This window comes from Variovorax sp. PAMC 28711 (assembly GCF_001577265.1).
In the GTDB taxonomy this organism is placed as follows: Bacteria; Pseudomonadota; Gammaproteobacteria; order Burkholderiales; family Burkholderiaceae_C; genus Variovorax.
The window spans coordinates 2,169,860-2,279,257 of the sequence record NZ_CP014517.1 but is presented as its reverse complement, the minus strand read 5'-3'; the positions used below and the strand labels follow the sequence as shown (position 1 = coordinate 2,279,257).

General features: G+C 66.1%; 114 protein-coding genes and 1 other annotated feature (2 of these 115 only partly in view). Of the genes, 53 read left to right on the top strand and 61 right to left on the bottom strand.

The features are described from left to right. A protein-coding gene (locus AX767_RS11265) for a YhdP family protein (protein WP_068631372.1) crosses the window boundary here: on the bottom strand, window positions 1-341 show its start. It extends 3,709 nt beyond the left edge of the window; only the first 341 of its 4,050 coding nucleotides appear in the window; it begins with the start codon at window positions 339-341; the stop codon falls past the left edge of the window. 25 nt (window positions 342-366) lie between these two features. On the opposite strand from AX767_RS11265, the gene glnE reads away from it, so the two are divergent. Both glnE and AX767_RS11255 read left to right on the top strand, forming a co-directional pair. Further along, window positions 367-3,135, top strand: a complete 2,769-nt coding sequence (gene glnE / locus AX767_RS11260; protein ID WP_068631370.1) for a bifunctional [glutamate--ammonia ligase]-adenylyl-L-tyrosine phosphorylase/[glutamate--ammonia-ligase] adenylyltransferase — start codon at window positions 367-369, stop codon at window positions 3,133-3,135. 10 nt (window positions 3,136-3,145) lie between these two features. Further along, on the top strand, window positions 3,146-4,171 hold the full coding sequence (locus AX767_RS11255) for a septal ring lytic transglycosylase RlpA family protein (RefSeq protein ID WP_068631368.1): 1,026 nt from the start codon (window positions 3,146-3,148) through the stop codon (window positions 4,169-4,171). Between the two features lie 28 nt (window positions 4,172-4,199). Here AX767_RS11255 and AX767_RS11250 read toward each other — a convergent pair whose 3' ends face one another. Then, window positions 4,200-5,057, bottom strand: a complete 858-nt coding sequence (locus AX767_RS11250; protein ID WP_068631366.1) for a ferritin — start codon at window positions 5,055-5,057, stop codon at window positions 4,200-4,202. 147 nt (window positions 5,058-5,204) lie between these two features. Between AX767_RS11250 and AX767_RS11245 the strand changes: the two genes are divergently transcribed. The 8 genes from AX767_RS11245 (at window position 5,205) to AX767_RS11210 (ending at window position 12,634) form a co-directional block, all read left to right on the top strand. Next, entirely contained in the window at window positions 5,205-5,783 is a 579-nt protein-coding gene (locus tag AX767_RS11245) for a glutathione peroxidase (protein ID WP_068631364.1), read from the top strand. 299 nt (window positions 5,784-6,082) lie between these two features. Next, complete coding sequence (locus AX767_RS11240) at window positions 6,083-7,405, top strand: NAD(P)/FAD-dependent oxidoreductase (protein ID WP_068631362.1); 1,323 nt, start codon at window positions 6,083-6,085, stop codon at window positions 7,403-7,405. 62 nt (window positions 7,406-7,467) lie between these two features. After that, complete coding sequence (locus tag AX767_RS11235) at window positions 7,468-8,274, top strand: DUF1365 domain-containing protein (protein WP_068633603.1); 807 nt, start codon at window positions 7,468-7,470, stop codon at window positions 8,272-8,274. Continuing rightward, on the top strand, window positions 8,271-9,488 hold the full coding sequence (locus tag AX767_RS11230; protein WP_068631360.1) for an SAM-dependent methyltransferase: 1,218 nt from the start codon (window positions 8,271-8,273) through the stop codon (window positions 9,486-9,488). The genes AX767_RS11235 and AX767_RS11230 overlap by 4 nt, the downstream gene beginning before the upstream one ends. Window positions 9,489-9,520: 32 nt before the next feature. Next, window positions 9,521-10,012, top strand: a complete 492-nt coding sequence (locus tag AX767_RS11225) for a chalcone isomerase family protein (protein ID WP_237288420.1) — start codon at window positions 9,521-9,523, stop codon at window positions 10,010-10,012. After that, window positions 10,009-11,295, top strand: a complete 1,287-nt coding sequence (locus tag AX767_RS11220) for an MFS transporter (protein WP_068631358.1) — start codon at window positions 10,009-10,011, stop codon at window positions 11,293-11,295. Before AX767_RS11225 ends, AX767_RS11220 begins: the two co-directional genes overlap by 4 nt. Beyond that, entirely contained in the window at window positions 11,292-11,834 is a 543-nt protein-coding gene (locus AX767_RS11215; RefSeq protein WP_068631355.1) for a DUF3833 domain-containing protein, read from the top strand. The genes AX767_RS11220 and AX767_RS11215 overlap by 4 nt, the downstream gene beginning before the upstream one ends. Next, entirely contained in the window at window positions 11,831-12,634 is an 804-nt protein-coding gene (locus tag AX767_RS11210) for an SDR family NAD(P)-dependent oxidoreductase (RefSeq protein WP_068631354.1), read from the top strand. The genes AX767_RS11215 and AX767_RS11210 overlap by 4 nt, the downstream gene beginning before the upstream one ends. Before the next feature lie 38 nt (window positions 12,635-12,672). On the opposite strand, the gene AX767_RS11205 is transcribed toward AX767_RS11210, so the two are convergent. Next, complete coding sequence (locus AX767_RS11205; protein ID WP_068631351.1) at window positions 12,673-13,284, bottom strand: glutathione S-transferase N-terminal domain-containing protein; 612 nt, start codon at window positions 13,282-13,284, stop codon at window positions 12,673-12,675. A gap of 99 nt (window positions 13,285-13,383) precedes the next feature. Between AX767_RS11205 and AX767_RS11200 the strand changes: the two genes are divergently transcribed. The 4 genes from AX767_RS11200 (at window position 13,384) to AX767_RS11185 (ending at window position 17,701) form a co-directional block, all read left to right on the top strand. Beyond that, window positions 13,384-14,559, top strand: a complete 1,176-nt coding sequence (locus AX767_RS11200) for a YjgN family protein (RefSeq protein ID WP_168164822.1) — start codon at window positions 13,384-13,386, stop codon at window positions 14,557-14,559. After that, window positions 14,556-15,638 carry a M48 family metallopeptidase gene (locus AX767_RS11195; protein ID WP_068631347.1) on the top strand — a complete coding sequence of 361 codons (1,083 nt, stop codon included), beginning with the start codon at window positions 14,556-14,558 and terminating at the stop codon, window positions 15,636-15,638. The genes AX767_RS11200 and AX767_RS11195 overlap by 4 nt, the downstream gene beginning before the upstream one ends. Window positions 15,639-15,678: 40 nt before the next feature. Then, window positions 15,679-17,058 (top strand): adenylosuccinate lyase, encoded by a 1,380-nt coding sequence (gene purB / locus AX767_RS11190; protein WP_068631345.1) that lies wholly within the window; start codon window positions 15,679-15,681, stop codon window positions 17,056-17,058. Window positions 17,059-17,140: 82 nt separating this feature from the next. Beyond that, window positions 17,141-17,701 carry a YaeQ family protein gene (locus AX767_RS11185; protein WP_068631343.1) on the top strand — a complete coding sequence of 187 codons (561 nt, stop codon included), beginning with the start codon at window positions 17,141-17,143 and terminating at the stop codon, window positions 17,699-17,701. Window positions 17,702-17,705: 4 nt separating this feature from the next. On the opposite strand, the gene AX767_RS11180 is transcribed toward AX767_RS11185, so the two are convergent. Beyond that, complete coding sequence (locus AX767_RS11180) at window positions 17,706-18,008, bottom strand: hypothetical protein (protein ID WP_068631341.1); 303 nt, start codon at window positions 18,006-18,008, stop codon at window positions 17,706-17,708. Between the two features lie 5 nt (window positions 18,009-18,013). Continuing rightward, window positions 18,014-18,430: a DUF3717 domain-containing protein gene (locus AX767_RS11175; RefSeq protein WP_068631339.1), complete on the bottom strand. Its 417-nt coding sequence runs from the start codon at window positions 18,428-18,430 to the stop codon at window positions 18,014-18,016. Between the two features lie 349 nt (window positions 18,431-18,779). Between AX767_RS11175 and AX767_RS11170 the strand changes: the two genes are divergently transcribed. Genes AX767_RS11170 through AX767_RS11160 form a run of 3 tightly spaced genes read left to right on the top strand, consistent with a single transcriptional unit; the run spans window position 18,780 to window position 20,406 of the window. Beyond that, window positions 18,780-19,517 (top strand): TerC family protein, encoded by a 738-nt coding sequence (locus AX767_RS11170; protein WP_068631337.1) that lies wholly within the window; start codon window positions 18,780-18,782, stop codon window positions 19,515-19,517. Between the two features lie 34 nt (window positions 19,518-19,551). Further along, window positions 19,552-20,016: a hypothetical protein gene (locus tag AX767_RS11165; protein ID WP_068631335.1), complete on the top strand. Its 465-nt coding sequence runs from the start codon at window positions 19,552-19,554 to the stop codon at window positions 20,014-20,016. Window positions 20,017-20,052: 36 nt separating this feature from the next. Further along, a complete protein-coding gene (locus AX767_RS11160; protein WP_068631333.1) occupies window positions 20,053-20,406 on the top strand; it encodes a phage holin family protein in 354 nt (117 codons plus the stop codon). Window positions 20,407-20,433: 27 nt separating this feature from the next. Here AX767_RS11160 and AX767_RS11155 read toward each other — a convergent pair whose 3' ends face one another. Beyond that, entirely contained in the window at window positions 20,434-22,050 is a 1,617-nt protein-coding gene (locus tag AX767_RS11155; protein WP_068631331.1) for a M48 family metalloprotease, read from the bottom strand. A 63-nt stretch (window positions 22,051-22,113) separates the two neighbouring features. Between AX767_RS11155 and moaC the strand changes: the two genes are divergently transcribed. Beyond that, the gene (gene moaC, locus AX767_RS11150) at window positions 22,114-22,617 is read left to right on the top strand and encodes a cyclic pyranopterin monophosphate synthase MoaC (protein ID WP_068631329.1); all 504 of its coding nucleotides are present in this window, start codon (window positions 22,114-22,116) and stop codon (window positions 22,615-22,617) included. Here moaC and AX767_RS11145 read toward each other — a convergent pair. The 8 genes from AX767_RS11145 to AX767_RS22275 all read right to left on the bottom strand — a co-directional run bounded on the left by AX767_RS11145 (window position 22,587) and on the right by AX767_RS22275 (window position 32,258). Further along, window positions 22,587-24,224, bottom strand: coding sequence for a PglL family O-oligosaccharyltransferase (locus tag AX767_RS11145; RefSeq protein WP_082755146.1), 1,638 nt, complete (start codon window positions 24,222-24,224; stop codon window positions 22,587-22,589). The two genes, moaC and AX767_RS11145, sit on opposite strands and share 31 nt — an antisense overlap. A gap of 98 nt (window positions 24,225-24,322) precedes the next feature. Continuing rightward, window positions 24,323-28,057, bottom strand: coding sequence for a pilus assembly protein (locus tag AX767_RS11140; RefSeq protein ID WP_082754988.1), 3,735 nt, complete (start codon window positions 28,055-28,057; stop codon window positions 24,323-24,325). A gap of 3 nt (window positions 28,058-28,060) precedes the next feature. Continuing rightward, window positions 28,061-28,651, bottom strand: coding sequence for a hypothetical protein (locus tag AX767_RS11135; protein ID WP_156481030.1), 591 nt, complete (start codon window positions 28,649-28,651; stop codon window positions 28,061-28,063). A gap of 59 nt (window positions 28,652-28,710) precedes the next feature. Beyond that, a complete protein-coding gene (locus AX767_RS11130) occupies window positions 28,711-29,946 on the bottom strand; it encodes a PilW family protein (RefSeq protein WP_168164851.1) in 1,236 nt (411 codons plus the stop codon). Then, complete coding sequence (pilV, locus tag AX767_RS11125; protein WP_068631322.1) at window positions 29,943-30,356, bottom strand: type IV pilus modification protein PilV; 414 nt, start codon at window positions 30,354-30,356, stop codon at window positions 29,943-29,945. Before pilV ends, AX767_RS11130 begins: the two co-directional genes overlap by 4 nt. Next, window positions 30,353-30,907 (bottom strand): GspH/FimT family pseudopilin, encoded by a 555-nt coding sequence (locus tag AX767_RS11120; protein ID WP_068631320.1) that lies wholly within the window; start codon window positions 30,905-30,907, stop codon window positions 30,353-30,355. Before AX767_RS11120 ends, pilV begins: the two co-directional genes overlap by 4 nt. A gap of 38 nt (window positions 30,908-30,945) precedes the next feature. After that, on the bottom strand, window positions 30,946-31,425 hold the full coding sequence (locus AX767_RS11115; protein WP_068631318.1) for a type IV pilin protein: 480 nt from the start codon (window positions 31,423-31,425) through the stop codon (window positions 30,946-30,948). A gap of 599 nt (window positions 31,426-32,024) precedes the next feature. Continuing rightward, entirely contained in the window at window positions 32,025-32,258 is a 234-nt protein-coding gene (locus AX767_RS22275; RefSeq protein WP_082754986.1) for a pilin, read from the bottom strand. On the opposite strand from AX767_RS22275, the gene AX767_RS21015 reads away from it, so the two are divergent. Further along, window positions 32,257-33,485 (top strand): IS3 family transposase gene (locus tag AX767_RS21015; protein WP_156480933.1). Its coding sequence is split into 2 segments (ribosomal slippage): window positions 32,257-32,545 and window positions 32,545-33,485, totalling 1,230 coding nucleotides; the frame shifts between segments, so codons are not numbered across the junction. The genes AX767_RS22275 and AX767_RS21015 overlap by 2 nt on opposite strands. Beyond that, window positions 32,535-32,651: a sequence feature (AL1L pseudoknot), on the top strand. Its footprint overlaps the gene before it by 117 nt. Window position 33,486: 1 nt before the next feature. Here AX767_RS21015 and AX767_RS11100 read toward each other — a convergent pair. The 8 genes from AX767_RS11100 to sucC form a co-directional block, all read right to left on the bottom strand. Further along, window positions 33,487-33,834: a pilin gene (locus AX767_RS11100; RefSeq protein WP_068631316.1), complete on the bottom strand. Its 348-nt coding sequence runs from the start codon at window positions 33,832-33,834 to the stop codon at window positions 33,487-33,489. A 202-nt stretch (window positions 33,835-34,036) separates the two neighbouring features. Beyond that, window positions 34,037-34,840 (bottom strand): 3',5'-cyclic-nucleotide phosphodiesterase, encoded by an 804-nt coding sequence (locus AX767_RS11095; RefSeq protein ID WP_068631313.1) that lies wholly within the window; start codon window positions 34,838-34,840, stop codon window positions 34,037-34,039. 20 nt (window positions 34,841-34,860) lie between these two features. Beyond that, complete coding sequence (locus AX767_RS11090) at window positions 34,861-37,113, bottom strand: CHASE2 domain-containing protein (protein WP_237288418.1); 2,253 nt, start codon at window positions 37,111-37,113, stop codon at window positions 34,861-34,863. Window positions 37,114-37,131: 18 nt separating this feature from the next. After that, on the bottom strand, window positions 37,132-37,782 hold the full coding sequence (locus AX767_RS11085) for an FHA domain-containing protein (protein WP_068631312.1): 651 nt from the start codon (window positions 37,780-37,782) through the stop codon (window positions 37,132-37,134). A 24-nt stretch (window positions 37,783-37,806) separates the two neighbouring features. Beyond that, complete coding sequence (locus tag AX767_RS11080; RefSeq protein ID WP_068631310.1) at window positions 37,807-38,622, bottom strand: Stp1/IreP family PP2C-type Ser/Thr phosphatase; 816 nt, start codon at window positions 38,620-38,622, stop codon at window positions 37,807-37,809. 22 nt (window positions 38,623-38,644) lie between these two features. Further along, window positions 38,645-39,325 (bottom strand): TerC family protein, encoded by a 681-nt coding sequence (locus AX767_RS11075; protein ID WP_068631308.1) that lies wholly within the window; start codon window positions 39,323-39,325, stop codon window positions 38,645-38,647. A 101-nt stretch (window positions 39,326-39,426) separates the two neighbouring features. Beyond that, on the bottom strand, window positions 39,427-40,320 hold the full coding sequence (gene sucD, locus AX767_RS11070; protein ID WP_068631306.1) for a succinate--CoA ligase subunit alpha: 894 nt from the start codon (window positions 40,318-40,320) through the stop codon (window positions 39,427-39,429). Window positions 40,321-40,329: 9 nt separating this feature from the next. Then, the gene (gene sucC / locus AX767_RS11065) at window positions 40,330-41,496 is read right to left on the bottom strand and encodes an ADP-forming succinate--CoA ligase subunit beta (RefSeq protein ID WP_068631305.1); all 1,167 of its coding nucleotides are present in this window, start codon (window positions 41,494-41,496) and stop codon (window positions 40,330-40,332) included. Between the two features lie 191 nt (window positions 41,497-41,687). Here sucC and argC point away from each other — a divergent pair, with 191 nt between their 5' ends. Both argC and yiaA read left to right on the top strand, forming a co-directional pair. Continuing rightward, window positions 41,688-42,611 (top strand): N-acetyl-gamma-glutamyl-phosphate reductase, encoded by a 924-nt coding sequence (gene argC / locus AX767_RS11060; protein ID WP_068631303.1) that lies wholly within the window; start codon window positions 41,688-41,690, stop codon window positions 42,609-42,611. A 34-nt stretch (window positions 42,612-42,645) separates the two neighbouring features. Further along, window positions 42,646-43,080 (top strand): inner membrane protein YiaA, encoded by a 435-nt coding sequence (yiaA, locus tag AX767_RS11055; RefSeq protein WP_068631301.1) that lies wholly within the window; start codon window positions 42,646-42,648, stop codon window positions 43,078-43,080. Window positions 43,081-43,105: 25 nt separating this feature from the next. Here the strand turns inward: yiaA and AX767_RS11050 are convergent, their stop codons facing one another. The 9 genes from AX767_RS11050 to recA all read right to left on the bottom strand — a co-directional run bounded on the left by AX767_RS11050 (window position 43,106) and on the right by recA (window position 52,830). Continuing rightward, window positions 43,106-43,924 carry a M55 family metallopeptidase gene (locus tag AX767_RS11050; RefSeq protein WP_068631300.1) on the bottom strand — a complete coding sequence of 273 codons (819 nt, stop codon included), beginning with the start codon at window positions 43,922-43,924 and terminating at the stop codon, window positions 43,106-43,108. 1 nt (window position 43,925) lies between these two features. Beyond that, window positions 43,926-44,801 carry a glutathione ABC transporter permease GsiD gene (gene gsiD, locus AX767_RS11045; protein ID WP_068631298.1) on the bottom strand — a complete coding sequence of 292 codons (876 nt, stop codon included), beginning with the start codon at window positions 44,799-44,801 and terminating at the stop codon, window positions 43,926-43,928. 7 nt (window positions 44,802-44,808) lie between these two features. After that, a complete protein-coding gene (gene gsiC, locus AX767_RS11040) occupies window positions 44,809-45,729 on the bottom strand; it encodes a glutathione ABC transporter permease GsiC (RefSeq protein ID WP_068631296.1) in 921 nt (306 codons plus the stop codon). Between the two features lie 16 nt (window positions 45,730-45,745). After that, window positions 45,746-47,290, bottom strand: a complete 1,545-nt coding sequence (gene gsiB, locus AX767_RS11035) for a glutathione ABC transporter substrate-binding protein GsiB (RefSeq protein WP_068631294.1) — start codon at window positions 47,288-47,290, stop codon at window positions 45,746-45,748. 21 nt (window positions 47,291-47,311) lie between these two features. Continuing rightward, window positions 47,312-49,225: a dipeptide ABC transporter ATP-binding protein gene (locus AX767_RS11030; protein WP_068631291.1), complete on the bottom strand. Its 1,914-nt coding sequence runs from the start codon at window positions 49,223-49,225 to the stop codon at window positions 47,312-47,314. Window positions 49,226-49,237: 12 nt separating this feature from the next. Further along, window positions 49,238-50,179, bottom strand: a complete 942-nt coding sequence (locus AX767_RS11025; RefSeq protein WP_068633595.1) for an isoaspartyl peptidase/L-asparaginase family protein — start codon at window positions 50,177-50,179, stop codon at window positions 49,238-49,240. 13 nt (window positions 50,180-50,192) lie between these two features. After that, window positions 50,193-51,107, bottom strand: coding sequence for a MurR/RpiR family transcriptional regulator (locus tag AX767_RS11020; protein ID WP_068633593.1), 915 nt, complete (start codon window positions 51,105-51,107; stop codon window positions 50,193-50,195). A 124-nt stretch (window positions 51,108-51,231) separates the two neighbouring features. Continuing rightward, window positions 51,232-51,684 carry a recombination regulator RecX gene (gene recX, locus AX767_RS11015; protein WP_068631289.1) on the bottom strand — a complete coding sequence of 151 codons (453 nt, stop codon included), beginning with the start codon at window positions 51,682-51,684 and terminating at the stop codon, window positions 51,232-51,234. A 30-nt stretch (window positions 51,685-51,714) separates the two neighbouring features. Further along, window positions 51,715-52,830 carry a recombinase RecA gene (recA, locus tag AX767_RS11010; RefSeq protein WP_068631287.1) on the bottom strand — a complete coding sequence of 372 codons (1,116 nt, stop codon included), beginning with the start codon at window positions 52,828-52,830 and terminating at the stop codon, window positions 51,715-51,717. A 146-nt stretch (window positions 52,831-52,976) separates the two neighbouring features. Here recA and AX767_RS11005 point away from each other — a divergent pair, with 146 nt between their 5' ends. The 3 genes from AX767_RS11005 to AX767_RS10995 are packed head-to-tail and all read left to right on the top strand — an operon-like array spanning window position 52,977 to window position 55,589. After that, window positions 52,977-53,450: a MarR family winged helix-turn-helix transcriptional regulator gene (locus AX767_RS11005; RefSeq protein WP_068631285.1), complete on the top strand. Its 474-nt coding sequence runs from the start codon at window positions 52,977-52,979 to the stop codon at window positions 53,448-53,450. A gap of 28 nt (window positions 53,451-53,478) precedes the next feature. Next, entirely contained in the window at window positions 53,479-54,153 is a 675-nt protein-coding gene (locus tag AX767_RS11000) for a response regulator (RefSeq protein ID WP_068631284.1), read from the top strand. After that, a complete protein-coding gene (locus AX767_RS10995; RefSeq protein WP_068631282.1) occupies window positions 54,150-55,589 on the top strand; it encodes a sensor histidine kinase in 1,440 nt (479 codons plus the stop codon). Before AX767_RS11000 ends, AX767_RS10995 begins: the two co-directional genes overlap by 4 nt. A gap of 22 nt (window positions 55,590-55,611) precedes the next feature. On the opposite strand, the gene AX767_RS10990 is transcribed toward AX767_RS10995, so the two are convergent. Genes AX767_RS10990 through AX767_RS10980 form a run of 3 tightly spaced genes read right to left on the bottom strand, consistent with a single transcriptional unit; the run spans window position 55,612 to window position 57,270 of the window. Then, the gene (locus AX767_RS10990) at window positions 55,612-55,836 is read right to left on the bottom strand and encodes a hypothetical protein (RefSeq protein WP_068631280.1); all 225 of its coding nucleotides are present in this window, start codon (window positions 55,834-55,836) and stop codon (window positions 55,612-55,614) included. A gap of 7 nt (window positions 55,837-55,843) precedes the next feature. Next, window positions 55,844-56,650: a biotin--[acetyl-CoA-carboxylase] ligase gene (locus AX767_RS10985; RefSeq protein WP_068631276.1), complete on the bottom strand. Its 807-nt coding sequence runs from the start codon at window positions 56,648-56,650 to the stop codon at window positions 55,844-55,846. A gap of 2 nt (window positions 56,651-56,652) precedes the next feature. Then, on the bottom strand, window positions 56,653-57,270 hold the full coding sequence (locus tag AX767_RS10980; protein WP_068631274.1) for an SET domain-containing protein: 618 nt from the start codon (window positions 57,268-57,270) through the stop codon (window positions 56,653-56,655). An 83-nt stretch (window positions 57,271-57,353) separates the two neighbouring features. Here AX767_RS10980 and AX767_RS10975 point away from each other — a divergent pair, with 83 nt between their 5' ends. Both AX767_RS10975 and AX767_RS10970 read left to right on the top strand, forming a co-directional pair. Beyond that, a complete protein-coding gene (locus AX767_RS10975) occupies window positions 57,354-60,302 on the top strand; it encodes a DNA topoisomerase III (RefSeq protein WP_068631272.1) in 2,949 nt (982 codons plus the stop codon). Window positions 60,303-60,320: 18 nt separating this feature from the next. After that, window positions 60,321-60,503 carry a hypothetical protein gene (locus AX767_RS10970; protein WP_068631270.1) on the top strand — a complete coding sequence of 61 codons (183 nt, stop codon included), beginning with the start codon at window positions 60,321-60,323 and terminating at the stop codon, window positions 60,501-60,503. A gap of 12 nt (window positions 60,504-60,515) precedes the next feature. Here AX767_RS10970 and AX767_RS10965 read toward each other — a convergent pair whose 3' ends face one another. Beyond that, window positions 60,516-61,403, bottom strand: coding sequence for a gamma-glutamyl-gamma-aminobutyrate hydrolase family protein (locus tag AX767_RS10965; protein WP_068631268.1), 888 nt, complete (start codon window positions 61,401-61,403; stop codon window positions 60,516-60,518). A gap of 116 nt (window positions 61,404-61,519) precedes the next feature. Between AX767_RS10965 and xylB the strand changes: the two genes are divergently transcribed. The 4 genes from xylB to dbpA all read left to right on the top strand — a co-directional run bounded on the left by xylB (window position 61,520) and on the right by dbpA (window position 65,365). Continuing rightward, on the top strand, window positions 61,520-63,001 hold the full coding sequence (gene xylB / locus AX767_RS10960; protein ID WP_068631266.1) for a xylulokinase: 1,482 nt from the start codon (window positions 61,520-61,522) through the stop codon (window positions 62,999-63,001). A gap of 298 nt (window positions 63,002-63,299) precedes the next feature. Continuing rightward, window positions 63,300-63,557, top strand: a complete 258-nt coding sequence (locus AX767_RS10955) for a hypothetical protein (protein WP_068631264.1) — start codon at window positions 63,300-63,302, stop codon at window positions 63,555-63,557. Window positions 63,558-63,607: 50 nt separating this feature from the next. Continuing rightward, window positions 63,608-63,871 (top strand): translation initiation factor IF-1, encoded by a 264-nt coding sequence (infA, locus tag AX767_RS10950; RefSeq protein ID WP_068631262.1) that lies wholly within the window; start codon window positions 63,608-63,610, stop codon window positions 63,869-63,871. 90 nt (window positions 63,872-63,961) lie between these two features. Then, a complete protein-coding gene (gene dbpA / locus AX767_RS10945) occupies window positions 63,962-65,365 on the top strand; it encodes an ATP-dependent RNA helicase DbpA (protein WP_068631261.1) in 1,404 nt (467 codons plus the stop codon). A gap of 32 nt (window positions 65,366-65,397) precedes the next feature. Here dbpA and AX767_RS10940 read toward each other — a convergent pair whose 3' ends face one another. Continuing rightward, window positions 65,398-66,840: an MATE family efflux transporter gene (locus AX767_RS10940; RefSeq protein ID WP_068631258.1), complete on the bottom strand. Its 1,443-nt coding sequence runs from the start codon at window positions 66,838-66,840 to the stop codon at window positions 65,398-65,400. Between the two features lie 58 nt (window positions 66,841-66,898). Between AX767_RS10940 and AX767_RS21590 the strand changes: the two genes are divergently transcribed. Beyond that, complete coding sequence (locus AX767_RS21590; protein ID WP_168164821.1) at window positions 66,899-67,069, top strand: hypothetical protein; 171 nt, start codon at window positions 66,899-66,901, stop codon at window positions 67,067-67,069. 54 nt (window positions 67,070-67,123) lie between these two features. On the opposite strand, the gene AX767_RS10935 is transcribed toward AX767_RS21590, so the two are convergent. Then, a complete protein-coding gene (locus AX767_RS10935) occupies window positions 67,124-67,378 on the bottom strand; it encodes a hypothetical protein (RefSeq protein ID WP_068631256.1) in 255 nt (84 codons plus the stop codon). 156 nt (window positions 67,379-67,534) lie between these two features. Between AX767_RS10935 and AX767_RS10930 the strand changes: the two genes are divergently transcribed. From AX767_RS10930 to AX767_RS10910, 5 genes are all read left to right on the top strand, one after another. Then, the gene (locus tag AX767_RS10930; RefSeq protein ID WP_068631254.1) at window positions 67,535-67,885 is read left to right on the top strand and encodes a hypothetical protein; all 351 of its coding nucleotides are present in this window, start codon (window positions 67,535-67,537) and stop codon (window positions 67,883-67,885) included. Continuing rightward, on the top strand, window positions 67,882-68,682 hold the full coding sequence (locus tag AX767_RS10925) for a transglutaminase-like domain-containing protein (protein WP_068631251.1): 801 nt from the start codon (window positions 67,882-67,884) through the stop codon (window positions 68,680-68,682). Before AX767_RS10930 ends, AX767_RS10925 begins: the two co-directional genes overlap by 4 nt. Window positions 68,683-68,798: 116 nt before the next feature. Continuing rightward, entirely contained in the window at window positions 68,799-69,413 is a 615-nt protein-coding gene (locus AX767_RS10920; protein ID WP_068631249.1) for a Dps family protein, read from the top strand. A 325-nt stretch (window positions 69,414-69,738) separates the two neighbouring features. Then, complete coding sequence (locus AX767_RS10915) at window positions 69,739-70,308, top strand: hypothetical protein (protein ID WP_156481028.1); 570 nt, start codon at window positions 69,739-69,741, stop codon at window positions 70,306-70,308. A gap of 120 nt (window positions 70,309-70,428) precedes the next feature. Next, window positions 70,429-70,698, top strand: coding sequence for a hypothetical protein (locus AX767_RS10910; RefSeq protein ID WP_237288416.1), 270 nt, complete (start codon window positions 70,429-70,431; stop codon window positions 70,696-70,698). 3 nt (window positions 70,699-70,701) lie between these two features. On the opposite strand, the gene AX767_RS10905 is transcribed toward AX767_RS10910, so the two are convergent. From AX767_RS10905 to AX767_RS10880, 6 genes are read right to left on the bottom strand one after another with little or no spacing between them, the layout of a single operon-like run. Beyond that, the gene (locus AX767_RS10905) at window positions 70,702-72,093 is read right to left on the bottom strand and encodes an amidase family protein (protein WP_068631242.1); all 1,392 of its coding nucleotides are present in this window, start codon (window positions 72,091-72,093) and stop codon (window positions 70,702-70,704) included. 22 nt (window positions 72,094-72,115) lie between these two features. After that, window positions 72,116-73,423: an NAD(P)/FAD-dependent oxidoreductase gene (locus AX767_RS10900; RefSeq protein ID WP_068631240.1), complete on the bottom strand. Its 1,308-nt coding sequence runs from the start codon at window positions 73,421-73,423 to the stop codon at window positions 72,116-72,118. 8 nt (window positions 73,424-73,431) lie between these two features. Further along, window positions 73,432-74,163, bottom strand: a complete 732-nt coding sequence (locus tag AX767_RS10895) for an amino acid ABC transporter ATP-binding protein (RefSeq protein ID WP_068631238.1) — start codon at window positions 74,161-74,163, stop codon at window positions 73,432-73,434. Next, complete coding sequence (locus AX767_RS10890; RefSeq protein WP_068631236.1) at window positions 74,160-74,810, bottom strand: amino acid ABC transporter permease; 651 nt, start codon at window positions 74,808-74,810, stop codon at window positions 74,160-74,162. Before AX767_RS10890 ends, AX767_RS10895 begins: the two co-directional genes overlap by 4 nt. Then, window positions 74,810-75,568, bottom strand: a complete 759-nt coding sequence (locus AX767_RS10885) for an ABC transporter substrate-binding protein (protein ID WP_068631234.1) — start codon at window positions 75,566-75,568, stop codon at window positions 74,810-74,812. Before AX767_RS10885 ends, AX767_RS10890 begins: the two co-directional genes overlap by 1 nt. Beyond that, window positions 75,565-76,218, bottom strand: a complete 654-nt coding sequence (locus AX767_RS10880) for a helix-turn-helix domain-containing protein (protein ID WP_068631231.1) — start codon at window positions 76,216-76,218, stop codon at window positions 75,565-75,567. The genes AX767_RS10885 and AX767_RS10880 overlap by 4 nt, the downstream gene beginning before the upstream one ends. Before the next feature lie 147 nt (window positions 76,219-76,365). Between AX767_RS10880 and AX767_RS10875 the strand changes: the two genes are divergently transcribed. After that, window positions 76,366-77,628 carry an MFS transporter gene (locus AX767_RS10875; RefSeq protein ID WP_237288414.1) on the top strand — a complete coding sequence of 421 codons (1,263 nt, stop codon included), beginning with the start codon at window positions 76,366-76,368 and terminating at the stop codon, window positions 77,626-77,628. Here AX767_RS10875 and AX767_RS10870 read toward each other — a convergent pair. Beyond that, a complete protein-coding gene (locus AX767_RS10870) occupies window positions 77,570-78,337 on the bottom strand; it encodes a trypsin-like peptidase domain-containing protein (protein WP_068631229.1) in 768 nt (255 codons plus the stop codon). The two genes, AX767_RS10875 and AX767_RS10870, sit on opposite strands and share 59 nt — an antisense overlap. Before the next feature lie 125 nt (window positions 78,338-78,462). On the opposite strand from AX767_RS10870, the gene glgX reads away from it, so the two are divergent. Together glgX and AX767_RS10860 are read left to right on the top strand one after the other, a co-directional pair. Next, complete coding sequence (gene glgX, locus AX767_RS10865) at window positions 78,463-80,604, top strand: glycogen debranching protein GlgX (RefSeq protein ID WP_068631227.1); 2,142 nt, start codon at window positions 78,463-78,465, stop codon at window positions 80,602-80,604. A 17-nt stretch (window positions 80,605-80,621) separates the two neighbouring features. Continuing rightward, window positions 80,622-81,329: a hypothetical protein gene (locus AX767_RS10860; RefSeq protein WP_156481027.1), complete on the top strand. Its 708-nt coding sequence runs from the start codon at window positions 80,622-80,624 to the stop codon at window positions 81,327-81,329. A gap of 49 nt (window positions 81,330-81,378) precedes the next feature. Here AX767_RS10860 and AX767_RS10855 read toward each other — a convergent pair whose 3' ends face one another. Together AX767_RS10855 and AX767_RS10850 are read right to left on the bottom strand one after the other, a co-directional pair. Continuing rightward, the gene (locus AX767_RS10855; protein ID WP_068631223.1) at window positions 81,379-81,837 is read right to left on the bottom strand and encodes a hypothetical protein; all 459 of its coding nucleotides are present in this window, start codon (window positions 81,835-81,837) and stop codon (window positions 81,379-81,381) included. Then, a complete protein-coding gene (locus AX767_RS10850; protein WP_068631220.1) occupies window positions 81,837-82,070 on the bottom strand; it encodes a DUF3606 domain-containing protein in 234 nt (77 codons plus the stop codon). Before AX767_RS10850 ends, AX767_RS10855 begins: the two co-directional genes overlap by 1 nt. A 132-nt stretch (window positions 82,071-82,202) precedes the next feature. Here AX767_RS10850 and AX767_RS10845 point away from each other — a divergent pair, with 132 nt between their 5' ends. Continuing rightward, window positions 82,203-83,192 carry a CvpA family protein gene (locus AX767_RS10845; RefSeq protein ID WP_068631218.1) on the top strand — a complete coding sequence of 330 codons (990 nt, stop codon included), beginning with the start codon at window positions 82,203-82,205 and terminating at the stop codon, window positions 83,190-83,192. Window positions 83,193-83,207: 15 nt separating this feature from the next. On the opposite strand, the gene AX767_RS10840 is transcribed toward AX767_RS10845, so the two are convergent. Further along, window positions 83,208-83,690 (bottom strand): metallophosphoesterase family protein, encoded by a 483-nt coding sequence (locus tag AX767_RS10840; RefSeq protein ID WP_068631216.1) that lies wholly within the window; start codon window positions 83,688-83,690, stop codon window positions 83,208-83,210. Between the two features lie 137 nt (window positions 83,691-83,827). Between AX767_RS10840 and AX767_RS10835 the strand changes: the two genes are divergently transcribed. Further along, window positions 83,828-85,645, top strand: a complete 1,818-nt coding sequence (locus tag AX767_RS10835) for a DEAD/DEAH box helicase (protein WP_210392466.1) — start codon at window positions 83,828-83,830, stop codon at window positions 85,643-85,645. Here the strand turns inward: AX767_RS10835 and AX767_RS10830 are convergent. Beyond that, a complete protein-coding gene (locus tag AX767_RS10830) occupies window positions 85,605-85,850 on the bottom strand; it encodes a metallophosphoesterase family protein (protein WP_068631212.1) in 246 nt (81 codons plus the stop codon). The genes AX767_RS10835 and AX767_RS10830 overlap by 41 nt on opposite strands. A 157-nt stretch (window positions 85,851-86,007) precedes the next feature. Here AX767_RS10830 and AX767_RS21375 point away from each other — a divergent pair, with 157 nt between their 5' ends. Both AX767_RS21375 and AX767_RS10825 read left to right on the top strand, forming a co-directional pair. After that, entirely contained in the window at window positions 86,008-87,903 is a 1,896-nt protein-coding gene (locus AX767_RS21375; RefSeq protein ID WP_156481026.1) for a hypothetical protein, read from the top strand. 78 nt (window positions 87,904-87,981) lie between these two features. Continuing rightward, window positions 87,982-88,956, top strand: coding sequence for an IS5 family transposase (locus AX767_RS10825; RefSeq protein WP_068631210.1), 975 nt, complete (start codon window positions 87,982-87,984; stop codon window positions 88,954-88,956). Between the two features lie 497 nt (window positions 88,957-89,453). Here AX767_RS10825 and AX767_RS21900 read toward each other — a convergent pair whose 3' ends face one another. After that, window positions 89,454-89,597 carry a hypothetical protein gene (locus AX767_RS21900; RefSeq protein ID WP_237288412.1) on the bottom strand — a complete coding sequence of 48 codons (144 nt, stop codon included), beginning with the start codon at window positions 89,595-89,597 and terminating at the stop codon, window positions 89,454-89,456. Between AX767_RS21900 and AX767_RS10815 the strand changes: the two genes are divergently transcribed. Continuing rightward, complete coding sequence (locus AX767_RS10815) at window positions 89,596-90,072, top strand: FKBP-type peptidyl-prolyl cis-trans isomerase (RefSeq protein WP_068631208.1); 477 nt, start codon at window positions 89,596-89,598, stop codon at window positions 90,070-90,072. The genes AX767_RS21900 and AX767_RS10815 overlap by 2 nt on opposite strands. A 10-nt stretch (window positions 90,073-90,082) precedes the next feature. Continuing rightward, entirely contained in the window at window positions 90,083-90,352 is a 270-nt protein-coding gene (locus tag AX767_RS10810) for a hypothetical protein (protein ID WP_068631206.1), read from the top strand. A gap of 61 nt (window positions 90,353-90,413) precedes the next feature. On the opposite strand, the gene AX767_RS10805 is transcribed toward AX767_RS10810, so the two are convergent. Continuing rightward, a complete protein-coding gene (locus tag AX767_RS10805; protein ID WP_068631204.1) occupies window positions 90,414-91,037 on the bottom strand; it encodes a LexA family protein in 624 nt (207 codons plus the stop codon). Window positions 91,038-91,126: 89 nt separating this feature from the next. On the opposite strand from AX767_RS10805, the gene AX767_RS10800 reads away from it, so the two are divergent. After that, entirely contained in the window at window positions 91,127-91,759 is a 633-nt protein-coding gene (locus AX767_RS10800) for a chemotaxis protein CheB (protein WP_082754983.1), read from the top strand. A 16-nt stretch (window positions 91,760-91,775) separates the two neighbouring features. Here AX767_RS10800 and AX767_RS10795 read toward each other — a convergent pair whose 3' ends face one another. Then, window positions 91,776-92,885, bottom strand: a complete 1,110-nt coding sequence (locus AX767_RS10795) for a YihY/virulence factor BrkB family protein (protein ID WP_068631200.1) — start codon at window positions 92,883-92,885, stop codon at window positions 91,776-91,778. 221 nt (window positions 92,886-93,106) lie between these two features. Here AX767_RS10795 and AX767_RS10790 point away from each other — a divergent pair, with 221 nt between their 5' ends. Continuing rightward, window positions 93,107-94,171, top strand: coding sequence for a pirin family protein (locus tag AX767_RS10790; RefSeq protein WP_068631197.1), 1,065 nt, complete (start codon window positions 93,107-93,109; stop codon window positions 94,169-94,171). Between the two features lie 21 nt (window positions 94,172-94,192). After that, complete coding sequence (locus AX767_RS10785) at window positions 94,193-94,420, top strand: SlyX family protein (protein WP_068631195.1); 228 nt, start codon at window positions 94,193-94,195, stop codon at window positions 94,418-94,420. Window positions 94,421-94,427: 7 nt separating this feature from the next. Here the strand turns inward: AX767_RS10785 and AX767_RS10780 are convergent, their stop codons facing one another. Continuing rightward, on the bottom strand, window positions 94,428-95,750 hold the full coding sequence (locus AX767_RS10780; protein WP_068631192.1) for an Nramp family divalent metal transporter: 1,323 nt from the start codon (window positions 95,748-95,750) through the stop codon (window positions 94,428-94,430). Between the two features lie 141 nt (window positions 95,751-95,891). On the opposite strand from AX767_RS10780, the gene AX767_RS10775 reads away from it, so the two are divergent. Next, complete coding sequence (locus AX767_RS10775; RefSeq protein ID WP_068631190.1) at window positions 95,892-96,200, top strand: putative quinol monooxygenase; 309 nt, start codon at window positions 95,892-95,894, stop codon at window positions 96,198-96,200. Window positions 96,201-96,260: 60 nt separating this feature from the next. Here the strand turns inward: AX767_RS10775 and gap are convergent, their stop codons facing one another. Next, entirely contained in the window at window positions 96,261-97,262 is a 1,002-nt protein-coding gene (gap, locus tag AX767_RS10770; RefSeq protein ID WP_068631188.1) for a type I glyceraldehyde-3-phosphate dehydrogenase, read from the bottom strand. 42 nt (window positions 97,263-97,304) lie between these two features. Continuing rightward, window positions 97,305-99,419, bottom strand: coding sequence for a transketolase family protein (locus tag AX767_RS10765; protein ID WP_068631186.1), 2,115 nt, complete (start codon window positions 99,417-99,419; stop codon window positions 97,305-97,307). 190 nt (window positions 99,420-99,609) lie between these two features. On the opposite strand from AX767_RS10765, the gene AX767_RS10760 reads away from it, so the two are divergent. The 3 genes from AX767_RS10760 to AX767_RS10750 are packed head-to-tail and all read left to right on the top strand — an operon-like array spanning window position 99,610 to window position 102,079. Then, window positions 99,610-99,999, top strand: a complete 390-nt coding sequence (locus AX767_RS10760; RefSeq protein ID WP_068631184.1) for an S-adenosylmethionine decarboxylase family protein — start codon at window positions 99,610-99,612, stop codon at window positions 99,997-99,999. Between the two features lie 11 nt (window positions 100,000-100,010). Next, window positions 100,011-100,694 (top strand): nucleotidyltransferase family protein, encoded by a 684-nt coding sequence (locus AX767_RS10755; protein WP_068633589.1) that lies wholly within the window; start codon window positions 100,011-100,013, stop codon window positions 100,692-100,694. Continuing rightward, on the top strand, window positions 100,691-102,079 hold the full coding sequence (locus AX767_RS10750) for an aminopeptidase P N-terminal domain-containing protein (protein ID WP_068631182.1): 1,389 nt from the start codon (window positions 100,691-100,693) through the stop codon (window positions 102,077-102,079). The genes AX767_RS10755 and AX767_RS10750 overlap by 4 nt, the downstream gene beginning before the upstream one ends. On the opposite strand, the gene AX767_RS10745 is transcribed toward AX767_RS10750, so the two are convergent. Genes AX767_RS10745 through AX767_RS10715 form a run of 7 tightly spaced genes read right to left on the bottom strand, consistent with a single transcriptional unit; the run spans window position 102,076 to window position 109,041 of the window. Then, window positions 102,076-102,660 (bottom strand): AAA family ATPase, encoded by a 585-nt coding sequence (locus AX767_RS10745; protein ID WP_068631180.1) that lies wholly within the window; start codon window positions 102,658-102,660, stop codon window positions 102,076-102,078. The genes AX767_RS10750 and AX767_RS10745 overlap by 4 nt on opposite strands. A gap of 18 nt (window positions 102,661-102,678) precedes the next feature. Next, window positions 102,679-103,050, bottom strand: coding sequence for a TA system antitoxin ParD family protein (locus AX767_RS10740; protein ID WP_068633586.1), 372 nt, complete (start codon window positions 103,048-103,050; stop codon window positions 102,679-102,681). A gap of 53 nt (window positions 103,051-103,103) precedes the next feature. Further along, a complete protein-coding gene (locus AX767_RS10735; RefSeq protein ID WP_068633584.1) occupies window positions 103,104-104,690 on the bottom strand; it encodes an FAD-dependent oxidoreductase in 1,587 nt (528 codons plus the stop codon). Further along, window positions 104,687-106,240 (bottom strand): polyamine aminopropyltransferase, encoded by a 1,554-nt coding sequence (locus tag AX767_RS10730; protein ID WP_068631178.1) that lies wholly within the window; start codon window positions 106,238-106,240, stop codon window positions 104,687-104,689. Before AX767_RS10730 ends, AX767_RS10735 begins: the two co-directional genes overlap by 4 nt. Next, complete coding sequence (locus AX767_RS10725; protein WP_068631176.1) at window positions 106,237-106,455, bottom strand: DUF350 domain-containing protein; 219 nt, start codon at window positions 106,453-106,455, stop codon at window positions 106,237-106,239. Before AX767_RS10725 ends, AX767_RS10730 begins: the two co-directional genes overlap by 4 nt. Before the next feature lie 27 nt (window positions 106,456-106,482). After that, window positions 106,483-107,961, bottom strand: coding sequence for a DUF4178 domain-containing protein (locus AX767_RS10720; RefSeq protein ID WP_068631174.1), 1,479 nt, complete (start codon window positions 107,959-107,961; stop codon window positions 106,483-106,485). Window positions 107,962-107,982: 21 nt separating this feature from the next. Beyond that, on the bottom strand, window positions 107,983-109,041 hold the full coding sequence (locus AX767_RS10715; protein WP_068631172.1) for an SPFH domain-containing protein: 1,059 nt from the start codon (window positions 109,039-109,041) through the stop codon (window positions 107,983-107,985). A gap of 175 nt (window positions 109,042-109,216) precedes the next feature. Here AX767_RS10715 and AX767_RS10710 point away from each other — a divergent pair, with 175 nt between their 5' ends. Next, window positions 109,217-109,398: the start of an NADP-dependent malic enzyme gene (locus tag AX767_RS10710; protein WP_068631170.1), read on the top strand. The gene runs 2,167 nt beyond the window's last position; only the first 182 of its 2,349 coding nucleotides appear in the window; the start codon lies at window positions 109,217-109,219; the stop codon falls past the right edge of the window.

The window sequence follows — 109,398 nt, the reverse complement described above, 5'->3', positions numbered from 1 at the left end:
CAGATCGATCGCGGCGACACGCTGGCAACCACGCGCACCAGCCGCAGCGCCTCGCGCTGTTGCGCGTCGAGCAGCACCACGTCGCGCAACTCGAAAGTGGGAAAGAGACCGTTGGATTGCGCGGTGATCGAGCCGATGCGCACCGGCACGCCGATCACCTTGCTGGCCTGTGTTTCCAGTGCCCCGCGAAAATCGCCGATTCGCGGCACAATCCAGCCGTGTAGGACAAAGACTGACAGCCCGAAAAGCAGCCACGCGGCCGTCAGCAAACCCAACAGCCAGCGCGCCGTGACAGCGGTGATTTTGAGCAGACGTGAAGGGGAAGACGCCGTGTCGTTCATGAAGGATCGCGCTGTGTCAGGAATTATGACCGCCAGCCTCTCGCCGGGTTCCGCCCGACTCCCTGTGACTTCTACGCCCGAACCGGTGATGCCGTTGTCGGCGCATTCCCGCTTTGTGCAGCGGCTGCGCCGCCGCTATGCCGACGACTTGGCGCTCTTGCCGCCCGGCACGCCGCTGCGTCCGCAGGTGGCCGCGGCCTACGCCGCGCTGCGCGCGCGCGGAGACAACGTCGCCGATGCCTTGCGCACCGTTCGCCAGCTCGTGATGGAGCGCCTCGCCGTGCTCGACTGCGAGCAGCAGGCGCCGCTCGCCGATGTCACGCAGGCCGTCACCGAACTCGCCGAATTCGCACTCGATGCGGCCTGCCGCGAGGCGCTGGCCGAACTCGAAGCGGTGCACGGCATCCCGCGCGGCGAAGGCGGCGAACGCGCGCACCTCTTCGTGGTCGGCATGGGCAAGCTCGGCGCACGCGAGCTCAATGTGTCGAGCGACATCGACCTGATCTATCTCTACGACCACGACGGCGAAACCGAAGGCAACGCCGAAGGGCGCTCGCGTCTGTCGAACCAGGAATACTTCGCGCGGGCCGTGAAGCGCATCTATGCGTTGGTGGGCGACACCACCGAGCACGGCTTCGTGTTTCGCATCGACCTCATGCTGCGGCCGAACGGCAACTCGGGCCCGACCGTGGTGTCGCTCGATGCGCTCGAAGACTACCTTCAGGCGCAGGGTCGCGAGTGGGAGCGCTTTGCCTGGCTCAAGAGCCGCGTCGTCGCGCCGTTCGCCAACGTGGCCGATGGCTCGGCGCAAGCGCTGCGCGGCGTGGTGCTGCCCTTCGTGTTCCGGCGCTACCTCGACTACAGCGTGTTCGATGCCCTGCGCATCCTGCATCGGCAGATTCGCGAACAATCGGCGCGCCGCAGCGCAGGACGGCCCGAACGCGCCAACGACGTGAAACTGTCACGGGGCGGCATCCGCGAGATCGAGTTCACCGTGCAGTTGCTGCAGGTGGTGCGTGGCGGCCAGTTCCCCGAGTTGCGCACCCGGCCCACGCTCGACGCCCTGCAACGCATCGCGCGCGCCGGGCTCATGCCGCAGGAAACCGCCGATGCGCTGGCCTCGGCCTACGAATTCCTGCGCCGGGTCGAGCACCGCATCCAGTACCTCGACGACCAGCAGACCCACATGCTGCCGGTGAACGACGACGACCTGCGCTGGATCGCGCAGACCATGGGCTATCCGGACACCTGCCCGTTCCTCGCGCAGCTCGACACGCACCGCGAATTCGTGGCGCAGGAGTTCGACACCTTGCTCGGCGGCGAGGCGAAGTGCACCGGCTGCAACGGCAAGGGCGCAGCGACGCCGCTTGAACTGGCCGATCTCATCGACAGCTTGCCGCCGGCCTTCGGGGCGCGCGTGCGCGAGTGGTGCGACCACCCGCGCGTGCTCGCGTTGCGCGACGACACGCGTGCCCGCCTGCGGCAGCTGGTGCAGCGCACCGGCCAGTGGCTGAGTGAACCCGACGGCGAGGCCGCCGGCCAGATCGGCCACCACGAGGTCGCGGCGCTGCGCTGGGCCGACTGGATCGAGCCGCTGCTGCGCCGCGAGAGCTATCTCGCGCTGCTGGTGGAACGCCCCGCGGTGCAGGAGCGTCTGCTGCGGCTGATGGGCGCGGCCAAATGGCCCGCGCGCTACCTGGTGCAGCACCCCGGCGTGATCGACGAACTGGCGAGCGACGAAATGCTGTCCGGCCGCTTCGATGCGGTCGACTTCGAGCGCGAGCTGGAGGCGCGCCACCATTCGCTGCGCGGGACCGGCGAAGCCGACGAAGAGCGCCTGCTGAACCTGCTGCGCCACGCACACCATGCCGAGCTGTTTCGCACGCTGGCGCGCGACGTCGACCGCCGCATCACGGTCGAGCAGGTGGCCGACGATTTGAGCGCCCTGGCCGACGTGGTGCTGCGCGTGACGGCACGCTGGTGCTGGCCGCATGTGCGCAACCCGCATCGCGAACAGCCGCAGTTCGCGGTCATCGGCTACGGCAAGCTCGGCGGCAAGGAGCTCGGCTACGGCAGCGATCTGGACATCGTGTTCGTCTACGAAGACGACGACGAGCGCGCCGGCGACGTGTACGCCGCCTATGTGCGCAAGCTCATCAACTGGCTGACGGTCAAGACGCGCGAAGGCGATCTGTTCGAGATCGACACGGCACTGCGGCCCAACGGCAACTCGGGCTTGCTGACCATCAGCTTCGAGGCGTACGAGAAGTACCAGCTCCGGCGCGGCAGCAACACGGCATGGACCTGGGAGCACCAGGCCATGACGCGCGCGCGCTTCGTGCTCGGCGACGCCGCGCTGGGCGCCCGCTTCGACGGCGTTCGCGAGGCCGTGATCGTCGCGCCGCGCGACCGCGAAGCGCTCAAGGCCGAGATCATGGCGATGCGCGACAAGGTGCGCGCGGCGCATCCGGTCAAGGCCGGACGCTTCGACGTCAAGCACAGTCCGGGCGGCATGGTGGACGCGGAATTCGCGGTGCAGTTCCTGGTGCTGTCGGCCTCTGCCGCGCATCCGGAGCTGATCCCGAACGTCGGCAACATCGCCCTGCTCGCGCGCGCCGAGCAGGCAGGCCTGTTGCCGGCCGGCCTGGGCCGCGAGGCCGGCGCGGCGTACCGCGAGTTGCGGCGCGTTCAGCACCGCGCCCGCCTGAACGAGGAGCCGACACAGGTGACGCTGCCCGCGCTGACCGGGGAGCGCGACACGATGCTCGCGCTATGGAAGGCCGTGTTTGGCTGAGCGGCCGTCGATGGATCGCGCGCTCGTCGTCGCTGCACTGGGCATCGCCCTGCTGCTCGCGGGCTGCGCGAGCGGACCCCGCAGCGGTCGCGATGGCGCACCGTCCCATCCGCCGGCCAACGTCGCGCGCGTGCCCGATGCCGAGCCCCGCATCGAGGCGATTCGCAGCAGCGGCGGCACCAGCAAGCCGTACACCGTGCTGGGCCGTTCTTATGCGCCGATCGCAGACGACCGGCCGTTTCGCGAGTCAGGTCTTGCATCCTGGTACGGCAGCAAGTTCCACGCGCAGTCGACCGCCAGCGGCGAGCCGTACGACATGTATGCGATGACCGCCGCGCACAAGACACTGCCGCTGCCGAGCTACGTGCGGGTGCGCAATCCGGCAAACGGCCGCGAGGCGATCGTCCGCGTCAACGACCGCGGGCCGTTCCACGACGACCGGGTGATCGACCTCAGTTACGCGGCAGCTGCCAAGCTCGACCTGTTGCGCGGCGTGGCGCCGGTCGAGATCGAGCGCATCACCAACGAAGACATCCGCACCGGCGCGTGGCGCCGGCCGGACAACGGCACCGCGCTGGCCGATGCCGCGCCGTCGCGCGTGGCGCCCCGGGGGGAAGCCCTTCCTTTTGCAGAGCAGAGCGTGGCGGTGCCGGCGGCGATCACCACGCCTGTGGTTGCCGCGCCGCGCGCCGAGGTGAGCGAACTCCCGGCCATGACGCCGCTGGCCGCGGCCCCGCTGCCGACCGCCGCGCCGCTAGCCGCAACATCATCCGCAGCCGAGCCGCCGCCGGGCCTCGCCACGGCGGGGTTCTGGATTCAGTTGGGGGCCTTCAGCCAGCTCGACGGCGCACTGGCGTTCCGGCAGAAGGTCGCGCGGGGCATGCCGGACCTGGCGCCGGTGCTCAATGTGTTCAGCGAATCGAACACGCACCGGGTGCAGGCCGGGCCGTATGCCTCGCGCGATGTGGCACGCGGCACGGCGGAGCAGGTCCGCAACGGCTTGCAACTGGTGCCGATGGTGGTCGAGCGGCGCTGACGTCGCGGGCGAGCAGCCGGTCAGCGGTTCACGCGCCCTGGTAGATGGCCTTCGGCCCGATGGTCGCCGACAGTTCCTTGCGATAGCGGTTGAGTTCCTGTACGGACTTGAAACTGCGGTTCATCAGCAGGCTCAGGTTATGCAGGATGCGCTCCCCGACCTTGTTCTCCCAGACCGAATCGAACTTGATCTGGTGGTCGAGCCAATGCTCGAGCCAGTCCGGATCGGGCATGCGGCTCTGGATCGTGTCGTTCGGAAACAGCGCCTTGCTGACATGCAGATTGGTCGGGTGCAGCGCCTGCGCGGTGCGTCGCGCACTGGCCATGAGCACGCCGACCTTGACGAAGGCGGCACGCGCCTCGTCGCCGAACTTTTCCATTGCTTTCTTCATGTAGCGCAGGTACGCGCCGCCGTGGCGCGCTTCGTCCTGGCTCAGCGTGGTGTAGATGTGCTTGATGACCGGCTCGGTGTGCCACTCGGCCGCCCGGCGGTACCAGTGGTTGAGGCGGATCTCGCCGCAGAAGTGCAGCATCAGCGTTTCGAGCGGCGGCGCCGGGTCGAAGTCGAAGCGGATGTCGTGCAGTTCTTGCTCGGTCGGCGCGTGCTGCGGGCTGAAGCGCTTGAGGTATTCCATCAGCACCAGCGAGTGCTTCTGCTCTTCGAAAAACCAGATCGACATGAAGGCGGAGAAATCGCTGTCATGCCGGTTGTCGCGCAGGAACATCTCGGTGGCCGGCAGCGCCGCCCACTCGGTGATCGCGTTCATCTTGATGGTTTGCGCCTGCTCGTCCGACAGCTGCGTGGGCTCGAAGGACTGCCACGGAATGTCCTTGTCCATGTCCCAGCGGACGGATTCGAGTTGTCTGAAGAGTTCCGGATAAAGCATTCGAGTCCTTCTGTAGCCGCCGAATTTTAATCGGCACGTTTTTGCATGGCGATGACAAGCGGGCGATGATGCGCACACGCGCACCACTTGCGGAGAATTCCAATGCGACTTGCCCTACGACCTTTCCAATCCGCCGATTCACTGGCCATGGCCCTGGTGACCCTCGGTGTTTCTCTTGCACTTTCTGCGGCGCCTGCACGCGCACAAAGTGCCGCACCGGTGGCACCCGCTGCGGCGCCTGTGACCTGTCCTGCCATCCTGCAACACACGTTCGGGCGCTTGCAAGACGAAAAACCCCAACCACTCTGCCAGTACGCGGGCAAGGTCATTCTGGTTGTGAACACGGCCAGCTTTTGTGGGTTTACACCGCAATACAAGGGTCTCGAAGCGCTCGACATGAAATACCGCGCCCGCGGCCTGATCGTTCTGGGCTTCCCCTCTAACGATTTTTCGCAGGAGGCCGGCACCAACAAGCAGATTGCCGAGTTCTGCGAGAGCACCTTCGGCGTCAAGTTTCCAATGTTCGTGAAGTCGTCGGTGCGCGGAAGCGACGCCAATCCGCTCTTCAAGCAGCTGGCGCAAATCTCGGGCACCGCGCCCAAATGGAATTTCTACAAGTACCTGATCGGCCGCGACGGCAAGGTCGTCGAGGCCTATTCGAGCATGACCGCCCCCGACGACAAGGCCTTTGTCCGCGAGCTGGAAAAGCAGCTCGGGGCAGATTAAGACTAAACAGTTCACAAGAAGACGGATCGGTATTAATATCGACCGATGCGTCTAAACCACCGCGGCCCGCAGGTCACAAATGCTTACCTCGCCACCGGGAACCGCCGTGGGCGGCGCGCCCTCATAACGGTCTCGGGCAGCATGAGCAGCCCGTCGGTTTTCATGTTGCGAGGTCTTCCGGATGCCTGTCGTCCGGTTGAAATCCCGAGGCGATTCTTCTCCTCCTCCCTCCCTCCCTCCTTCGCGTCGGGGCGCCTCGCAACATTTTTGTATTCGGCTGCCGCCGGTGGCGGTGCCGCTTGACCGCCACGGTCGCTGTCATCGGTGCCGGCATCTCCGGCCTCGCCGCCGCGCATTCGTTGCGCGCATCGGCCGCGGTCACCTTGTTTGAAGCCAGCGACTATTTCGGCGGACACGCCCACACCGTTGACATCACGCTGCCGCGCTCCGCAGAAGACCCGACCGCTGTCACGCACGGTGTCGACACGGGCTTCCTGGTCTATAACGACCGCACCTACCCCAACCTGATCCGCCTGTTTGCCGACCTCGGCGTGGAAACGGCGCTGTCCGAGATGTCGTTCTCTGTGCAAGCCACGCGGCCCGAGGGCGGCGCCTTGGAGTGGAGCGGCAACAACCTCGCCACCGTGTTCGCGCAGCGGCGCAATCTGTTCGATGGCCAGTTCCTCGGCATGCTGGGCGACCTGCTGCGTTTCAACCGCCTCACCACGCGCATTGCCCAGGCCGGGACCGAGCGCGAACTGGCGCAGCCGCTGGACGAATTCCTGACCGCCCATCGGTTCGGCGACGCGTTTCGGAACTGGTACTTCCTGCCGATGATGGGTTGCATCTGGAGCTGCCCGACGGCGCAAATGCTGCAGTTCCCGGTCGCGACCATGATCCGCTTTTGCCACAACCACGGACTGATCCAGATCGCCAATCGCCCGCAGTGGCGCACCGTGGCCGGCGGCTCGCGCCACTATGTCGACAAGATCACCGCTGGCCTGGCAGACAAGCGGCTCGCGACACCGGTACGCCGCGTCACGCGCACCGCGAACGGCGTCCTGGTGTCGACCGATGTCGGCACCGAGCGCTTCGACCATGTCGTGCTCGCGACGCATTCCGACGAATCGCTGGCGATGCTTGGCGACGCGAGCGACGCCGAAGCCGCGGTGCTCGGCGCGATCCGCTATCAGCCAAACCACGCGGTGCTGCACACCGATGCCTCCGTCCTGCCGCAGCGACGCACCGCCTGGGCCGCCTGGAACTACGAGCGCGCCGCCACCGGCGAGCGCGAAGCCGATGGCGTCTGCCTGCACTACCTGCTCAACAAACTGCAGCCCTTGCCCTGGACACAACCTGTCATCGTTTCACTGAATCCGGTGCGGCCGATCGCACGTAGTGAAGTGATGGCCGAATACGACTACGCCCACCCGGTTTTCGATCTGTCCGCGATCCGCGCGCAGAACGACGTCGTCGCACTGCAGGGCCAGCGCAACACCTGGTTCGCCGGCGCCTGGATGGGCTACGGGTTTCACGAAGACGGGCTCAAGGCCGGCCTGACTGCGGCCGACGGCGTGCGCGCCCGCCTCGGCACCTCGCGCACGGCACGGCACGCTGCATGAACACGGTTCGTCTGCCCGTCACCCCGGCGCCGCTCGGCAAGGCTGCGCCCGCCCGTCCGCCGATGGCGCGATCGGGCGCGTCGACCGCATTGATCGGCTTCGGCGAAGTGCGCCATGCGCGCCTCAAGCCGAGGGCCAACGCCTTCACCTACCAGACCTGGTTCCTGATGCTGCCGATGGGCGCGCTGCGCGGCAACGGTGGCGGCGCGCTCGCGTTCAATCGCACCGGCCTCATTTCATTCCACGACGCCGATCATGGCGACGGCCGGGGTCCGGAACAGGGTGGCGCGCTCGCATGGCTCGACGAGACGCTCGCCGCACACGGCATCCACGACGCCACCGGCGAAGCCTGGCTGCACTGCTATCCACGCGTGCTCGGCTACACCTTCAAGCCGGTGAGCTTCTGGTACTGCCACACGGCGGCCGGCGCGTTGCGCGCCATCGTGGTCGAGGTCAACAACACCTTCGGCGAGCGCCACTGCTACCTGCTCGATCGCCCGGTGTACGGCATGGAGATGAAGGCCACCAAGTCCTTCCATGTGTCGCCGTTCTGCCGCGTCGAAGGCGACTACCGCTTCCGCTTTTTCGTCGACGAGCACCGCACGCGCACCGTGGTGCGCATCGACCATGACGACGACACCGGCCCGCTGCTCGAAACCAGCGTCAGCGGCCGGCTCGAGGCCTTCGACACCGCCAGCGCACGGCGTGCGTTCTGGCGCTATCCGTTGATGACCTTCGGCCTCATCGCACGCATCCACTGGCAAGCCGCAAAGCTGTGGTGGAAGCGCATTCCCTTCGTGACCAAGCCCGCCGCGCCCGACCATTTCGTGTCGCGCGGCATCAGCCCCGACAGCAAGGCGAGCCCATGACCCCGACCAGCACCACCGCCCCCCGTTTCTCGTTGCCGCAAGACGCCCCGAGCGCCGCGCGCACCGTGCTCGGCATGCTGCAGCGCCTGGCGCACGGCTCGCTCACCGTGCGCCTGCCCGATGGCTCGGTGCAGCACTTCGGCGCCGCGCCCGGCACCGGCCCGACCGCATCGCTCACCTTGCGCAACTGGGAGCCGTGCCGCGCTGCGCTCAAGTCGGGCGACATCGGCTTCGCAGAGAGCTACATCGCCGGCGACTGGAGCACGCCCAACCTCACCGATCTGCTCAAGGTGTTCATCGCCAACCGCCGCGCCATCGAAGACGTGGTGTACGGCAGCTGGTTTGGCCGCCTGCTGTACCGCGTGCGCCACCTGTTGCACCGCAACAGCAAGGCCGGCAGCTCGCGCAACATCCACGCGCACTACGACCTGGGCAACGCGTTCTACACGCTGTGGCTCGACGAGACGATGAACTATTCGTCGGCATGGTTCGAAGGCAACCTCGCAGGGCCGATGCGCGAGGCACAGCACGCCAAGGTGCGGCGCGCGCTCGAAATGGCCAACGTGCAGCCTGGCGACCGCGTGCTCGAAATCGGCTGCGGCTGGGGCGCATTGGCCGAGATGGCCGCGAGCAGCTTCGGCGCTTCGGTGACCGGCGTCACGCTGTCGACCGAGCAGCTTGCTTTCGCGCAGGGCCGCACCGCGGGGCTGTCGGTCGACCTGCGCCTGCAGGACTACCGCGACATCAAGGATGCGCCGTTCGACGCCATCTGCTCGATCGAGATGGTCGAGGCTGTTGGCCGCGAATACTGGCCGACGTATTTCCAGAGCGTGAGCCGGTTGCTGAAGCCCGGCGGCCGCGCCTGCGTGCAGAGCATCGTCATCGACGACGAGCTGTTCGACCGCTACATCGACTCCACCGATTTCATCCAGCAATACATCTTCCCAGGCGGCTGCCTGCCGTGCCCGCGCGAGTTCCGGCGCGAGGCCGAAGCGGCCGGACTCGAGGTGGTCGACGCGTTCGCGTTCGGCGCGGACTATGCCGAAACGCTGCGCCGCTGGCGCGAGAATTTCCTGGCGCAGCGCGGCCACATCCTGCAACTCGGCTTCGACGAAAGGTTCATGCGCATATGGGAGTTCTACCTGGCGTATTGCGAAGCGGCATTCGCGCAAGCCAACATCGACGTGGTGCAGTACACGCTGCAAAAACGATAGTCGCCTGCGCGCTGCTGGCAGGTGCAGCGGGCGTGTTCGCGCAGACCGCTGAAGCCAACCCGCCTGCCGAACTGAACGCGGCATTGCCCGAGGCGCGGCGCTCCGGCGCCACGCGGCTGAAGATGTGGGGCTTCGACATCTACGACGCGAGCCTGTGGGTCACGCCCGGCTTTCGTGCCGACCGCTGGGCCCAGCGCCCGCTCGCGCTCGAACTGCGCTACCTGCGCAACTTCGATGGCGAGGACATCGCCAGGCGTTCGCTCGACGAGATCAGGCGCGCGGGACCGGTGAGCGAAACGCAGGCCGTGCAGTGGATGCGCGAAATGCGGGGCGCGTTCCCCAACGTGAAGAAAGGCGACCGCCTGCTCGGCGTGTACGAGCCCGACACCGGCGTGCGCTTTTTCCACAACGGAACCGCCACGACACCGATCGCCGATCCGCAATTCGCCCAGCGCTTCTTCGCGATCTGGCTCGGTGCGCAAACCTCCGAACCGGCCATGCGCGAAGCGCTGCTCGGCAAATGACCTTCACTCGCCCCGACCTGCTGCGCTACGGCCTCCTCGGGCTGCCGCTCGCGTTCGTGGCGCTGCCGCTCTACGTGATCCTGCCCAATCACTACGCGCGCGACTTCGGCGTGCCGCTGGCCGCGCTCGGTGCGGTGCTGCTCGGCGCACGCCTGTTCGACGCCGTGGTGGACCCGCTGCTCGGCCGGCTCGCCGACCGCCTGCAGGCGCGCTCGCCCCGCGCGGTGCTCGGCTTCGGCGCGTGCGCGGCCGGCGTGCTGGCGCTCGGCTTCACGCTGCTCTTCTTTCCGCAATGGCTGGTCGACACATCACGGCACGGCACGCTGCTCGCATTGACGGCGGTGCTGCTGGCCGTGACCTACGCCGGCTACAGCGCGCTCGGCATCGCGCACCAGTCGTGGGGCGCGATGCTCGGCGGCGATGCGCTGCAGCGCAGCCGCGTGGTCGGCTGGCGCGAAGGGCTCGGCCTCGTCGGCGTGGTGCTGGCTTCGGTGGTGCCGACGCTCGCGGGCCTGCCCGCGATGGTGGCGCTGTTCATCGTGCTGCTGGCCGTCGCGTGGTGGGCCTGGACGCGGGCGCCGCGCCCAGCGCCGTCTGCCGCCGCCCATCCGCCGGCCGATCTGTTGCTGCCGCTGCGCCGCAGCGCGTTCCGCCGTCTGCTCGCCGTGTTCGTGCTCAACGGCATCGCGAGTGCCATCCCGGCCACGCTGGTGCTCTTCTTCGTGCAGGACCGGCTGCAGGCGCCCACCTCGTTCGAACCGGCGGTGCTCGGCAGCTACTTCGTCTGCGCCGCGGCATCGATCCCGCTCTGGTTGCGCGCCGTGCCGCGCTTCGGCCTTGCGCGCTGCTGGCTCGCCGGCATGGTGCTGGCCATCGCGGTGTTCGCGTGGGCGGGCGTGCTGGGCGCGGGCGATGCGATACCGTTTCTCGCGGTGTGCGCGCTGTCGGGCGTCGCGCTCGGCGCCGACCTCGTGCTGCCGTCCGCGTTGCTCGCCGGCGTGATCGCCGCACAACAAGACACACGACAGGCCGGCGCGTACTTCGGCTGGTGGAACGTCGCGACCAAGCTCAACCTCGCCCTGGCCGCCGGCCTTGCGCTGCCGCTGCTCGGACTGGCGGGCTACACGCCTGGCGCACGCGAGCCGGCCGCGCTGCACGCCCTCACCTTGGCCTATTGCGCGCTGCCCTGCGTGCTGAAACTGATCGCTGCGCTCGCCCTGTGGGCGCTGGTGATCCGGCCCGAAAACGCTCCCTCTTCCCTTGTCTCGAAAGCACTCTCATGAACCCGCGCCGCTGGCTTGCCCTCGTCACCCTTTCACTGGCTGCGCTGCTCGCCGGCTGCGCTTCGCCGCAAGTCGCCGACTACGCGGCCGAGCGCCCGGTGCTCTCGTTGCGCGACTACTTCAACGGCCGCATCGATGCGCACGGCATGTTCCAGAACCGCGCGGGCAAGGTCGTCAAGCGTTTCACCGTTGCCATGGACTGCAGCTGGCAGGGCAACGATGGCGTGCTCGACGAGCGCTTCAGCTACAGCGACGGCACGACCAGCCGCCGCGTGTGGAAACTGAAGGCGCTGTCCGACGGTCGCTTCACCGGTACCGCCGACGACGTGGTCGGCACCGCAGTCGGCGAGCAGCGCGGCAACGCTTTCCACTGGAACTACACGTTGAAGCAGCCCCTCGACGACACCGTCTACGAGGTGCAGATGGACGACTGGATGTACCTGGTCGACGACCGTGTGATGCTGAACCGCGCCGTGATGAGCAAGTTCGGCGTGATGGTGGGTGCGGTCACGTTGTCGTTCAACAAAGGCAAACAATGAGTCTGTTCGCCCCTTTCAATCCGCCTCTCGCCGACTGGCCCGGCAAGACCGCCTGGGTGATTGGTGCGTCGACCGGCATCGGCCGCGCGACCGCATCGGCCCTGCTCGCACGCGGCGCACGCGTCGCGGTGTCGGCGCGCGATCGCACGGCGCTCGAAACGCTGGCGGCGCCGCACCGCGTGGCCGAGGGCGAACCGGCGCGTGTCATCGTGCTGCCGCTCGATGTGAGCGACAGCGAGGCGGTTGCCGCAGCGCATCGCCAGTTGCGGGCGATGGGTCCGATCGATTTCGTGCTGGTCAGCGCCGGCACTTACAAGGCGATGCGCGCCGACGCGTTCGACCTCGATGTGATGGTCCAACACGACCGCATCAACTACGTCGGGGCGCTGAACGTGCTGGCCGTGGTGCTGCCGGACTTCATCGCGAACGGCGCAGGCCATGTGTCGCTCACCGCCAGCGTCGCCGGCTTCCGCGGCTTGCCGCAAAGCCTGGCCTACGGCCCGACCAAGGCCGCGCTCACCAACTTGGCCGAGGTGCTGTACGCCGACCTGCACACGCGCGGCATCGGCGTGAGCGTGATCCAGCCCGGCTTCGTCGACACGCCGCTGACGGCACAGAACGAGTTCAAGATGCCGGCGCTCATCACGCCCGCGGAAGCCGCCGACGAGATGCTGGCCGGCTGGGCGCGCGGCGCCTTCGAGATCCATTTTCCGCGTCGCTTCACTTCGTGGATGAAGTTGCTGCGCGTGCTGCCCTACCGGCTGTACTTTCCGGCGGTGAAGCGCTTCACCGGTCTGTGAAGAACCGGGCATAAAAAAAGCACCTCGCGGTGCTTTTTTCAGGGCTTCGTGTCGGCGAAGCTGGGTCGCTGCATGAGCTTGTCGTAGAGCTTGCCCAGGTTCGGGTGCGTGCTGCGCCAGTCGATTTCCGGAAAGCGGAAGCCGATCCAGCCGAGTGCGCAACCCACCGAAATGTCGGACAGGCTCAGGTGGATGCCGCTGCAGAACGGCTTGTCGCCGAGGCCCTTGGCCATCGCGGCCAGGCCCGCTTCGACTTTCGCGCGCTGGCGGTCCATCCAGGGCTGGCTGCGTTCGCCATCGGTACGGCCCGGCCACGTGGCTTCGAGACGCCAGAGGATGCCGGCGTCCATCACGCCATCGGCCAACGCTTCCCAGGTCTTGACCTCGGCGCGCTCTCGGCTTTGTTGCGGAATGAGCTTGCCGACGGGCGACAGCGTGTCGAGGTATTCGACGATGACGCGCGAGTCGAACATGGCCTCGCTGCCGTCCATGATCAGGCAGGGCACCTTCCCCAGCGGGTTGGAACTCGCGATAGTGGTGTCGGCGGCCCAGACGTCTTCGACCACGAACTGGTAGTCGAGCCGCTTTTCAGCCAGCACCACGCGCACCTTGCGCACATAGGGGCTGGCTGCGGATCCGATCAGTTTCATGCGGGGTCTCTCCCTCGTGTGACGTGTTGTTTCGCTTTCATTCTAGGGGAACGGACGCCGTGCAAAATCCGGGGCTCACGACAACGAGGCGGAATGCGCATGGAACTCGACACACGGCCGACAGAGGTCGCCCAGCGGCGGTACCCGATCGAATTCACCGCGAGCGGGAGCGAGTATTTCCGGATCTGGATCGTCAACCTGCTGCTGATCGTGGTCACGCTCGGGCTCTACCTGCCCTGGGCGAAGGTGCGCAAGCTCAAGTATTTCTACAGCAACACCTGGGTCGGTGGCGACGCGCTCGACTTTCACGGCGAGCCGGTGAAGATGCTGCGTGGCACCCTGATCGCGGCCGCCTTCCTGATCGCCTATTCGGTCGGCAGCAATTTCTCGGGCTGGGCTGCGCTGGTCGCGGCGGCCGCGTTCGTCGGCCTCTGGCCTGCGCTGTTCCGCTCGGCGATGCGTTTCCGGCTCGCCAACACCAGCTGGCGCGGACTGCGCTTTCATTTCGCGGGCGACCTGCGCGGCGCCTATGCCGCGATGACGCCGCCGCTCGCACTGGCGCTGCTGCCAGTGGCGATTGCCGGCGCGATGGCCGGACCGGCGGTCGATGGCGAGCCCGGCCAGCTGCCGATCGTCGCGGGCGGATTGATCGGCATCGGCATGACGGTGTTCTTCGTGGGCCTGCCGTACTTTCTCTGGAAGCTCAAGCACTACCAGCACGACCACTACGCCATCGGCGGGCTGCAGACGAAACTGAGCGCCGACGTGGGCGTGCTGTACGGCCTTTTCATCAAGCTGATGGGCATCGGCTTTCTGGCGGTGACCGCGCTGGTCGCGGGGGTCGGCCTGGCCGCCTTCACCGGGGTGATCGGCCGCAAGAGCGGCTCGGGCCTGGGCGCGGTGATCATCCTCGCGATGGTCGTGATGGCCATCCTCGGCATCTTCGTCTTGAACGTGCTGCCCAAGTCGTACCTGCAGGTGCGGCTGCAGAACCTGCTGTGGTCGACCACCGGCAACGACGCGATGCGCTTCGACAGCCAGCTGAAGCTCGCGCGCTACCTGCCGCTGCAGTTCAAGAACTACCTGCTCATCTTCCTCACGCTCGGCCTCTACTGGCCCTTTGCGGTGGTGTCGACGCGGCGCGCGCAGATCGAGGCGATGGCCATCGAAGCACGCATCGACCTGGACGACATCGCCCAGACCGCCGGCCAGGAAAACCCCGGTGCCGCCGGCGACATGGCGGCCGACCTGTTCGGCCTGGACATCGGGATGTGAGCGCGCCCGGACCGGCGCTCGACGCACGCTTCTTCGATGGCCGCCACAGCCGGCCGCATGCGGCGCACCTGCGCCTGCACGACGGCCTGCTCACGGTGACGCCTTCAGGGGCCGCCACCTTCACGCCGCTGACCGTGCCGGCATCGCAGGTGCGCTGGCCCGAGCGCACACGCCACGGCGGGCGCCTCGCGCAGCTGCCGGGCGGTGCGAGCCTGCAGGCCGTCGACGTCGGCGCGTGGGACGCCTGGGTCGCGCAGCATCCGGCGCTGCCCGAAAGCTGGATCGTGCGCATGCAGCAGAACTGGCGCAGCGTGGCGGTGTCGCTGGTGCTGCTGTTCACGGCCATCGCGGCGATGTACCAGTGGGGCCTGCCATGGGTCGCGGCCAGCGTGACCGCGGCGATCCCGCAGCGCGTCGACGCGCTCATCGGCGAGCAGGCGCTCGAATCGCTCGACCAGAACCTGCTGAAACCCAGCGCCCTGCCGACCGACGAACAGCAACGCATCCGGCGCGCTTTCATGCAGATGGTGGCGCGCGCGCATCCGGACGGCGCGCCTTCGTGGAAGCTCGAATTCCGCCGGTCCGGCGAAAAATCGCTCGGCCCGAACGCGCTCGCGTTGCCCGGCGGCACGATCGTGCTGACCGACGAGCTCGTGCAACTGATGCCGTCGGGCAAGGACAGCGACGATGCGGTGCTCGGCGTGCTGGGCCACGAGTTCGGCCACGTGCGGCTGCGCCACACGATGCGCCAGCTGGTGCAGGCGTCGGCCGTCGGTTTTGCGGTGTCGGTCGCGTTCGGCGACTACGGCACGCTCATCGGCAGCGCACCGGTGCTGCTGGCCACGCTCGGCTACTCGCGCGACGCCGAGCGCGAGGCCGACGTCGAATCGGTGCGGCTGATGCGCGCCAGCGGCATCTCGCCGCGCGCGATGGCGGTTTTTTTCCAGGCGATCGAAGGCTGGCGCGAGAAGGAAAAGAACGCCGGCGGCGACGGCGACGGTGCGATTGGCATGGCGTTTTCGACCCATCCGGCCACCGCCGAACGCATCCAGTTCTTCAAGGATGCGGCGGCCGAGTAGGCGCGCGGCGGCCGGAAACCGCGCCACTTAAAATTCGGCGATGAGCTTCTCCACCGTCTCCGCCCTTTCTCCCCTTGACGGTCGCTACGCGGCCAAGCTGTCGGCCCTGCGGCCACTGATGAGCGAGCAGGGCTACATGCACCGGCGCGTGCAGGTCGAGGTGGCCTGGTTCATTGCGCTGTCGGACTGCGGTTTCGCCGAGTTCAAGCCCCTCACCGGCGGTGCGCGCAAATACCTGATGGGCCTGGTGTCGAACTTCTCGGAAACCGACGCGCTCGCGATCAAGGACATCGAGAAAACCACCAACCACGACGTGAAGGCGGTCGAGTACTGGATCAAGTCGAAATTCGAAGCGCGGCCGGAGCTGATGGCCGCGGCCGAATTCGTGCACTTCGCCTGCACCAGCGAAGACATCAACAACACCAGCCACGCGCTGCAGATCCACGCCGCGCGCGAGCAGGTCGTGTTGCCGGCACTCGATGGCCTGATCGCCAAGCTGCGCGAGATGGCCCATCAGTTCGCCGACGTCTCGATGCTCTCGCGCACACACGGCCAGACGGCGAGCCCCACGACCGTCGGCAAGGAGATCGCCAACGTGGCGGTGCGCCTGGACAAGGCACGCACGCAGATCGCGGGCGTGCAACTGCTCGGCAAGATGAACGGCGCGGTCGGCAACTACAACGCGCACCTGGCCGCCTGGCCGGAATTCGACTGGGAGAGCTTCAGCCGCAAGGTGATCGAGACGCCAACGCCGCTCGGCCTCGGCCTGACCTTCCAGCCCTACAGCATCCAGATTGAGCCGCACGACTACATGGCCGAACTGTTCGACGCCGTGGCGCGGGCCGACACCATCCTCATCGACTTCTCGCGCGACATCTGGGGCTACGTGAGCCTCGGCTACTTCAAGCAGCGGCTGAAGAAGGGCGAGATCGGCTCCAGCACGATGCCGCACAAGGTCAACCCGATCGACTTCGAGAACGCCGAAGGCAACCTGGGCCTGGCCAACGCCGTGCTGCGCCACCTGAGCGAGAAGCTGCCGATCAGCCGCTGGCAGCGCGACCTGACCGACAGCACGGTGCTGCGCAACATCGGCGTCGCGCTCGGCTACGCCACGCTCGCCTATGCCAGCCTGATGACCGGCCTGGGCAAGCTGGAGATCAACGAAGAAGCCATCGCCGACGATCTCGACGCCTCGTGGGAAGTGCTGGCCGAACCGATCCAGACGGTGATGCGCCGCTTCGGTGTGCAGGGCGCCTACGAGCAGCTGAAGGAAGTGACGCGCGGCAAGACCGTGACGGCCGAAGCGCTGCACGGGCTGATCCGCTCGCTGGACATCCCGGAAGCCGAGAAGGAACGCCTGCTGGCGATGACGCCGGCCAGCTACATCGGCAAGGCGGCCGAACTCGCGCGGCGCGTATGAAAGCCCCCACGTTCGGCACTTCGTGTCCTCACTGCCCCCCGCGGGGGCTGAACCGCCTTGGGGCGGCCCTGCGGCGAATCTGATGGCCCTCAAATCCACCATCTTCAAGGCGAACCTCGCGGTCGCCGACATCGACCACAGCTACTACGCCGACCACGCGCTCACGCTGGCGCGGCATCCGAGCGAGAACGACGAGCGGATGATGATCCGGCTCATCGCGCTGGCGCTCAACGCGCACAAGCTGCAGAGCGTGTGCGACGGCGACGGCGTGCTGGCCTTCGGCGCGGGGCTGTCGAACCCGGACGATCCCGACGTGTCGCTGCGCGACTTCACCGGCCGCACGCGCGTCTGGATCGAGGTCGGGCAGCCCGAAGAAAAGCCGCTCATCAAGGCCTGCGGCAAGGCCGACGAAGTGCTGCTCTACTGCTTCAGCCACGCCGCCGGCATCTGGTGGAAGGGCATCGAGAACAAGCTGACGCGTCCGCAGAACCTGCAGGTGTGGCGCGTGCCGAGCGAGACCTCGCAGGCCGTGGCCAAGCTCGCGCAGCGCAGCATGCAGCTGCAGGCGACGATTCAGGAAAGCACGCTGACGCTGGGCGACGGCACCGAGAGCATCGACATCGAGCTGGAGCGCCTGAAGTAGCGCGTCAGCGCGGCATCATTTCGCCGCAGTGCCAGCACTGCTCGAATCCACCTTCGATCTTTTCGCCGCACACGCAGTGCCAGAGGCGCTGTGGCCGGTTCTGCACGGCGGCGAGTGCGCGCTGCGCCAGCGCGAACTGCGCGTCGTCGTCGATCCAGATTTCGGGAAGGCACTGGTCGGGCGGCAACTGGCCCATCACGGCGCCGAGGAATTCGCGCTGCACCGTGGCGTCGATGCCGTCTTCGCGCAGGGCATGCACCCAGAGCGTCGCAATCGCGAGATTGGGGGCTTGCGCGAGGCGTCGCATGGCCGTCAGGTGGGCGCGTCTTCGCGCGCCCGCTCAGCGTATTTGTTGAAGCGCCAGGCCGTGTCTTCCATGGTGATGCGGCGCCACGTGACACGCTTCTCGGCCGGCGACAGGGCGGGCCAATGCTGCACTTCGTGGAAGCTGCGGCCGCAGCCCTTGCACTCGTCGTCGCCCTGGCTGGTGGAGCAGATCGCGATGCACGGGGTGTCGGGCGTGCTTTCGTACCAGCCGAGCCAGGCGGCCCAGGCTTGCGGCGGAAAGCCGACATCGTCGACCTCGTCCTCGTGGTGATAGACCATGAGGGCGTACACCTCGGCCAGCGCCCGAATCTCGGGGGCCAGCGTGATCCCGTCGGGCGAGGGTTTGCGCTCCCGCCAATGGTTGATGGCGGCCTCGATGTCGGTGATGTGGATGGCGGCCATGAAGAGACGAAGACGGGGGGAGCGGCCATCATAGACGTGCAATTCCCCGCGGCGACAAAAGGGAATGCAGGTTGTCACGGGCGCCTCCCCGATGCTCTAATCCGCGCACGAAGGGGAGTAGCTCCCGCCCGGCGGTCACGACGCCGGGTATCGGCAGATCGTCAATACGAAGCAATAACACTTCCGGTCTGTCGGGCAGCGCATGCCCTCGCGCGCTGTCGAGCAAGACCTTCGATTTGAACCTGTGACGGTTTGGTCGAAGCGAAGCAAGTCCCCGGAGTTTCCGGTCCTTCATTCACGCGCTTCGCCGAACCCCGGCGGGATGAGTCGAAACGCACAAGAGGACAGTATGGAAGCATTCTTGACCCCCGAATTCTGGGTCGCAGTCGGTCAGATCATCATGATCGACATCCTGCTCGGCGGCGACAACGCCGTCGTCATCGCGCTGGCTTGCCGCAAGCTGCCGCCAGCCCAGCGCACCAAGGGCATCCTGTGGGGCACGGCAGGCGCCATCATCCTGCGCGTCATCCTGATTTTCTTCGCGCTGACATTGCTCGCGATCCCGTTCCTGAAGCTGGTCGGCGCCGCCTTGCTGATCTGGATCGGCGTGAAGCTGCTGGCCCCCGACCAGGACGATCCGCACGGCAGCATCCAGGGCAGCGACAAGCTGTGGGCCGCCGTCAAGACCGTGATCATTGCCGACCTGGTGATGAGCGTGGACAACGTGATCGCCATCGCCGGTGCCGCACAAGGTGCCGGCCAGGCGCACCAGATGCCGCTCGTGATCTTCGGCCTGCTCGTGAGCATCCCGATCATCGTCTGGGGCAGCCAGCTGGTCATCAAGCTGATGGACCGCTACCCGATGATCATCACGGCCGGCGGCATGCTGCTGGGCTGGATCGCCGGCACGATGGCCGTGTCCGACCCGGCCGTCGCCAACATGACCGCCTGGACCTGGGTGCCGAAGGTGCCGCAGACCGACACCGTCAAGTACGCCGCAGGCATCGCCGGCGCACTGCTGGTGCTGGCCCTGGGCAAGTGGGTGGCGTCGCGCCGCCCGAAGCCGCAGGAAGTGACGCACGCCTGAGCCGCATCAACCCGCTTTTTTGAAGGAGCATCCCATGGAAAAGACCATCCTGTACGTGGACGACGCGGCCTATGCGCGTGACTTCCTGGCGCGCCAATCGGCGGACGCCGCGGCGTCGCAAGCACCACGGCACTGGGTTCTGGTGGCGTGCGCGCCGCGCATGACGCACCGCATCAGCAAATGGGTGAGCCACAGCGCGCGCGAGAACTGGCGCGGCAAGTGGATGGCCAAGGTGGAAGACCAGCTGGTGCCGCTGCTGAAGGCCGGCGGCAACGAGGTGACGACGGTGCTGGCCAAGGGCCCGCTGACCGACCTGACCCAGCAGTTGCGCCTGACGCACGGCGCGGCCAGCGTGGTCGATGCGCGCCGCCCGAAGATCGGCGTCGACCTCGAGCCGGTCGCCCCGGGCATGACGCCGGCCAGCTCCGGCTGGGCCGTGCCGGGTGCGGTGGTGAGCATGGGCGCCCTGCTGATCATGGCGAACGAGCTGTCCGAATAAGCCGCCGGCGGCGTCGACACGCGGTATCCTGACCGCATGCGACTACTCATCAAATGGCTGCTCAGCGCCCTCGCGCTGCTCGCAGTGACGTACCTCTACAGCGGCGTGCAGGTGACCAGCTTTCCGTCCGCGCTGATCGCCGCCGCCGTGATCGGGTTGCTCAACATGATCGTGCGGCCGGTGCTCGTCGTGCTGACGCTGCCGGTCACCATCGTCACGCTCGGGCTGTTCCTGTTCGTGATCAATGCGCTGATGTTCTGGGCGGCGTCTGGCCTCCTGGCCGGCTTTCACGTCAATGGGTTCGCGGCGGCGCTGATCGGCTCGCTGATCTATTCCGTGCTGGGCGTGATCATCGAAACCGCGCTCGGCGGGCTCTTCTCCAAGCGCTGAATCCTGCGCTGACCCCGCGCTTCTGCCCTATTTCAACGGCGGTTCTTCCGCCTGCTGGCGCACCAGCCCATCGATCGCGCGGGCGCGGGTGTCGATGATCGACGCGGCGTAGTGATCGACCGGCTTGCCCTCTGCCGACAACTTGCGTGACAGCTCCTGCGCCGCCTTGTAGCGATCGCGGGCGCCCGGGTAGTCGAGGATCGCGACATTCGCCTCGGCATCGGCGGCGATCGCCTGCACCGGGTCGCCTTCGGCGCCGTACACGCTCCCGAGCGCGCGCCAGGCGGTCGCGTCGCGCGGGTGGGTCGCGGTCCAGTCGCGCAGCGGTGCGCGCATCGGTGCCGCATTGCCCGTGGCGATGGCGGCCTGCGTGGCCAGCAGCATCTCCGGACGGTCTTTTGCCTTCAGGTTCAGCAGGCTCGCGGCCTTCGCGGGATTGCCAGCGGCCAGCTCGATCTCGGCCGACAGCAACCGCGCGAGGCGCGACGCAGCGGGGTCGTTCGCGGTGCGCGCGGTCAGCCGCTCGACCAGGGCGCGCGCCGCCTTGAAGTCGCGCAGCGCACTGGCCGACAGCGCCGCGGCGTAGAGCATGCCGGCCTGCGGGGCCGGCGGCGCCTTGGCCGCTTCGCCGCTGCTGCCGGCCTCGACCCACTGTCGCAGCGTGTCGGACCCCGGGCGGGTGAGCACGCGGGCGCGCGACGCGATCATCGCGTGGTCCATCGCGAGCGGCATCACCGGCGGGGCGGCCGCGGTGCCGGCGACCGATGCGTCTGCGTTTGCGTCTGCGCTCGTGTTGCGGAACTGGAACCGGCCCTGCATGTCGGCGATGCGCTCGGTGTTCATCGGATGGCTGCGCAGGTAGGGGTACGAGCTGTTGTCGTTGAGGCGCGCGGCGTACTGGAGCTTTTCGAACATCGACGCCGCGCCGCGCGGGTCGTAGCCGGCCTGCGTCATCACGCCGAACCCGACGCGGTCGGCCTCGCGCTCCATGTCGCGCGAAAAGGAGAGCTGGCTCTGCATCGCGTAGGCCTGGCTGCCCATCAGCACCGCCTGCCCGGCATCGCCGCTCTTGCTCTTGGCGGCGGCCAGCAGGCCGAGCACCATTGCGGCCAGCATCAGCGGGGTGTTCTTGGCGTTGCGGTCCATCATCCGCGCGATGTGGCGCTGAGTGACGTGCGAGAGCTCGTGGCCGAGCACCGTCGCCAGCTCGTCGCGGCTGCCGATGACCGCGATCAGGCCGAGGTGCAGCCCGAGATAACCACCCGGCAGCGCGAACGCATTGATGCTGCTGTCGCGGCCCAGCAGCACCTGCCAGGCGAAGCGCTCGTCAAGCTCGGGCGTGAGGTCGCCACGCACGCGGGCGGCAGCCAGCAGCTTTTGCCAGATCTCCTGCGTGTATTCGACGATGACCGGGTCGTCGATGTAGTCGGTGTCGCGGTACAGCTCGCGGGCGATCTGGTCGCCGAGGCGGCGCTCGGCGCTGGCCGTCATTTCGCCGCCATCGCCCAGGCCGGGCAGCAACTGGGCACGCGCGGCGGTGGGCGTGAGCACCTGGCACGCGATCAGCAGCGTGGCGCACAGGGCGCGAAGGGCGGGCATGGCAACCCATTTTTCTGGCTTGGAAATCGGCGTCAAACGTGGCATTCCTTTACGAGACTCGGGCTCTTATGATGCGGCGATCTGGCTACAGTTCACACCCGCTCCACCATGTCTTCACTCACCCATTTTGACGCGCACGGCCAGGCCCACATGGTCGACGTCGCCGGCAAGGCCGCGACCCATCGCGTGGCCGTCGCGACCGGCCATATCGAGATGCAGGCCGCCACCCTCGCGCTCATCGAAGCCGGCACCGCCAAGAAAGGCGACGTGCTCGGCATCGCCCGCATCGCCGGCATCCAGGCCGCGAAAAAGACCAGCGACCTGATCCCGCTCTGCCATCCGCTCGCGCTGACCCGGGTGGCTGTCGCCTTCGCGCTCGTCGACCCGGCCGGCGGCAGCGTGCCCCAGGTGGCCTGCACGGCCACCGTCGAAACGGTCGGCCCGACCGGCGTCGAAATGGAAGCGCTCACCGCGGTGCAGGTCGCGCTGCTCACCATCTACGACATGTGCAAGGCGGTGGACCGCCGGATGACGATCAGCGGCGTGCGGGTGCTGGAGAAGCACGGGGGGAAGTCGGGGAGTTATTTGGCGGACCCGGCCGGCACCGCGTAGCCGGCGCGCGCGTTGCCCGACAGCCAGCGCGCGTAGTCGGCCGGATACGCGGCCTTGAAGCGCGCCGCATGCGCGAAGGCTTCGTCCTGCTGGCCGAGCAGCATCGCGCTTTCGATCAGCTTCACGACCACCGACGGCTCCGGCGAAAAGTGCAACGAGCGCTCGGCCAGGGCGTGCACCTCGGCCGCGTTGGCGCGCGTCAGCGGCGTGAGCGACAGCGCCGCAAAGCGCACTTCGTTGGCATACAGCCACGACGGCTGGATCTTGGCCAACGTGTCGTCCCGGTAGCCCGGCAAGCGGTCTCCACGCGACAGGTAGATCTGGCTCACCCGGGTGTAGTCCCAGGCGGCGTAACCCACGATGGCGATCAACGCAGCCGCAGCGAGTGCGTGCCCCGTTCGCGCCAGGCGCGCCGTCGGCTTGGCGTTGCCGGCCGGTGGCGTCGACCACAGCATGCCGAGGCAGAGACCGAACACCAGCTGGAAGGGGCCGTACCAGAGCGGGTATTCGAGCAGGCTGTGCAGCACGATCATCGCGAGCACGCTCCACACCATCAGGCGCCACGGATCGCGCTCGCGCCACGGCGTCGACGCCAGCACCAGCCAGCCGAAACCGCCGCAGACCAGCGCCGCCGCCGGCACGCCCAACTCGACCGCCAGGTGCAGCGGCAGGTTGTGCGCGTTGTCGAGAATCTCGACGAAGCGCGGCCCGTCGTACAGCGTGGCGTAGTGCGCAAAGCTCAGTTCACCCCAGCCCCAGCCCGTCCACGGGTGCTGCGCGATCAGCGCGACCACGTTGCGCCAGAGCACCAGGCGGCTGTGACCTTCGGGTGCGCCTTCGCGCAGGCGGCGGACCATGCCTTCGACGTCGCCGCCCGCCAACTGCGGCAGCACCCAGCCGGCCAGGAAGTAGAGCGGAATCAACGACAACAGCACCAGCGGCGGTGGCAGGCGCCGGTCGCGGCGCGCGATGAAGGCCGCGACACCCGCCGTCAGCAGCAGCTGAAGCAAGCCGGTGCGCGAGGTCGATGCCGCCTGCGCGACCAGCAGCAGCCCGGCCGATGCCAGCAGCAGCAGCCGGCGCCGGCGTGACGTGGGCGCAGTGGCGTAGAGCCACAGCAGCGCCACGAGCGCCATGCTCAACAGCGTGGCGAACTGATTGCGCTGGCGCAGGTTGCCGTAGGCCTGACCCTCACCGGGCGTGGTCGTCCAGGGCACCAGCGCTTCGGCGAGGCCGTAGTACTGCAGCAGCCCCAGCACCGCGCTGACGAGCCCGGCGCCCAGCAAGCCCCAGGCGAGCGCCGCCCGCTGTTCACCGCCCACCATGCGCGCACCAGCCAGCGAAGCGCTCGCCACCACCGCGATCGCCCCCAGCGCCGCCGCCCAGAAGACGAAGACGGGACCGCGAAAAACGACGACGCAGCCGGCAACGAGTGCCAACCACAGGACGATGCGCCAGTCCGGCCGAGCGGTTCCACGGTGAGAAAGCAGCAGGAATACTGCGGCGCAGGCCCATGAAAAAAGGAGCTGCAGCGTGTTAGCGGACGGGCCAGCGACGAAGGGGAAAAGAAAAGGAAGCGCGAGCAGCAAGGCGCCGGGAAGAGGCATGGACGGATTGTGGCGGTACGACATAAACGCACCTTGCAAACCACAAAAGTTATCCGCTACGTATCCTTCCAGCAGCCAAGCCAGCGGAAATAAATGCCTTAGTTCACCGTTGGAATTTCCCGCCAGTTCAGCAAGCGCATGCCGACGCTGGCGGACGGTGTGATCGGCGGGCTCAGCACCTTGCCGTTGTCCAGCCCTGCCACCAGGCGCATGGTTCCGTTCGTTGTGACAAAGCTCAAGTCAGTGATCGCGCCGGCGGTGTAGGGGATGTATGCCGCATTGTTTTCGAGAGCCGACTGTCCGGTCCCGAAATTGACCGCATAGAGGCGACTGGTCCCGGAAGGGCTGCAGGCGTCGGTCGTCGTCAGCGTGGAAGCGAAGGCCACCACTCCGCTGGCCGAGGTGGCCGCGCTGACCATCCGCCAACCAATTCCCGTTGTCCCATCCTTACCCAAGTCGATGTACCACCCCAATGATTCACTGGGCAGGGTAGCGACCTTGGTCAGATCAGTCAGCGCCGTCAGGTTTGAGCGCTTGAGCGGAAAGGTCACCGTCGGCGGCAGTGATGCCGCCGTGTTGAACACGTTGGAGGTGCCGTCAATCAGCGCAAAGAAAGTCTGGCTGGCGCCGGAGTTGACGTCGGCCGATGTGAGCAGTTGGCCCGTCCCGATCATCACGTAGCGCTTTCGGGTGGTCGGATGGATCTCGATCAGCGGCTGCGTCGTCACCGGCTGTGCCACGCCTGCAGTGGTCTTGAGCGTCGCCATCAGCAGTGGGGCCGAGTAGTTGCCCGACGCCCCAGTGATGTCGAAACGCCAAACTTGACCATTGGCGTCACCCACATAGACGGCGTCGGCAACGCCGTCTGTGAAATCACGTACGAAAGCCGACGCATGTGTCATGCCATCTGCGGGCAGGCTCGTCTTGACGGTTTCGAGCAGCGCGCCTGTCTTGGGGTTCACGAAATAGAGATAGCCATAGCCATCACCGCCCGCATCCTGATAACCAGAGGTCAGGATAACCACCCAACCGTACTTTGTGGTTTTGACGACCGTTGGCGCGCCATAACTAAAGCCCATATTGGGCGCAGTGAACTCCCAGAGGACCTTGCCAGCCACCGCCGTCTCCGACGTCATTGCCGCCGGGTCGGTGACGTCGATCGCATAAAAACTCTTGCCGCCCTTGCCCAGCCCGCCGATCAGTACGGAATGCCAGTCTGCCGTGGCTGTCGACGTGGTGGTCAGTGACCCGCCGGCATAGTTGAAGTCCACGTCGAACACCTGTGGCGTGGCATCCACGTAGTAGTGATGGTTGAAGCTGGGATTGCCAAGGGCTGCCAGGCCATCCACTTGCGGCGTGCCGTTGGGTCCTTGATACAACGCACTTGGCACGTAGGCGAAAATCTCGGCTCCTGCACTGGCGCCCGTCAATGCACCGTTGAAGGCATGCAGCATCCCGTCGTTGGCGCCAACGTAAGCCACAGTCGGCCGCGGTGTCGTGACATTCCACTTGGTCTTGAACGCTGAATAGCCAGGGTTGATGGATTCCGCATAGCTCTGGTTGGGAGGTGCCACAGGAGTGACTTTGGAATTTCCGATATCGCCCAACAGCACCGTACGGGTCCGGTACACGGGCGTGCTACCGGTGACCGCGGAGCCCACCTCATTGGCCTGTTCGCCACGCAGATAGTTGAGGTAGTTCGCGCCATCATCGCCAGCAACGTAAGCCGTGTTCAACGCGGTTTTCTGATCGTTGCTCAAGTTGGCATAACGGAAAGGCGTTCCCCCACCGTTCCAGGTGACGACGCGGCGCGAGGCGCTCCACCCCGTGCCTGAAAACTGACCCGTGCCCAACTGCGTTCCCAGCGTCGTCGTGCTGTTCCACGCCGGCGTCGAGGTTGCAGTGCCATCGCTCGCAATCGCCAGTGTGCTGGCCGTGACCACGCCAGACCAGCCCTTTGACGAGTACTGGGCCGCATAGGAGGCACTGCCCGAGTTACTGATGATGGCCGATGACAGCGAAAAAGAAGTCGTATACGCACTCACAGCATTGGCAATGCTCGTGAAAGCCTTGCTCAAGCCAGCAACCATGACGGCTGCATCCCCAGCCAAAAAATAGTTGTCAGGGCGTGGTCGAGGGGTGCCACTCATCGAGATGGTGTCGCCGGACGAATTCCACCAGCTCTGGGTCAGCGTCGTAGTGGTGCTGATGTCGAAGTTCGTCGGCACGTTGAAACCGCCGTATTTCGCAGCGAGCCAATACGGATTCCTGTCTTGCGCCACTTGGTTCTCTTGCACATCCATCCAGTAGGTGGAGACCGTCTGATCACCCGGTAAATCGGGGCGGTTGTCGAGCACGTGCGCCCCGTAGGCAAGCCCTGCCATGTATTCCGATCCCTTGTCTCCCCATGCCGCATTCCGGGTGGTCAGCTTTTCCAGTGTCTCGACGTTGCGCGTCCAAGTCTGGGATTGATTGAAGGTGTCACTTGTCACAAGCGCTGGGTAAGTCCGGCCTGCGTTGCTCAGCGTGCCACCCCCGGTGTTCGTGTCAAAGTGGGTGTTGTTGTCGCCAATGCCCAGGATGAAGTTGCGCTGGCACGAATAGATGATGGGATCTTTGCCCACCCAACTTTTGGGCGCCGGAAAACCGTCCAGCGTCGCTGCCGTGAGGTTGTTGGTCCACTCCGGCACATTCGGCTGGTTCTGGAAGTAACGCAGCACCGCGTAGTACAGCTCGCTGACCGCATCATTGGTCATATAAGACTTGGCCGTTTGCCCGAACTTGTTCAAAAAATTCATGGCTCCGCTGTTGGGCACCACGCTTTCCGAAGCCAACGCCGTGTCCGGGTTGTCGATCATCTTTCCAGTGACCCCATCCCACTCCGCTTTCGGATTGGTGATGACTGTCGTTGACAGCGGCTGGGGATAGGTCGGGCCGATGAAGCCCATGTTCGCGCGCATCACGGCGCCCTGCTGCGCGCTGCCGTTAGCGTTCAGGAAGGAAAATGTGCTGTAGCGGATCTTGTTGGCGTATTGCTGCATCAAGCCTTCGGGCTTGTAGCCGCCGGAATATTTCACACAGTTCGATTCGAGCCCGCCCGCTGACGTCGAGGGATCACATACTTTGACCCGCACATAGACGCGATAGACCTTCGTAGAGTCGCCGGAATTGGCGGCATCGCGCCAATCCGTGCCAGCCACACCTGTGTTGCCGTAATCACCAGTCCCCGAAAACACCATGGTGTTGCCGCGCTTCCAGATGCTCATGTTGAAACTGTTCCAGCCCAGCGGGGTCACCGAGCCGACCAGACCGGTTGCCATCTTGTGTCCATTGCCCGCCCCAGTGCCGCGCAGCGGAAAGTTGCCCTGCGCGCCTTGCGCCGAACCCCAGCCTTTTTCCAGCACGGTTTCGGTAAGCTCGTCCTTAGAGCGATAGCCACCGGTCAAGGCCCACCGGAACGGGTCGATGGTCTGCATCGTGGCCCAGTTCATGAAATTGCCGCTCCACTTGCCGGCACAGGTATGGGAGTTGCTTCCCGTGGCCTTGCCGTCCGGCTGGAAGTAACTCTGAGCCGGCGTGGCCGTGTTGAGCATGTAGGTGTAGCACTTCATCGGATCGAAATATCCGAGGTAGTTTTTTGCATCGGCGTAGTCGCCTAGATTCGACACACTGATGGCAGTGGGAAACTCCACGGACAGTGCCAGCGCCAGGTTGCCCGGCACGTCCGCCGAGGCAAACACGGGTTGATCGGAAAGCGTCACCGCACCCCAGGAAGCATGGCCCGCCATGGCGCCGAGAGCCAAAACAGCCAGCAAAAAACGAGAATATTTCATGGCTTACTCGGGTTTGGTGAATGAGCTCTGCAAGAAGACCTGCGTGCCCCGCGGACCGGTGATGCGCACGCTCACCCGGTAGACCGCGAGCAGGGTGGTGAGTGGGCGTTTGCTGGCGGGCAATTGGCTGCTGCCACCGGCCACATCGCCGCTGGAGGGCGTGTAAGCGCATTTGCCGATGCTGGCCGCGCCAGTGGCGTTGCAGAGGCGGTCGATGACATAGCGGATGGTGATACCCGAAGCCGCGCCGCTGGTTCCTGCCAGCACGCCGGACATGTCCGCGCCCGTCGGGGTGAAGGTCGCGCCGCTGATATCGGCGCCCGAAGCCGCACCCGTGGTCAACAGCACGTTGGGGATGCCACTTGCATTGGCGACCAGTTGCACCGCGCTGTAGTTCGATGCCGGCACGTTGGTCGCCAGCGTGCTGGTCGCTGCCAGTGGGCCACCCGCCTTGAAATCGGTCGTGACTTTGGAAAGCGCCTGCTCCCCCTGATTCACCAGATCGCGCTTGAAGGCAATGTTGCCAGCCGCGAACAAGGAAGTGTTCATGGAACGAATCACGGCCACGCCTCCGGCCAAGAGCACCACCAGCACGATGAGACACAACAGGAGGACAACGCCCTCTTGTCGCGCTGCGGAAGGATGATTTTTCATCATGAGGTGGGCAACAGCAAAACGTTGCGCAGCGGAATCGTGAATTCCACAAGGCGATAGCGATAGTGCTGGTCGTCGCCCGAGGTGGAGAGCGTCACGGCCGCACGCTTGAGTGACGCATCCGGCGCGGGCGTCAGGTTGTCGAACAGCGCGGGAATGGTGGTCGAGACCACCTCCTTTTCGTACTTGTTGCCGCGCATCACGAGGGCGACCCGGATGGCGACGATCTGGCGGATCGTGGCCGGATTCGCCATCAGGGTGGCAATGTCGTACCCCGTGGCGCCCGGGTCGACCCATTTGTCCAGGATGCCGTCGGCATTCGTGTCGAGGCCGTAAAGCGCGTGCATTTGCGCGACACCATCGGCAATCGCTTGCGCGGCGTCGTTGCCATCGGCGCGCAACAGGTCGTACGCGAACAACGTCCGATTAGCACCTACACCGAACAACTGGAATTGAACATTCCTGGCAGTGGTGTTACCGAGCGGTGTCAGGTAGGCCGATCCGCTCGATGCCATGGCCGCCAGGCTGGTACTGCTACCGGTCGACGTGAAGTACGTGCCACTCAGCGGGATCGTGGTGTTTCCCACGGTGTCTACAAAGGTGCTGGTCACCGGTTCCAACAGGCAATCTGTCTCTCCTGTCTGGCTCACCAAAGTCAAGTCGCCGCCCGTGATGCCCACCGCATTGTTGACCCGTACGATGTTGCTCGTTCCTGTCGACGACACATTCGACAACAGCGGCCGCGGCACATCACCGGCCGCGGCATTGCCGCCCATGACGACCAGGACATCGGAGCCTGCGCCCGACGTCGCGCCAATCAACGGCCCATCGGCCTGACCTTTGCCAATCAGCACCGGCGCTACGCGTAAGTTTCCGCTGCCCGTGGCGCCGCCCAGAAAATAAGTAGCAAACGGCGCGGGAAATGCGAGGTTCGTGCGAGGCAAGTCCGGAGTGCTGCCCATTTTGGCGGTGAGGCGACACCCGAAAATGCCGGCCAGCGAAGAGGCCTGCGTGAAGCCGGAGCCGGCGCTGCGGACCGCCCGGTCCAGGAAGTAAGACGCGTACGAACCTGTCTGGTTCATGTCGTTGGTCGAGGTGGTGGTCCGCTTGGTGGATTCGTTCGTGATCACAGTGCTGGTCACCGCCAGGGTGACGATCAGTGCGATCACGATCGACACCATGAGCTCAATCAACGTGAACCCGGATGTCCGCCGTTCAGAAAATGGATGGCTCATGGCAGCGTCACCCGGGTTGAGAGCTGGCTGCCTGCATTGGCGCTGCTGGCGGTGCGAGTGGGTGAGCGCCATTGGATGAGAATGTCCGCGCTGTTGGTGGTGCCTGCCACCGGCGTGATGGTCACGGTGCCGTTCGACAAGCCGCCCGTCGTTGGTGCGCTGACGCGCGCCTGCCACGCGGTGCCATTCACGGTGACCGAGTCCGTCAGCCACATCGTGCTGGCGATCTCGTTGGCGAGCAGGGCCGCACGACCTCGGTCTTCGGCGTCGACCGATGTCGTGACCGCCCGCGCTTGCAGCCCGACCAGTCCCAATATGCCTAGCGAAAAGAGAAGGATCGAGACGAGAACCTCCAGCAGGGCGATGCCACGTTGACCAGCGCGCGATGCAGGCAGATGTGGTTTTTTCATGGTGCGGGACACCCGTCGGGGACATCACGTGAAAGTGCCTTGTCGGGATCACACATGCGAACCTGCCCTCCGAGCGCGACCAATACACGCAACCTGCGTTCCGCACCCGTCTTGGTAATGTCGTAAGTCGGCGCCGAGGCAATGGAGCAGTTCGCACCGGTCACACCCGGGCTGGGATTGGTGACAAGCCGTCCATTCGCGTTGAAACAAATCGCGGATGGCCCAGCAATCTGAACACCCGCGCCAGCCGTCGTCAGCACGCCCGCCTCGATAAAAGTCGGCGCAGTGGCCGCGTCCAGTGCCGCAGGAACCCAGTTGATCGACCAGTTCTTTCCATTGGCGGACGCCGTCAATGCGGTTTGCGGTGAACTGCTGTTGGTCAATGAAAAAACGACCTGCCGGTTGCGTCGCAAAGCTTCGTTCTGCGCCAGTCGCACCCCGTTTTGCAGCGTGTCGGCCACCGTCCTGACCCGTGAATTGGCGACCCACTCGAACATGGAAGGCATCGCCAGTCCCACCAGAATCGCCATCACCGCGATGGTGATGACCATCTCTAACAGGGTAAAGCCTCTGCAAAAGGAACGGCGATTCAACACGTCTGTCCTTTGCTCGTGACCCAGTCGTTGGCGCAGGTATTCCAGCCACTGCCACTGCGGACAGCAGGCGTCGCCCGGTTATTCGCCTGATCGACCGTGAATACGAACCCGTTGGTCGCACCAGAACCGGTTGCCACCAGCGTGAAAGTTGAAGCTGTCGCCGCACCATACGTGCCGTCGCAAGACAATTGAAAAGACCCCACCATGCGCAAATTGGCTGCCACGAGACAGGGTGACGTGAACGCGCCGGTAGAAAGGTACGTCCTGTTGTCCTGGAAGTACCGCTCCATATTGACGCGCATCGCCGAAAGCCCGTTACTCGCATCCACCACTTGCGCCCTCAAGACGTAATCTCGGTAAGAAGGCAAGGCAATTGCGGCCAGGATGCCAATGATCGCCACCGTAACCATGACTTCAATAAGCGTGAAGCCCTTTTGTTTTCTTTGGAAGGCATTGGTTTTGGAAGATGGCATGTGGATCCTTTCAGGCGACGTGTCACCATTGTTTTTGTTTGTTACCAAAGTTTACGTCTTGTGGACCATTTTGGCTCTTTGAAGAGTTACCGCTGAGCGGCCGGCTTGCGCCGTTTGTCTGTCTTCCTTGATCGATAGCAGCACCAATGCTTTCGATGGCGAGGTGCATTCGGATGAACTGCCTCTGTTGATCCAATGTTCACGTCGTCTAGAAATAGAAATAGCCGCCCGAAGGCGGCCAATATTGAGCTCGATGTCTTACAAGCTACAAGCAGCAGGACGATGCTTCGGCAGCGGAGTTCCGCCTGCGCGCGTTGTTGGCCTCGCTGTCGTCGGCTTGCACGTCTCACAACGTCGCGTTCGGGTAAAACCAGGATTGTTTAGGGCGAACTAAGCAGCATGTCGCATCCGTAGTTGTACATCGACGATGTCCGCCACGTCCGCCGGAAGAAAAGCCCTGCGTTTTCGGCGATTAGGAACATCCCCTCGGGCACCTATCGCTGGCAGTGAGCAGCGAAGGCGGAACGTGTAAACCGTGAAACGGGCGCTTCAGGCGTGAAAAAGCCGCCCGAGGGCGGCGGCTTTAGGGGAGAGAAACTTTAGACGCCAGCGCACGTCTTCGGAACATACTTTTGCGCCGCGGTCGACGTGCAGGTCCAGACGTTTGAACCCTTGTCGGCGTTGCTTAGCGTCAAGGTCACAGTTTTAGAAACAAGGGGCGTAGCTACGCCAGCGTCTTTAAATGTTGACACGATGGTGCAGCCGCCTGCCGCACTTGCGGTGAACCGCACCGGGATTTGTGGAGGCTCCACCCTTTGAGAAGATGGAGCCATGAACAAGTCGAACAAGTTCTCACCTGAGGTCCGCGAGCGCGCGGTGCGCCTGGTGTTGGAACACCGCGGGGAGTACCCCTCGCTGTGGCTGGCGGTCGAATCGATTGCCCCGAAGATCGGCTGCGTGCCGCAGACGCTGCTGACATGGGTCAAGCGTCACGAGATAGATTCCGGCGCGCGCGATGGCGTAACGACGTCGGAGGCGCAGCGCGTCAAAGAGCTCGAACGCGAGGTCAAGGAATTGCGCCGGGCCAACGAGATCCTGAAGGTGGCGAGTGCGTTTTTCGCCCAGGCGGAGCTCGACCGCCGATTCAAGTCCTGAGAGAGCTCATCGACGAGCATCGCGATACGTTCGGGGTCGAGCCGATCTGCAAGGTTTTGCAGATCTCCCCGTCCGGGTATCGACGGCATGCGGCGCTTCGTCGCGAGCCGGAACGGCGCTGCGCACGAGCGCAGAGCGATGACATTCTTGCAACAGAGATCAAGCGCGTCTGGCAAGCCAACATGCAGGTCTACGGCGCCGAGAAGGTCTGGCGGCAGTTGGCTCGCGAAGGCACAGCGGCGGCCCGATGCACGGTTGAACGGCTGATGAAACGCCTCGGACTTCGCGGCGTCATGCGGGGCAAAGTCGTACGAACGACGATCAGCGACCGCAGGGCGCCGTGCCCGCTGGACAAAGTCAACAGGCAGTTCAAGGCCGACAGGCCGAATCAGCTTTGGGTCTCGGACTTCACGTACGTCTCTACCTGGCAAGGCTGGCAATACGTGGCCTTCGTCATCGACGTCTACGCCAGACGCATCGTAGGCTGGCGAGTCAGCAGTTCGATGACGACAGACTTCGTCCTTGATGCCCTGGAGCAGGCACTGTACGCAAGGCAGCCGGAACGCGATCGAAGCCTTGTGGCGCACTCCGACAGGGGCTCGCAATACGTCTCTGTCCGCTACAGCGAGCGGTTAGCAGAGGCCGGCGTGGAGCCGTCGGTTGGCAGCAAAGGCGACAGCTACGACAACGCTCTGGCCGAGACGGTCAACGGTCTCTACAAGGCCGAATTGATCCATCGCCGGGCGCCTTGGAAGACGAAGGAGTCCTTGGAACTCGCGACGCTCGAATGGGTGTCTTGGTTCAATCACCATCGACTGCTGGAGCCCATTGGCTACATCCCGCCCGCCGAGGCTGAGGCAAACTACTACCGGCATCTCGCCGAGCAGGCCGTCATACCGGCCTGACTTAAACCAACTGGCCTCTACGAAACCCGGTGCGGTTCACGGTGCCGCCAAGGGTGGTCTTGAGCACGTACTTTCCGGTAATGTCGGTGTCGACGGCCGTGCCGGCGGCCTTAGCAGTAGTAGCGTCCGCGTTGGTTGCGCACGTGCCGTCCTGCGTGAACTTTTCGAGCACAGCTATGCGCTGGCCCTCGGCGAGCGAGACAGCTTCCGTGGCCTGTGCACGAGCGATGTAGTCCTGGTAAGCCGGCAAAGCCACAGCAGCCAAAATACCGATGATCGCCACGACGATCATCAATTCGATAAGGGTGAAACCCTTTTGTACGTTGCGTGCAATGGAACGACGGTTCATTTGAAAAACTCCAGGTTGGTAAATAAGGCCCGGGAACCTCCCGGAGCGCCTATCTATCCGCAGCATCTGTGCCAGCGCGCCAGAGGTGTCCCACGCTGACATTTGTGCGGACTAGTTCACATTCTGGTTACACCATGTGACACTTAGCGCCAGTTTGCTCGCGGACGGCGGTGACAAATTTGTCATCTGCCCAAAATGTCGCTCAGAGTTCAAGCACGCCCGCCGTTTGCAGCCAGCGAATGTCGCGCTGCGCCAGCCCGAGCAGCTCGCCGGCGGCGAACGCGTCGATCTGGCTCATGATTTCTTCGGTCTCGGCGGGCTTGGTGTGGGTGATGTAGATCGGGTAGCGCCGGCCGGGCGCGATCTGCGCGAGTTCGTCGGCCAGCGTGGCGGGCGACAGGTGCAGGCTGCGCTGCGCCAGGGCCTGTTCGCGGTTGCTGAAGGCGGTTTCGATCACCAGCACGCCGACGTCCATCGCGTTGATGCGCTCCCAGAAGGGCGCGTTGCGTTCGGTGTCGCCGCTGAAGACCCAGTTCGGGCCGCCCTGGGCGGATCGCACGGCGTAGCCGCAGGCGGGCACGGTGTGCACGGCGGGGAGCACTTCGATGTGCTTCAGCAGCCGGCTGCCGAGTTCGAGCTTCTGACCGACCGCGATGTCGTGAAAGCTGACGAACGGCTTTTCGCGGCTGGGGATGCTCGCGAAGTCGGGCCAGATGACGTTGTTGAACACGTGGGCGCGCAGTGCTTCGATGGTGGCGCGCAAGGCGTGCACGCGCAGCGGTTGCTGGCGGCGGCTGGCCACGGCGTCGATCATCAGGGGCAGGGCGGCGACGTGGTCGAGGTGCGAATGGGTGAGCACCACGTCGTCGATGCCGGCCATTTCGTCCAGAGTGAGGTCGCCGACGCCGGTGCCGGCATCGACGAGCAAATCGGTGTCGACCAGAAAAGAAGTGGTGCGGCAGTCTTTGGCGATGGCGCCAGAGCAACCCAACACGCGCACCTGCATTTTGTGGGCCTTTTGATATGTCACTTGGTTTCGAACCGGGTTGCGCCGTCCCAGCTCGCGTCTTTCGGGCGCAACGCCATGGAGGCTAAACGTTCGACGTACAGCTGGTAAAGGACTTTTTTGGCAGGGGTCGCGAGCAGCGGCGTCAAAAGGGTTCGGCCCGCCGCCCAGTCTTGCGCACGGTAGGCGGCGAGCACGTCTTGCCAGCGGGCCAGGTCGGCGAGTTGTTCTGCACTCGCCGCCGCGGGCCGCGCGAGGGGCGAATAAATGGTGACGGTCCGGGCTTTGCCCTTGACCCCGACGAGGTCGAGTTCCTGCCAGACGAATTGCGGCGCGGCGCGGCGCGTGGCGTCGCTGGCGATCACCTCCACGCCGTAGTGGCCGCTCAGGCTTTCGAGCCGCGACGCCAGGTTGACCGCGTCGCCCACCACCGTGTAGCTGCGGCGCAGCGCGGAGCCCATGTCGCCGACGCTCATGGTGCCGGTGTTGAGGCCGATGCCCACGCTGATTTCGGGGTGCCCGCTGGCGCGGTGCGCCTGGTTGAGGGTGTGCACGGCAGCGGCCATCTCCAGTGCGGCGGCCACGGCGAGGTCGGCGTGGTCGGGCGTGTCGACCGGGGCGCCCCAGAAAGCCATGACGCAGTCGCCCATGTACTTGTCGACGGTGCCGCGGTGCGTGCTGATGATCTCGGTCAGCCGGCTGAAGACGCCGTTGAGGAAAGTCTGCAACTCGGTGGGCGCCATCTGCTCGGACATCTGGGTGAAGCCGCGCATGTCGCAGAACATCACGGTGAGCTCCTTGCTCTCAGCGCGCATGCTGTAGCGGCGCGGCGAGAGGAGCATTTCCTGCACGAGCTGCGGCGGCACGTAAGTGCCGAAGAGCTGGGTCAGCCCCCGGCGAACGCGCGCCTCCACGAGGTAGCCCCACGCCACGTTGAGCGCGAAGGCCAGCGCAATCATGACGAGCGCGGCGGCCAGTGGCAGCACCAGATAGGCCTGCAGATAGAGCCAGCTGTTCAGCCCCACCACCACGGCGACGGTGCCCACGCCGAGCAGCACCGCGCGCGCGACCGACAGCACCGACAGCCCGTAGGCGAGCCCGAGCCCCGCCAGCAGAATCACCAGCACGTCGTAGATGTCGGATTCGCCGGGCGCTTCCGGCAGGCGGCGGTCGAACAGGCCCGAAATGATGTTGGCGTGCACCTCGACGCCAGGGAAACCCGCACTGACCGGCGTGGCGCGCAAATCCTGCAGCGCAGGGGCGGTGGCGCCGACCAGCACGATCTTGTCCCGCAGTTCGCCGGGTGCCAGCCCGCCGTTCAGCACGTCGGCCGCGGCCACGTAGCGAAACGATCCGCCCTGTGCACCGCCCGGCCCCCGAAAGGGGACGAGCATGCTGCCGGTCTGGTCGACCGGAATGCGCAGAGGCGCCGCCCGGCCCGGAATGAGCAGCGCGTCGAGCGCGCCGCCGGGCTTGAGCGACGCCTGCACGGACGGCATGCCGCTCGCCAGCCGGTACACCGTCAGGCCGAGCGATTCGTAATAGCCCGGCCTGGCTTCGTCGCCTTCGTAGGCGGCCAACAAGGGCGCCGATCGCACCAGGCCGTCGCCGCTGCCTTCGATGAGCATGTTCAGGAAGCCGGACGACGCGGCCGCGTTTGCCAGGGGCGGGATGTTGCCGCCAAAACCACCCCAGCGCGTCATGTAGTCGTGGGTCGGCGGAAAGGCGTCCGGCGGCAGCGCAGGTTGGGGCAACAGGCCTTTGGCACCCTTTTGGGTGAAGTAGTAGCCGAGCGCCACGCGCCGGTCTTTCAGCGCCGCGGCGAACGCGGCGTCGTGGTCGAGCGCGGGCGCCATGCGGTCGATCTCGTCGGCCAGCCCGGGCACGTTTCGCAAGGGGCCGGCGGCCAGTTGTTGCAGTGCCTGCAGGCTGGAGCTGCCGTCGGACTCGGCAAACACCACGTCGAAACCCAGCACGGCGGCCTGCTGCCGGTCCATGAGTTCGGTCGTCAGCCGCGCCAGCTTGTCGCGGCTCCACGGCCACTGGCCCATGGCCTGGAGGCTGGCATCGTCGATATCGACGATGACGATGCGCGGATCGAGGGTGCGGGGCAGCGTCGAGCGCAGCCGCACGTCATAGATGAAGTTGTCGAGCCGGTCGATGAACGAAAAGCGGTAGAGGCCGGTGGCATGCGCCAGCGCCAGGACCACCGCGACCAGCGTGATCGCCATGCGCGGCCAGTGCCGCCGGACGGCCTGGATCACCACGGGCATGGCGCGAAAAACCGCGGATCAGGCTTGGACGAACTGCATCCGGGTGCCGCCGAGTTCGAGCACGTCGCCGTCTTGCAGGGCCACGGCCTCGGTGCCGAGGGGCTCGCCGTTGAGGATGGTGCCGCCATCGATGGGGGCCACGACGTAGCCCTGGATTCGGCGGGTGACAGCGGCCACCGCCACGCCCGGCTTGCCGATGGTGGTGACGACCTTCTGCAGCGAGAGCTCGCGGCCGGCGCCAGCGCCCGAGAGCACACGAATGACGGCGGCGCTGATGCCGCTGCCGCCCAGCGACGCAGACACCGTGGGCGCAACCGAAAGGGGAATGGGCGCCGAAGACGGCGTGAGCAGGACCGTGCGCGCGATCGCCTCGGACACCACCGCGCCGGTGAGGTAGCGGATCTTGTACTTGCCGACTTCGATGACGTCGTTGTGTTCCAGCGCCTGTTTCTTGATGGCGCGAGCGTTGACATACGTCCCGTTGGTGCTGTTGAGGTCTTCAAGATAGACGTCGACGCCGATCATGTGGAGCACGGCATGCTCGCCGCTGATGGCGAGATTGTCGATCACGATGTCGTTGTACGGTCGGCGGCCTAAAGTGGTGCGGTCCTTTGCAAGGGTCACCTCTTTGATCACGACACCGTCGATCGAAACGATCACTTTCGGCATGGCCGACTCCTGAATCCGAGTGTTTTATTTCGTCTTGCCTGGCTCTGACGTGTTCATGTCACCTGCGCGGGCCAAGACAACCGAAATGTTGTCCCGTCCGCCATTGTCGTTGGCAGTTGCAACCAAAAGTGTTGCTTTTTCAGGCAGCCCGATATCTTGTAACAAAAGCGTGAAAAGCTGCGCGTCGGAAACCATCTCGCTCAAACCGTCCGAACAGAGCATGAACAGATCGTCCGGCTGGGCCGCGTGTGCGTGCATTTCGAGGTCGACATGGCGCTCGATGCCCAGCGCGCGCGTCACCAGGTTGCGGTGCGGCGACTGCGCGGCCTGCTCCGCGGTGATGATGCCGGCGTCGAGCTGCTCCTGCAAAAGCGAGTGATCGCGGGTGAGCAAATCGAGTTGGCCGTTGCGCAGGCGATAGCAGCGCGAATCGCCGATGTGGCCGACGATCGCGCGCTGCGGTCCGAACACGGCCACGACCAGCGTGGTGCCCATGCCCTGCAGCTGGACGTTCGAGATTCCCGCTTCGAGAATGGCCTGGTTGGATTCGTCGACGCCGGCCTGCAGCGCACGGCGCAGCGCACGCGGGTGCGCGAGCGGCCCCGAATGGGCGAGCCAGCGGCCGAAGCTGGCTTGCAGCAGGGCGATCGCCATGCCGCTGGCCACTTCGCCGCCGTTGTAGCCACCCATGCCGTCGGCCAGGATCGCGAGCCCCAATGTCGGGTCGAAAGCGATCGCGTCCTCGTTGTTCGCGCGCACACGGCCGGAGTTCGTGAGGGCAGCGAAATCCCAGGACAGCGCGCCGCCCAAAGCCGGACCGGTGATGCCGAAACTCGCCATGGACGTCGTTCAGTCTTCCGAATCAGTGCGCGACACGCGCGCGTTTTTGCAGGAACCGGCCCAGGCCGACCACGAAAGCCGCCCCGGCCGCCGCCGCCGCGTAATGCAGCCACGGATTGGCGACCAGCACCTCTCGCAGCGACACGTCGCTCACCATCGTTTCGCCACCGACCCAGCCGATCAGCGCGGCGCCGAGCACCACGATGATCGGGAAGCGCTCCATCAGCTTGATCATGAGCGTGCTGCCGAAGATGACGAGCGGGATGCTGATCGCCAGGCCCAGCACCAGCAGCGTCGTGCTGCCTTGCGCTGCCGCGGCGACGGCGATCACATTGTCCAGACTCATGACCAGATCGGCGATCAGGATCGTGCGCACGGCCGCGAAAAGCGTGCCGTATTCCTTGCCTTCGCCCTCATCGTCATCTTCGTCGCTGAGCAGCTGGACGCCGATGTAGAGCAGCAGCAGGCCGCCGACGATCTGCAGATAAGGCAGCGCCAGCAGCTTGACCGCCACCACCGTGAGCGCAATCCGCAACACCACGGCGGCCGCCGAGCCGAAGAAGATGGCCTTCTTTTGCTGGTCCGGCGGCAGCGAGCGTGCAGCCAGTGCGATCACGACGGCGTTGTCGCCGGACAGGATGATGTTGATCCAGATGATCTTGACCAGGCCGATCCAGAACTCGGCGCTTTGCATCAATTCCATGTTTTGTCTTCTCCGCTCTGTTTTGTATTGAAAAAGCGCCCGCAACCTGAATTGCGGGCGCTTTTTCTTTTTTGGGAGCTCTCTTTACCGCAGGGCTTCGATTACAGCCGGGCCTTGAGCAGCTTGGCCAGTTCCGAGAAGTTGCGGGTCACGGTGAAGCCGCACTCTTCCATGATGGAGAGCTTGGCTTCGGCCGTGTCGGCACCGCCTGAGATCAGCGCGCCGGCATGGCCCATGCGCTTGCCGGGAGGGGCCGTCACACCGGCGATGAAACCGACGATCGGCTTCTTCATGTGGTCCTTGCACCAGCGCGCAGCGTCGGCTTCGTCCGGGCCGCCGATCTCGCCGATCATGATGACCGCGTCGGTGTCGGGATCGTCGTTGAACGCCTTCATCACGTCGATGTGCTTCAGACCGTTGATCGGGTCGCCGCCGATGCCGACTGCCGACGATTGGCCCAGGCCGATTTCGGTCAGTTGCGCCACGGCTTCGTACGTCAGCGTGCCCGAACGCGAGACCACGCCGATGCGTCCCTTGCGGTGGATGTGACCGGGCATGATGCCGATCTTGATTTCGTCGGGCGTGATCAGGCCGGGGCAGTTCGGGCCGAGCAGCAGCGTCTTCTTGCCGCCGGCGGCTTCCTTGGCGCGCATCTTGTTGCGCAGCACGAGCATGTCGCGCACAGGGATGCCTTCGGTGATGCAGATCGCCATGTCGAGGTCGGCCTCGACGGCTTCCCAGATCGCATCGGCCGCGCCGGCTGGCGGCACGTAGATCACCGACACGGTCGCGCCGGTTTGCTGGGCGGCTTCCTTGACCGAGCCGAAGATCGGGATGTTGAAGATCGACTCGCCGGCCTTCTTCGGGTTCACGCCTGCGACGAAGCAGTTCTTGCCGTTCGCGTATTCCTGGCACTTTTCCGTATGGAATTGACCGGTCTTGCCGGTGATGCCTTGCGTGATGACTTTGGTGTCTTTGTTGATGTAGATCGACATGACGTTTCCTTAGGCTTTCTTGACTGCTGCCACGACCTTCTGGGCCGCGTCCGCCATGGTGTCGGCGCTGATGATGGGCAGGCCCGAGTCGGTCAGCAGCTTCTTGCCTTCGACTTCGTTGGTGCCCTTCATGCGCACGACCAGCGGCACTTGCAGGTTGACGGCCTTGCAGGCCGCGATCACGCCGGTGGCGATGGTGTCGCACTTCATGATGCCGCCGAAGATGTTGACGAGGATGGCCTCGACGTTCTTGTTCTTCAGCATGATCTTGAAGGCTTCGGTGACCTTCTCGGGGGTGGCGCCGCCGCCCACGTCCAGGAAGTTGGCCGGCTCGCCGCCGAACAGCTTGATGGTGTCCATGGTGGCCATGGCCAGGCCGGCACCGTTCACGAGGCAACCGATGTTGCCGTCGAGCGAGATGTAGGCGAGGTCGAACTTGGAGGCTTCGACTTCGGCCGCGTCTTCTTCGTCGAGGTCGCGGTAGGCCACGATTTCAGGGTGACGGAACAGCGCGTTGGCGTCGAAGTTGAACTTCGCGTCGAGCGCCTTGATGTTGCCGTTGCCTTCGAGGATGAGCGGGTTGATTTCCACGAGGGACGCATCGGTCTCCATGAAGATCTTGTAGAGCTTCTGCATCACGTCGACGGCCTGCGCCTGCGATGCTTGCGGAACGCCGATGCCGGCGGCCAGCTTCGTGCCCTGGGCGTCGGTCAGGCCGACGGCCGGATCGACGAAGTCGGTGATGATCTTCTCGGGCGTGTCGTGCGCGACGCCTTCGATGTCCATGCCGCCCTCACTCGAAACGATGAACGCGACGCGCTGGGTGGCGCGGTCGGTCACGGCCGAGACGTAATACTCTTTCTGGATGTCGGCGCCGTCTTCGATCAGCAGGCGACGCACCTTCTGGCCTTCGGGGCCGGTCTGGTGCGTGATGAGCTGCATGCCGAGGATTTCGCCGGCGAGCTTCTTGACCTCGTCGAGCGAGCGAGCCAGCTTGACGCCGCCGCCCTTGCCGCGACCACCGGCGTGGATCTGGGCCTTGACCACCCACACCGGGCCGCCGAGTTTCTGGGCGGCTTCGACCGCCTCTTGCACCGTGTAAGCCGGAATGCCGCGAGGCACCGGTACGCCGAACTTGGCAAGGATTTCCTTGCCTTGATACTCGTGAATCTTCATGAGGGGGATCTCTCGGAAGGGAGGTTGAGAACTGGAAATCTGAGGTGATCTGGCTGTTGTCCGCGGGCGACGGCAGCCTGACGGCTGGGGGCGGCGAACAACCGCGGACTGTATCATGGTGCGCCGCACCAACGCTTGCTGCGCCGCTGCGGTCAATACGTAGTTTCTTGTACTTTCTCCAGAGCAACACCATGGCCAAGGTCTTCATCGATGGCGAAGCCGGCACCACCGGCCTGCAAATTCGCGAGCGGCTCCAGTCGATGCCGCAGATCGAACTCGTGAGCATCGCGCCCGCGCTGCGAAAAGACGTGGCCGCCAAGCGCGATCTGATGGCCAGCGTCGACCTCGTGGTGCTGTGCCTGCACGGCGACGCGGCCATCGAATCGGTCGCCCTGATCGACCAGCTGCCCGGCAAGAAGCCCAAGATCATCGATGCCTCGACGGCACACCGCACGAACCCCGACTGGGCCTTCGGGTTCCCTGAACTGGTCGCCGGCCACTGGCAGGCCGTGGCCGCATCGGACCGCGTCGCCAACCCGGGTTGCTACGCGACCGGCGCGATCGCCATCGTGCGCCCGCTGGTCGACGCGGGTCTGCTGCCGGCCGACTTCGCGATCGCGCTGCCGTCGGTCAGTGGCTATTCGGGCGGCGGCCGCACCATGATCGAGGCCTGCGAAAAAGGCGAGGCGCCGCTCTACGAAACCTACGCGCTCGGCCTGAAGCACAAGCACATCCCCGAAATCATGAAGTACACCGGCCTCACGCGCCGCCCGGTGTTCATTCCGGCGGTCGGCAACTTCCGGCAGGGCATGCTGGTGCAGTTGCCGTTGCACCTCGACGACCTGCCGGGCAAGCCGCACGCCGCCGACCTGCACGAGGCGCTCGCCGCCCACTACGCGAAGAGCAATACGCCCGAACAGTTCGTGAAGGTGCTGCCACCGACTGCCGACGGCAAGCTCGAGCCCACTGCGCTGAACGACACCAACGTGCTCGAGCTGCGCGTCTACCCGAACGAAGACCACCGCCATGCGGTCGTGATCGCGCGCCTCGACAACCTGGGCAAGGGCGCGAGCGGCGCGGCCGTGCAGAATCTGAAGCTGATGCTCGGTCTTTGAGCGTCGCTCGACACCATAACAACGAGGAGAAATCATGGCCACCCCTTTCCCGAAACCCAGCCGCGCATTCGTCGCTGCGTCATGGACGGCGCTGTTCGTCGGTGCGATCGTCTACCTGATCGGGCTGTGGAACGCGACCATGCAGCTCAATGAAAAGGGCTACTACTTCACCATCCTGATGTATGGGCTGTTCGCGGCGGTGTCGTTGCAGAAGTCGGTGCGCGACCGCCTCGAGGGCATCACGGTCACGGGCATCTACTACAGCCTGTGCTGGATCTCGCTGCTGCTGTCGGTGGCGCTGCTGGCCGTCGGCTTGTTCAACGCAACGTTGGCGAACAGCGAAAAGGGCTTCTACGCGATGGCCTTCCTGCTTGCACTGTTCGGCGCGGTCGCCGTGCAGAAGAACGTGCGCGACATCGCTTCGCACCAGGCCGAAAACGGCGGCCTGGGCGCGGCCGACGCAGCCTGAGTTCGCGGTCCGCGGCGGCGCTGCGTCAGCGCAGCATCGCGGACATCGCCGAGCACGCGTTCAGCATCCGCACCGCCGCTTCGACCGTCGGTGCGCCGAAGCGCAACTCGACCGGCGTCGTCCGCTCGAACGTCGGCCACTGACAGAAGAGGTCGGCCAATGCCGGCGTCTGCGTGCGCAGCGTGACGGTGAGCGGCGTTGGCCACACCCACGGCGCCACCGCGGCACGGCCTTCCAGCGCCGACACGACACCGGCCCGGATCGCAGCGCACGACTGCGCCGGCGAGAGCGACACGCCGCCCGTCTGCCCCATCGCCTGCTTGGTCTGAACGAAGGTGGTTGCCGGAAACAGCGCGCGGTTCTCGGCGATGAAGACGTCGTCGCCGCTGGCCATCCACACCGGCACGCCGTACTCGCCGGCCAACGCGCCGTAGATGCCCGCCTCGCTCATCGGCTGGCCGTCGAACTCGACGGCCGCGAAGGCGAAGCTGTTGATCGTGTGCGCCAGGATGCCCGCGCCCTGCGCGCGCGAGTGGTAGCCGACCATGCAAACGCCGTCCACGCCGAGATCGACACCCGCCACCATGCTCAGGTAGCGCGGCTTGCCCTGGATCACCTGCGCGCGCGCATCGAGCAGATCGGGCGGCATGTTGCGAAAGTCGCCGTGCGAATCGTTGACGTACACCACGGTCGCGCCAGCGTCGAACGCGCCGGCGATGGCCGCGTTGGCCTCGTCGGTCATCCAGCGGCGGGCGCGCTCGTATTCGGGGTTGCCCGCGCGGGTCTGCTGAAAGTGGAAGACGCCGGCCACGCCTTCGATGTCGACCGAGATCAGCACCTTCATGTCAGAGCCGATCGATCTTCGGGTCGAGTGCATCGCGCAGGCCGTCGCCCAGCAGGTTGAAGGCGAGCACGGTGAAGAAGATCGCGAGCGACGGGAACAGCGCCACGTGCGGGGCATTGACCATGTCGGCGCGCGCCTCGTTCAGCATCGCGCCCCATTCGGGCGTCGGCGGCTGCGCGCCGAGGCCCAGGAACGACAGGCTCGCCGCCGTGATGATCGAGGTGCCCAGGCGCATCGTGAAGTACACGACGATGGCCGAGATGGTGCCCGGCAGGATGTGCCGCAGCATGATCGTGCGGTCGCTCGCGCCGATGCTGCGTGTCGCTTCGATGTAGGTGAGGTTCTTGAGCACCAGCGTGTTGCCGCGCACCAGGCGCGCGAAGGCCGGCACGCTGAACACCGACACGGCGATGATCACGTTGGTCATGCCGCTGCCGAGGATCGCCACGACGCCCAGCGCCAGCAGCACACCCGGAAAGGCGAACAGCACGTCAGAGATGCGCATCACGATGCGGTCCCACCAGCCGCCGTAGTAGCCGGCCAGCAAACCCAGCACCGTGCCGACGATGGCGCCGAGCACCACCGAGAAAAAGCCGGCGGCCAGCGAGATGCGAGCACCCATCAGGATGCGGCTGAAGATGTCGCGCCCCAGCGGATCGACGCCGAACCAGTGCACCGCCGAGGGCCCCTGGTTCAAGCGGTCGTAATCGAAGAAGTTCTCGGCGTCGTACGGCACGAGCCAGGGCGCGAAGACCGCGACCCCCACCAGCAGGACCACGAAGACGAGCGCGCCGAAAGCGACGCGCTGCATGCGGAACTTGCGCCAGAACTCGCTCCACGGCGTGCGCACGTTGGCTTCGGCCATCGCGGTCGTCATGGGCGCTTCACTTGTATCGGATGGTGGGATTGATGAAGCCATAGAGCACGTCGACCACGAGGTTGATCAGGATGAATTCGAGCGAGAACAACAGCACCAGGCTCTGGATCACGGGGTAGTCGCGCATCTCGATGGCGTCGACCAGCAGGCGGCCGAGGCCCGGCCAGTTGAAGACGGCCTCGACCACGATCGAGCCGCCCAGGAGGAAGCCGAATTGCAGGCCCATCATCGTCACGACCGGAATCAGCGCGTTGCGAAGACAGTGCTTCAGGATCACCCACTTTTCGGACACGCCCTTCGCACGCGCAGTGCGCACGAAGTCTTCGCCGATCACCTCGATGAACGACGCCCGCGTGAAGCGCGCCATCACGGCAGCCACCGCGGCGCCGAGCGTGATCGACGGCAGCACGTAGTGGCGCCAGGTGTCGGCGCCGACGGTCGGCAGCCAACCCAGCTGCACCGAGAACACCTGCATCAGCAACATGCCGAGCGCGAAGGCGGGAAACGAGATGCCCGACACCGCGAGCGTCATGCCCACGCGGTCGGGCCACTGGTTGCGGTACACCGCCGAGACGATGCCGATCACTATGCCGAAGATCACCGCCCACACCATGCTGGTGAGGGTGAGCAGCAGGGTCGGCATGAAGCGTTCGGCAATCTCGGTCGACACCGGTCGTTTGGAGCGCAGCGACATGCCGAAGTCGCCCTGCACGATGTTCACGAAGAAGTTCAGGAACTGCCGCGGCAGCGGTTTGTCCAGCCCGAGGTCCTCGCGCACCATCTGCACGGTTTCCGGGCTGGCGTCGACGCCCGCCGCCAGCCGCGCCGGATCGCCCGGCAACAGGTGCACGAACAGGAAGACCAGCACCGCGACGATGAACAGCGTCGGCAGCAAGCCCAGGAGACGCTTGAGGATGTAGGAGGTCATCGTCGCCGGGCCGCGGTCACTTCAGTTCGACTTCGTCGAAGTTGAAGCTGCCGTCCGGAATCACATAGAAGCCGGTCAGGTTGCGCGCGCGCACCGACAGCAGTTGCTCGGTCACGAGGAAGGCCCAGGGCGCGTCCTTCCAGATGCGCTGCTGCGCGTCGGCGTAAAGCTTCGCCTTGGCGGCCGGGTCGGTGGTAACCAGCGCCTTCTTGATGTCGGCGTCGACGTCGTCGTTCTTGTAGTAGGCCGTGTTGAAAAGCTTCGGCGGATACGACTCCGACGCCAGCAACGGACGCATCGCCCAGTCGGCTTCGCCAGTCGACGACGACCAGCCCACGTAGTACATGCGCACCGGCGCGGTCGCCGGGTCTTGCGCGCTCTCGACGCGTTCGACGCGCTGGCCGGCTTCGAGCGCCTGCACCTGCACCTTGATGCCGACCTGCGCCAGCTGCTGCTGCACGAACTGGATGACCTTTTGCGCGGTCGTGTAGTTGTAGGCCGACCACAGCGTGCTCTCGAAACCGTTGGGGTAGCCGGCTTCCTTCAGCAGCTCTTTCGCCTTGGCCGGGTTGTACGGCCACGGACCGAGCTTGACCGCACCATCGACGCCCTTGGGCAGCACGCCCTCGGCCGGGATCGCGTAGCCGGAGAAGGCGACCTTGACCAGCGCTTCCTTGTTGATCGCGTAGTTGATGGCTTCACGCACCTTCGGGTTGTCGAAGGGTTTTTGCGTGGTGTTCATCGAGATGTAGCGCTGGATGATCGACGGCGCGGCGGTCACTTCGAGGCTGGGCTTTCCCTTGAGATTTTGCGCGGCTTCGGGGGGCATCGGAAACGCGAAGTGCGCCTCGTTGGTCTGCATCATCGCGGAGCGCGTGTTGTTGTCGACCACCGGACGCCAGGTGATGCTGTCGACCTTCGGGTAGCCCTTGCGCCAGTAGCCGTCGAACTTGGCGACCTTCAGGTAGTCGGTCGATTTCCATTCGACGAACTTGAACGGGCCGGTGCCCACCGGGTTCTGCGCGATGCCCTTGCTGCCGAACTTGGCGAGCGCGGCCGGCGAGATGATCACGGCCGACGGATGCGCCAGCGTGTTCATGAACGGCGAGAACGGCTCTGTCAGCGTGAACTTGACCGTGGTCGCATCGACCGCCTCGGTCTTGGCGATGTTCTTGTAGAGGTTGTAGCGCTTGAGTTTGTTGTCGGCGTTGGTCACGCGGTCGAAGGTGGCCTTGACGGCCTCGGCATTGAAGTCGGTGCCGTCGTGGAACTTGACACCGCTGCGCAGCTTGAGCGTGTAGACGAGGCCGTCCTTGCTCACCGTGTGGCCGGTGGCCAGCACCGGCACCATCTTCATGTCCTTGTCGAAGCCGTAAAGGCCTTGGTAGAACGACTTGGCGACGGCTTGCGAGAGCGTGTCGTTCGCGTCGTATGGGTCGGTCGTCGTGAAGTTCGACTGCACCGCGACGACGATGTCTTTGGCGGCGTGCGCGGAGGCGGCGAAGCCTGCCAGGCCGGCCAGGGCGAGGCCGGCGGCGATACGGGAGAGAGGTTGGCTCATGGTGGGACTCCTTTGAAAATTCTAGAAACCGCCCGCCATCGGATGGCGGGCGACGAAGTGACCGGACCCGGGCACGACCTCGACCAGCGGCTGGACGTCGGGCTCATGGCCGGGTGGATAGACAGGGCTCGGGATCTCGCCCTTGAGCAACGTGCGGCCGATGTTGCGGCGCGTCGGATCGGCCACCGGCACCGCGGCCATCAAGCGCTTGGTGTAGGCGTGCTGCGGGTTCTCGAAGATGGCGCGGCGCGGGCCGATCTCGACGATTTGGCCAAGGTACATCACCGCCACGCGGTGGCTCACGCGTTCGACCACCGCCATGTCGTGCGAGATGAAGAGAAACGCCACGCCGAGTTCGCGCTGCAGGTCGAGCAGCAGGTTGATGATCTGCGCCTGGATCGACACGTCGAGCGCCGACACCGATTCGTCGGCGACGACCACCTTCGGGTTGAGCGCCAGTGCGCGCGCGATGGCCACGCGCTGACGTTGCCCGCCGGAGAACTCGTGCGGATAGCGCTGCGCATGGTCGGCCGGAAGCCCGACCTTCTCGAGCAGCCAGCGCACGCGTTCCTGTGCCGCGCTGCCGCTCGCGATGCCGTGCACCAGCAGCGGCTCCATGATCGAGTAGCCGACCGTGACGCGCGGGTCGAGCGACGCAAAAGGGTCTTGAAAGATGAACTGGATGTTGCGGCGCAGCGCCTGCAGTTCGCGCGTGGGCAGGTCGAGCACGTTGCGGCCATCGAACTCGATGGAGCCGCGCTGGCTCTCGACCAGACGCAACAGCGAGCGGCCGGTGGTCGACTTGCCGCAACCCGATTCGCCGACCAGCGCCAACGTTTCGCCGGCCCGCAGGTCGAAGCTCACTTTCTCGACCGCATGCACTTCGCGCGTGACGCGATTGAGGAGGCCGCTGCGCAGCTCGAAGCGCGTGACGAGGTCTTTCACACGAAGGATGGGTGGGATGTCGCGGCGCACCGTGTCGTGCGGCGCGGGCGGCGGTTTCGGGGCGCCGCCGGCATCGACCTGCAACAACTCGAACTTCGCCGGCAGGTCGGTGCCGCGCATCGCGCCGAGCTGCGGCACGGCCGACAGCAGCGCGCGCGTGTAGGCGTGGGCGGGCGCGGCGAACACCTGCGTCGAAGCACCCGCCTCCACCTTGTCGCCGCGGTACATCACGAGCACGCGGTCGGCCACTTCGGCCACCACGCCCATGTCGTGCGTGATGAACAGCACACCCATCTGCATCTCGGTCTGCAGCTCGCGGATGAGCTGGAGGATCTGCGCCTGGATCGTGACGTCGAGCGCGGTGGTCGGCTCGTCGGCGATGAGCAGCGAGGGCCGGCACGACAGCGCCATCGCGATCATCACGCGCTGCCGCATGCCGCCCGACAGCTGGTGCGGAAAGCGGTCGAGCACGTTGCGCGCTTCGGGAATGCGCACGAGTTCGAGCATGCGCAATGCTTCGGCACGCGCGGCGGCGCGGTCCTTGCCCTGGTGGATCGCGATGGCCTCGGCGATCTGGTCGCCCGCGGTGAACACCGGGTTCAGCGAGGTCATCGGCTCCTGGAAAATCATCGCGATGTCGGCGCCGCGGATGGTGCGCATCGCGGCATCGGAGGCGCGCGCGAGATCGAGCACCTGGCCGTTGCGGCGACGGAACGCCATGCGGCCATCGACGATGCGGCCACCGCCGTATTCCACCAGCCGCATTAAAGCGAGCGAGGTCACCGATTTGCCGGAGCCCGACTCGCCGACGATCGCCAGCGTTTCGCCGCGCTCGACGTGGAACGACAGGTGGCGCACCGCGTCGACCACGCGCTCGGAAGTCGAGAAACGCACCGTGAGGTCGTCGACGGCGAGCACGCGCCCTTCGGGCAGCGCGAGCGTCGGCGATGCCGGTTCGGATCGTTCGGGTGCGGGGATGACAGCAGACATGGCGGCCCCGGTTCAGCGATGGATCGCGGTGTGCGGCGTCTCGGCGCCGCGGGCGTGGGCGCGGTACATGCCCGAGGTGTTGAACGAGAGACTCAGGTTGCCGTGTTTGTCGACCGCGATCAAGCCGCCACGCCCGTCGATGGCCGGCAGCGCTTCGAGGACGACGGCATCGACGGCCTGCTGCAGCGTCTGGCCCGCATAACGCATGCGCGCGCAGACGTCGTATGCCGCCACGCAGCGCATGAACATCTCGCCGCTGCCGGTGCACGACACGGCGGCGGCGCGGTCGTCGGCGTAGGTGCCGGCGCCGATCAACGGCGTGTCGCCGATGCGGCCCGCGCGCTTGTTGGTCATGCCGCCGGTGGAGGTGGCGGCGGCGAGGTGGCCGAACTGGTCGAGCGCCACCGCACCGACCGTGCCGAACTTGCTGCCTTCGGCGAGCGGTGCGCTGTCGTGATCGAGCGCGACGCGGTCGGCGGCCAGCGCGTGGCGCAGTTGCTGGCGGCGTGCCTCGGTCGAGAAGTACGACGCATCAACCATTTCGAGCCCCGCGGCCCGCGCGAACGCTTCGGCGCCGGCGCCGCCGAGCAGCACGTGCGTACCATCTTCCATCACCGCGCGCGCGGCCTGCACCGGGCGGCGGATGTGGCTCACGCCGGCCACCGCACCGGCGCGCAGATCAGCGCCGTTCATGACGGCTGCGTCGAGCTCATGGGTTTCGTCGTGCGTGAAGACTGCGCCGTGGCCGGCGTTGAACAAGGGGCAGTCTTCCAGCATGCCGACCGCGAGGCAGGTCGCGTCGAGCGCGCTGGCGCCGCCCAGCAATGCGGCCTGCGCGGCGGCGACGATCGCGTGCAGCGCGTCGTGGTACGGCCGGGCCGCGGGCGCGCCGGACGCGACCGCCGCGATGGTGCCGGCGCCGCCGTGGATGGCGATGACTGGGGTGGTGCTCATGGCGTGGGGGTTCTCATTTGACGCGATCTGCCGGCGCTGCGCGCAGGCCTTGCCCGGCATGCAGCCAGGGCATGAGGGATTCGACGACGTTGCCGGCGCGTTGGAACGCATCGGGCGCGCGCAGGGCAACGGCGCTGGTCAGCGCTTCGATGACGGCCAGCGCGCTGGTCTCGCAGTTCGGGCGATAGCGGGTGTCGGTCTGGGCGTAGAGCACCACGTCGGCCAGTGGCGCGAGCGGGGAGCTCGGGCGGTCGGTCAGTGCGAGCACGGCGATGCCCCGGTCGCGCGCGATACCGGCCAGCGTGACGGTGTCGGTCAGGTAACGCGGATAGCCGATCGCGACCAGCAGGTCGCCAGGCCTGCCGCGCGACAGGGCCCGCGCTGCGTGCGTCACCCCGCTGATGGCCGGCAGCAGCCGGGCGTCGGCGCAGTACGGGTCCAGCCCGTGCTGCAGCAGCCCCGCCAGAAAGGCGCTCGCGCCGTAACCGGCGATGTGGACGGTCTTTGCGTCGAGCAGGTGCTGCACCGCGCGCTCGCAGGCACCGTAGTCGAGCGTGCGGCGCGTCGCCTCGATGTTGCGATGGCTCTCTTCCAGCGCGGTCGCGAACACCTGCGCCACCGTCGACGGCTGCGCGAGGTTGCCGCGCAATTGCTCGACTGGCGCCAGCAACGGCTCGAAGCCCCGCACCAGTTCCGACCGGAAACTCGCGTAACCCTCGAAACCGAGCGCCCGCGCGAAACGGTTCGCCGTGGCGATCGACACGCCGACCGCCGCCGCCAGTTCATCGATGGGCAAGGTGGCGACCTGCAGTGGATGCGAGCGCACGTAGTCGGCCACCTGCCGGTGCGAGCGCGTGAGGCGCGGCAGCGCCTCGGCGATGCGCTGCGCCACGGTGGTGCTTTTGACGGAAGAAGTTACGGAGGTCACGCGCGCATTCACGCACCCTCAAAGGGCGAAAAAGTAAATTTAGTCGCAAATATAGCGGCGGAAAGAAAACTTTTGGTCATTCGCGTGTTTGACGCAAATTCCGGACCCGCACCCCGACGCCGATTCAGTCGTCGTCGACGTTGCCCTTGAACACCTTGCCGACCACCGCGCCGCTGAAACCGCGCGCGAGCAGAAAGCGGGTTTGCTTCGCTCGCGCCTTGGCATCGACCGGCGGTTCTTCGAAGCGGCGAAGCCACAGCGCCCGGGCACGGGCCAGTTCGCTGTCTTGCAGGCCGGCGACGGCGGCCGCGATGGCCTCGGGCGCGATGCCCTTTTGCTGGAGTTCCTGCCGCACGCGCAGGGCGCCCATGCGCGGTGCGCGCTGATGCAGCACCGACTGCACCACGCGCGTCTCGCTGATGAAGTCCTTGGCGGCCAGTTCGTCAAGTGCCATGGCAAGGGTGCCGGGCACTTCCTCGTACTTCTTCAACTTGCGTTCGAGCTCCGCACGCGAGTGCTCGCGCTGGCTCAGCAAGCGCAGCGCTCGGCCTTTCAGGGACGGGGCAGCGAAGGCCACGGGCTGTGCGATCGGTGCGCCGCCCGCGCCTTACTTTTCAGCCTTGTCGGCTTTTTCGGCCTTCTCTGCCTTGGCCGGCTTGGCATCGACCACGTCGGCGCCGGAGGTCGCGGCCAGCAGCGGGATACCCAGCGATTCGCGCACCTTGTTCTCGATCTCGCGCGAGAGCTCGGGGTTCTCGCGCAGGAATTCGCGGGCGTTGTCGCGGCCCTGGCCGATCTTCTCGCCCATGTAGGCGTACCAGGCACCGGACTTGTCGACGATCTTGGCGACCACGCCCATGTCGATGATTTCGCCTTCGCGGCTGATGCCTTCGCCGAACAGGATGTCGAACTCCGCCGTCTTGAACGGGGGGCTGACCTTGTTCTTGACCACCTTGACCTTGGTTTCGTTGCCGATGGCTTCGTCGCCCTTCTTGATGGTGCCGATGCGGCGGATGTCCAGCCGCACCGAGGCGTAGAACTTCAGCGCATTGCCGCCGGTGGTGGTTTCGGGCGAGCCGAACATCACGCCGATCTTCATGCGGATCTGGTTGATGAAGATGACCATGCAGTTGGTCTTCTTGATGGTGGCGGTGAGCTTGCGCAGCGCCTGGCTCATCAGGCGGGCCTGCAGGCCGGGCAGCGAATCGCCCATTTCGCCTTCGATTTCAGCGCGCGGCGTGAGTGCGGCGACCGAGTCGATGACGATCAGATCGACCGCGCCGGAGCGCACCAGCGAATCGACGATTTCGAGCGCCTGCTCGCCGGTGTCGGGCTGGCTGATCAGCAGGTCGGACAGGTTCACGCCGAGCTTCTGGGCGTACTGCACGTCAAGCGCGTGCTCGGCGTCGACGAAGGCGCAGGTGCCGGCCTGCTTTTGCATTTCGGCGATGACCTGCAGCGTGAGCGTGGTCTTGCCCGACGATTCCGGGCCGTAGATCTCGATGACGCGACCGCGCGGCAGGCCGCCGACGCCCAGCGCGATGTCCAGGCCGAGCGAGCCGGTCGACACGACCTGCACGTCTTCCAGCGCCTCGCCCTCGCCCAATCGCATGATCGTGCCCTTGCCGAACTGCTTTTCAATCTGGGCGAGTGCGGCTTGCAGCGCCTTGGCTTTTTCGCTGCCTGCGACCGAAATACTGGTGCCTTTGACGAGTGCGTCCATGAGAAAACTCCTTGAATATCAACAGGTTGTGATGGGCTTGCATCTGTCTGCGTTTAATCACAGGCTGGATGCTTGAACAGTAATGTACAGGCCAGTCCGGCGAAGTAAACCAGATTTATGGTCAGTTTGCATTACCATTTGGCCGCATGATTTCCGCCCTCAACGACGACTGGCGCCAGACCCATCTGGGCCGCCTGCTCGGCCACGCCCTGCGCCGTTTCGACGAGCGCGTGCTGGCCTTGATGGCGCACGACGTCGACGTGCCGCTCGCCCTCTCCAACCTCGCGGCGCGACAGCAGGTGAGCGCGGCGCACGTCCACATCACGCGGCACCTGGCGCGCGACGGCTCGCGGCTGACCGAACTGGCGCAACGCGCCGGCATGACCAAGCAGGCGATGGGCACACTGGTCGACCAATGCGAGGCGTGGGGCCTGGTCACGCGCGGACCCGACCCGCTGGATGCGCGCGCACGCCGCGTGCTGTTCACCGCCGACGGACTGGCCTGGCACGAAGCCTTCCGCAAGGCCGTGGCGCAGGCCGAAAGCGAGTTTCGCGCGAGCGTGGGCGACGACATCGCCACGGTCGTCACCATCGGTCTCGAAACCTACGCCGCCGCCTAGAATCCGCCCACACAGCCGGAGGCAGGCGATGCGGATTCTGATTGCGGAAGATGACCAGGTGCTGGCCGATGCGCTGCTGCGCAGCTTGCGCACCTCGGGCGCGGCGGTCGACCACGTCGCGACCGGCTCGCAAGCCGACGCGGCGCTCATGACCAACAGCGAGTTCGACCTGCTGATCCTCGACCTGGGCCTGCCGAACCTGCACGGCCTGGAGATCCTGAAACGCCTGCGGGCGCGCGGCTCGCAACTCCCGGTGCTGGTGCTCACGGCCGCCGACACCGTCGAAGAGCGCGTCAAGGGCCTCGACTACGGCGCCGACGACTACATGGCCAAGCCCTTCAGCCTGCAGGAACTCGAGGCGCGCGTGCGGGCGCTCACGCGGCGCGGCATGGGCGGCACCAGCAACGCGATCAAGCACGGCCCGCTGGTGTACGACCAGGCCGGCCGCGTGGCGACCATCGACGGGAAGATGGTCGAACTGTCGGCGCGCGAGCTCGGCCTGCTCGAGGTGCTGCTGCAGCGCGCCGGCCGCCTCGTCAGCAAGGACCAGCTGGTCGAACGGCTCTGCGAGTGGGGCGAGGAAGTGAGCATCAACGCCATCGAGGTCTACATCCACCGCCTGCGCAAGAAGATCGAGAAAGGCCCGGTCCGCATCGCGACCGTGCGCGGTCTCGGCTACTGCCTCGAAAAAATCAGCCCGTGAAGATTTTTCAGCGCGGCCAGCGCTCCCTGTTCGGGGAAATCCTCGACTGGATGCTGACCCCGCTGCTGTTGCTGGTGCCGGTGAGCATCGGCCTCACCTGGCTGGTGGCGCAAGGCATCGCCAACGCGCCGTTCGACCGGGCGCTCGAATACAACGTGCAGACGCTGGCCAAACTGGTGACGGTGCAGCAAGACCGCGTCCAGTTCTACCTGCCGCTTCCCGCCCGCGAAATGCTGCGCGCCGACGACACCGACAAGGTCTACTACCAGGTGCGCGCGATCGGCGGCGCGGTGCTCGGCGGCGACAGTGACCTGCCCGAGCCGCCCGACGACGACGCGCTCACCCCCGACGTTTTTCACATGCGCGACGACCGCATGCGCAACGACGCAGTGCGCGTGGCCTACACCTGGGTGCAACCCGCGCTGGCGGGCGCGCCGATGGTGCTGGTGCAGGTGGCCGAAACGCGCGAGAAGCAGCAGGTGCTCGCGACCGAAATCATCAAGGGCGTGCTGCTGCCGCAGTTCGCGATCCTGCCGCTGGCGATCTTGCTGATCTGGCTGGCCCTGGTGCGCGCGATCAAGCCCTTGTCCGAGCTCGAAGAACGCATCCGCGAGCGCAAGCCTGACGACCTGAGTCCGCTCGACGACAGCTCGGTGCCGTACGAAGTGGCGCCGCTCGTGGCGTCGGTGAACGGCCTCCTGACCAAGCTCAAGGAATCGATCGCGACGCAAAAGCGCTTTCTGGCCGATGCGGCGCACCAGCTCAAGACGCCGCTGGCCGGCTTGCGCATGCAGGCCGACCTGGCGCAACGCGACGGCGCCGACGCCGCCGAATTGAAGCAGTCGCTCAAGCAGATCGGCCGCGCGAGCATCCGCGCCACCCACACGGTGAACCAGCTGCTCGCGCTCGCCCGCGCCGAAGGCGGCGCCGGTGCCTTGTCGTGGCAGCCCTGCGACCTCGCGCGGCTGACCGTCGAAGTGGTGCGCGAAGCGGTGCCGCGCGCGATCGAAAAGCGCATCGACCTCGGCTACGACGGCGCCGAACCCGGCGCCCCCGGCGTGCTGCTCGAAGGCAATCCCACGCTGCTGAAGGAACTGGTGCGCAACCTGGTCGACAACGCGATCGCGTACACACCGTCGTCGCCCGAACGGCCCGGCGTGATCACCGCACGCGTGCTCGGCGATCCGTTCGGGCACATCCTGCTGCTGCAGGTCGAAGACTCGGGACCGGGCATCGCCGATGCCGCGCGCGAGCTGGTGTTCGAGCCGTTCTACCGGGTGCTGGGCAACGAAGCCGACGGCTCTGGGCTCGGCTTGCCGATCGTGCGCGAGATCGCGCGCCAGCACAAAGCGACGGTGACGCTGGAAGATGCCCATCCGGGGACGCAACCACCGGGCGCACGTTTCAGCGTGCGCTTCGACACCGCGCCGCCCTGAAAGCGACCCGGCTTGCACCGCGTCAGCGGGCCGCGTCGTTGTCGTTCGCAGGCGAAGAAGCGGCTGGCTCGGCCGGCGCCGGGGCGGCTTCCGGCGCACCGGGCTTGCGAATTTGCAGCAGCTGCGGGCGCACTTGTCGGGCGAGCCGCTGAGGTTCACGCTCGCCGGCCACGTCGATGTCGCCACGCGCCCAAACGAAATACCCCAGGTTGACCACCACCAGCGCAAAGAAGATGAAACGCAGCATGCCCGCCTTACAACGCCATGCCGCGCGGCCGCACGCTGACTTCCGAACTGGTGATCGACTGCAGGCCGTCGGCGGTCTGCACGCGCAGCTCGCCCCCCGGGCCCACGCCTTCGCAGTGGCCGGCGGTGCCGTCGCTGAGTTGCACCTCGCGCCCGCGCAAGGCGTCGCGGGCCGCAAAGCGCTCGGCGAACGGCGCGAAACCCTGCGCACCGAAGGTCAGCACATCGCGCACCAGCGGCGCGGCCAGCCAGTGCAGCACCTGCTGCGGCGTGGCTTCGGGGCTCCACTGCTGGACCCAGGCCGGCGGCGTGCGCATGCCATCGCCTTCGCGCGGGCCGATGTTGAGGCCGGCGCCGATCACCAGCCAGCGCGGCGAGGCGCCGTTCGCATCGCCCTGCGGCAAAGCCGTTTCGATGAGGATGCCGCCGAGTTTGCAGTCGTCGACCCAGAGGTCGTTGGGCCACTTGAGCGCGACCCGTGCGGCCTGCGCCGCATCGATGCTCTCGGCGATGCTGACCCCGACGGCCAGCGAGAGGCCCGACCAGTCGCGCGGCGCCAGCGGCAGGCCGAGCGAAAAGGTGAGCGACGACGGTGCCTCTTGCATCTGCGCGCTGTGCCAGGGGCGCCCGAGGCGTCCCCGGCCAGCGGTCTGCCGCTCGGCCACCAGCAGGACGGGTGCAGTGCGACCACTGCGGCCGCGGCGCATGAGTTCGGTGTTGGTCGAATCGATCTCATCGATCACCTCGACCGAAAAGCCCGGCAGGAGCGGCGCCACCGCAGCGCCGATCCGGTCTTCGAACCAGGCATTCGCCATGGTCAATCCCGGTCGGACTTCTTGTCCTTCTTGTCTTTCTTGCCGGCTTTGCGCGCCTTCTTTTCGGCCTTCTCGGCCTGGGCCTTTTTGCTGGCCTCTTTCGCTTTCTTCGCTTTCTTCTTGTCCTTCTTGCGCTGAATCTCTTCTTCCTCGTCCTTGGGCGCGAGCAGGGTGCCGCGGCACTGTTCGGAGCCGCACCAGCAGGGGAACTCGGCCAGCAGCTCGGGCGTGTACGGCTCATCGATCATCAGGCCGTAGTCGTAGTTGAGCTCTTCGCCGGCGTGGATGGTGCGCAGCGCCTTGATGAAGACGCGGCCATCGGTCTCGTCGGCCTCGCAGTTGGGCTCGCACGAGTGATTGATCCACTTGGCGGCGTTGCCGTGGACCTTGCCGTCGATGACGTGGCCGTCGTCGATGTGGAAATAGAAGGTGTGCTGCGGCTGCGACGGATCGTGCGGGTGGCGGCGCAGCGCCTCTTTCCAGCTGATGACCTCGCCCTTGTATTCGATCAGCGTCTCGCCTTCGGCGATGTCGGCCAGCGCGAAGACGCCGTTGCCGTGAACGCCGGAACGACGCGTCTGGATGCGGCGACCGGTATTCGTGGGGGATTTGGAAGGCATCGCCGAAGTCTGATAGTTTGAATGTGCACACATGTGCGCGTACGCGTGTACGCGCGAGAGCCGCAGAGTATAGAGAGCCCCTCATGACAAAGACTTTGGTAATTGCAGAAAAGCCGTCGGTGGCCCAGGACATCGTCCGCGCCCTCACGCCCGTGGCTGGCAAGTTCGACAAGCACGACGAGCACTTCGAAAACGAAACGTATGTCGTCACCAGCGCGGTCGGTCACCTGGTGGAGATCCAGGCCCCGGAAGAATTCGACGTGAAGCGCGGCAAGTGGAGCTTCGCGAACCTGCCCGTGATTCCGCCGCACTTCGACCTGAAGCCGGTCGACAAGACGAAGACGCGCCTGAACGCCGTGGTCAAGCAGGCCAAGCGCAAGGACGTGACGCAGCTCATCAACGCCTGCGACGCGGGCCGCGAGGGCGAACTCATCTTTCGCCTGATCGAGCAGTACGCCGGCGGCAAGAGCCCGCTCAACAAGCCGGTGCGCCGCCTCTGGCTGCAGTCGATGACGCCGCAGGCGATCCGCGACGGCTTCGACTCGCTGCGCAGCGAGCAGCAGATGCAGGGCCTGGCGGACGCGGCGCGCTCGCGCTCCGAAGCCGACTGGCTGGTCGGCATCAACGGCACGCGCGCCATGACGGCCTTCAATTCGCGCGACGGCGGCTTCTTCCTGACGACCGTGGGCCGCGTGCAGACGCCGACGCTGTCGGTGGTGGTCGAGCGGGAGGAACAGATCCGCAAGTTCGTCTCGCGCGACTACTGGGAAATCCACGCGAGCTTCGCGGCCGAAGCCGGCCCCTACCCGGCCAAGTATTTCGACACGGGCTGGAAGAAGTCGGGTGCGCCCCCCTTGCCCAACGGCGAACCCGATGCCGAGCAGCGCGCCGACCGCGTGTGGACCGAGCACGACGCGCTGACCATCGCCAACGCCGCGCGCGGCCAGCCGGCCACCGTGACCGAAGAATCGAAGCCCACGACGCAGGCGTCGCCCGGACTGTTCGACCTGACCTCGCTGCAACGCGAAGCCAACGGGCGCTTCGGCTTTTCGGCCAAGACCACGCTGGCGCTGGCCCAGAGCCTGTACGAGCGCCACAAGGCGCTGACCTATCCGCGGACCGATTCGCGCGCGCTGCCGGAGGACTATCTGCCGGTGGTCAAGGACACCATGAAAATGCTCGCGACCAGCGGCATGAAGCACCTCGCGCCCTTCGCGCAGCAGGCGGTCGACGGCAACTATGTGAAGCCGAACAAGCGCATCTTCGACAACGCCAAGGTGTCGGATCACTTCGCGATCATCCCCACGTTGCAGGCACCGAGCGGCCTGTCGGACGCCGAGCAGAAGCTCTACGACTTCGTGGTGCGGCGCTTCATGTCGGTGTTTTTCCCGAGCGCCGAGCACCAGGTGACGACGCGCATCAGCACGGTCGAGCAGGGTGGCAAGAAGTACCCGTTCCGTTCCGACGGCAAGGTGCTGGTCAAGCCGGGCTGGCTGGCGATCTACGGCAAGGAAGCCGTGAGCGACGACGACGAGAAGGACGGCAAGAACCTCGTGCCGGTGAAGCCGGGCGAGATCGTGAAGGCCGAAACCGTCGACACCAAGGGCCTGAAGACGCGCCCGCCCGCGCGCTACTCCGAAGCCACCTTGCTCGGCGCGATGGAAGGCGCCGGCAAGACCATCGACGACGACGAGCTGCGCGAAGCGATGCAGGAAAAGGGCCTCGGCACGCCCGCCACGCGCGCCGCCACCATCGAAGGGCTGATCGCCGAAAAATACATGCTGCGCGAAGGCCGCGAACTGATCCCGACCGCCAAGGCGTTCCAGCTCATGACCCTGCTGCGCGGGCTCGGCGTGGAAGAACTTTCCAAGGCCGCGCTCACCGGCGACTGGGAATACAAGCTCGCCCAGATGGAAAAGGGCCAGCTGAGCCGCGAAACCTTCATGAAGGAAATCGCGGCGATGACCGAGCACATCGTCAAGAAGGCCAAGGAGTACGACCGCGACACCGTCCCGGGCGACTACGCCACCCTCGCGACGCCCTGCCCCAACTGCGGCGGCGTGGTGAAAGAAAACTACCGCCGCTACACCTGCACAGGCAAGCCGGGCGCAGAGCCGTGCGGCTTCTCCTTCGGCAAGTCGCCGGCCGGCCGCACCTTCGAGGTGGTCGAAGCCGAAGCGCTGGTGCGCGACAAGCACATCGGCCCGCTGGAAGGCTTCCGTTCCAAGGCGGGTTGGCCGTTCACCGCCGAGATCATCCTGAAGTTCGACGAGGAAGAAACCAAGAACTGGAAGCTGGAGTTCGACTTCGGCGACGACAAGAATGCCGACTCCGGCGAGATCGTCGACTTCAGCGCGCAGGACACGCTCGGCCCTTGCCCGATCTGCGGTGCGCCGGTGTTCGAGCACGGCAGCAACTATGTCTGCGAGAAATCGGTGCCGACCACCGCGCAGCCGACGCCGAGCTGCACCTTCAAGACCGGCAAGATCATCCTGCAGCAGCCGGTGGAACGCGCGCAGGTGGAAAAGCTGCTCGCCACCGGCAAGACCGACCTGCTCGACAAGTTCGTCAGCATGCGCACGCGCCGCGCGTTCAAGGCTTTTCTTGCCTGGAACGCCGAAGAAGGAAAGGTGACCTTCGAATTCGCGCCGCGCGAAGGCGGCAGCAAGTTCCCGCCGCGCAAGACCTTCGGCAAGGCCGCGCCGGCCGCCAAGAAGGCCGCCGCCAAAAAAGTCGCTGCGGCCAAGAAGGCGCCGGCGGCGAAAAAGACGGCCGCCCCGAAGGCACCGCGCAAGCCGGGCGCCGGCCTGAAGCCGAGCGACGCACTGGCGGCCGTGATCGGCGACGAACCGGTGGCGCGCACCGCGGTCATCAAGAAGCTCTGGGACTACATCAAGGCCAACGGCCTGCAGGACGCGACCAACAAGCGCGCGATCAACGCCGACGCCAAGCTCAAGCCGGTTTTCGGCAAGGACCAGGTGACGATGTTTGAACTCGCTGGCATTGTGGGCAAGCACCTTTCGGCGCTGTGACCTCTATATAGTGATTCGATGACGAAATCGATCGCATCCACCGTCCTCGCCACGCTCGCGCTCTGCTTCATCGCAGGGTGCGCCTCGGGCAACTCTTCCAACACCGGCGCGAGCGCGAGCAGCGGCAGCCGCGTGGAGGTGTTCGGCACGATCGACAGCTCGATCTCGCACGTCACCAACAAGTCGGCGCCCGCGCGCTAAATCCCGCGCGGCTCAACGCCTCAACAGCGCCTGACGCAGCAGCCGCGCAGCGCGGTTGCGGATCTTGCCGGGCGCAGCGCGCAGGGTCGACTTCGGGGTGACGCGCGCGGTGGCGCAGGCCCACAGGAAGTCGTGCAGGATGGCCGTGTCGTCGACTGTTTCCTTGCTGCCGAAGGTGTGGAATTCCGGATGCCACTGCGTGGCCGCGATGTAGCTGCGGCCGCGATCCGCCTTGCGCCGGATGGCTTCCGGCACGCGGTCTGGCAGGCTCCACGCCTCGATCTCGAAACCCGGCGCCAGCCCCTTCACGCCCTGGTGGTGAATGCTGTTGACCCGTGCGCTGTCGACGCCCGGGTACAGCTTGGCGAGACGCGTGCCCTGCACGATCTCGATCTCGTGAAAGTTCTTGTCGTAGGTGACCGGGTCGCGATGCCGCAGCGTCTGGGGATGGCCGTGCTGCTCTTCGATGTCCTGGTACAGCGTGCCGCCGAACGCGACGTTGATGAGTTGCAGCCCGCGGCACACGCCGAAGATCGGCTTGCCGGCCTGCTCGAAAGCCTCGACCAGCGCGAGGTCGTAAAGATCGCGCACGCGGTCGCCGAGCCATGCATCCTTGAGTGGCACCTCGCCGTAGCTGCCGGGCCAGACGTCGGCACCGCCGTGCATCACGACGCCGTCGAGCCACTCGGCGTAGTGCGAGAGCTTGGTGTCGCCGCGGGCGGTTTCGCCGGTCGGGCAAGGCACCATCACCACCATCGCGCCGGCCGACATGAGCCAGTGGGCGATGGACTGCTCCACGTATTGCAGCGTCTTGTTGCTGAACAGGGAACGGTCCGGATCGGCGTGCGAGAAGCAGGCAGACAGGCCGATCTTGAGCCGGGCGGAAACGGGTTGAGACATCGTCGAACGACCCCTGCAGAGATAAGGATTGATTGTGCCGAACGGCCCTCGCGCGCAGGGTCGGACGACACCCCAAGTATGCTTTCGACCGAACTTGCAACCTCGGAGACAAACGCATGGACCTGGGCATCGACATCGGCACGTCGGAAGTGAAAGTCGCGCTGGTCGACGACGCGCAGCGCATGGTCGGGCAGGCCCGCGCCGCGGTGCCGATCTCTCGGCCGCACCCGCTCTGGTCCGAACAAAATCCGGACGACTGGTGGACCGCCACGCAGGCCGCGCTCGGCGCGCTGCGCGACAAGCATCCCCGGGAGTACGCGGCCGTGCAGGGCATCGGCCTCTCGGGCCACATGCACGGCGCCACACTGCTCGATGCACAGGAGCGCGTGTTGCGCCCCGCGATCCTCTGGAACGACGGCCGCAGCCATGCGCAGTGCGCAGAGCTCGAACGGCGCGCGCCGGCCAGCCGCACCATCACCGGCAACATCGCAATGCCCGGCTTCACCGCGCCCAAGTTGATCTGGGTCGAAGACAACGAGCCGGACACCTTCCGCCGGGTCGCGCGCGTGCTGCTGCCCAAGGACTATGTGCGGCTCAAGCTCACCGGCGAAGCGGTGTCCGACATGTCGGACTCGGCCGGCACCTTGTGGCTGGACGTTGCTGCGCGCGCCTGGTCGGACACGATGCTCGCGGCCACGCACCTCGACCGCTCGCGCATGCCGCGCCTGGTCGAAGGCAGCGATGCGAGCGGCACCCTGCGTGCCGACGTCGCATCGCGGCTCGGCTTGCAACGCGGCGTGGTGGTGGCGGGCGGTGCCGGCGACAACGCGGCGAGCGCGGCCGGTCTGGGCGTCACCGCGCCGGGCACCGCGTTTCTCTCGCTCGGCACGTCCGGCGTGTATTTCGTCGCCAACGCGGCGTACTCGCCGAACCCGGCCGGCGCGGTGCACGCGTTCTGCCATGCGTTCCCGGGCACCTGGCACCAGATGAGCGTGATGCTCTCCGCCGCCAGCTGCATGGGATGGCTCAAGCGGCTCACGCATGCCGAGAGCGAAGCCCAACTGGTGAGTGAAGCCGAGGCGTTGCCGGACGGCGCAGCGACGCCGCTGTTCCTGCCGTATCTCTCCGGCGAGCGCACGCCGCACAACGATCCTTACGCGTCGGGTGTGTTCTTCGGACTCACGCACGAACACGCGCGCGGCCACCTCGCTTATTCGGTGCTCGAGGGCGTGGCGTTCTCGTTCCTCGACGGGCAGCGGGCGCTGCTCGATGGCGGCGCGCAGATCGACAGCGTCACGCTGGTCGGCGGCGGTTCGCGCAGCGCGGCCTGGGCGCAGTTGCTGGCCGACACCCTGGGCCGCACGCTCGATCGCCGCAGCGGCGGCGAGGTCGGCGCAGCGCTCGGCGCGGCCCGCCTGGGTCGGCTGGCGCGCACCGGCGATGCCGTGGCCGACGTGTGCGTCGCGCCGCCCTTGCTCGACAGTTTCACGCCCGACCCCGCGCGCACCGCGCTGCTGGCGGAGCGACATGCGCAATACCAGCGGCTCTATCGCTTGCTCAAACCGGAAATGCAGCGCTGCTCCACGCTGGAAACCTGAGGGTGCTGCGGGCCGCTCATGCCGCTTTGTGGCCGATCGGCTACAATTGCGGGTTCGTTTCGATACCACGACGAAGCACTTCGTCATGCGCCGGCTGGAAGGCCACACCCTCTCAAAGCCGGCTTCACAGTGTGTTGGAGCGCCAGATCTGGCGCCCATGATTGCCACCACTGCCTTCGTTCTTGTTGAAGCGAATAGCGCGTCCCCCGCGCCGTTGACAGTCATTCACGGCCGGTCACGCCCCGTTTTCAACATTTTTTTCGGCGCTTTGCGAAAATTCGCATGGCGCCAAGGCTTCATGGACATCATTCAACACAGCATCGCAGTGGGCAAGTACCTCGTTTCACCGCTCATCAAGACCCAGGACGACGGCCATTTCGCCGCCTCGGTCTCCATTCGTTCCGGCCACGGCAGCGGCATGACCGACCGCGTCATGCGGTTCACGCCGCGCTTTCGAAGCCATTCGGCCGCCGTGCGTTATGCCGTCGAGCAAGGTCTCGGCTGGGTGCATGAAAAGCACCCAGCCCGCCCTGCGAGCGGGCCTTGCACCGCCTGAACCCGACACCCAGTTTCATCTTCAACAGACAACGTTTTCAGAGGTAAATCATGGCCAAGGAAGAACTGATCGAAATGAACGGCGCAGTGACCGAAGTGCTGCCCGACTCGCGTTACCGCGTCACGCTCGACAACGGGCACCAGCTCATCGCGTACAGCGGCGGCAAGATGCGCAAGCACCACATCCGCATCCTGGCGGGTGACAAGGTCTCGCTCGAACTCTCGCCCTACGACCTGACCAAGGGCCGGATCACGTTCCGCCACCTGGAACGCCGCGGTCCGCCGCCGGTCAATTCGGGCGCCCAGCGCCGCTAAACCCTGCTGGCAGGCTCACCTGCCGGCCACGGCCTCCGGTTGCCTCACCCAGGCGCCGGAGGCCTTTTTTGCTTTGAAATCGAGCCTTCCATGAGTTCTTCTCCCGCCGCCGACAGCTTTTCCACGTTGCCGCTCACGCCGCAGATGCTGGCCAACCTGACCCGGCTCGGCTACACGCAAATGACGCCGATCCAGGCGGCTGCGCTGCCGCCGGCGCTGCTCGGCAAGGACCTGATCGCCCAGGCCATGACCGGCAGCGGCAAAACGGCCGCTTTCGCGCTGGCGCTGCTCGCCAACCTGAATCCGCGCCGCTTTGCCGTGCAGGCGATGGTGCTGTGCCCGACGCGCGAACTGGCCGACCAGGTCACGACCGAGATCCGCCGGCTGGCGCGCGCCGAGGAGAACATCAAGGTCGTCACGCTGTGCGGCGGTGTCGCGCTGCGCGGGCAGATCGCGAGCCTCGAGCACGGCGCGCACATCGTGGTGGGCACACCGGGCCGCCTGATGGACCATCTGGAGCGCGGCAACCTCGACCTTTCGGCGCTCAACACGCTGGTGCTCGACGAAGCCGATCGCATGCTGGACATGGGCTTCTTCGAAGACATCGTCAAGGTCGCGCGCCAATGCCCGAAGGAGCGCCAGACCTTGTTGTTCTCGGCGACCTATCCCGACGGCATCGCGAAGCTCAGTGCGCAGTTCATGAAGAGCCCGCAACAGATCACGGTGCAGGCGCAACACGCCGGCAGCACGATCCGCCAGCGCTGGTACGAGGTGAAGGAGAGCGAGCGGCTGCACACGGTATGCCTGATGCTCGACCACTTCCGTCCGATCAGCACGATCGCGTTCTGCAACACCAAGCAGCAGTGCCGCGACCTGGTCGAAGTGCTGCAAGGGCAGGGCTTCAGTGCGCTGGCGCTCTTCGGCGAGCTCGAACAACGCGAGCGCGATCAGGTGCTGGTGCAGTTCGCCAACCGCAGCTGCTCGGTGCTCGTGGCCACCGACGTGGCGGCGCGCGGACTCGACATTGCGCAGTTGGAGGCGGTCATCAACGTCGACGTGACGCCCGACTCTGAAATCCACATCCACCGCATCGGCCGCACCGGCCGGGCGGGGGCCGAGGGGCTGGCGCTCAATCTCGCCAGCATGGACGAGATGGGCTGCGTCGGAAAGATCGAGGTGCTGCAGAGCCGCGCATCCGAATGGCATCCGGTGGCCGAATTGACGCCGGGCGAGGGCAAGCCCCTGCAGCCACCGATGGCCACGCTGCAGATCGTCGGCGGTCGCAAGGAAAAGATCCGTGCCGGCGACGTCCTGGGCGCGCTCACCGGCGACTGTGGCTATGCCAAGGAGCAGGTCGGCAAGATCAACGTGAACGAGTTCTCGACCTATGTCGCGGTGGAGCGCAGCATCGCCGCCGAAGCCGCACGCAAGCTGGCGAGCGGTCGCGTCAAGGGCAAGACGGTGAAAGTGCGACTGCTCGAAGACGAGCGCTAGGATCTCGCTCGCCCCCAGCCTTGGCGGTGCAGTCAGTCCGACGCCGGCCTGACCAGCGCCGCCGCCGTCGTCTGCGATGACGTGGGCGCCAGCGGTGCATCGAGCCCCGGCGCCGCGGGCTGAATCTCCTGCTGCGCCAGCTTCGACGCCAGCCGGAACGCCACCACCACCGCCAGCAAGCCGAAGATCGACGAACCCACGGCCTGCCCGATCAGCACCCCGGCCGCGCCGTGGTGCGAGCCCCACCACGCGAACGGGATCGTGCCCAGCGTGGCGCGGCCCCAGTTGAAGCCGGTCGACAGCAGCGGATGCCCGAGGTTGTTGAACGACGCGTTCGCCACGAACAACCCGCCCGAGAAGAAAAAGCTCGCCGCCAGCCAGGTGCAGAAGAGCGAGATCAGTTCCGCCGCCAGCCCGTCGGCCGAAAACGCCCGGATGAGCACGCCCTGCCCCAGCGCCAGCACGAGCCACGCGACGGCCACCGCGACCACCATGAAGAACAGGCTGTCGCGCAGCCCTTCGCGGACCCGTCGGTACTGCCCGGCCCCGAGGTTCTGCGCGAGGATCGGACCGACCGCGCCGCTCAGTGAATAGATGAGACCGAAGGCCACCGGGCTCACCCGGTCGATGGTCGCGGCGCCGGCCACGGCCGACGCACCGAACTGCGCGATCGAATGCGTGACGAAGGCCGCGCCCACGGGCGTGGCCAGGTTGGTCAGCACCGCAGGCCCCGCCACACCGCCCAGCGCCCGCACATCGCCGGCGAACGCCGCACGGTCGAAGCGCCCGAGCATGCGGTGCGTGACCCACACGCCGTGCAGGCCGATCGCCGCCATGACGCTGCGCGACACCACGGAGGCGATCGCGGCCCCGTCGAGTCCCAGGTTGAGGCCGAAGATCAGGATCGGATCGAGCACCGCCGTCACGAACGCGGCCACCAGCGTGACGGTCATCGAGCGCCGCGCATCGCCGACCGAGCGCAACAGCGCCGAGGCGACCATCCCGATGCCGAGCAAGGGCAGCGAGTGCACGGTCACCGCGAGGTAGCGCTGCGCGAGGCGCGCCGTTTCGCCTTCGGCGCCGAGCGCATGCAACGCCGGCTGCAGGAAGAACGCGGTGCCGCTGCCCAGCACCACTGCGATGCCGACCATCAACACCAGGCTCGCCGTGGCGATGCGCCGCGCGGCGTCGCGCCGACCGGCGCCGATGGTGCGCGACACCAGCGCGCTCACGCCGATCGTCAACCCGATGCAGACGGACGTGTGGAAGAAGCCGACCACGCCGGCAAAACCGACCGCAGCGGCGGTCGCCTTTTCGCCCAGTAGCGAGATGTAGAAAAGATTGATCAGGTCGACCGCGAACACCGCGATCAGCCCGATCGCGGCGGTGCCGGCCATCACGCAAACATGCCGCAGCAGCGAGCCCGAGACGAAACGCGGCCCCTCGGTCGGAGCTCCTCTGGAGCCTGTCGGCATGTGAAATCCTCGGTGTGGCCTAATTGCGGCTCGAACATCACTTTTACCCGAGCTTTTCATGCCCAAGAAAATTCGCACCGAAGCCGACCGCGTTGCCACTCCTGCACCAACCCCGCTGGCCGGTTACGCCCTGCCCCGCAACGGCGGTGGTCAGAAAGTCAGCCTGGAACGCGGAACCGCCACGCGCAACAAGAAGAACGCCGGCAAGCGCGCCAAGAAGGGCGGCTGAGCCTTCCTTCCTGCCCCTCGCAGGTGGATGAAACGCGCCTCAGGGCGCGTTTTGTCATTGGATCGTCGTCGGACCGAAGTCGATGCGCGATTCGTCGAATTCGCGCGACGCGGCGCCGCGTCGCCCACGGCGGCACTGGAGCGCGACCATGCCGGCCATCATGGCCAGGCCGTAGCTCGGCATGGCCCTGCGGGCCTTGTCCACCGCTGCGGGACCGCCGCTGGGCGCTTCCCCGGTCTGGAGTTCCCAAAAGAATCTTCCGGGTGCGGGCTCGTTCACGACGAGTGCAATGCCTTTGGCGTCGACCATTTTGTTCGCTGGAATCGGTAAAGTAGACGACGTTTGTAAGGCCCCGGGCCGGAACGCGACAGGACCTACTTCACGGAAGTTCACAAAGCGTGCAAACAGTTTCGGACGCGTATCGCATCGACCCGTCCTGACACCTTCGCCAGCTATAACCCTCGCATGACCGACGCGTACCAGATCGACATTCCCGCCAGCTTCTTCGCGGTCTACACGAATGCGCGCCAGCGGCTGAGCGAACCGATTGGCGTGGTGCGTGCGCGCTACGAAATCTGCGAAGACCTGGCGAACCACCTGGTCGGCCACGCCCAATTGCAGCACCACACCGAGGTGCCGGTCGAAAGCGAGATCCTGCGGCGCATCCACGCCGGCCTGGCCACGCCCGACGCCGGCGTGTTGCCGGCCGAGGCGGCCTGGATCGTGCAGCGTCTGGCAGAACTGCTCGACTGGCCCCGCCCGGCGCTCGATGCGCCATCCCCTTCCCACCCCGATTTCCCCGAAAGCGACCGATGAGACTCCAAGCCAGCTGCAAGATGACCGTGAACGTGGCGGCCGATTGCCCCACCGTGGCCATGCTGCGGCCCCGCAGCGGCGATGCGCAGTGGATGGTCTCTGAGCGCTATGAGCTCACGCCTTGGGTTCGCACCACCGAGTACGTCGACAGCTACGGCAATCTGTGCCAACGCCTGGTGATCCCGCAGGGCGAGATGCGAATCGATGTCGAGATGGTGATGGAAGCCGAAGAGCACATCGCCGTCGAGCCTTCGGCCGGCGTCACCCCGGTCGAGCAGCTGCCGCCCGACGCGCTGCAGTTCTTGCTGCAGAGCCGCTATTGCCCTTCCGACAAGATGGAAGACCGGGCGCGCGAGATCGTCGGCGACCTGCCACCGGGCTACGCGCAGGTGGAGGCAATTCGCGCCTGGATCCACACCCACATGGAATACCGCTACGGGGTGAGCGACGCCACCACCGACGCGCTCGACAGCCTCGACCACGGCGCCGGTGTCTGCCGCGATTTCTCGCACATCGGCATCGGCCTCACGCGCAGCCTGCGCATTCCGGCGCGGCTGGTGGTGGGCTACCTCTACCAGCTCGATCCGATGGACATGCATGCCTGGTTCGAGGCCTTCGTCGGCGGGCGCTGGTACACCTTCGACGCCACGCAGGACCAGCCGCGCGGCGGCCGCATCGTGGTGGCCTACGGACGCGATGCGGCCGACGTCGCGTTCCTGTCGAACTACGGGCCGATGGAAATGGGCGAGATGGTCGTGACGGTCGACCGGCTCGACTCGCCGCAAGACGCTGCCTGACAGTTGCTTCGCCCTTCGCGTGCAGCGCCACGGCCCGCCGGACTACGCGCGGCCGCCGCCCGGCGTCTTAAAAAGAAGGGACAAACCCCTTTTGTCCACTTTTCCGGAGCGTCTTCATGGCCACCAAAAAATCTTCTTCCAAGGCCCTGCCTGCGGCCCCTTCGACGGCGCGTGCGATGGCAGTGCAACCCAACCTGCACCAGCAAACGCACGAAACGCAAAAGTTCGGCGAGATCGTCAAGCTTCCCAACGGTCTGAGCGAAGACGTGTGCAAGAAGAGCGTGGCCTTGCTCAATCAGTGCCTGGCCGACACCATCACGCTGCGCGACATGTACAAGAAGCATCACTGGCAGGTCGTCGGCCCGACGTTCAACCAGCTGCACCTGATGTACGACCAGCATTTCGAAGCGCAGGTGTTGCTGGTCGACATCCTGGCCGAGCGCATCCAGCTGCTGGGCGGCATTGCGCTGGCCATGGCCGCCGACATTGCGGAGACCACGAAGATCGCGCGTCCGCCGCGTGGCCGCGAGCCCGCCGCCGTGCAGATTCGCCGATTGGCCGAAGCGCACGAAATGATCATCATCGAGGCGCGCGAAGCCGCCAAGAAGGTCGACGAATCCGGCGACGACGGCAGCAATGACGTGTTCGTGTCGAACGTGCTGCGCACCAACGAGCTGCAGGTGTGGTTCTTGACCGAGCATCTGGTCGCCGCTTCGCCCGTCACCGCCTGATCGGCGGGCGCCCCCGACACGAAGGTTTACACCTCGCGCGCATCCGGCGCGATGCGCGGGACGTAGGTCATGGAACCATTGAGGAATTTCCATGCCCGAGACCTGCGATCTTTGTGGGGCCCTGAATCGCTCGCACGCGAATTTTTGTTCGGGGTGCGCAGCAAAACTGCCCGGCTTCGCCGCCACCGGCCCTTCCGGACTGGACCTGCTGAAGGCTCAGGCCCCGGGTTCAAGCCCTTTGAGACTGTCGCCTTTCAGCGCAGGTACGCCGGCGCCTACCGTCGATGACATCCTTCGACCTCTGTTGGTCGGCGGACTGCTCGCCATGGGCCTGTTCATCGCCTGGCATGCACACGTGCGCCGCGATGCGGAACCGGCGTCACCGTTTCGCGCAGAAGCGGTGGTGCTGAAACCGGCTTTCGAGGCGATCGCGCCTTTTGCACCGGACCTGAGCGGGCTGCCCGCCGTGTCCGCCAGTGCCAGGGCGGCAGCCGCCCGCACTGCGCAAACGTTGCCGACGGCTGCGCGCCGCGCCGCCGCCGATCGCGATGCAGCGGCGGCATCCGAGGCCGTCAACGGCGAGGGCGATGGCGCGATCGACACGGTGACGCGCTTCTACCGCGCCTTGGCGGCGGGCGACGGCGCCACCGCCACCCGCATGGTCATCCCCGGCAAGCGCAGCCAGGGGCCGCTGAGCAGCGACGCGATGTCGGCCTTCTACGGCTCGCTGGCCGCACCGATCAGCGTGCGCTCGATCCGGCGCGTCGACGATCAGGTGGTCGAGGCGCGCTACAGCTATCGCGCTACGCGCACGGTTTGCGAAGGCCGCGCCTTGCTCACCATGGAATCGTCCGGCCCGGTGGCCCGCATCCGCAGCATCGCGGCCAACTGTTGAGCAGGCCGACCCCGCGCTGCGGCATTGCCCGACAGCCCGCGCACCGGCGCGCCGTACATTGACTGCATGGAACCGATGAAACCAATGCAGCCTATGAAGCCCATGAAACCCATGGCGCCGATGAAACCCATGGACCCGCCCGCCTCCGGTTGGTGGCCAGCGGGCCTCGACAACCCCGCCAGCAGCGGTGCCCAGAACGACCTGCGCTACGCGTTCTTTCCGGAACAGCGCAGGCTGGCGATTCAGCAAAACGGCAAGGTCACGCAGTACGACACCGGCGACCACCAGATCAACGGCGTGAGCCAGCAGCAGTCGGGCGCCTCCGGGCTGCCGTCGTTCAGCAGCCCGCAAGGCGACGTCGATCTCGGGTCGCTGAAAAAAGTCGACTGACGTTCAATCGGTGGTCACGATCGGCGCGCCACGCGCTTCGATCGCTTCACCTGCCGCGAGACACAGGTCCTCGCGATAGCGCGCAGCGACAAGCTGCACCCCGACAGGCTTGCCGTTCGCGAAACCCGTAGACACCACGAGGGCCGGCAGCCCGACGAGCGGCAGGCCGACCATGGTCATCTGCGCAGCCCATACCCGCTCGTAGGCCTCCGGGCCTTGCAAGTCCTGCTCTGACGCGAATGGCGGCTCGGCGCTTGCCGGCAACAACACCACCGCATAGCGCTCCATGTAGAGCTGCCACGCGCGGGTAAGCGAGGCGCGTCGCACCAGGGCTGCAGAAAGCCCGTCTGCGCTGAAGCCCGATGCGATGCGCGCCTGGCCGGCCAGCGCCGCGATCGCGCCTGGGTCGCCCTCGCGCTCGGCATTGCGCACCATCGCCTCGTAGCCGTCGCCCATCCACAACCCGATCTGGATGTCGCATGCTCCTTTCAGCGGCGGCAGGGTGTCGACTTCGTCGACCGTCCACCCGGCATCGCGCAGGCGATCGGCCGCGTCGTGCAGCGCGGCAGCGATGTCCGGGTGCGTGTCGAGGCCGTCGGGCCGTACACAAAGCGCCGCCGTGCGCGGCACCGCCGGGCCCACCAGCGGCGCGGGGACCCACCACGGATCGCGCGCATCGGGCAAAGCCATCGCGGCGAGGCCGAGGCGCAGGTCGTGCACGGTGCGCGCGATCGGCCCCGACACCGCGGTGATCTGGCCACCGATCGTGCGCTCGGCGCCGCTCGCGTTGAACGCCGCCACGCGCCCGAGCGACGGCCGCAGGCCGTGCACGCCACACGCATAGGCCGGATAGCGGATCGAGCCTGCGATGTCAGTGCCGTGCGCGAGGTGGCCGATGCCTGCCGCCACCGCCGATGCGGCCCCACCCGACGAGCCCCCCGGCGTCAGCGTGTCGTCGCGCGGGTTGAGCGTGCGCCCGTGCAGCGTGTTGCTGGTGAACCATCGATAGCTGAACGCCGGTGTGTTGGTGCGACCCACGATGACGGCACCGGCGCGCAGCAGGTTGTCGACCACCGGGCTGTTGGTGCGGGCGACCAGGTCTTTCTGCAGCGCCACGCCGTTGGTGGTCGCAAAGCCCGCCATGTCGATGTTGACCTTGACCGTGACCGGCACGCCGGCGAGCGGTCCCGGGTTCTCACCGCGCGCCAGGGCGGCATCGATCGTGGCGGCACGCGCCAGCACCTCGTCGGGCCGGTGCTGCACCACGGCGTTGAGGCGCGGATTGACCGCATCGAGCCGCGCGAGCGCCGCCTGTGCGGCCTCCACGGCCGACAGCTTGCGCTGTGAGATGAGGTCGGCGACCCGTGATGCGGACAGACGCCAGATATCGCTCATGAAGGCTCCTTGCTGCGGGTTGCTAGACGCCTCCGTCCGTCATGCGGTACCAGCCGATCACGGCCGACACGTAGAGGCGTCGCAGACCATACAACGGGAACGGCTTGATCGCCGACGGCGCGACCGGCAGCGCCGTCTTGTCGCCCGTGGCGATGTACGCGGCCAGCGCCTGGCCCATGCGCGTCTGCAGGCCGACGCCGCGGCCCTGGCAGCCGATGTCGATGAGCAGGCCGGGCGCCGGCTCGTGCAGGTGCGGCAGGTAGTCGCGTGTGATCGCGACGTGGCCGCACCAGCGGTAGGCGATCGGCACGCCGGCGGCCTGCGGGAACAGCTTGCCGATCACGTTCTCCAGGTGCGACCAGTCGCCGGGCTGCGCCGGATCGGGCTCGCGGAAGGTGCCGCGGCCGCCCATGATGAGCCGCCCCGTGTGGTCGATGCGGTAGTACAGCAGCAGGTTGCGCGCGTCCGACGACACATGGCCCTCGGGCATGAGGGTGCGGCGCACCGACTCGGGCAGCGGTTCGGTCGCGACCTGGAACGAGTTGGCGTTGATGATCGACTTGCGCAGTTGCGGCCACAGGTCGTCGGTGTAGCCGTTGGTGGCCAGCACCACGCGCTCGGCAACCACCTTGGCGCCCTGCTTCGTGGTGACGTGCCACTTGCCGCCCTGCCCGCCGGCCTGCGACAGCTGCGTGACCGGCGACGCGGTGTGGATCGCCACGCCGGCCGCGATCGCGGCCCGGGCCAGCCCGCGCGCATAGCTCAGCGGCTGCACGCCGCCGCCGCGCGGATCGACCCAGCCGCCGAGGTATTTGTCGGTGCCGAGCAGCCGGGCGGTTTCGGCACGGTCGAGCAGCTTCGTCGCGACGCCTTCGGCGCCCCAGTCGCGCACGCGGCGCTCGGCCATCTTGAGCGCCTCGGGCGTGTGCGACCCCTGGATCCAGCCGCGCCGCACATGCGGCACGTCCATCTGGTGCTTGTCGATCAGGCCGAACACCGCGTCGGCGGTGCTGCCCGCGAAGTCGACCAGGCGCCGGCCCTTCTCGGCACCGAACATCGCGATCATTTCGCTCGGGTCGTACTTGAAGCCGGGGATCACCTGGCCGCCGTTGCGGCCCGAGCCGCCGAAGCCGATCTCGCGCGCCTCGAGCACCACCACGCGCACGCCGCGCTCGGCCAGGTGCAGGGCGGTGCTGAGGCCGCAGTAGCCGGCACCGACGATGACGACGTCGGCCTGCGCGTCGCCGTCGAGCGGCGTGGTCTCGGGCGCCGGTGCGGCGGTCGCGGCCCACAACGAAGGGCCGAGCGGAAAGAATTCGGGTTGCGGCATGTCGACTCTCACATCGGATGAAGAACGCGCCGCAAGAAGTCCTGCGTGCGCGGGTGTTGGGGGTTGCCGAGCAGTTCGGCCGACGGCCCTTGCTCCGCCACGACGCCGCCGTCGATGAACAACACGCGGTCGGCCACCTCGCGGGCGAACTGCATCTCGTGCGTGACCACGACCATCGTCATGCCGGTTTCGGCGAGCTTGCGCATCACCTCCAGCACGTCGCCGACCAGCTCGGGATCGAGCGCCGAAGTCGGCTCGTCGAACAGGATCGCTTTGGGGTTCATCGCCAGCGCACGCGCGATCGCCACGCGTTGCTGCTGGCCCCCCGAGAGTTGCGAAGGCCGCGCATCGATCTTCTCGGCCAGGCCCACGCTGGCCAGCAGTTCCTTCGCATGCGCGATGGCCACCGCACGCGATTCGCCCTTCACGTACACCGGGCCTTCGATGATGTTTTCCAGCACGCTGCGGTGCGGGAACAGGTTGAAGCGCTGGAACACCATCGCGACTTCGGTGCGGATCTGCTTGATGCTCGGCGCCTGGTGGTCGACCGCCACGCCGTCGATGTCGATGGTGCCGCCGCTGTAGCTTTCGAGCCCGTTGATGCAGCGCAGGATGGTCGACTTGCCCGAGCCCGAGGGGCCGATGATGCAGACCACCTCGCCCTTGGCGACCGAGGCGTCGACGCCTTTGAGCACATGGTGCGTGCCGAAGAATTTCTGGAGTCCGCGGATTTCGATCATGTCTTGTTCCGCTTCTCGAGATGCCGCACCAGGAGGATGAGCGGCACGCACATGACGAGGTACATCACCGCCACCATGCTGAACACGGTGGCGTTCTGGAAGGTGGAGGTGGCGATGAGCTTGCCCTGCAGCGCGAGCTCGGCGACCGTGATGGTGGAGGCCTGCGACGAGTCCTTCAGCATCATGATCATGATGTTGCCGTAGGGCGGCAGCACGATCTTCACGGCCTGCGGCATCACCACGCGCCGCATCATCAGCGGCCAGCCCATGCCCATCGCGCGCGCCGCTTCCACCTGGCCGTGGTCGACCGCCTCGATGCCCGCGCGAAAGTTCTCCGACTGGTAGGCCGAGTACGCGATGCCCAGGCCGAGGATCGACGCCTGCACCGCCGACAGCGAGAGGCCGAAGTCCGGCATCACGAAGTACAGGAAGAACAGCAGCACGATGATCGGGATGCCGCGCAGCAGGTTGACGATGGTGGCCGCGAGGTTCGCCAGCCACCGAATGCCCGACACGCGCATGACGGCCCACACCATGCCGAGCACGGTCGACAACGCCAGCGAGCCGAGCGTCACCCCGATGGTGAGCCAGGCCCCCTGCAGCAGGATCGGAAAATACTCCTGGACGCGGGCGAAGAGCACGAGCATCAGGAAGCCAAGCCCCACTTCTTCAGGATGACGTCGATGGTGCCGTCGGCCTTGAGCTTGGTGAGCGCGGCGTTGACCTTGCCCATCGTCTCGGTGTCGCCCTTGCGCGTCGCGATGCCGATGCTGCTGACCATGGTCGGCTTGAAGCTGGTCGCCATGCGCAGGTTGGGGAAGAGGCCACGCGAGATCGCGAAGCCCGCGATCGGCGAATCGAGGAAGCCCGCATCGATGCGGCCGGCATTGGCGTCGCGCATCAGGTCGGCGGTGGTGTCATACAGCTTCACCTCGGTGAAGAGACCGCTTTTCTGCAGCGGGTCGACGAAGGCGGTGCCGACCTGCACGCCGACGCGCTTGCCCTTGAGGTCGGCCATCGCGACGTAGGCGGTCTTGTCGGCCACCGGCAGCACGACGCCTTCGCCATAGCTGTAGATCGGCTGCGAGAAATCGACCACCTCCAGCCGCACCGGCGTGATGAACATCGCCGCCGAGATCAGGTCGATGCGCTTGGTGGTGAGCGAGCTGATGAGCGTGGAGAACTGCATCGCCTCGATCTGCACGCCGAAGCCGGCTTCCTTGCCCACGGCCTTGACGATGTCGGCCATGACGCCGTCGATCGTGTTGGTCTTGGTGTCGAGGAAGGTGAAGGGGCTGCCGGTCGGCGTGGAGCCGACCTTCAACACGGGCTGGGCCGAGGCCGGCGCCGTGATTGTCAACGCGAGCGCCGTGAACAGCGAAGCGACAAGTGCGGAGAGCTTCATGGTGTCTTTCCTTTGGAGTGGGACGGTGGGGGAACGGAAAAAGTCGAACGGGTGATCGCCCACAGCACGGTGGTGAGCGTCGCGCCCGGGTTGCGCCAGCGGCGCGGGGTGCTGCCGTCGTAGCAGAAGCTGTCGCCGGCCTGCAGCTTGAGCAGGCGGTCCTCGATGAAGAGTTCGAGCTGGCCGTCGATCACGAAGCCGACCTGCTCGCCCTTGTGCGTGAAGAAGAGTTCGTCGCCGGTCGAGCCGCCGGGCTCGATCTCGGCGCGGTACATCTCGACGCGGCCGGTCGCTGCCGGCGGCGTGAGGTTTTCCTTGTGGATGCCCTTGTCGCCCAGGTCGATGCGGCGGTGCGAGCCGGCGCGCACCACGGCGCCGTCGACCTCGGCGGTGGCGTCGCTGTGGCGGGTGTTGCGCACCAGCGTTTCCATCGGCAGCTGGAGTTCGGTCGCGAGGGCCTCGAGCGTGCGCATCGAAATGGAGCGCAGCCCGCGCTCCAGCTGGCTCAGCAGGCTCACCGAAATGCCGCAGGCCTGCGCCACCGGGAGCAGCGGCAGGCCGAGCGCCTTGCGGCGGCGGCGCAGCTGTTCGCCCAACCACAGGTCGATGACCGAATGGATGTGGTGGGCCGAAGGTTGGCGGGCGTTCATAGAGTGCAGCTTGCGTGAAATTTTCACTTTTGTGAATATTTCACAAGCAAGCCTCGGGCCAACCCCTAGACGAAATGCTATTGTTTTGATAGCTACTGGCGCATGAGAGACGGGCGCTCAAGCCCCGTTTCATCTAGATTCCAACGCATGACACGCCGCTCCACCCGTTCTGCCTGGCTCATGCTGATGACGCTGACCACCGCCTTCGCCCTGAGCCAGTCGTACCGCACGGTGGCCGCCATCATGGCGAACCAGCTGCAGAAGGATTTCGCGCTCACCGCGCAGCAGCTCGGCCTGTTCGCGGGCGCGTTTCACTTCGCGTTCGGCGCGCTGCAGCTCTTCATGGGCATCGGCATCGACCTGCAGGGCGTGCGGCGCACGGTGCTGTTCGCCTGGCCGCTGGCGATCGTCGGCGCGGTGGTGTCGGGGCTCTCGCACGACTTCGCCTGGCTGGTGTTCGGCCAGGTGCTCGTGGGCATCGGCTGCGCGCCGGCCTTCCTGGTGTGCACCGTGTTCATCGCGCGGCAGTTTCCGCCGGAGCGTTTCGCGCAGGTGTCGGGCCTCACGCTGGGCATCGGCTCGGTCGGCATGCTGCTGACGGGCACGCCGCTGGCCTGGGTGATCGACCACAGCTCGTGGCGCATGGGCTTCTTCGCGCTCGCGATCGGCTCGGTGGCCGCGTGGGGGGCGATCTTCTGGCTGGTGCACGACGCGGCACCGACGCCCGACGCGCAGACCGCGCCCTCTCCGGCTGGCCCGCCGAAACCGTCGGTGCTCGGCGCGATCCGCAGCTATGGCGCGCTGTTCCGACTGCCGCATACGCTCGGCATCGTCGCGCTCGCCTCGGTCACGTATGCGTCGTTCCTGTCGCTGCGCGGGCTGTGGCTCGGGCCGCTGCTGATCGAGCGGCACGGCTTCTCGCTGGTCCAGAGCGGCAACGTGGCAGTGATCGTCTCGGTGGTCGGCATGTTCGGCCCGCCGCTCTTCGGCCGGCTCGACCCGGGCAACACGCGGCGCCGCCGCTGGATCACCGGCTTCACGCTGGCGGTCGCGGCGATCTTCGCGGTGATGGCGCTGAACCCGGGCGCCACGCTGGACGTCGTCGGCTCGGTGCTGGTCGGCGTGCTGTCGGGCTACATCGTGCTGGAGTACGCCGACACCAAGGCCGCCTACCCGGCCAGCATGACGGGCCGTGCGATGGCGGTCTTCACGATGGCGATGTTCCTCGGCGTGGCAGTGATGCAGTGGTTCACCGGCGTGGTCGCTTCGGTGGCGGCGGCGCACGGCTTCGACACCTTCATGGCGGTGCTCTTCACCATCGCGGGGCTGCTGGCGCTGGGCGCCGCGGCCTTCAGGTGGCTGCCGGCGCCGCCGGTGCCGGCACCGGTGGCGCCGCCGGGTTCCCCGTGAGGGTCAGCAGGATGTCGGCGTACCACGCGCAGTTGAGGCCGAGCGACTCGTCGAGCACGAGGTCGCGCGTGTTCATGTCCATGCGCGACGAGTGCACGCCGAGCAGCTTCCAGGGCAGCGCCGGGTCGGTTCCGGGCGCGCGCATCACCACGGCGGCGCCGCTGGTGCCGCGATGGGTGCGCGCGTCGGTCAGGAAATAGCCCTGCCCCTGGAAGCGGACCCCGAACGACGACGCGATGACCGCGTGCCGCACCACCGGCAGGTGATAGATCACATCGTGAAAGCCCAGCGGGTAGCCGACGACCAGCAGCGCGCTGCCGACTTCGACCTCGTCCAGCGTGCTCTGCAGATGCGCGGGCGTGAACGCCTGCATCGCCACCGACGGCGGCAGCGCCGAGCGGTCGAGCTCGATGGCCGCCACGTCGATCTCGCCGCCCATGTCGCTGCCCTGGCGCCAGACGCTCTTGCCGTCGACGTACAGCCAGACCGACAGCGCGCTCGCCTGCGTCAGGTTGACGGCATCGGTGTGCAGCTCGATCTCGATGCGGTTCGGAAAATGCTTGGTGGGCGCATCGATGACGACGTGCCGGCTGGTCACGAAGAAAAGCCGCTCGTCGCGCAGGAAGAAAAACCCGCTGGCGCCGGTCAGCAGCCTGTCGCCGTCGAAGGTGGAAACACGGGCGGCGGTGAGGAGGATGGATTCGGCCATGCGGCTCTTTTACATGAGCGGCCCGTGTTGTCCGACACGCCGCAGCCGACTTCTGTGCCTGAATGTGACCAGCGCCGTAATGAGCTCCCGAGCTCCCGTCAGTCAACGTCAACCATCCTTTGTCCATGAACGCCACCACCCCCACTCCCGCACTCGAAGAGGGCGCGCCGCACCCGCTCGGCGCCACCTACACCGGCAACGGCGTCAATTTCGCGGTGTTCTCCGCGCATGCCACGCAGGTGCAGGTCTGCATCTACGACGCGTCGGGCACGACCGAAACCGCCTGCCACGTGCTGCCCGAATACACCGACGAGGTGTGGCACGGCTTCGTGCCCGGCCTCAAGCCCGGCACGCGCTACGGCCTGCGCGTGCATGGCCCCTACGAGCCCGAGAAGGGCCACCGCTTCAACCACCACAAGCTGCTGCTCGACCCGTATGCCAAGGCGCACATGGGCGAGCTCAAGTGGGGCCCCGAGGTGTTCGGCTACACGGTCGGCCACCCGGACGGCGACCTGAGCTTCGACGAGCGCGACAGCGCGCCCTTCATGCCCAAGTGCGTGGTGGTCGATTCGCGCTTCGAGTGGAAGCAGACCGATGCGGTGCGCGTGCCATGGAACCAGACCGTGTTCTACGAAACCCACGTGCGCGGCTTCACGATGCAGCACCCGGCCGTGCCCGAGCTGTTCCGCGGCACCTTCGCCGGGCTGGCCCGCGACGAAGTGCTCGGCCCCATCAAGGCGCTGGGCGTGACCAGCGTCGAGCTGCTGCCGATCCAGATGTTCCTGAACCAGCCCTTCCTCACCGAAAAGGGCCTGACCAACTACTGGGGCTACGACACCATCGGCTTCTTCGCGCTCGACCAGCGCTACATGGACGGCCCGAACATCGACGAGTTCAAGAACATGGTCGACCGCTTCCATGCCCACGGGCTCGAAGTGATCCTCGACGTGGTCTACAACCACACGCCCGAAGGCAACGAGATGGGCCCGACGCTGTCGTTCAAGGGCATCGACAACGCGAGCTACTACCGGCTGATGCCGCCCGGCGAAGACGGGCTCGGCCAGCGCTACTACATCAACGACACCGGCACCGGCAACACCGTCAACCTGAGCCATCCGCGCGTGCTGCAGATGGTGACCGACAGCCTGCGCTACTGGGTCACCGAAATGCACGTCGACGGCTTCCGCTTCGACCTCGCGACCATCCTGGCGCGCGAGCCGCACGGCTTCGACGAAGGCGGCGGCTTTCTCAAGAGCTGCCGGCAAGACCCGGTGCTCTCCAGCGTCAAGCTCATCGCCGAGCCGTGGGACATCGGCCCGGGCGGCTACCAGGTCGGCGGCTTTCCGCCCGGCTGGGCCGAGTGGAACGACCAGTTCCGCGACACCGTGCGCGCGTTCTGGAAGGGCGACGAAGCGATGGCGCCGGCGCTCGCGCAGTGCCTGACGGCCAGCAGCGACCGCTTCAATCGCCGCGGGCGCCGTCCCTGGGCCAGCGTCAATTTCATCAGCGCGCACGACGGCTTCACGCTGGCCGACACGGTCAGCTACAACGAGAAGCACAACGAAGCCAACAACGAAGGCAACCGCGACGGCCACGGCGACAACCGCAGCTGGAATTGCGGCGTCGAAGGCCCGACCGACAACGAGGAAGTGCTCGCACTGCGCGCCCGCCAGCAGCGCAACATGCTCGCGACGCTGCTGCTCTCGCAAGGCACGCCGATGCTGCTGGCCGGCGACGAATTCGGCCGCACGCAAAAGGGCAACAACAACGCGTATTGCCAGGACGACGACATCTCCTGGGTCGACTGGGCGCAGGCCGGCGAAGCACGCGGCGAGGCGCTCGCCGCCTTCACGCGCCACGTCCTGGGCCTGCGCAACGCCCTGCCCGTGCTACGCCGCAACCGCTTTCTCACCGGCCAGTTCAGCGAAGCCGCGCAGGTGAAGGATGCGACCTGGCTCGCGCCCGATGGCGCCGAGATGGACGAGGCGCATTGGCAGGACGCGCAGACGCGCTGCTTCGGCCTGCTGCTCGAAGGCACCGCACCCGGTTCGTCGCTGCCGCGCGCCGCGTCGGACGACAGCGTGCTGCTTGTCTTCAATGCGTGGGAAGGCGCGATCGACTTCGTGCTGCCACCGCGCGACGAAGGCAAGGCGTGGACGCGCATCGTCGACACCGCGCACGACGCGCAGGAAGAAGACACGTTCCAGCCGGGCGACAGCTACACCGTCACCGGCCGGTCGTTCCTGGTGTTCCGCGCCCCCGCCTGATCGCCCGCCGACGCGCCATGACTGTTCTTTGCGCCAACTGCCACACGGCCAACCGCGACCGCGCGATGTTCTGCATCGGGTGCGCGGGCAAGCTGCCGGCCTTCGCGGCGACCGGGCCGTCGGCGCTGCAGGCGCTGGGCGGCGCGTCGGCGCGCCCGATGGCGCGCGCGGCGTCCGACACTGGCGCAGCACCGCTCGGTACCGCCACGGCGTTGCCGCCGCGCGGCTTGCTCATCGCGGTGCTGTTGCTTGGCGCGACGGTGCTGGCGCTTGCGGCGTGGATCGGCTTCGGACCGCCGCGCGCGACCACGCCCGGCATGGCATCGGCCGCGGCGCCGCCGCTGAAGACCTTGCCCGCCTCCGCGGTGGCGACACCGTCGCCGGCCCCCGCGCCTGCCTCTCAGGTGCCCGTCGAAGCGGCGCTGGCCACGGGCGAGTCGACCGTGCCGGCAACCGCGGATGCGCCCGCGCTCGCGTCGACGGCACCTGTCCCGCGCATCGAGGCGCCGCAGCGCGCGCCCCAGCGCAGCGCTTCGGTGTCTCAAGCATCAGCGTCTCGCGGGGCGGCCGATCCGCGCGCGGGTTGCGAGCAGCTTTTCTTCGTGCTGGCTGCGCGCTGCGAAGCGCGCCACTGCGACGAGGCGGCCTACACGCGCCATCCGCGCTGCACCCTCGTGCGGGCACAACGCCAGCGCGACGAAGCGCGGCGCAACCTGACGCAGTAGTGGTCAACGCGAACGAACACGAATTCGTGTTCGTGGAGATCGAGTTGCGTTAACGGCGCACGGCCAGCGCCACGATCGCGGCGCCGGCGGCGACGATCAGCATGTCTTCGATCAAGCCGCTGCGCGTCTGGCCGATGCGCGCCATGGCGCGCTCGCGACCGGCCAGCGTCGCGTAGGCCAGCGGCACCGCCGTAGCCACCGCGACCGCCGCGCCGATCTGCTCGCGACCGCGCGGCGCCAGTGCGGCGCCAGCGATGCCTGCGCTCGACACACGCGCCAGCAGACCCAGGAACACGGTGCGGTCCGGCGCGGTCTTCATCTTGTCGCCGAACAGCTCGCCGACGCCCATCGCCAATGCGCCGTACGTGAACACCGGACGGTCCAGAAGGAAGAGGCGGCCCGGCGTGCGGTAGCCCAACAGCCGGGCCGCGGCGAGGCTGGCCATCGGCGTCATCGACCGCGCACTGGCGACGGCGCCGATCAGGCAGGAATAGAGGAAGCCGCGCATCACGCGCCGCCCGCCTCGTCGACGCGCTCTTCGTTCGTCGTACTGCGACTGCCCTTGAGGTGCATTTCGACATCGGTCGCGCGGTCGCCGACCTTGGAGACGGCTTCCTTCAATTGCATTTCGGTCACGGCGAGCTTCTTCGACCACTCGGCGACCGACGCCTCTGAGGCGAGGTCGACGCGATCGGGCTCGGCGCCGGGTTGGGACGTGGGGGATTCGTTGGGGTTGGCCATGGCGTGTTTCCGGTTGATTCGACAAAGCATCAAGTTAGTCCGCGCGCGGCGCCCCGGCTGTAGGCGCACGCGGTGGACCGCCTGTCCGTCGCGGACGACAGTTTGGGCGCGCCGGCTCGCGCACCATGCGGCATGGACCTTTCGACTTTGACCTTCGCGGGCTTCAACGCCATCGACCTGCTGCTCGTGGTGGTGCTGCTGCTCGGACTCTGGCGCGGGTGGCGCGTCGGCTTCGTGGCCGGCGTGCTCGAACTCGCCTGCCTGGCGGCCAGCCTGGCCGCCGCCTTCTTTGCGAGCCACTGGATGGCGGCCACGCTCGACCGCGAAGGCTGGCTGCCCGAGCCCTGGGCCTCGCCCGCCGCGTTCCTGGGCGTCTTCGTGCTCGTGCAGCTGGTGCTGGGCGCGATCGCCCGCCGGCTGATCCGGCCCTTGCAGGCCGGCCAGACGCTGCGGTCGATCAACCGGGCGCTGGGCATCGTGCCGGGCGCTGCCAAGGGCGCCATCAACGCGATGGTGATCGCGGTGCTGCTCACCGCGCTGCCGCTGACCGACAGCATCACGCGGGCGTCGCAAGCGAGCGTGCTGGTCACGCCACTGGGCGAGCCGGCCGACTGGCTGGAGCGCCGGCTGGGGCCGATCTTCAATCCTGCCGTGGAGCGCAGCCTGCAGGCGCTGATGGTCGAGCCCCAATCGCAGGAGCGGGTGGCACTGCCCTTCGTGGTGACGAACCCGCCGCCGCGGCCCGACCTCGAAGCGGCAATGCTGGTGCTGGTCAACGCGGAGCGCGCCAAGGTCGGTGGGCTGCGCGTGCTCACCGCCGACACCGAAACGCTGGACGTGTCGCGTGCTCATTCGCGCGACATGTTCGCCCGCAGCTACTTCGCGCATGTCACGCCCGAAGGACGCACGCCCTTCGACCGGCTGCGCGCCGCGAAGCTCGGCTACCGCGCGGCCGGCGAAAACCTCGCGCTGGCGCGCACGCTCGACATGGCACACCAGGGACTCATGAACTCGCCGGGCCATCGCGCCAACATCCTGCATCCGGCTTTCGGACGGGTGGGCATCGGCATCGTGGATGGCGGACGCCACGGGTTGATGATCACGCAGACCTTTCGGAACTGAGGCGGACCGCCGGCGCTAGCGGGGTCGCGCGGGCGGCGGCACGGCCAGCGTGACCAGCCGCGCCGTCACCCGGCCGTCGTCGATCTGCAGCTCCGCCACCGAAATCGGCAGGCTGAACCGGCGCGGCCCCGCGCTGCCCGGGTTGATGAACAGCACCCCGTCGCGCTCGACCATCGACGGCTTGTGCGAATGCCCCGACACCACCACCCGCACGCGCGCATCGAGGGCGTCGGGTTGCAGGTCGGCGATGTCATGCACCGCGTGAATCGCAACGCCCCCGAGCGTGACCGTCAAAGACACCGGAATGTCCGCCGCCCACGGCGCGGTGTCGTTGTTGCCGCGCACCACGCTCAACGGCGCGATCGCCGCCAGCCGCGCCAGGATCTCCGGCCCGCCGATGTCGCCGCCGTGGACGATGTGGTCGCTGCCGGCGAGGAAGGCCATGGCTTCGGGACGCAGGAGGTTGTGGGTGTCGGAGATGAGGGCGATGCGGGGCATGGGTGATTTTGGTGGGGGCAGACGGCGTACAAGTTCACGCCCCACGCTGGAATACCCTCCTTTGTGGGACTGGTCAGATGGTGTTCAGCTAGGCATGATGGTTTGTAAACAATTGTTGCAAATCCTCGCAAACATCCATGGCTGTTCTTATCCCGTCGCTCGGCGCCTGTGCGTCGCGCATGACAACTGGCGAGCGCCGTCTGGCCGAGCGGCTGGAACAGAAGCTCGATAGCGACTACCTGCTCTGGTACGACGTGCCGGTCGGGCCGAAGCGGTCGCACCCCGACTTCATCGTGCTGCACCCGCTCCGCGGCCTCCTCATCCTCGAGGTGAAGGACTGGCGGCTCGAAACCATCCAGAAGGCCACGCGCGGCATGTGGGAGATCGTGCCCGGCGGTGAGCTGAAGTCGGTCAACAACCCCTTCGAGCAGGCGCGGCACTACGCCGAGGAAGTGGTCGACGCGCTCAAGCGCGACCCGCAGCTGGTGCAGCCCAGCGGCAAGTGGCAGGGCATGCTGACCTTTCCGTGGAGCTACGGCGTCGTCTTCAGCCACATCACGCGACGGCAGTTCGAAGCCAGCGGGCTGCACCACGCCATTGACGGGCACCGCGTGATCTGCGCCGACGAGATGCAGGAGAACGCCGACCCCGAGGCGTTGCAAAGCCAGCTGTGGGGCATGTTCCCCATGCTCATGCGCGGCGCGCTGACCCTGCCGCAGATCGACCGCGTGCGATGGCTGCTGTTCCCCGAGGTGCGCGTGAACTCGCAGCGGAGCCTCTTCGACGGCAGCAACGCCGACCAGGACGAAGCGGCCGAACGCGCTCTGCCCAGCATCCTGAGCGTGATGGACCTGCAGCAGGAGCAACTGGCACGCAGCCTGGGTGACGGCCACCGCGTGATCCACGGCGTGGCCGGCTCGGGCAAGACCATGATCCTTGGCTACCGCGCTGAATTTCTCGCGCAAGCCGCCAACGCCGCGAAGCCCGTGCTCGTGCTTTGCTACAACGAGCCGCTGGCCGTGAAGCTCGCGTCGATCATGGAGGCCAAGGGCCTGACCGAGCGCGTGCACGTGCGCAACTTCCACAAGTGGTGCCGGCAACAGCTCGTCGCCTTCGGCCAGGAGCTGCCGCCGCAGAAGATGGCGACCGGCGCCAAAATGGACGAAATGGTCGACCGCGTGATCCGCGCCGTTGACCGCAAGCACATCCCGTCGGGCCAGTACCTCGCCGTGCTCATCGACGAAGGCCACGACTTCCGCCCCGAATGGCTGAAGCTGGTGACGCAGATGGTCGACCCGAGCACCAACAGCCTGCTGCTTCTGTATGACGACGCGCAGAGCATCTACGAGCGGCAGCGCAGCAAGCAGTTCAGCTTCAAGAGCGTCGGCATCCAGGCGCAGGGGCGCACCACGGTGCTGAAGATCAACTACCGCAACACGCGGCAGATCCTGCAGACCGCCAGCCAGATCGCCGGCGGGCTGCTCACGGCCGAGAACTCCGAGCAGGGCGAAGACGGCATCCCGCTGCTGCTACCCGTGAGCTGCGGCCGCGAAGGGCCGGAGCCGATGGTGATCAACCTGCCCACGCTGCACGAAGAAGCCGCGAAGGTCGCCGAGCTGCTGAGCGCTGCGCATCAGGAAGGGCATGCGTGGGGCGACATGGCGGTGCTGTGTCGGCACTACGACGGGATGGAGGAATGCGCGCGAGCGCTGACGCGGCGCAGGTTGCCGCATCAGGTGCGGCACAGGTCGGGGGATTTCAGGCCGCTGGAGGACAGCATCAAGGTGATGACGATGCATGTCAGCAAGGGGTTGGAATTTCCGATCGTGGCGGTGATGGGGCTTAACGAATCGTCTACCAAACAGGACGAGGTTGAAGCGGAAGCGCGGTTGCTCTATGTGGCTGCGACGCGAGCTACACAAAGGCTGCTAATTGCGACCACAAAGCCAGCGTGAGCATCCGAGGCCTCACGCGGCCGTCGTCGATCAGCAACCCCGCCACCAAGATCGGAAGGCTGAAGCGCCACGGCCCCGCGCTGCCGAGGTTGATGAACAGCACGTCGTCGCCCTCGACTATCGACGTCTTGTGCGAGTGGCCCAAGACGACCATGCGCACGTCGACATCGGCCGGCTCCAGTTGCATGACGGCCATGTCGTGCATCACAGGCACCGCAACGCCGCCGAACCGGACTGTAAGCGCACCGGAATGTCCGCCGCCCACGGCGCGGTGTCGTTACTGCCGCGCCCCGCGATCAACTGCGTGCGGCTTTATCTACGGTGTGCTTCACGCCTTTATCAATTAAAAAACCATCTGAGCATTGAATGCTTCGCCGCTCACCGCCTCCACAAACCAACCGCAAATCAAGAGGGAACAAATGCGCCGCTTAAAGCTTCATTTTGAGATCGATTCGCCAACACTAGAAGCATTTGTTTTCTTTGCTCTATCGCTTGATGAGAAGCTTTATGACCTAACCGATGATAGTTTCAAAGCTTCAGCGCTGAATACCTACACCCGTACCCTTGAGCTGCAAACCGTTGCGCATACCAACTTCGTTGCCGGAGTGAGCAAAGACGCATTAAGACCTTTTATTGAAGAGTTGGAGTGGAGTGTCGCCCGGGACCCTGCACTCACTTCCGACGAGAAAGGTCTATGTAAAGCGCAAATTGATAGCATTTCGCAACGGGTCGGTGAGTCAGCACAAGTTTCCCAAGCTGTGGCAGGACTCCGTCTGGTACTAAGAAATCACTTTTCCTCAATTCAGTCAGCCATAAACTCAATTATCACCTCGGATCAAAAGCGAAAATCCGAGCTGCAAGAGCTTGCATCAAATTTCATTATTCAAGCTGAGATTGAGGGATTTCCTCGTCGGCACACCTACCACATCGTTCAAAAACTACTCATTAGCCCAATTAAATACGAAAAAACAATTGACTCAAAAGCACTTCTGCTAAGATTTTTTTCTGCCTTTGCGCCAAAACCCAGAGAGTTTGACTGCGCATTCCTGGTTGACAAGACTGTCTCTGCCTACGGCAAGCTACTAGAACGGTTTGATTTGAAATGCCAGGATGACGATCCCGCTTGGGAAGGCCTAAATACCCAACAGCAACTGTTCGTACAATCCAGGGCCGACAATCAGGACTGGCTGATCGCTGAGAAGGTATCAGCGAGATCTGCTGCAGAGGTACATGAGGAAATATCAGGCCGCTTTGATTCATTGGCTTCTGTAATAAAGTTCTTTGAACACAAGGGCACGGCGACCTTATCTCGCCTTTCGCTCACCAAGGATTTGGAGACAAAACTCACTTACATGTCCCATGAAGCCCCTGACCCGATGCATTGCTGGGTCGGAAACCAAAAGTATTCTGAAGTGGATTACGTCGAGCTGTCAGATGCGATACATGGAGGACACTTGGCGCCTGATAGTGCGATCCGCGTAGCACGTGCACTCAGATTTCACAAGGCGGCCCTACTTTCCAATTCAGCAGAAAATCAGCTTATCGACCTTTGGGCGGCCCTAGAAGGGCTGCTCCCCATACCAAAAAGAGAAGGCGTGAGAATTGAATATTTTGCCGAGTCGGTGTTGCCGACTTTGACGTTGACATATCCTGAGAAGCTCTTTAGCTCCGCTTATCAGGACACTTTGAAAGTTGAGCGAGGAAGTCGAGCAATACTGAATGCAATGGAGTGCGATGGATCGGAGTTTGCTCGATTTGTGAGTTTGCTTTTGTGCGAGGAATTCAAGGCGGATCGTGAAAAGATGCTTGTTCTTCTAAAGTCAGACCCTTTGCTCCGAAACAAACTTTGGCGCCTGTCAGAAGCTTTTAAGTCGCGAACCGCCATTCAAACCACCCTCAGATCGCATCGAAGAAAGGTGAAGTGGCATCTCTATAGAATTTATTTCACTAGAAATTCATTGATGCACAGCGCCACATCACTGCCCTATCTGGCAATGCTCGTCGAGAATCTCCACCTTTATGTGGACTCATTAATTCGTGCCATTGCGAAAGTTGCCCACGAATCGAGCGAGGTTCTTTCTATTGAAGGCGGACTTCAATACCTCTCTGGCTGGGAGAAAATTCGTCTCGAGGGACTCACGCATGATGGAGCAGATAATTCAAAGCCGCCTACTGCATCTGAAGTGTGGCCGCTTGTATTCGGACGCGACATGATCCTCGCACCTCAAAGGGATAAGGACGTACATTATCAAAATTGATGATGTCCGCATAAGCCGATGCGCTTAGGGATGGTCTGCACAAGTCCACCGGTTGCCGCCAGTGATCGTTGAACACAGATGAAGCAAATCAGCCTTGGCGCCAGCGGGTTCGAACTCTCCAGCAAGAGAACGCGCAAGCGCGACTTTCTCGACGAGATGAACCTGGTGGTGCCTTGGGCCGAGCTGGTCGGGCTGATCCAACCCCACGCACCCGCTGGCAAGACCGGCAGACCTCCCTTTGCCGTGGAAACCCTGCTGCGCATCCACTTCATGCAGCAATGGTTCACCTTGTCGGACCCGGCCATGGAAGAAGCCTTGTACGACGTGCCCCTCTACTGCGAGTTTGCGCGGCTCGATCCCGGCATGAGCCGCCTGCCCGACGAGAGCACCATCCTCAGATTTCGTCACCTGCTTGAAGCCCACGGCCTGGCCTTGCAGATCATGGCGACGGTCAACGCCATGCTCACCCAGCGCGGCCTCTTGCTCAAGAGTGGCACCGCCGTCGATGCCACCCTCATTGCCGCACCGAGCTCCACCAAGAACAAGGACGGCTTGCGCGACCCCGAGATGCACCAGACCAAGAAGGGCAACCAATGGCACTTCGGGATGAAGGCGCACATCGGTGTGGATGCCGACTCTGGCCTGGTGCACACGGTGATCGGCACGGCGGCCAATGTGAACGACGTGACCCAGGCCAACGCATTGCTGCACGGGCAGGAGTCGTCGGTTCACGGGGATGCGGGCTACCAGGGAGCGCACAAGCGTCTTGATGCCCGGCAAGACCTGACCTGGCACATCGCCATGCGACCGGGCAAGCGAAGGATGCTGGACAGGACAGCCGAGATCGACGCGCTGATCGACAAGGTCGAGCAGCTCAAGGCCAGCGTGCGCGCCAGGGTGGAGCACCCGTTTCGGGTGATCAAGCGGCAGTTCGGCCATGTGAAGGTGCGATACCGGGGGCTGGCCAAGAACACGGCGCAATTGCACACGCTGTTCGCGTTGAGCAATCTGTGGATGGCCAGGGGCAAGCTGATGCAGGGCGCACAGGGATGAGTGCGCCTGGAAGTCGGGGAATCGCCCGAACTGAGCTCGCCAAGGGCAATCTACGCGGGGAGCGGTCAGGTAAACACACAAAAATCAGCCGCCAGCTTCACGTCGCTTGAAGTTCACGCCGCCTGTCGCTCGCGGCGCAGGTTGTGCAGACCATCCTTAGCCAATCTAGCGAGCGACTTTTCTGGCTCTGGTGGAGGTCTGGATAGTCACCGAGTGCGGGATTGCGAACTGCGAAGTGAGCTATCTGGTTACCGCCGGATATCAGGTCTGTCTTTGGTTTCTCGAGGCGACTGCCCCAAGGGTCAACGTTGAGATTTCGACGCCCCCCTCAACGCCCCCCGAATCGTCGACAACCCGCGCAGCAGATGCGCATCCAGCTCCTCCAGCATCGCGTTCAGGTCATCCCCGATCGCCGTTTTCAGGAACAGCTGGTGGTTTTCCGCATAGTCCGGCTTGGGCGTGTGCGTGAGCTTGCACAGGGCGAAGCCGAGCTGGATCTACTGCGTCATCTGCTGCCACACGTAGAGCAGCAGGTGGTTGCCGCAGCGCTCGGCGACCAGGCCGTGGAAATGCGCCTTGCTGCGCCGGTCCCGTGCGCCACCTTTCCCGCCCGCCCGAAGAAGCGACGAAAATCCTCCCATGCAAATCCAAAAAGACACCGTCGTCACCCTCCAGTACAAAGTCGCCGATGCCCAGGGCAAGGTGCTCGACGCGGGCAAGGACCCGCTCGTTTACCTGCACGGGGGCTACGACAACACCTTCCCGAAGATCGAGGCGGCGCTCGACGGCAAGGCGCCGGGCTTTCAGGCCACGCTGGATCTCGCGCCCGAAGACGCCTTCGGGCCACGCGACGAGGGCCTGGTGCGCGCGATTCCCAAGGCCGACTTTCCGCCGGGCGTGAAGGTGGGCGGCCAGCTGCAGGGCCGCACCGACGACGGCGTGGAGCACGCGTTCACCGTCATGAAGGTCAAGGGCGACAAGGTGCTGCTCGACGGCAACCACCCGCTGGCCGGCGTGGCGCTGCGCTTCAGCCTCCAGGTGACCGACGTGCGCACCGCCTCCGAAGAAGAGATCGCGCACAAGCATGTGCACGGCGCTCACGGTCACCACCATTGAACGGCTTCCCATGACCCCCACCGATCCCAAGCTCCTCGCCGCCCGCCAGGCCGGCCTGCAGAAGATGGCGCTGTGCGAGCCCTGCGCCGGCATCCAGCGCAACTGGCGACGCGCGCCCGGGCACGCCGAGCTGGTTCAGGGGACGTCCCGCAAGCAGGACCGCGGCGACGGCGTGGCCGTCAACGTGACGAGCTACCGATGCGACCACTGCGGCACGCGCTGGGAATACGAGAACGACAAGGCGAATGCGAAGGCCGGCTGGTCGGTGGTGGGCAACTAGGCGCCCCACGCAGCCTGGATAGCAAAACTATCCCTCGGCGATTTTCTTTCGCCGACCGGCGTCAGCGGAACCGTTTGGTGAATTCGCGCACCACGCCGATGACCACGGCGCCTTCGAGGCTGCGGATCGGATAGCGCGGATTGAGCGGCTTCAGGTACATGTCACCGCCGTCGGCCACGAGTTGCTTGAAGGTGGCCTGGTTGCCTTCTCGCAAGGCGATGACGTAGTCGCCTGAAAAGGGCTGCATCTCGGGCTCCACCACGATGATGGAACCCTCCGGAAACGAGTCGCCGCTGGGGCTGACCATGCTGTCGCCGTGCACGCGAAGCGCGTAGGTGTGGCGCTTGACTGGCGCGGTGACGGGCACGCGCTCGAACTTGCCGTCGGGCTTGAAGTTGTCGATGACGGTGAAGTTGCCGGCCTCGACTTCGGACACCAGCGGGACTTCAGCGCGCATGTCGTAACCCACCCCGCTGATGTTCTGCAGACCGCCCGAAACGAGTTCGGCAAGCGACACGCCGAGCAGACCCGCAACGCGCGGCTGGTTGGCACGGTTGGGTGCTGTCCCGCCTGGCTTTTCCCATTGCTGTACGGCACCCCGCGTCACGCCGGCGGCATCGGCAAACTGCTGTTCACTCATGCCAAGGCGGCGGCGGCCTTCGCGGATGAGGTGATGAATCGTCATGGTTTGGAGGGTAATGCGGCCGCAAGATAGAAAATTACTCCTCGACCAAAAATCTATCTTTCGAGCGTGGTCATTCGAAGAATCAAAATATGATCGCGCTGCAGGGAGCCCCTCCACTTCGTCCCGGAAGGTTCCATATGCCAGTCCATCGCGACGTCATCGTGATCGGAGGCGCTACGGGAAGCGTCGGTGCCCTGTGCCGGTTGCTTTCTCCGCTGCCTGCCGACTTTCCTGCCGCCCTCCTCGCAGCCCTCGACACCGAGCCCGAAGACGGCATCCGCGATCTGGTTGCGCATGTCGCGAGCCACACGCGCCTGCAGGTGTCGTACGCTGCCGAGGGCGAAGACCCGATGCCGGGCCACCTGTACCTGGCGCGCAGCGATGTTCATCTTGCGTTGAGCCTCAATGGGAAGATGACCTTGCGCAACGGCCCCAGGATCACCGATGCCAGGCCCGCCGCAGACCCGTTGTTTGAAACAGCCGCAGAGGCGTTCGGCCCGCGTGTCATCTGCATCGTGCTGAGTGGTGAAGACCACAATGGAATGGACGGCATGAAGGCGGTGCATGCGGCTCGCGGCATTTGCATCGCGCAGAGCCCGTCCGATGCCATCGTGCCGACCATGCCGATGAACGCACTTCTGGACGAGCACATCGACCACTGCGTGCTGCTCGACGCCATGCCGAAACTGCTGATGTCGCTGGTCGGACACGCATCGCACTGAGGCCGGCGCGCTCCGTCTACCGGCGCAGGCGCGATGCACGCGCCGCCTTGCGCTGCCGCTTCTGCCAACGGCTCACTGCGGCCGTCGCCAAGCTCGCAGCGCAGAGCACCACAAGCTGCCGGACCAGGTCCGCCGTTGCACGATCGACCCGCTGATCGCCCTTGTCGTTCGCTGCACCACCCTGTGTGGCCGGACGCACCGCGTGCGCCGCTGCATGGACATCGGTGCCCGCGTCGGCGACGGCGGCGCTCACCTTCGTCGCCTGGACCGCCTTGGTGCCCGCGACCGAGCCGTGCTCGTCGGCATAGACCTTGGTGAACTCGGCGCCCAAGAGGAAGATTTGCGCTGCGTAGTAGACCCACGCGAGCAGCACGACCAGGGAGCCCGCCGCGGCAAACGATTCGTTCACGCCGCTCTTGCCGAGGTACAGACCGATGCCGGTCTTGCCGATCTCGAACAGCACAGCCGTCACGACGGCGCCGATCCACACGTCGTGCCATTCGATCGAAGCGGTCGGCATGAACTTGAAGATCATCGCGAAGAGCAATGTGGTGATGGAAACCGACACCAGCACGTTCACCCCCGCCAGCACCACCTCCCAGCCCGGCAGCAGGCCGCCGGTGAGGCTGCCGAACGCGGCAACCCCGGCGCTCACGACGAGTGACACCATCAGCAGGAACGCCAGCCCCAGGATGAGCCCGAAGGACAGCACCCGGGCCCGGAGCAGCGCCCACACGCCGCTCGGCTTTTCTTTTTCGGGCACATGCCAGATGCGGTCGAGCGCGCTTTGCAGCTCGGCGAACACCGTGGTTGCGCCGACGAGCAGCACCGCGATGCTGATGGCCCCCGCAATCAGTCCCCGCGAGGGTTCGCTCGCGCTCTTGATCAGCCCCTGCACCGCGATAGCGCCGTCGCGCCCGATCAGTCCGGAGAGCTGCGCGACGATCTCGCCCTGCACCGCCTCACGCCCGAAGAGCGCTCCCGCGACGGCGATCACGATGACCAGCAGCGGTGCCAGCGAGAACATCGTGTAGTACGAAATGGCAGCGCCCATGCTGGGCGCAAAGTCGTCGATCCAGGCGTTGACGGCTTTTTTGCTGAGATCGAAGAGGTGCTTCGGGTGCATGGTGGCGTTCGGTAGAGTGATTCGATGATCGCCAATCGCCCTCCGGATTGAATGCGCCAAATCAGCGAAGCGAAGTAGGTGAATGGCTATCGCGCGGGGCGCTTCATCGTCCTGCCGGCGGGGCGATTGCGTTCCGCCATGAAGCCTTTCAGTCGCGTTGTGAGGCCCCATATTCGATGCATCGTCCGCATGCGGACTCCCACACCCGAAAGGCCAGCCCCATGAACCCCATCGTCCAGATCAAGCCCCTCGGCTTTCCGTGGGAGACGATCGATCCGTTCCTGTTCTGCGCGTACCACGACGACGCCTACCCGCAAGGCAACGGCGACATGGCCGTGGACGACGCGATGCTGGCGGGCCGCAACCTCGGCTCCGACTTCAGCCGCAAGGACGGCTTCAGCATGTACCACGGCAACCCCGTGCCGGGCTTCCCGGGCCATCCGCACCGCGGCTTCGAAACCGTGACGGTGGTGCGCAAGGGTCTGATCGACCACGCCGACTCGCTCGGCGCAGCCGCGCGCTTCGGTGGCGGCGACGTGCAGTGGCTCACGGCCGGCAAGGGCATCGTGCACGCCGAGATGTTCCCGCTGCTCGACACGGCCGCGCCGAACCCGCTCGAGCTGTTCCAGATCTGGCTGAACCTGCCGGCGCGCAACAAGATGGTCGCGCCGCACTTCACGATGTTCTGGGCCGAGGACATCCCGCACTTCACCGCGACCGACGACGAAGGCCGCAGCACCGACGTGTCGAGCGTGGCGGGCCGCATCGGCCCGGTCGACGGTGCGCCCGGCGCGGGCGGCCCGCTCGCGCCGCCACCCGATTCGTGGGCTTCGCAGCCCGATGCCGATCTCGCGATCTGGACGATCCGCATGGCGCCGGGCGCACGCTGGACGCTGCCGGCCGCCAGGGGCGACGGCACCCGCCGCACGCTGTATTTCTTCAAGGGCGCATCGGTCGCGATCGCCGGGCAAGAGGTCACGAGCCACGCGATGGTCGAGCTGCGCGCATCGGAGGCGGTCGAGCTGGTCAACGGGCACGACGAGGTCGCGGAATTCCTCGTGCTGCAGGGCCGCCCGATCGCCGAGCCGGTGGTGCAGTACGGACCGTTCGTGATGAACACGCAGGCCGAGATCGCGCAGACGATGCAGGACTACCGCCGCACCCAGTTCGGCGGCTGGCCCTGGAAGGACGAGGCGCCGGTGCACGGGCGCGATCCGGCCCGCTTCGCGCGGCACCCGGACGGGCGCGAAGAGCGGCCGGCGCCGGCCAGCGAAATCGCGGCCTGAGCTTTGCGGTCCAATGGCGCCATGGACTCACAGAATGCCGATCACGCCGCCGTCGACCGCCGCCTCGAAAACCTCGAAATCAAGGCCAGCTACACCGAGGATTTGCTGGAGCAGCTGAACTTGGCGGTGTACCGCCAGCAGCAGGTGATCGACAGCCTCGCGCTGCAGGTCGCGCAACTGCGCCAGCAGAGTCCGGAGCAAGGCGGCGGCGCGCGCACCCTGCTGGACGAGCTGCCGCCGCACTATTGAGGCGGCACTATCCGCCGGTCAGCACCGAGGCGACCAGCCACACGTTGGCCGCGCTGATCACGCCGAACAGCCCCCACGCGGCGAGTTTCACCACCGGCCCGTTGGCGAAGCCGCCCATCAGCGCGCGGTCGCTCGTGAAGCGGATGAGCGGCCACATCGCGAACGGCAGCTGGAAGCTCAGCACCACCTGGCTCAGCACCAGCATCTTGCCGACGCCGCCGTCGCCGAACCACCACACGCCGACGAAGGCCGGCACCAGGGCCAGGCCGCGCGTGATGACGCGTCGCTGCCAGCAGGGAATCTTGAGGTCGAGAAAGCCTTCCATCACGATCTGGCCGGCGATGGTGCCGGTGAAGGTCGAGCTCTGGCCCGAGGCGAGCAGCGCGATGCCGAACAGCGTGGCCGCGAACGCGCTGCCGACGATCGGCTCGATCAGGCGGTAGGCATCTTCGATCTCGGTCACCTCGCGGTGGCCCGTGCTGTTGAAGGCGCTGGCCGCCAGCACCATGATCGCGGCGTTCACCAGGAGCGCGAGCGACAGCGACACCACCGCATCGAGCGTGCAGAAGCGCACCGCCTCGCGCCGGCCGGCCTCGGTGGGCGCGATGAGCCGGGTCTGCACGATCGACGAGTGCAGGTAGAGGTTGTGCGGCATCACGGTCGCGCCGACCACGCCGATGGCCAGGTAGAGCGCGCCGGGCTGCTGGAGCCGCTCCAGGCTCGGCACGAAGCCCATCGCGACGCCGAACCAGTTGGGTTGCGACATCGCGAGCTCCACGACGAAGCAGCCGGCGATGGTGACGACGAGCCCCAACACGATCGCCTCGACACGCCGGAAGCCCGCGCCCTGCAGGCCGAGGACCAGCAGCGTGTCGAACGCGGTGATCGCGATGCCGACGGGGATCGACACGCCGAACAAGAGGTGCAGCGCCAGCGCGCTGCCGAGCACCTCGGCCAGGTCGCACGCCACGATGGCGAGCTCGGCGCCGAGCCACAGAAAGCGATTGACCGCGGGCGGATAGCGTTCGCGGCAGGCGCGCGCGAGGTCTTTCTGCGCGATCAGGCCGAGGCGCACGCAGAGCGTTTGCAACAACATCGCAGCCAGGCTCGCGAGCAGCACGACGAAGAGCAGCCCGTAGCCGAATTTCGAACCCGCCTCGATGTCGGTCGCCCAGTTGCCCGGGTCCATGTAGCCGACCGACACCAAGAGGCCCGGACCGGCGTAGCGCATCAATTTCTTGTGGAACGGCAAGCCGGGATCGACCGCGACGCTGCCCTTGACTTCGGAGGGGCAAAAAGGCGCGGTGGCGGTGCGGGGTAACGAAAACATGCGGCCGATGATAGGGGCCGCCGCCAGCGCTCGCGCCAGTGTTTCGCTATGGTTTTGATAGCTGGTGTCGCTGACTGGACGGGTGCCTGACGTTCTTTTCTTTTAGATTCGCAGGCTCAACTACAAACCGGAGCCACTCTCATGATCCACGTCGTCGCCGTCATCACCGCCAAGCCGGGCCAGCGCGCCGCATTGCTCGAAGCCTTTGCCGGCAACCGCGCCAACGTGCTGGCTGAAAAGGGCTGCATCGAATACTTCGCCACCATCGACGCGGCCGGCCTGCCCCCCTCCAAGGGCAGCTTTGGCGAAGACACCTTCGTCGTGCTGGAGAAGTGGGAAGACATGGCCGCCCTGCAAGCCCACGGCGCCGCGCCGCACATGGCTGCTTTCGGTGCGAAGACGAAGGAGCTGGCGGCAGCGCGTGTGATTCACATCCTCGACGCAGTCTGAAGCCTTCGCTGAAATGAAAAAACGCGCCGAGGGCGCGTTTTTTCGTGGTGCGGTCGACGCTTACTTCGACACGACCTTGACCATTTCGAGGCACTTGTTCGAGTAGCCCCACTCGTTGTCGTACCAGCTGATCAGCTTGACGAAAGTGCTGTCGAGCGCCAGGCCCGCTTCAGCGTCGAAGATCGAGGTGCGCGGGTCGCCACGGAAGTCGGTCGCGACGACCTTGTCTTCGGTGTAACCCAGCACGCCCTTGAGCGCGCCTTCGGACTGCGCCTTCATTTCGGCACAGATTTCCTTGTAGCTGGCTTCCTTGACGAGCTCGACCGTCAGGTCAACCACCGACACGTCGGAGGTCGGCACGCGAAAGCTCATGCCGGTGAGCTTCTTGTTGAGCTCGGGAATCACCACGCCCACGGCCTTGGCCGCGCCGGTGCTCGACGGGATGATGTTTTCCAGGATGCCGCGGCCGCCGCGCCAGTCCTTGTTGCTCGGGCCGTCGACGGTCTTTTGCGTCGCGGTGGTGGCGTGCACCGTGGTCATCAGGCCGCGCTTGATGCCCCACTTGTCGTTCAGCACCTTGGCCAGGGGCGCCAGCGCGTTGGTGGTGCAGCTGGCGTTGCTGATGATGGCTTCTCCCGCGTACTTCTTGTCGTTCACGCCGTACACGAACATCGGGGTGTCGTCCTTGCAGGGCGCCGACATGATGACCTTCTTGGCACCCGCGTCGATGTGCTTCTGGCAGGTTTCCTTGGTGAGGAACAGGCCGGTGGCTTCGAGCACGATGTCAGCACCGACCTCGTTCCACTTGAGCGCCGCCGGGTCGCGCTCCTGCGTGAGGCGGATCTTCTTGCCGTTGACGATCAGCGTGTGGCCGTCGACCGAAACCTCGCCCTTGAAGCGGCCGTGCACCGAGTCGTACTGGAGCATGTAGGCCAGGTAATCGGGCTCGAGCAGGTCGTTGATGGCAACGATCTCGATGTCGTTGTTGAAGTTCTGCACCGCTGCGCGCAGCACGTTGCGACCGATGCGGCCGAAGCCGTTGATACCGAGTTTGATAGCCATCTGACTTGCTCCTGAAAGTTGAAAAACAGAGTGGAAGGGCGCTCAGCCCTTGAGCACCGCTTCGACCGTGGCCGCTACGTTTTCCGGCGTGAAGCCGAAGTGCTTGAAGAGCTCCGGTGCCGGCGCCGACTCGCCAAAGGTGTCGATGCCGACCACGGCCGCGACGCCGTACTTCCACCAGCCGCCGGTGCAGCCCATTTCGACCGCGACGCGCGGCAGCTTCTTGGGCAGCACGGCCTTCTTGTAGGCCATGTCCTGGCGGTCGAAGGTGGTGGTCGAAGGCATCGACACCACGCGCACCGCGATCTTCTTCGTGGCCAGCAGCTTCTGCGCGGCGAGGGCGAGTTGCACTTCGGACCCGGTGGCGATGATCACGGCCACGGTCTTCTTGCTTTTGAGGCCGACCGCTTCGGGTTCAGACACCACGTAGGCGCCCTTGTTGATGTCGCTCAGGTCGGTCTTGGGCGCGTAGGCGATGTTCTGGCGGCTCAGCAAGAGGGCGGTCGGGCGCGACTGGTTCTGCAGCGCGACGGCCCAGGCCACGGCGGTCTCGGCCGTGTCGCCCGGCCGCCAGACGTCCAGGTTGGGGATGAGACGCAGCGAGGCAGCGTGCTCGATCGACTGGTGCGTCGGGCCGTCTTCGCCGAGGCCGATGGAGTCGTGCGTGAAGACATGGATCACGCGGCGCTTCATCAGCGCAGCCATGCGGATCGCATTGCGGCTGTAGTCGCTGAAGGTGAGGAAGGTGCCGCCGTAGGGGATGTAGCCGCCGTGCACGGCCACGCCGTTCATGACCGCGGCCATGCCGAATTCGCGCACGCCGTAGTTGATGTGGCGGCCGATCACGCCGTGCGGCGCAGGCGCTGCGTCGGTGGTGCTTTTCGGCTTGCTCTCGTCTTCGGCGCCTTGCTTGGCTGCCTCGTGAGGGGCGCCGAGCACCACGTCGCCGGTCTTCGGATCGACGCGGAACGGAGCGGTGCTCTTGGTGTTGGTGAGATTCGATCCGGTCAGGTCGGCGCTGCCGCCGAGCATCTCGGGCAACGCGGCCGTGAACGATTCCAGCGCGAGCTGGCTGGCTTTGCGGCTGGCCACGGTTTCGGCCTTGGTGTGGGCGGCGACGACGGTGTCGAACGCGACCTGGTGAAAGTTCTTCGGCAGTTCGCCCTTCATGCGGCGCGTGAACTCGGCGGCGAGGTCGGGGAAGGCGGCGCCGTAGGCGGCGAACTTCTCGTTCCACTCGGCTTCGACCTTGGCGCCCGCAGCCTGGTGGTTCCAGTCGTCGGCGACGATCTGCGGGATCTCGAAGGCCGGTTCGGTCCAGCCGATCGCCTCACGCGTGAGCTTGATTTCTTCGGCGCCCAGCGCCTCGCCGTGCGCCTTGGCGGTGCCGGCGCGGTTCGGGCTGCCCTTGCCGATCACCGTCTTGCAGATGATGAGCGTGGGCTTGTTGTCGCTGTTCTTCTTCGCCTTCGCGATGGCCTTGGACACGTCTTTCGCGTCGTTGCCGTCGATCGTGCCGATCACGTTCCAGCCGTGGGCCTCGAAGCGCTCTTTGGTGTTGTCGATGAACCAGGGCTTGACCTGGCCGTCGATGCTGATGCCGTTGTCGTCGTACAGCGCGATCAGCTTGCCGAGGCGCCAGGCACCGGCCAGGCCGGCGGCTTCGTGGCTGATGCCTTCCATCATGCAACCGTCGCCCAGGAAGGCGTAGGTGTGGTGGTCGACGATCTCGTGGCCCTTGCGATTGAACTCGGCAGCGAGCAGCTTTTCGGCCAGCGCCATGCCCACTGCGTTGGTGATGCCCTGGCCCAGCGGACCGGTGGTGGTTTCCACGCCCGGCGTGACGTCGATCTCCGGATGGCCCGGCGTCTTGCTGTGCAGCTGGCGGAAGTTCTTGATCTCCGACATCGGGAGGTCGTAGCCGCTGAGGTGCAGCACGGCGTACAACATCATCGACGCGTGGCCGTTCGACAGCACGAAGCGGTCGCGGTCGAACCAGTGCGGATTGGCCGGGTTGAAGCGCAGGTGATCGCCCCACAGCGCGACCGCCATGTCGGCCATCCCCATCGGCGCCCCCGGATGCCCGGAGTTGGCTTGTTGGACGGCGTCCATTGCCAACGCGCGGATCGCGTTGGCCATCAGGGCTTGGTTGGCCATGTCGGGGGGCTTTCGGGGGAGAAGGTTGCGGGGAGCCCATGATTTTAGTTGGCTCCGCAAAACTCGTTGTTTCGCTGCCAGAAACGCCACGGAACCGGCTTCGCCGGGCCGTCGGTGTTGCCCCCGGTAGGGGGTTGGCGAAGGCGACACGAAGTGCGCCGCAGCCTGGGGGCGAGCTACATTTAGGCGGATGCACGGCCTGCACCTCACCGCCGACCTCCACGATTGCCAGTGCCATGCGCGCTGGCTGCTCGATGCCGATGCGCTCGGCGCCGCCTGCCTCGACGCGATCGCGGGCGCGGGCCTGCAGGCTGTCGGCCAGCTCTTGCACACCTTTCCGGCCACGTCGCACGGGCCGGGCGGCGTGACGGCGACGGTGCTGCTGGCCGAGTCGCATCTGTGCATCCACACCTGGCCCGAACGGCGCGCGGTGACGCTCGATGTGTACGTCTGCAATGTCGGCGGCGACCATTCGGCGCGGGCGCATGCGCTGCTCGACGCGTTGCTCGTGCTTTTCTCGCCCGCGCACACGGAGCGCCATGCGCTCACGCGGGGCACCGTGGCAGGGGTGGACGCATGACGATCAAGGCCATGATCCTCGCCGCCGGTCGGGGTGAGCGCATGCGCCCACTGACCGACGCCACGCCCAAGCCGCTGCTCGCGGTGCGCGGCAAGCCGCTGATGCAGTGGCCGCTGGACGCCCTGGCGGCGGGCGGCTTCGCCGATCTGGTGGTCAACACGGCCTGGCTCGGCGAACAGATTTCGGATCGTTTCGCAGCGCGGTCGATTTCCTGGTCGCACGAGGGTCGCGACTTCGGCGGCGCCCTCGAAACAGCCGGCGGTATCGTGCGCGCACTGCCGGTGCTGGGCGATGTGTTCTGGGTGGCGGCGGGCGACGTGTTCGCGCCGGATTTCGTTTTCACGCAGCACGCGGTCGACCGCTTCGTGGCGAGCGACAAGCTCGCGCACCTGTGGCTGGTGCCGAACCCGGCGCACAACCCGAAGGGCGACTTCGGCCTGTCGCCCCAAGGGCTCGCGCGCAACCAGAACGATGGCGAGCGCTTCACCTTCTCGACCATCGGCCTCTATCGCGCCGCCCTTTTTGCGCCGCCGTACTGCGCCCTCCCGACCGGCAACCCTTTCGGCGCCAAAGCCCCGCTGGCCCCGATCCTGCGTGCCGCGATGGACAATGAACTCGTGAGCGCCGAGCGCTACACCGGCGCATGGACCGATGTCGGCACCCCCGAGCGACTGCAGCAACTGAACACGCCATGACGAACACCTCGCTTTATGCCGCGCGCCGTGCGCGCCTCGCCTCGCAACTGGGCCGCGACGGCATCGCCATCGTGCCGACCGCACTGGAACGCCCGCGCAATCGCGACTCCGACTTCCTGTTTCGGCACGACAGCTACTTCTATTACCTGACCGGCTTCACCGAGCCGAACGCCTGGTTGCTGCTTGCCGGCGACGGCCGCGCCACCGTGTTCTGCGCGCCGAAAGACCGGGAGCGCGAGATCTGGGACGGCTTTCGCCTCGGCCCCGATGCGGCACCCGAAACTCTCGGCGTCGACGAAGCGTTGTCGGTCGACCTGCTCGACAGCAAGCTGCCGAAGCTGCTCGAGAACAAGGCCGTGGTCTGGTATCCGTTTGCGACGCACAAGGGGCTGGAAACCCGCGTCGACGGCTGGCTGCAGTCGGTGCGCGCGCGCGTGCGCTTCGGCGCCCTGTGCCCCGAAGAGCAACGCGACCTCTGCGGTCCGCTCGACGAGATGCGATTGATCAAGGACGCGCACGAGCAGGACGTGATGCGCCGCGCCGGCGAGATCAGCGCACGCGCCCACATCCGCGCGATGCAGCTCAGCGCACGCATGCTGCGCGAAGGCAAGGACGTGCGCGAATACCACCTCGATGCCGAGCTGCTGCACGAGTTCCGCCTCGGCGGCTCGCAGTACCCGGCGTACAGCTCGATCGTGGCCGCGGGCGCCAACGCCTGCGTACTGCACTATCGCGCCGACGCCGCGCCGGTGCGGGCCGGCGAGCTGGTGCTGATCGACGCCGGCTGCGAGCTCGACAGCTACGCCAGCGACATCACCCGCACCTTTCCGGCCAACGGCCAATTCACCGGCCCGCAGCGCGTGCTGTACGACCTGGTGCTCGCCAGCCAGGAAGCCGCCGTCGCGGCGACGAAGGCCGGCAACCGCTTCAACGACCCGCACGACGCCACCGTGCGCGTGCTCTCGCAAGGCATGCTGGACGTCGGCCTGCTCGATGGCAACAAGGTCGGCAATGTCGACGACGTGATCGAGAAGCGCGCCTACTTTCCGTTCTACATGCACCGCACCAGCCACTGGCTCGGCATGGACGTGCACGACTGCGGCAGCTACGTCGAGCCCACGCAGGTCGGCGAGATCAGCGAGCGGCGCGACCCGCTCTCGGGCGAGACGATCCAGAACCGGCCGAGCCGCATCCTGCATCCGGGCATGGTGCTGACCATCGAACCCGGCATTTACGTGCGGCCCGGCGAGGGTGTGCCGGAGCGCTTCCACCACATCGGTATCCGCATCGAGGACGACGCGATCGTGACGGCGACCGGGTGCGAACTGGTGTCGCGTGGCGTGCCGGTGAACGGGGACGAGATCGAGGCGTTGATGCGGGCCTAGCCCGCCAGCACTCTGTGCGCCCATCCGGGCAACCACGGCCCGTGCGGTTGCACGGTCCCATGGACGACCGAGGCCACGAGGTGCGGCCCTCCGGTGTCGACATCGACGCCGTCGAACAGCATGGCCAGCGGCACGCGCCGCACGGCGATACGCAGGTTCTCGAGGGTGCGCGGATAGCGCGCAAGAACCTTGTTGGCGGGCACGCTGTGACCGCCTTCATGGACGCGCTGCTGCACCCGGTCGAGCAGCCGTCGCGGTTCGTCGATGCACACCACATACAGCGCCACTTCGAAGCCGCGTGCTGCCGCGTCGTCGAGCAGCGTCAGTTTCGACGGGTGCGAGAAGACCGTTTCACTCACGAAGGACTCGCCGCGCGCGAGGTGCGCCTCGCGCTGCGCATCGGCCCAGGCACGGGCCGCCGCGGAGCGCTGCAGCGCGTTGCGGATGTGGCTCAGTGCATCGCGCTCGTACAGGTCGGCGTTGACGAAGGTCAGTTGCGGACAGCGCGGCTGGATCAGATAGCGGTACAGCGTGGACTTGCCCGCGCCGTTCGGGCCAGCAATGAGGTGCAGGACCGGCATGCGGTCAGCGCTGCACGCTCAGGCGGCCTTGCGCGAGCGGGTGCGCGGCGTGGCCCGGCTTCGGTTCTCGCCGATCGCTGCCTTGGCGCGTTCGGCCAGCGCGCCCGATTGCGCCAGCGCGATCACGTGACCATGCAACGCGCCGAGCTCGTCCGACAACGGCTTGTCGGATTCGAAAGCTGCCAGCCGATAAGCCGCATCTTCTTCGCGCGCGATGAGCGCACGGCTGTCCTGGATCGACAAGCCGGCATGCTCCAGCGCACGCCCGAGCGTGGCCCAGTATTCGATCTGGCTGGCCACCGACCGGCGCATGGGTTGCGCTGCGTCACGCGCCTGGTCGACCAGGGCGGCGGGCAACTTGACGGAAGAGAACGGGGTGGCATTGGCCATGGACATCTCCTTGATGGCGCATTTTGCGCCAATCGGAATTTCCAGGTCAACGCTCAGGTGATCGAGCCTGCGAGATGCCCGCGCGTGAACGCCTCTTCGAAGACCGAATAGCCCGACCAGTCTGCATGCGCGAAAGCCAGCCTTCCGGCAGCCACGGTCGCCGGCGCCGGCTGTGATCCGAGTTGGCGCAGAAGCCCCGGCGCGGGCATCGCCATCGCGTGGCCGTAGCGCGTGATGTCGACGCGCGTTGCGAGTGCCGGCAATTCCGGATGCGGCACCGACAGCTCGGCCAGCAGCTCGTCGCGCCAACCCGCCCACGGCCGCTCGAGCAACTGGCGTCGGCCGTCGCCCATGTCGTACGTACTGGGGCCGAGCGGCCGGTACCAGCTCAGCACCGTGGCGGCCGGCGTCGGGTCAAGCGTCTGGTGACGCGCATCGACGTAGCCCAGGCCGCGCGTGCCGTAGACGACGTTGTCCCAGCTCCGCGCGGCGCCATGCGCGTTGTCGGCCAGCGGCGCGCGGATGTGCACGTTGGCGACCAGCCAGGGCGCGTAGCGCAGGTGCGCGGCCGCATGACGCAACACCTCGGGCGGGTTCTCGATCACGCGCGCGGCGATGAAGACCGGCAGCGCGACGATGCAGCGCTCGGCCTGCCAGCGCACCGTCGTCTGGGTGGCGACATCGAATGCGTCGACCTCGATGCCGGTGCGGCTTTCGGCGATGCGCGTCACCGCGTGTGCGCGCTTCAACCGATCGCCCAGCGGCTCGGCCAGCTGGCGCGTGAGCCAGCCATTGCCTTCGGGCCAGGTAAGGACCGAATCGCGCTCGGCGTTGTCATCGCCGGGCGCATGAAAACCGTGCCGGCTGGCGAAGTAGTGGATGCCGGCCCAGGCCGAGACGTGCGCGAGGCCGGCGCCGTAGTCGTCACGGCAGCAGTAGTCGAGGTACCAGCGCAGATGCGGATCGTCGAGGCCTTCACGCGCGAGCCACGCGTCGAAGGTCAGCGCATCGAGCGCGAGCAGTGCGGGCGTCGGGGCGAGCTTGGCCATCGGGATCTGGAAGTGGGCCTCGCGCTGCAGCGTCTCGACGCGGCGCGCGAACAGCCGGTACTGCGCGAGCGTCGACGGATCGACGCCCTGCACCGGCAGCAAGCCGTCCTGCCATTCGCCGCGAAAGAAAATGCGCTCCTGCGGGCTGTGGCACAGGTGGCGCTCGTCGTATTCCCAACGGCCGGCGACGCGACGACGCAAGCCGAGTTCTTCGAGCAGATCCTGCACCTCGCTCGCCTCGTCGCCCGGGACCGGCAAGTAGTGCGCGCCGAGCGGACAGGCGATGCCAGCGACGCTGCCGCCCCGGCTGTTGCCGCCGGCCGTGTCCTCCAGTTCGAGGAGCACGAAATCCTCGACCCCCGCCAGCCGCAGCGCACGGGCCGCCGCGAGCCCGGCGACGCCGCCGCCAGCGACGACGACGCGCGTGCGGCGCACGGTATCGGGTGCTGCGCCGCGCAGCGTGCGGTCGCGCAGCGCGTGCCCGCGTGCGAGATCGATGCCGGTGAATCCGCCTTCGATCGGCGCGGGTGCTTCACAACCGGCCAGCGCCAACGTGCCCGCGGTGACGGCGAGGAAATCGCGCCGCTTCAATGCGCGGCCACCTTGCCCCACTCCTGCTCGTACGTGGTGACCAGGGTCTGGTTCGACAGGCGGTTCACCTCGGTCGGCACACGCGCCATGTCCTTCGGGAAGTCGAACAGCAGCGGCAGCGTTTGCACCGTCAGAAAGCGCAAGCCATCGGGCAACGCATCGGACAGGCGGAACGGCCGCCGGCTCGCGACGATGTAGCCCCATTCGCCGAAGCTCGGCACATGCGCGTGATAGGGCGTCGCGACGAGGCCGACCGATTCGATCGTCGTCGCCACGGTCCAGAAGCTCTTGCGCGCGACCAGCGGCGACGTGGTCTGGATCACGGCATAGCCACTCGCGCTCAACCGCTTGTCGAGCAGCGCGTAGAAGCTGTTCGTGTAGAGCTTGCCGATCGCGAAATTGGTGGGGTCGGGGAAGTCCACGACGATCACATCGAACACCTCGCCCGGTTGCTGCAGCCACTGAAACGCATCGGTGTTGACGATCTTCACCTTCGGCGATTTGAGCGCTCCGCCGTTCAACGCTGCCAGCGTTTCGTGGTCGGAAAAAAGCGTCGTCATGTTCGGGTCGAGCTCAACCAGCGTGATCGACTCCACAGACGGGTACTTCAGGATTTCACGCACCGCCATGCCGTCGCCGCCGCCCAGCACCGCGACCTTTTTCGGCGCGCCCTGCGCCGCCATCACCGGATGCACGAGCGCCTCGTGATAGCGGTACTCGTCGCGCTCGGCGAACTGCAGGTTGCCGTTCAGGAACAGGCGATGCCCGAGCAGTCCGCGCGTGACGACGATGCGTTGATACGGCGAGGTCGCGCTGAAGACGATGCGGTCCTGATAGAACTTGTCTTCGGCCAATGTGGTGATGTGGTTGGCGAAAACGAAGGCCGTGGCCAGTGCCGCGAGCGCCAGCCCACAGGCCAGCGCATGCGCGCCGAAGCGACGCAACTCGTGGCGGAACAGCCAGAGCGCCCACACCGCCACCGCCGCGTTCATGAAGCCGAAGAGCAGGCCCGTGCGGATCATGCCGAGCTGCGGCACCAGGATGAGCGGAAACGCGACCGACACCGCGAGCGCACCGAGGTAGTCGAAGGTAAGCACCTGCGACACCAGGTCCTTCAGCACCACGTTGCGCTTGAGGATGCGCATGACCAGCGGAATCTCCAGCCCGACCAGCGTGCCGACCACCATCACGAGTCCGTAGAGCAGCAGCCTGAATGCACCGGGCAGGTAGGCGTTGGCGATAAAGAGCAGCGCCGGCAGCGCCCCACCGACCAGCGCGACCATCAGTTCGATGCGCAGGAAGTGCGCGGGCAACTGCCGCTCGAAATAGCGCGAGAGCCACGAGCCCACGCCCATGGCGAAGAGATAGGTACCGATGATGGTGCTGAACTGCAGCACCGAGTCGCCGAGCAGGTACGAGCTGAGCGCCGCTGCGCTCAGCTCGTACACCAGGCCGCAGGCCGCGACGACGAAGACGCTGGCGAGCAGCGCGATCTCGACGGGTTGCGGGCCGGGTCGCCGCGACCCGCTCACGACGCCGCCGCCGCTCAATGGATGGCGGCCGCCACGATGATGCAGATGCCGAGGCTCATCGCGGCCACGACCAGCGCGAGCGCCACGTTCTGCTTCTCGACGATCTCGCTCCAGAGATCGTACGGCGTGATCTTGTCGATGATGAGGAAGCACAGCCAGAAGATCAGCACGCCGATCAACGCGAAGACCAGCGACGACAGGATCACGCCCGGCTTCAGATATTCAAATCCCATGATGAGGACCTCCGGAAAAAATGGGTGTCATTTGTGGCCACCGCCACTCGAAAAGCCGCCGTAGGAGCCGCCCGAACTGCGCGAGCCGCCGCCACCTGACGTACTGCTGCACGTACTGAGGATGATCAGCAGCACGATGATCACCACGCCGATGAGCACGATGGTGCCGCAGCCCAGGCTCGATGCGGCACTCAATGGCGCGGCATCGCTGCGCTTGAACATGTCCTTCTTCGCGTCCAGCTTGAACGCAGTGGCCACCGTGGCGCTGTCGATCTTGCTGCCCGACGACCAGGAGAGCTCGTTGGCCGACCGCTCCATCGACAGCAGCGCGTCGCCGCTCGCGTAGTCGCGGTTGAAGGTCTTCTGTCCGCGCTCCACCTTCCAGTAGAACTCGCCGGCCACGTAGGTCGTCTCGGCGTTGTAGGCGTATTGCTGGCGGAAGGTCTTGCCGAGGTAGGTCGCGGTCTGCGCACCTTCCGACGCGTTCGGCGCACCGGTCGTGGGCTTGACCATGCTCCAGCCATCGGTCGCATCGACCAGAAAACTGAAGCCTCGCTTCTGGTTGTAGAGCAGGTACTCGTCCCAGCCGAAGTGCTCGTCGTCGCCGGGCTCCACACCCATGCGGTGCTGGACGCCGACCACCTGCCACTGCACGCCCTGCAACTGCCCGAGGCTGCCGAGCGGGATCAGCGGGCGCACCGGGTCGTCCTGCTCCGCATGCTTCAGTTGCCCGCCGATGCCTTGCGACAAATCGATGATGCTGTTGCATGACCTGCAGGTGATGGTCTTGCTGTCCGCGAAGTTGACCGTGACCGGCGCACCGCAGTTCGGGCAAGCGAAGCCGCGGCCCTTCTCGTCCTTGACCGATGCGTCGCGCAAGCCTGTGAGCTTCAGGTCGTCGAGCTGCACTGATCGGCCCAGGCTCGCAGTCGGCGGGGCGGTGTCGTAGTCGAGGCTGAGGACCTGGCCCTTGTCGCTGCGCAGCTCGACCACGGAGAACTTGCGGCCGAGCTCGGGCAGGCGCGGCAGTTCGCCTTGCGCCGACACCAGCGCCACCTGCTCGTTGGACGCGACCGTGTAGGCCTGGCCGTTGATCGCCGTGGTGGCGCCGACGCGCAGGTCGCCGGCCGGCGGCGCGGGTTGCTGAAGTTCGAGCGGCAGCGAGAAGACGAAGGCGCCGTTGTCCTCGCTCAACGTGCCGGTACGTTCGCCATCGAGCTGCGCGATCCACTCGGTCCAGCGCCCGCCGTCGTAGGCGTACTGCAGCCGGCCGACCAGCGTGAAAGGCTTGTCCTGGAGGCGGCCAGCCGCGAAAAGTTGCAGCGGACTGAAGTCGTCGAACAGCTCGGCCATCTTGCCGATGCGCGCCAGCGTCTCGCCCTGGCGCACCACCGTGCTCTGGCAATACGGGCAGACCGCGAACGTCGACTGCGCCGAGCGGAATTCGACAGGCGCGCCGCACCCCGGACACGGCGCACGGTAGGCGCGCTGGCTTTCCTCAGCCATGGCGACTGGAAACGCTGCCGGTCACACCAGCTTCTTGAGCAGGTCCGCCTTCTTGGCGTCGAATTCTTCCTGCGTGAGGATGCCCTTGGTCTTGAGCTCGCCGAGTTTCTCCAGCGTGGTCATCACATCGGCCGCACTCACCACGGCCACTACCGGCGCGCTCGCTGCGGCGGCGGCGGCAGCGCCGACGTTGTTGTTCGGGTTCAGGCCTTGCGAGAGGTTTTGCGCCAGCACCTGGCCGAGCGCGACGCCGGCGCCCAGGCCCATCGCGTCGCCTGCAATGCCGCCGCCACCGTTGCCGGAGCCTTCGGCAAACTTGGGAATCGCCTGCGCCGTCTGGTACTGCATGAACTTGCCCATGTCGTTGCCGACCATGCCCATGCCGATCTTCTGGTCGAGGATCTTCTGCAGCTCTTCGGGCAGCGAGACGTTCTGCACCGTGATGTTCTCGAGCTTGATGCCGATCTTCTCGAACTCGGGCACGAGCTGGGCCGCGAGCGCGGTCGCGAACTGGATCTGATTGGCCGCGAGGTCGAGAAAAGGCACGCCGCTCGCAGCGATCGCGTTGCTGATGTTCTGCAGCACGAGGCCGCGCAGCTGACCGTCGAGGTCGGCCACGCTGTAGATGTCGCGCGTGCCGGAAATCTCGGTGTGGAACCGCTTGGCATCGCCGATGCGGAAGCTGTAGTTGCCGAAAGCGCGCAGGCGCACGGCACCGAAGTCCTTGTCGCGGATGGTGATCGGCTGGGGCGTGCCCCACTTCTGGTCGATCTGCTGGCGCGTGCTGAAGAAATAGACGTCGGTCTTGAACGGGGACTCGAAAAGCTTGTCCCAGTTCTTCAGGTACGTGAGTACCGGCAGCGTCTGGGTGGTGAGCTTGTACATGCCGGGGCCGAACACGTCGGCGACCTGGCCCTCGTTCACGAACACCGCGACCTGCGATTCGCGCACGGTCAGCGAGGCGCCGTTCTGGATTTCCATCTCGGCCATCGGGAAACGCCAGGCCAGCGTGCCATCGCCGCTCTCGGTCCACTGGATGATGTCGATGAACTGTTTCTTGATGAAATCCATCAGGGCCATGGTCGCTCCTCGTCAGGTTGTTCTGGGCGGGGCGATATTGCCACAGCGGCCGGCGTTGGCACCGGTTTTTGGCGGCGCCGCGCCCTGCCGCGCAGCCGGCGCTGCCCAGGAGCGGGGTCTACAATCGGCGCCCCCATAAGAGCGCGAATTCAGCGCAGCCCAGGAGCCAAGGTTCATGTCCGAAACGACCCCCGCAAACGTTGCCGCCCTTTCCGCCGAAGACAAGCGCGCCGAGCTGCGCCGCGCGGCGCTCGAGTACCACGAGTTTCCGGTGCCAGGCAAGATCGCGATCGCGGCCACCAAGCAGATGGTCAACCAGCGCGACCTGTCGCTCGCGTACTCGCCCGGCGTGGCGGC

Excerpts from the sequence above, each read along its gene's own strand:
- glnE (WP_068631370.1), top strand. The coding sequence starts at position 367 with ATGACCGCCAGCCTCTCGCCGGGTTCCGCCCGACTCCCTGTGACTTCT.
- AX767_RS11255 (WP_068631368.1), top strand. The coding sequence starts at position 3,146 with ATGGATCGCGCGCTCGTCGTCGCTGCACTGGGCATCGCCCTGCTGCTC.
- AX767_RS11250 (WP_068631366.1), bottom strand. The coding sequence starts at position 5,057 with ATGCTTTATCCGGAACTCTTCAGACAACTCGAATCCGTCCGCTGGGAC.
- AX767_RS11245 (WP_068631364.1), top strand. The coding sequence starts at position 5,205 with ATGGCCCTGGTGACCCTCGGTGTTTCTCTTGCACTTTCTGCGGCGCCT.
- AX767_RS11235 (WP_068633603.1), top strand. The coding sequence starts at position 7,468 with ATGGCGCGATCGGGCGCGTCGACCGCATTGATCGGCTTCGGCGAAGTG.
- AX767_RS11230 (WP_068631360.1), top strand. The coding sequence starts at position 8,271 with ATGACCCCGACCAGCACCACCGCCCCCCGTTTCTCGTTGCCGCAAGAC.
- AX767_RS11220 (WP_068631358.1), top strand. The coding sequence starts at position 10,009 with ATGACCTTCACTCGCCCCGACCTGCTGCGCTACGGCCTCCTCGGGCTG.
- AX767_RS11215 (WP_068631355.1), top strand. The coding sequence starts at position 11,292 with ATGAACCCGCGCCGCTGGCTTGCCCTCGTCACCCTTTCACTGGCTGCG.
- AX767_RS11210 (WP_068631354.1), top strand. The coding sequence starts at position 11,831 with ATGAGTCTGTTCGCCCCTTTCAATCCGCCTCTCGCCGACTGGCCCGGC.
- AX767_RS11205 (WP_068631351.1), bottom strand. The coding sequence starts at position 13,284 with ATGAAACTGATCGGATCCGCAGCCAGCCCCTATGTGCGCAAGGTGCGC.
- AX767_RS11200 (WP_168164822.1), top strand. The coding sequence starts at position 13,384 with ATGGAACTCGACACACGGCCGACAGAGGTCGCCCAGCGGCGGTACCCG.
- purB (WP_068631345.1), top strand. The coding sequence starts at position 15,679 with ATGAGCTTCTCCACCGTCTCCGCCCTTTCTCCCCTTGACGGTCGCTAC.
- AX767_RS11185 (WP_068631343.1), top strand. The coding sequence starts at position 17,141 with ATGGCCCTCAAATCCACCATCTTCAAGGCGAACCTCGCGGTCGCCGAC.
- AX767_RS11180 (WP_068631341.1), bottom strand. The coding sequence starts at position 18,008 with ATGCGACGCCTCGCGCAAGCCCCCAATCTCGCGATTGCGACGCTCTGG.
- AX767_RS11175 (WP_068631339.1), bottom strand. The coding sequence starts at position 18,430 with ATGGCCGCCATCCACATCACCGACATCGAGGCCGCCATCAACCATTGG.
- AX767_RS11170 (WP_068631337.1), top strand. The coding sequence starts at position 18,780 with ATGGAAGCATTCTTGACCCCCGAATTCTGGGTCGCAGTCGGTCAGATC.
- AX767_RS11165 (WP_068631335.1), top strand. The coding sequence starts at position 19,552 with ATGGAAAAGACCATCCTGTACGTGGACGACGCGGCCTATGCGCGTGAC.
- AX767_RS11160 (WP_068631333.1), top strand. The coding sequence starts at position 20,053 with ATGCGACTACTCATCAAATGGCTGCTCAGCGCCCTCGCGCTGCTCGCA.
- AX767_RS11155 (WP_068631331.1), bottom strand. The coding sequence starts at position 22,050 with ATGCCACGTTTGACGCCGATTTCCAAGCCAGAAAAATGGGTTGCCATG.
- moaC (WP_068631329.1), top strand. The coding sequence starts at position 22,114 with ATGTCTTCACTCACCCATTTTGACGCGCACGGCCAGGCCCACATGGTC.
- AX767_RS11145 (WP_082755146.1), bottom strand. The coding sequence starts at position 24,224 with ATGCCTCTTCCCGGCGCCTTGCTGCTCGCGCTTCCTTTTCTTTTCCCC.
- AX767_RS11140 (WP_082754988.1), bottom strand. The coding sequence starts at position 28,057 with ATGAAATATTCTCGTTTTTTGCTGGCTGTTTTGGCTCTCGGCGCCATG.
- AX767_RS11130 (WP_168164851.1), bottom strand. The coding sequence starts at position 29,946 with ATGAGCCATCCATTTTCTGAACGGCGGACATCCGGGTTCACGTTGATT.
- pilV (WP_068631322.1), bottom strand. The coding sequence starts at position 30,356 with ATGAAAAAACCACATCTGCCTGCATCGCGCGCTGGTCAACGTGGCATC.
- AX767_RS11120 (WP_068631320.1), bottom strand. The coding sequence starts at position 30,907 with ATGGTCATCACCATCGCGGTGATGGCGATTCTGGTGGGACTGGCGATG.
- AX767_RS11115 (WP_068631318.1), bottom strand. The coding sequence starts at position 31,425 with ATGCCATCTTCCAAAACCAATGCCTTCCAAAGAAAACAAAAGGGCTTC.
- AX767_RS22275 (WP_082754986.1), bottom strand. The coding sequence starts at position 32,258 with ATGGCTCCATCTTCTCAAAGGGTGGAGCCTCCACAAATCCCGGTGCGG.
- AX767_RS11100 (WP_068631316.1), bottom strand. The coding sequence starts at position 33,834 with ATGAACCGTCGTTCCATTGCACGCAACGTACAAAAGGGTTTCACCCTT.
- AX767_RS11095 (WP_068631313.1), bottom strand. The coding sequence starts at position 34,840 with ATGCAGGTGCGCGTGTTGGGTTGCTCTGGCGCCATCGCCAAAGACTGC.
- AX767_RS11090 (WP_237288418.1), bottom strand. The coding sequence starts at position 37,113 with ATGCCCGTGGTGATCCAGGCCGTCCGGCGGCACTGGCCGCGCATGGCG.
- AX767_RS11085 (WP_068631312.1), bottom strand. The coding sequence starts at position 37,782 with ATGCCGAAAGTGATCGTTTCGATCGACGGTGTCGTGATCAAAGAGGTG.
- AX767_RS11080 (WP_068631310.1), bottom strand. The coding sequence starts at position 38,622 with ATGGCGAGTTTCGGCATCACCGGTCCGGCTTTGGGCGGCGCGCTGTCC.
- AX767_RS11075 (WP_068631308.1), bottom strand. The coding sequence starts at position 39,325 with ATGGAATTGATGCAAAGCGCCGAGTTCTGGATCGGCCTGGTCAAGATC.
- sucD (WP_068631306.1), bottom strand. The coding sequence starts at position 40,320 with ATGTCGATCTACATCAACAAAGACACCAAAGTCATCACGCAAGGCATC.
- sucC (WP_068631305.1), bottom strand. The coding sequence starts at position 41,496 with ATGAAGATTCACGAGTATCAAGGCAAGGAAATCCTTGCCAAGTTCGGC.
- argC (WP_068631303.1), top strand. The coding sequence starts at position 41,688 with ATGGCCAAGGTCTTCATCGATGGCGAAGCCGGCACCACCGGCCTGCAA.
- yiaA (WP_068631301.1), top strand. The coding sequence starts at position 42,646 with ATGGCCACCCCTTTCCCGAAACCCAGCCGCGCATTCGTCGCTGCGTCA.
- AX767_RS11050 (WP_068631300.1), bottom strand. The coding sequence starts at position 43,924 with ATGAAGGTGCTGATCTCGGTCGACATCGAAGGCGTGGCCGGCGTCTTC.
- gsiD (WP_068631298.1), bottom strand. The coding sequence starts at position 44,801 with ATGACGACCGCGATGGCCGAAGCCAACGTGCGCACGCCGTGGAGCGAG.
- gsiC (WP_068631296.1), bottom strand. The coding sequence starts at position 45,729 with ATGACCTCCTACATCCTCAAGCGTCTCCTGGGCTTGCTGCCGACGCTG.
- gsiB (WP_068631294.1), bottom strand. The coding sequence starts at position 47,290 with ATGAGCCAACCTCTCTCCCGTATCGCCGCCGGCCTCGCCCTGGCCGGC.
- AX767_RS11030 (WP_068631291.1), bottom strand. The coding sequence starts at position 49,225 with ATGTCTGCTGTCATCCCCGCACCCGAACGATCCGAACCGGCATCGCCG.
- AX767_RS11025 (WP_068633595.1), bottom strand. The coding sequence starts at position 50,179 with ATGAGCACCACCCCAGTCATCGCCATCCACGGCGGCGCCGGCACCATC.
- recA (WP_068631287.1), bottom strand. The coding sequence starts at position 52,830 with ATGGACGCACTCGTCAAAGGCACCAGTATTTCGGTCGCAGGCAGCGAA.
- AX767_RS11005 (WP_068631285.1), top strand. The coding sequence starts at position 52,977 with ATGATTTCCGCCCTCAACGACGACTGGCGCCAGACCCATCTGGGCCGC.
- AX767_RS11000 (WP_068631284.1), top strand. The coding sequence starts at position 53,479 with ATGCGGATTCTGATTGCGGAAGATGACCAGGTGCTGGCCGATGCGCTG.
- AX767_RS10990 (WP_068631280.1), bottom strand. The coding sequence starts at position 55,836 with ATGCTGCGTTTCATCTTCTTTGCGCTGGTGGTGGTCAACCTGGGGTAT.
- AX767_RS10985 (WP_068631276.1), bottom strand. The coding sequence starts at position 56,650 with ATGGCGAATGCCTGGTTCGAAGACCGGATCGGCGCTGCGGTGGCGCCG.
- AX767_RS10980 (WP_068631274.1), bottom strand. The coding sequence starts at position 57,270 with ATGCCTTCCAAATCCCCCACGAATACCGGTCGCCGCATCCAGACGCGT.
- AX767_RS10975 (WP_068631272.1), top strand. The coding sequence starts at position 57,354 with ATGACAAAGACTTTGGTAATTGCAGAAAAGCCGTCGGTGGCCCAGGAC.
- AX767_RS10970 (WP_068631270.1), top strand. The coding sequence starts at position 60,321 with ATGACGAAATCGATCGCATCCACCGTCCTCGCCACGCTCGCGCTCTGC.
- AX767_RS10965 (WP_068631268.1), bottom strand. The coding sequence starts at position 61,403 with ATGTCTCAACCCGTTTCCGCCCGGCTCAAGATCGGCCTGTCTGCCTGC.
- xylB (WP_068631266.1), top strand. The coding sequence starts at position 61,520 with ATGGACCTGGGCATCGACATCGGCACGTCGGAAGTGAAAGTCGCGCTG.
- AX767_RS10955 (WP_068631264.1), top strand. The coding sequence starts at position 63,300 with ATGGACATCATTCAACACAGCATCGCAGTGGGCAAGTACCTCGTTTCA.
- infA (WP_068631262.1), top strand. The coding sequence starts at position 63,608 with ATGGCCAAGGAAGAACTGATCGAAATGAACGGCGCAGTGACCGAAGTG.
- dbpA (WP_068631261.1), top strand. The coding sequence starts at position 63,962 with ATGAGTTCTTCTCCCGCCGCCGACAGCTTTTCCACGTTGCCGCTCACG.
- AX767_RS10940 (WP_068631258.1), bottom strand. The coding sequence starts at position 66,840 with ATGCCGACAGGCTCCAGAGGAGCTCCGACCGAGGGGCCGCGTTTCGTC.
- AX767_RS21590 (WP_168164821.1), top strand. The coding sequence starts at position 66,899 with ATGCCCAAGAAAATTCGCACCGAAGCCGACCGCGTTGCCACTCCTGCA.
- AX767_RS10935 (WP_068631256.1), bottom strand. The coding sequence starts at position 67,378 with ATGGTCGACGCCAAAGGCATTGCACTCGTCGTGAACGAGCCCGCACCC.
- AX767_RS10930 (WP_068631254.1), top strand. The coding sequence starts at position 67,535 with ATGACCGACGCGTACCAGATCGACATTCCCGCCAGCTTCTTCGCGGTC.
- AX767_RS10925 (WP_068631251.1), top strand. The coding sequence starts at position 67,882 with ATGAGACTCCAAGCCAGCTGCAAGATGACCGTGAACGTGGCGGCCGAT.
- AX767_RS10920 (WP_068631249.1), top strand. The coding sequence starts at position 68,799 with ATGGCCACCAAAAAATCTTCTTCCAAGGCCCTGCCTGCGGCCCCTTCG.
- AX767_RS10915 (WP_156481028.1), top strand. The coding sequence starts at position 69,739 with ATGGGCCTGTTCATCGCCTGGCATGCACACGTGCGCCGCGATGCGGAA.
- AX767_RS10910 (WP_237288416.1), top strand. The coding sequence starts at position 70,429 with ATGAAACCCATGGACCCGCCCGCCTCCGGTTGGTGGCCAGCGGGCCTC.
- AX767_RS10905 (WP_068631242.1), bottom strand. The coding sequence starts at position 72,093 with ATGAGCGATATCTGGCGTCTGTCCGCATCACGGGTCGCCGACCTCATC.
- AX767_RS10900 (WP_068631240.1), bottom strand. The coding sequence starts at position 73,423 with ATGCCGCAACCCGAATTCTTTCCGCTCGGCCCTTCGTTGTGGGCCGCG.
- AX767_RS10895 (WP_068631238.1), bottom strand. The coding sequence starts at position 74,163 with ATGATCGAAATCCGCGGACTCCAGAAATTCTTCGGCACGCACCATGTG.
- AX767_RS10890 (WP_068631236.1), bottom strand. The coding sequence starts at position 74,810 with ATGCTCGTGCTCTTCGCCCGCGTCCAGGAGTATTTTCCGATCCTGCTG.
- AX767_RS10885 (WP_068631234.1), bottom strand. The coding sequence starts at position 75,568 with ATGAAGCTCTCCGCACTTGTCGCTTCGCTGTTCACGGCGCTCGCGTTG.
- AX767_RS10880 (WP_068631231.1), bottom strand. The coding sequence starts at position 76,218 with ATGAACGCCCGCCAACCTTCGGCCCACCACATCCATTCGGTCATCGAC.
- AX767_RS10875 (WP_237288414.1), top strand. The coding sequence starts at position 76,366 with ATGACACGCCGCTCCACCCGTTCTGCCTGGCTCATGCTGATGACGCTG.
- AX767_RS10870 (WP_068631229.1), bottom strand. The coding sequence starts at position 78,337 with ATGGCCGAATCCATCCTCCTCACCGCCGCCCGTGTTTCCACCTTCGAC.
- glgX (WP_068631227.1), top strand. The coding sequence starts at position 78,463 with ATGAACGCCACCACCCCCACTCCCGCACTCGAAGAGGGCGCGCCGCAC.
- AX767_RS10860 (WP_156481027.1), top strand. The coding sequence starts at position 80,622 with ATGACTGTTCTTTGCGCCAACTGCCACACGGCCAACCGCGACCGCGCG.
- AX767_RS10855 (WP_068631223.1), bottom strand. The coding sequence starts at position 81,837 with ATGCGCGGCTTCCTCTATTCCTGCCTGATCGGCGCCGTCGCCAGTGCG.
- AX767_RS10850 (WP_068631220.1), bottom strand. The coding sequence starts at position 82,070 with ATGGCCAACCCCAACGAATCCCCCACGTCCCAACCCGGCGCCGAGCCC.
- AX767_RS10845 (WP_068631218.1), top strand. The coding sequence starts at position 82,203 with ATGGACCTTTCGACTTTGACCTTCGCGGGCTTCAACGCCATCGACCTG.
- AX767_RS10840 (WP_068631216.1), bottom strand. The coding sequence starts at position 83,690 with ATGCCCCGCATCGCCCTCATCTCCGACACCCACAACCTCCTGCGTCCC.
- AX767_RS10835 (WP_210392466.1), top strand. The coding sequence starts at position 83,828 with ATGGCTGTTCTTATCCCGTCGCTCGGCGCCTGTGCGTCGCGCATGACA.
- AX767_RS10830 (WP_068631212.1), bottom strand. The coding sequence starts at position 85,850 with ATGCACGACATGGCCGTCATGCAACTGGAGCCGGCCGATGTCGACGTG.
- AX767_RS10825 (WP_068631210.1), top strand. The coding sequence starts at position 87,982 with ATGAAGCAAATCAGCCTTGGCGCCAGCGGGTTCGAACTCTCCAGCAAG.
- AX767_RS10815 (WP_068631208.1), top strand. The coding sequence starts at position 89,596 with ATGCAAATCCAAAAAGACACCGTCGTCACCCTCCAGTACAAAGTCGCC.
- AX767_RS21900 (WP_237288412.1), bottom strand. The coding sequence starts at position 89,597 with ATGGGAGGATTTTCGTCGCTTCTTCGGGCGGGCGGGAAAGGTGGCGCA.
- AX767_RS10810 (WP_068631206.1), top strand. The coding sequence starts at position 90,083 with ATGACCCCCACCGATCCCAAGCTCCTCGCCGCCCGCCAGGCCGGCCTG.
- AX767_RS10805 (WP_068631204.1), bottom strand. The coding sequence starts at position 91,037 with ATGACGATTCATCACCTCATCCGCGAAGGCCGCCGCCGCCTTGGCATG.
- AX767_RS10800 (WP_082754983.1), top strand. The coding sequence starts at position 91,127 with ATGATCGCGCTGCAGGGAGCCCCTCCACTTCGTCCCGGAAGGTTCCAT.
- AX767_RS10795 (WP_068631200.1), bottom strand. The coding sequence starts at position 92,885 with ATGCACCCGAAGCACCTCTTCGATCTCAGCAAAAAAGCCGTCAACGCC.
- AX767_RS10790 (WP_068631197.1), top strand. The coding sequence starts at position 93,107 with ATGAACCCCATCGTCCAGATCAAGCCCCTCGGCTTTCCGTGGGAGACG.
- AX767_RS10785 (WP_068631195.1), top strand. The coding sequence starts at position 94,193 with ATGGACTCACAGAATGCCGATCACGCCGCCGTCGACCGCCGCCTCGAA.
- AX767_RS10780 (WP_068631192.1), bottom strand. The coding sequence starts at position 95,750 with ATGTTTTCGTTACCCCGCACCGCCACCGCGCCTTTTTGCCCCTCCGAA.
- AX767_RS10775 (WP_068631190.1), top strand. The coding sequence starts at position 95,892 with ATGATCCACGTCGTCGCCGTCATCACCGCCAAGCCGGGCCAGCGCGCC.
- gap (WP_068631188.1), bottom strand. The coding sequence starts at position 97,262 with ATGGCTATCAAACTCGGTATCAACGGCTTCGGCCGCATCGGTCGCAAC.
- AX767_RS10765 (WP_068631186.1), bottom strand. The coding sequence starts at position 99,419 with ATGGCCAACCAAGCCCTGATGGCCAACGCGATCCGCGCGTTGGCAATG.
- AX767_RS10760 (WP_068631184.1), top strand. The coding sequence starts at position 99,610 with ATGCACGGCCTGCACCTCACCGCCGACCTCCACGATTGCCAGTGCCAT.
- AX767_RS10755 (WP_068633589.1), top strand. The coding sequence starts at position 100,011 with ATGATCCTCGCCGCCGGTCGGGGTGAGCGCATGCGCCCACTGACCGAC.
- AX767_RS10750 (WP_068631182.1), top strand. The coding sequence starts at position 100,691 with ATGACGAACACCTCGCTTTATGCCGCGCGCCGTGCGCGCCTCGCCTCG.
- AX767_RS10745 (WP_068631180.1), bottom strand. The coding sequence starts at position 102,660 with ATGCCGGTCCTGCACCTCATTGCTGGCCCGAACGGCGCGGGCAAGTCC.
- AX767_RS10740 (WP_068633586.1), bottom strand. The coding sequence starts at position 103,050 with ATGGCCAATGCCACCCCGTTCTCTTCCGTCAAGTTGCCCGCCGCCCTG.
- AX767_RS10725 (WP_068631176.1), bottom strand. The coding sequence starts at position 106,455 with ATGGGATTTGAATATCTGAAGCCGGGCGTGATCCTGTCGTCGCTGGTC.
- AX767_RS10720 (WP_068631174.1), bottom strand. The coding sequence starts at position 107,961 with ATGGCTGAGGAAAGCCAGCGCGCCTACCGTGCGCCGTGTCCGGGGTGC.
- AX767_RS10715 (WP_068631172.1), bottom strand. The coding sequence starts at position 109,041 with ATGGCCCTGATGGATTTCATCAAGAAACAGTTCATCGACATCATCCAG.